The organism is Serratia sp. BNK-23 (assembly GCF_047456145.1).
Lineage (GTDB): Bacteria > Pseudomonadota > Gammaproteobacteria > Enterobacterales > Enterobacteriaceae > Serratia > Serratia nematodiphila.
The window spans coordinates 57,672-173,014 of the sequence record NZ_CP179900.1; the positions used below are offsets into that span (position 1 = coordinate 57,672).

At 61.0% G+C, this 115,343-nt stretch carries 100 protein-coding genes (2 of these 100 cut by a window edge); 46 read left to right on the forward strand and 54 right to left on the reverse strand.

Translation table 11 applies throughout. The annotated features are described in order from the left end of the window. The 10 genes from ACMGF9_RS00250 to ACMGF9_RS00295 all read right to left on the reverse strand — a co-directional run. Positions 1-533, reverse strand: the 5' portion of a protein-coding gene (locus ACMGF9_RS00250; RefSeq protein WP_004931004.1) for a KpsF/GutQ family sugar-phosphate isomerase. The gene continues 67 nt to the left of window position 1, outside the view; the window shows 533 of its 600 coding nt (coding positions 1-533); the start codon lies at positions 531-533; the stop codon falls past the left edge of the window. Further along, on the reverse strand, positions 533-2,170 hold the full coding sequence (locus ACMGF9_RS00255) for an FGGY-family carbohydrate kinase (RefSeq protein ID WP_414160472.1): 1,638 nt from the start codon (positions 2,168-2,170) through the stop codon (positions 533-535). The genes ACMGF9_RS00250 and ACMGF9_RS00255 overlap by 1 nt, the downstream gene beginning before the upstream one ends. A gap of 13 nt (positions 2,171-2,183) precedes the next feature. Further along, positions 2,184-3,137 (reverse strand): ABC transporter permease, encoded by a 954-nt coding sequence (locus ACMGF9_RS00260; RefSeq protein ID WP_015379368.1) that lies wholly within the window; start codon positions 3,135-3,137, stop codon positions 2,184-2,186. A 1-nt stretch (position 3,138) separates the two neighbouring features. After that, entirely contained in the window at positions 3,139-4,128 is a 990-nt protein-coding gene (locus tag ACMGF9_RS00265; RefSeq protein ID WP_004930997.1) for an ABC transporter permease, read from the reverse strand. Further along, positions 4,121-5,620, reverse strand: a complete 1,500-nt coding sequence (locus tag ACMGF9_RS00270) for a sugar ABC transporter ATP-binding protein (RefSeq protein WP_172575013.1) — start codon at positions 5,618-5,620, stop codon at positions 4,121-4,123. Before ACMGF9_RS00270 ends, ACMGF9_RS00265 begins: the two co-directional genes overlap by 8 nt. Positions 5,621-5,725: 105 nt before the next feature. Then, positions 5,726-6,712, reverse strand: a complete 987-nt coding sequence (locus tag ACMGF9_RS00275; RefSeq protein ID WP_031300309.1) for an autoinducer 2 ABC transporter substrate-binding protein — start codon at positions 6,710-6,712, stop codon at positions 5,726-5,728. Between the two features lie 329 nt (positions 6,713-7,041). Next, positions 7,042-8,385 (reverse strand): NADP-specific glutamate dehydrogenase, encoded by a 1,344-nt coding sequence (gene gdhA / locus ACMGF9_RS00280; RefSeq protein ID WP_021505207.1) that lies wholly within the window; start codon positions 8,383-8,385, stop codon positions 7,042-7,044. Positions 8,386-8,584: 199 nt separating this feature from the next. Further along, positions 8,585-9,022 (reverse strand): universal stress protein UspA, encoded by a 438-nt coding sequence (gene uspA / locus ACMGF9_RS00285; protein WP_004930988.1) that lies wholly within the window; start codon positions 9,020-9,022, stop codon positions 8,585-8,587. 267 nt (positions 9,023-9,289) lie between these two features. Beyond that, complete coding sequence (locus ACMGF9_RS00290) at positions 9,290-10,198, reverse strand: LysR family transcriptional regulator (RefSeq protein WP_015379363.1); 909 nt, start codon at positions 10,196-10,198, stop codon at positions 9,290-9,292. Positions 10,199-10,303: 105 nt separating this feature from the next. Further along, on the reverse strand, positions 10,304-11,077 hold the full coding sequence (locus ACMGF9_RS00295) for an SDR family oxidoreductase (RefSeq protein WP_004930983.1): 774 nt from the start codon (positions 11,075-11,077) through the stop codon (positions 10,304-10,306). Between the two features lie 432 nt (positions 11,078-11,509). Between ACMGF9_RS00295 and uspB the strand changes: the two genes are divergently transcribed. Continuing rightward, complete coding sequence (gene uspB / locus ACMGF9_RS00300) at positions 11,510-11,845, forward strand: universal stress protein UspB (RefSeq protein ID WP_004930978.1); 336 nt, start codon at positions 11,510-11,512, stop codon at positions 11,843-11,845. A 73-nt stretch (positions 11,846-11,918) separates the two neighbouring features. Here the strand turns inward: uspB and pitA are convergent, their stop codons facing one another. Then, positions 11,919-13,421: an inorganic phosphate transporter PitA gene (pitA, locus tag ACMGF9_RS00305; protein ID WP_015379362.1), complete on the reverse strand. Its 1,503-nt coding sequence runs from the start codon at positions 13,419-13,421 to the stop codon at positions 11,919-11,921. A 300-nt stretch (positions 13,422-13,721) separates the two neighbouring features. Here pitA and ACMGF9_RS00310 point away from each other — a divergent pair, with 300 nt between their 5' ends. The 4 genes from ACMGF9_RS00310 (at position 13,722) to ACMGF9_RS00325 (ending at position 17,321) form a co-directional block, all read left to right on the forward strand. Then, positions 13,722-14,921: an NAD(P)/FAD-dependent oxidoreductase gene (locus tag ACMGF9_RS00310; RefSeq protein WP_118892647.1), complete on the forward strand. Its 1,200-nt coding sequence runs from the start codon at positions 13,722-13,724 to the stop codon at positions 14,919-14,921. 526 nt (positions 14,922-15,447) lie between these two features. After that, positions 15,448-15,960, forward strand: a complete 513-nt coding sequence (locus ACMGF9_RS00315) for a hypothetical protein (protein WP_118892648.1) — start codon at positions 15,448-15,450, stop codon at positions 15,958-15,960. After that, the gene (locus ACMGF9_RS00320; RefSeq protein ID WP_118892649.1) at positions 15,950-16,357 is read left to right on the forward strand and encodes a hypothetical protein; all 408 of its coding nucleotides are present in this window, start codon (positions 15,950-15,952) and stop codon (positions 16,355-16,357) included. The genes ACMGF9_RS00315 and ACMGF9_RS00320 overlap by 11 nt, the downstream gene beginning before the upstream one ends. 280 nt (positions 16,358-16,637) lie before the next feature. Further along, complete coding sequence (locus tag ACMGF9_RS00325) at positions 16,638-17,321, forward strand: Crp/Fnr family transcriptional regulator (protein WP_021505201.1); 684 nt, start codon at positions 16,638-16,640, stop codon at positions 17,319-17,321. On the opposite strand, the gene ACMGF9_RS00330 is transcribed toward ACMGF9_RS00325, so the two are convergent. The 4 genes from ACMGF9_RS00330 to ACMGF9_RS00345 all read right to left on the reverse strand — a co-directional run bounded on the left by ACMGF9_RS00330 (position 17,318) and on the right by ACMGF9_RS00345 (position 20,180). After that, positions 17,318-17,737 (reverse strand): VOC family protein, encoded by a 420-nt coding sequence (locus ACMGF9_RS00330; protein WP_004930960.1) that lies wholly within the window; start codon positions 17,735-17,737, stop codon positions 17,318-17,320. The two genes, ACMGF9_RS00325 and ACMGF9_RS00330, sit on opposite strands and share 4 nt — an antisense overlap. Before the next feature lie 126 nt (positions 17,738-17,863). Further along, positions 17,864-18,280 carry an SRPBCC family protein gene (locus ACMGF9_RS00335; RefSeq protein WP_031300306.1) on the reverse strand — a complete coding sequence of 139 codons (417 nt, stop codon included), beginning with the start codon at positions 18,278-18,280 and terminating at the stop codon, positions 17,864-17,866. Positions 18,281-18,316: 36 nt separating this feature from the next. Continuing rightward, positions 18,317-19,114 carry an SDR family NAD(P)-dependent oxidoreductase gene (locus ACMGF9_RS00340; RefSeq protein WP_004930955.1) on the reverse strand — a complete coding sequence of 266 codons (798 nt, stop codon included), beginning with the start codon at positions 19,112-19,114 and terminating at the stop codon, positions 18,317-18,319. A gap of 55 nt (positions 19,115-19,169) precedes the next feature. Further along, on the reverse strand, positions 19,170-20,180 hold the full coding sequence (locus ACMGF9_RS00345) for an aldo/keto reductase (RefSeq protein ID WP_015379355.1): 1,011 nt from the start codon (positions 20,178-20,180) through the stop codon (positions 19,170-19,172). Positions 20,181-20,322: 142 nt separating this feature from the next. Here ACMGF9_RS00345 and ACMGF9_RS00350 point away from each other — a divergent pair, with 142 nt between their 5' ends. Next, the gene (locus ACMGF9_RS00350) at positions 20,323-21,222 is read left to right on the forward strand and encodes a LysR substrate-binding domain-containing protein (protein WP_015379354.1); all 900 of its coding nucleotides are present in this window, start codon (positions 20,323-20,325) and stop codon (positions 21,220-21,222) included. A 33-nt stretch (positions 21,223-21,255) separates the two neighbouring features. On the opposite strand, the gene ACMGF9_RS00355 is transcribed toward ACMGF9_RS00350, so the two are convergent. From ACMGF9_RS00355 to ACMGF9_RS00365, 3 genes are read right to left on the reverse strand one after another with little or no spacing between them, the layout of a single operon-like run. Next, positions 21,256-23,445, reverse strand: coding sequence for a virulence factor SrfC family protein (locus ACMGF9_RS00355; protein ID WP_118892650.1), 2,190 nt, complete (start codon positions 23,443-23,445; stop codon positions 21,256-21,258). Further along, positions 23,442-26,387, reverse strand: coding sequence for a virulence factor SrfB (locus ACMGF9_RS00360; protein WP_162895254.1), 2,946 nt, complete (start codon positions 26,385-26,387; stop codon positions 23,442-23,444). Before ACMGF9_RS00360 ends, ACMGF9_RS00355 begins: the two co-directional genes overlap by 4 nt. After that, positions 26,387-27,625: an SrfA family protein gene (locus tag ACMGF9_RS00365; RefSeq protein ID WP_118892652.1), complete on the reverse strand. Its 1,239-nt coding sequence runs from the start codon at positions 27,623-27,625 to the stop codon at positions 26,387-26,389. Before ACMGF9_RS00365 ends, ACMGF9_RS00360 begins: the two co-directional genes overlap by 1 nt. A 294-nt stretch (positions 27,626-27,919) precedes the next feature. Between ACMGF9_RS00365 and ACMGF9_RS00370 the strand changes: the two genes are divergently transcribed. Then, positions 27,920-28,837, forward strand: coding sequence for a DMT family transporter (locus ACMGF9_RS00370; protein ID WP_075685659.1), 918 nt, complete (start codon positions 27,920-27,922; stop codon positions 28,835-28,837). Here ACMGF9_RS00370 and ACMGF9_RS00375 read toward each other — a convergent pair. The 9 genes from ACMGF9_RS00375 to ACMGF9_RS00415 all read right to left on the reverse strand — a co-directional run bounded on the left by ACMGF9_RS00375 (position 28,834) and on the right by ACMGF9_RS00415 (position 37,871). Beyond that, the gene (locus tag ACMGF9_RS00375) at positions 28,834-30,327 is read right to left on the reverse strand and encodes a PLP-dependent aminotransferase family protein (RefSeq protein WP_414160474.1); all 1,494 of its coding nucleotides are present in this window, start codon (positions 30,325-30,327) and stop codon (positions 28,834-28,836) included. The two genes, ACMGF9_RS00370 and ACMGF9_RS00375, sit on opposite strands and share 4 nt — an antisense overlap. Before the next feature lie 79 nt (positions 30,328-30,406). Then, positions 30,407-31,030: a helix-turn-helix transcriptional regulator gene (locus ACMGF9_RS00380; protein ID WP_015379348.1), complete on the reverse strand. Its 624-nt coding sequence runs from the start codon at positions 31,028-31,030 to the stop codon at positions 30,407-30,409. Positions 31,031-31,131: 101 nt separating this feature from the next. Next, positions 31,132-31,671: a fimbrial protein gene (locus ACMGF9_RS00385; protein ID WP_118892654.1), complete on the reverse strand. Its 540-nt coding sequence runs from the start codon at positions 31,669-31,671 to the stop codon at positions 31,132-31,134. Between the two features lie 19 nt (positions 31,672-31,690). Then, entirely contained in the window at positions 31,691-32,695 is a 1,005-nt protein-coding gene (locus tag ACMGF9_RS00390) for a fimbrial protein (protein WP_004930911.1), read from the reverse strand. Positions 32,696-32,709: 14 nt separating this feature from the next. Continuing rightward, positions 32,710-33,342: a fimbrial protein gene (locus ACMGF9_RS00395; protein ID WP_414160476.1), complete on the reverse strand. Its 633-nt coding sequence runs from the start codon at positions 33,340-33,342 to the stop codon at positions 32,710-32,712. Between the two features lie 11 nt (positions 33,343-33,353). Then, positions 33,354-34,100 carry a molecular chaperone gene (locus ACMGF9_RS00400; protein WP_015379345.1) on the reverse strand — a complete coding sequence of 249 codons (747 nt, stop codon included), beginning with the start codon at positions 34,098-34,100 and terminating at the stop codon, positions 33,354-33,356. 24 nt (positions 34,101-34,124) lie between these two features. Then, positions 34,125-36,626, reverse strand: a complete 2,502-nt coding sequence (locus tag ACMGF9_RS00405) for a fimbria/pilus outer membrane usher protein (protein ID WP_160125942.1) — start codon at positions 36,624-36,626, stop codon at positions 34,125-34,127. Between the two features lie 71 nt (positions 36,627-36,697). Beyond that, positions 36,698-37,249, reverse strand: a complete 552-nt coding sequence (locus ACMGF9_RS00410; RefSeq protein ID WP_118892655.1) for a fimbrial protein — start codon at positions 37,247-37,249, stop codon at positions 36,698-36,700. A 91-nt stretch (positions 37,250-37,340) separates the two neighbouring features. Next, positions 37,341-37,871, reverse strand: coding sequence for a fimbrial protein (locus ACMGF9_RS00415; protein WP_015379342.1), 531 nt, complete (start codon positions 37,869-37,871; stop codon positions 37,341-37,343). 758 nt (positions 37,872-38,629) lie between these two features. Here ACMGF9_RS00415 and ACMGF9_RS00420 point away from each other — a divergent pair. From ACMGF9_RS00420 to fetB, 5 genes are all read left to right on the forward strand, one after another. Further along, on the forward strand, positions 38,630-39,043 hold the full coding sequence (locus ACMGF9_RS00420; RefSeq protein ID WP_015379341.1) for a hypothetical protein: 414 nt from the start codon (positions 38,630-38,632) through the stop codon (positions 39,041-39,043). A 29-nt stretch (positions 39,044-39,072) separates the two neighbouring features. Then, positions 39,073-40,170, forward strand: a complete 1,098-nt coding sequence (locus ACMGF9_RS00425; RefSeq protein ID WP_118892656.1) for an FKBP-type peptidyl-prolyl cis-trans isomerase N-terminal domain-containing protein — start codon at positions 39,073-39,075, stop codon at positions 40,168-40,170. Between the two features lie 37 nt (positions 40,171-40,207). Further along, positions 40,208-40,495: a FaeA/PapI family transcriptional regulator gene (locus ACMGF9_RS00430; protein ID WP_004930885.1), complete on the forward strand. Its 288-nt coding sequence runs from the start codon at positions 40,208-40,210 to the stop codon at positions 40,493-40,495. Between the two features lie 191 nt (positions 40,496-40,686). Next, positions 40,687-41,373, forward strand: a complete 687-nt coding sequence (fetA, locus tag ACMGF9_RS00435) for an iron efflux ABC transporter ATP-binding subunit FetA (RefSeq protein WP_118892657.1) — start codon at positions 40,687-40,689, stop codon at positions 41,371-41,373. After that, entirely contained in the window at positions 41,360-42,133 is a 774-nt protein-coding gene (fetB, locus tag ACMGF9_RS00440) for an iron efflux ABC transporter permease subunit FetB (RefSeq protein WP_004930878.1), read from the forward strand. The genes fetA and fetB overlap by 14 nt, the downstream gene beginning before the upstream one ends. A 35-nt stretch (positions 42,134-42,168) precedes the next feature. Here fetB and ACMGF9_RS00445 read toward each other — a convergent pair whose 3' ends face one another. After that, positions 42,169-43,005, reverse strand: a complete 837-nt coding sequence (locus ACMGF9_RS00445; protein WP_076741279.1) for a TIM barrel protein — start codon at positions 43,003-43,005, stop codon at positions 42,169-42,171. A gap of 32 nt (positions 43,006-43,037) precedes the next feature. After that, positions 43,038-44,480, reverse strand: coding sequence for a sugar porter family MFS transporter (locus ACMGF9_RS00450; protein ID WP_049240490.1), 1,443 nt, complete (start codon positions 44,478-44,480; stop codon positions 43,038-43,040). Positions 44,481-45,036: 556 nt separating this feature from the next. Here ACMGF9_RS00450 and ACMGF9_RS00455 point away from each other — a divergent pair. The 4 genes from ACMGF9_RS00455 to ACMGF9_RS00470 all read left to right on the forward strand — a co-directional run bounded on the left by ACMGF9_RS00455 (position 45,037) and on the right by ACMGF9_RS00470 (position 48,238). Further along, complete coding sequence (locus tag ACMGF9_RS00455) at positions 45,037-46,542, forward strand: CoA-acylating methylmalonate-semialdehyde dehydrogenase (RefSeq protein ID WP_021505174.1); 1,506 nt, start codon at positions 45,037-45,039, stop codon at positions 46,540-46,542. A gap of 77 nt (positions 46,543-46,619) precedes the next feature. Next, positions 46,620-47,441, forward strand: coding sequence for a 5-deoxy-glucuronate isomerase (gene iolB, locus ACMGF9_RS00460; protein WP_015379334.1), 822 nt, complete (start codon positions 46,620-46,622; stop codon positions 47,439-47,441). Between the two features lie 174 nt (positions 47,442-47,615). Beyond that, complete coding sequence (locus tag ACMGF9_RS00465; protein ID WP_004930864.1) at positions 47,616-47,885, forward strand: hypothetical protein; 270 nt, start codon at positions 47,616-47,618, stop codon at positions 47,883-47,885. A gap of 14 nt (positions 47,886-47,899) precedes the next feature. Beyond that, on the forward strand, positions 47,900-48,238 hold the full coding sequence (locus ACMGF9_RS00470; protein WP_049240493.1) for a hypothetical protein: 339 nt from the start codon (positions 47,900-47,902) through the stop codon (positions 48,236-48,238). Between the two features lie 41 nt (positions 48,239-48,279). Here ACMGF9_RS00470 and ACMGF9_RS00475 read toward each other — a convergent pair whose 3' ends face one another. Both ACMGF9_RS00475 and ACMGF9_RS00480 read right to left on the reverse strand, forming a co-directional pair. Further along, complete coding sequence (locus tag ACMGF9_RS00475) at positions 48,280-49,116, reverse strand: MurR/RpiR family transcriptional regulator (RefSeq protein WP_004930856.1); 837 nt, start codon at positions 49,114-49,116, stop codon at positions 48,280-48,282. A gap of 203 nt (positions 49,117-49,319) precedes the next feature. Beyond that, positions 49,320-51,251, reverse strand: a complete 1,932-nt coding sequence (locus ACMGF9_RS00480) for a bifunctional 5-dehydro-2-deoxygluconokinase/5-dehydro-2-deoxyphosphogluconate aldolase (RefSeq protein WP_015379332.1) — start codon at positions 51,249-51,251, stop codon at positions 49,320-49,322. A 547-nt stretch (positions 51,252-51,798) separates the two neighbouring features. On the opposite strand from ACMGF9_RS00480, the gene iolD reads away from it, so the two are divergent. The 4 genes from iolD to iolE are packed head-to-tail and all read left to right on the forward strand — an operon-like array spanning position 51,799 to position 56,668. Beyond that, entirely contained in the window at positions 51,799-53,739 is a 1,941-nt protein-coding gene (gene iolD / locus ACMGF9_RS00485; RefSeq protein WP_015379331.1) for a 3D-(3,5/4)-trihydroxycyclohexane-1,2-dione acylhydrolase (decyclizing), read from the forward strand. Positions 53,740-53,774: 35 nt separating this feature from the next. After that, a complete protein-coding gene (locus tag ACMGF9_RS00490; RefSeq protein WP_049186511.1) occupies positions 53,775-54,788 on the forward strand; it encodes a Gfo/Idh/MocA family protein in 1,014 nt (337 codons plus the stop codon). A 39-nt stretch (positions 54,789-54,827) separates the two neighbouring features. Continuing rightward, the gene (locus ACMGF9_RS00495; RefSeq protein ID WP_118892658.1) at positions 54,828-55,712 is read left to right on the forward strand and encodes a sugar phosphate isomerase/epimerase family protein; all 885 of its coding nucleotides are present in this window, start codon (positions 54,828-54,830) and stop codon (positions 55,710-55,712) included. A 59-nt stretch (positions 55,713-55,771) separates the two neighbouring features. Then, positions 55,772-56,668 (forward strand): myo-inosose-2 dehydratase, encoded by an 897-nt coding sequence (iolE, locus tag ACMGF9_RS00500; RefSeq protein ID WP_088381990.1) that lies wholly within the window; start codon positions 55,772-55,774, stop codon positions 56,666-56,668. Positions 56,669-56,728: 60 nt separating this feature from the next. Here iolE and ACMGF9_RS00505 read toward each other — a convergent pair whose 3' ends face one another. Further along, positions 56,729-57,907, reverse strand: a complete 1,179-nt coding sequence (locus tag ACMGF9_RS00505; RefSeq protein WP_088381989.1) for a P1 family peptidase — start codon at positions 57,905-57,907, stop codon at positions 56,729-56,731. Further along, positions 57,900-58,415 (reverse strand): GNAT family N-acetyltransferase, encoded by a 516-nt coding sequence (locus ACMGF9_RS00510; RefSeq protein WP_015379327.1) that lies wholly within the window; start codon positions 58,413-58,415, stop codon positions 57,900-57,902. Before ACMGF9_RS00510 ends, ACMGF9_RS00505 begins: the two co-directional genes overlap by 8 nt. Positions 58,416-58,804: 389 nt before the next feature. Between ACMGF9_RS00510 and ACMGF9_RS00515 the strand changes: the two genes are divergently transcribed. The 4 genes from ACMGF9_RS00515 (at position 58,805) to gntK (ending at position 63,074) form a co-directional block, all read left to right on the forward strand. Beyond that, complete coding sequence (locus ACMGF9_RS00515) at positions 58,805-59,500, forward strand: pirin family protein (RefSeq protein WP_004930835.1); 696 nt, start codon at positions 58,805-58,807, stop codon at positions 59,498-59,500. Positions 59,501-59,792: 292 nt separating this feature from the next. Beyond that, on the forward strand, positions 59,793-60,788 hold the full coding sequence (gene gntR / locus ACMGF9_RS00520) for a gluconate operon transcriptional repressor GntR (protein ID WP_004930833.1): 996 nt from the start codon (positions 59,793-59,795) through the stop codon (positions 60,786-60,788). A gap of 340 nt (positions 60,789-61,128) precedes the next feature. After that, positions 61,129-62,445 (forward strand): gluconate transporter, encoded by a 1,317-nt coding sequence (gene gntT / locus ACMGF9_RS00525; protein ID WP_004930830.1) that lies wholly within the window; start codon positions 61,129-61,131, stop codon positions 62,443-62,445. A 101-nt stretch (positions 62,446-62,546) separates the two neighbouring features. After that, positions 62,547-63,074, forward strand: coding sequence for a gluconokinase (gene gntK, locus ACMGF9_RS00530; RefSeq protein WP_015379326.1), 528 nt, complete (start codon positions 62,547-62,549; stop codon positions 63,072-63,074). 30 nt (positions 63,075-63,104) lie between these two features. On the opposite strand, the gene ACMGF9_RS00535 is transcribed toward gntK, so the two are convergent. Then, a complete protein-coding gene (locus ACMGF9_RS00535; protein ID WP_118892659.1) occupies positions 63,105-63,698 on the reverse strand; it encodes a YhgN family NAAT transporter in 594 nt (197 codons plus the stop codon). A gap of 192 nt (positions 63,699-63,890) precedes the next feature. Between ACMGF9_RS00535 and asd the strand changes: the two genes are divergently transcribed. The 6 genes from asd to glgP all read left to right on the forward strand — a co-directional run bounded on the left by asd (position 63,891) and on the right by glgP (position 75,051). Next, positions 63,891-64,994, forward strand: a complete 1,104-nt coding sequence (gene asd, locus ACMGF9_RS00540; RefSeq protein WP_004930820.1) for an aspartate-semialdehyde dehydrogenase — start codon at positions 63,891-63,893, stop codon at positions 64,992-64,994. A gap of 443 nt (positions 64,995-65,437) precedes the next feature. Beyond that, positions 65,438-67,624: a 1,4-alpha-glucan branching enzyme gene (gene glgB / locus ACMGF9_RS00545; protein WP_075684686.1), complete on the forward strand. Its 2,187-nt coding sequence runs from the start codon at positions 65,438-65,440 to the stop codon at positions 67,622-67,624. Beyond that, the gene (gene glgX / locus ACMGF9_RS00550; RefSeq protein ID WP_118892660.1) at positions 67,621-69,603 is read left to right on the forward strand and encodes a glycogen debranching protein GlgX; all 1,983 of its coding nucleotides are present in this window, start codon (positions 67,621-67,623) and stop codon (positions 69,601-69,603) included. The genes glgB and glgX overlap by 4 nt, the downstream gene beginning before the upstream one ends. 15 nt (positions 69,604-69,618) lie before the next feature. Beyond that, entirely contained in the window at positions 69,619-70,896 is a 1,278-nt protein-coding gene (gene glgC / locus ACMGF9_RS00555; RefSeq protein WP_004930810.1) for a glucose-1-phosphate adenylyltransferase, read from the forward strand. Between the two features lie 135 nt (positions 70,897-71,031). Beyond that, complete coding sequence (glgA, locus tag ACMGF9_RS00560; protein WP_004930807.1) at positions 71,032-72,462, forward strand: glycogen synthase GlgA; 1,431 nt, start codon at positions 71,032-71,034, stop codon at positions 72,460-72,462. Positions 72,463-72,603: 141 nt separating this feature from the next. Next, positions 72,604-75,051 carry a glycogen phosphorylase gene (gene glgP / locus ACMGF9_RS00565; protein WP_049240503.1) on the forward strand — a complete coding sequence of 816 codons (2,448 nt, stop codon included), beginning with the start codon at positions 72,604-72,606 and terminating at the stop codon, positions 75,049-75,051. A 59-nt stretch (positions 75,052-75,110) separates the two neighbouring features. Here the strand turns inward: glgP and glpD are convergent, their stop codons facing one another. From glpD to malT, 5 genes are all read right to left on the reverse strand, one after another. Then, a complete protein-coding gene (gene glpD / locus ACMGF9_RS00570) occupies positions 75,111-76,619 on the reverse strand; it encodes a glycerol-3-phosphate dehydrogenase (protein ID WP_004930801.1) in 1,509 nt (502 codons plus the stop codon). Between the two features lie 247 nt (positions 76,620-76,866). Next, positions 76,867-77,625: a DeoR/GlpR family transcriptional regulator gene (locus ACMGF9_RS00575; protein WP_004930797.1), complete on the reverse strand. Its 759-nt coding sequence runs from the start codon at positions 77,623-77,625 to the stop codon at positions 76,867-76,869. A 51-nt stretch (positions 77,626-77,676) separates the two neighbouring features. Further along, the gene (gene glpG / locus ACMGF9_RS00580; RefSeq protein WP_015379321.1) at positions 77,677-78,513 is read right to left on the reverse strand and encodes a rhomboid family intramembrane serine protease GlpG; all 837 of its coding nucleotides are present in this window, start codon (positions 78,511-78,513) and stop codon (positions 77,677-77,679) included. Between the two features lie 171 nt (positions 78,514-78,684). Further along, positions 78,685-79,011, reverse strand: coding sequence for a thiosulfate sulfurtransferase GlpE (gene glpE, locus ACMGF9_RS00585; protein ID WP_004930790.1), 327 nt, complete (start codon positions 79,009-79,011; stop codon positions 78,685-78,687). Positions 79,012-79,093: 82 nt separating this feature from the next. Then, a complete protein-coding gene (gene malT, locus ACMGF9_RS00590; RefSeq protein WP_015379320.1) occupies positions 79,094-81,808 on the reverse strand; it encodes an HTH-type transcriptional regulator MalT in 2,715 nt (904 codons plus the stop codon). A 460-nt stretch (positions 81,809-82,268) separates the two neighbouring features. Here malT and malP point away from each other — a divergent pair, with 460 nt between their 5' ends. Together malP and malQ are read left to right on the forward strand one after the other, a co-directional pair. Beyond that, positions 82,269-84,674 carry a maltodextrin phosphorylase gene (malP, locus tag ACMGF9_RS00595; RefSeq protein ID WP_414160478.1) on the forward strand — a complete coding sequence of 802 codons (2,406 nt, stop codon included), beginning with the start codon at positions 82,269-82,271 and terminating at the stop codon, positions 84,672-84,674. Between the two features lie 9 nt (positions 84,675-84,683). Next, positions 84,684-86,774 carry a 4-alpha-glucanotransferase gene (malQ, locus tag ACMGF9_RS00600; protein WP_176326524.1) on the forward strand — a complete coding sequence of 697 codons (2,091 nt, stop codon included), beginning with the start codon at positions 84,684-84,686 and terminating at the stop codon, positions 86,772-86,774. A 69-nt stretch (positions 86,775-86,843) separates the two neighbouring features. Here malQ and nfuA read toward each other — a convergent pair whose 3' ends face one another. Both nfuA and gntX read right to left on the reverse strand, forming a co-directional pair. Next, positions 86,844-87,419, reverse strand: coding sequence for a Fe-S biogenesis protein NfuA (gene nfuA / locus ACMGF9_RS00605; protein WP_004930777.1), 576 nt, complete (start codon positions 87,417-87,419; stop codon positions 86,844-86,846). A gap of 58 nt (positions 87,420-87,477) precedes the next feature. Beyond that, positions 87,478-88,161, reverse strand: a complete 684-nt coding sequence (gntX, locus tag ACMGF9_RS00610) for a DNA utilization protein GntX (RefSeq protein WP_033645623.1) — start codon at positions 88,159-88,161, stop codon at positions 87,478-87,480. 40 nt (positions 88,162-88,201) lie between these two features. On the opposite strand from gntX, the gene bioH reads away from it, so the two are divergent. Together bioH and ACMGF9_RS00620 are read left to right on the forward strand one after the other, a co-directional pair. Beyond that, the gene (gene bioH, locus ACMGF9_RS00615) at positions 88,202-88,972 is read left to right on the forward strand and encodes a pimeloyl-ACP methyl ester esterase BioH (RefSeq protein ID WP_004930771.1); all 771 of its coding nucleotides are present in this window, start codon (positions 88,202-88,204) and stop codon (positions 88,970-88,972) included. Positions 88,973-89,242: 270 nt separating this feature from the next. Beyond that, positions 89,243-89,527: a YdgH/BhsA/McbA-like domain containing protein gene (locus ACMGF9_RS00620; RefSeq protein WP_004930765.1), complete on the forward strand. Its 285-nt coding sequence runs from the start codon at positions 89,243-89,245 to the stop codon at positions 89,525-89,527. Between the two features lie 44 nt (positions 89,528-89,571). On the opposite strand, the gene ACMGF9_RS00625 is transcribed toward ACMGF9_RS00620, so the two are convergent. The 5 genes from ACMGF9_RS00625 to greB all read right to left on the reverse strand — a co-directional run bounded on the left by ACMGF9_RS00625 (position 89,572) and on the right by greB (position 95,994). Further along, positions 89,572-89,811 carry a FeoC-like transcriptional regulator gene (locus ACMGF9_RS00625; protein WP_004930758.1) on the reverse strand — a complete coding sequence of 80 codons (240 nt, stop codon included), beginning with the start codon at positions 89,809-89,811 and terminating at the stop codon, positions 89,572-89,574. Then, complete coding sequence (feoB, locus tag ACMGF9_RS00630) at positions 89,811-92,126, reverse strand: Fe(2+) transporter permease subunit FeoB (RefSeq protein WP_088381978.1); 2,316 nt, start codon at positions 92,124-92,126, stop codon at positions 89,811-89,813. The genes ACMGF9_RS00625 and feoB overlap by 1 nt, the downstream gene beginning before the upstream one ends. Positions 92,127-92,197: 71 nt before the next feature. Further along, positions 92,198-92,422, reverse strand: a complete 225-nt coding sequence (gene feoA / locus ACMGF9_RS00635; RefSeq protein WP_004930752.1) for a ferrous iron transporter A — start codon at positions 92,420-92,422, stop codon at positions 92,198-92,200. A 607-nt stretch (positions 92,423-93,029) separates the two neighbouring features. Then, complete coding sequence (locus ACMGF9_RS00640) at positions 93,030-95,363, reverse strand: Tex family protein (RefSeq protein ID WP_021504764.1); 2,334 nt, start codon at positions 95,361-95,363, stop codon at positions 93,030-93,032. Positions 95,364-95,520: 157 nt separating this feature from the next. Next, positions 95,521-95,994, reverse strand: a complete 474-nt coding sequence (gene greB / locus ACMGF9_RS00645) for a transcription elongation factor GreB (protein WP_004930745.1) — start codon at positions 95,992-95,994, stop codon at positions 95,521-95,523. Between the two features lie 229 nt (positions 95,995-96,223). Between greB and cbpA the strand changes: the two genes are divergently transcribed. From cbpA to envZ, 4 genes are all read left to right on the forward strand, one after another. Beyond that, a complete protein-coding gene (gene cbpA, locus ACMGF9_RS00650; RefSeq protein ID WP_004930742.1) occupies positions 96,224-97,186 on the forward strand; it encodes a curved DNA-binding protein in 963 nt (320 codons plus the stop codon). Between the two features lie 52 nt (positions 97,187-97,238). Then, positions 97,239-97,496: a chaperone modulator CbpM gene (locus ACMGF9_RS00655; protein WP_121601172.1), complete on the forward strand. Its 258-nt coding sequence runs from the start codon at positions 97,239-97,241 to the stop codon at positions 97,494-97,496. A 257-nt stretch (positions 97,497-97,753) separates the two neighbouring features. Continuing rightward, positions 97,754-98,473 (forward strand): two-component system response regulator OmpR, encoded by a 720-nt coding sequence (gene ompR / locus ACMGF9_RS00660; protein ID WP_004709363.1) that lies wholly within the window; start codon positions 97,754-97,756, stop codon positions 98,471-98,473. Then, on the forward strand, positions 98,470-99,840 hold the full coding sequence (gene envZ / locus ACMGF9_RS00665; protein WP_015379311.1) for a two-component system sensor histidine kinase EnvZ: 1,371 nt from the start codon (positions 98,470-98,472) through the stop codon (positions 99,838-99,840). The genes ompR and envZ overlap by 4 nt, the downstream gene beginning before the upstream one ends. 32 nt (positions 99,841-99,872) lie before the next feature. Here envZ and ACMGF9_RS00670 read toward each other — a convergent pair whose 3' ends face one another. The 7 genes from ACMGF9_RS00670 to ACMGF9_RS00700 all read right to left on the reverse strand — a co-directional run bounded on the left by ACMGF9_RS00670 (position 99,873) and on the right by ACMGF9_RS00700 (position 106,773). Beyond that, positions 99,873-100,352 carry a type II toxin-antitoxin system VapC family toxin gene (locus ACMGF9_RS00670; protein WP_015379310.1) on the reverse strand — a complete coding sequence of 160 codons (480 nt, stop codon included), beginning with the start codon at positions 100,350-100,352 and terminating at the stop codon, positions 99,873-99,875. Next, positions 100,349-100,609: a FitA-like ribbon-helix-helix domain-containing protein gene (locus tag ACMGF9_RS00675; RefSeq protein ID WP_015379309.1), complete on the reverse strand. Its 261-nt coding sequence runs from the start codon at positions 100,607-100,609 to the stop codon at positions 100,349-100,351. The genes ACMGF9_RS00670 and ACMGF9_RS00675 overlap by 4 nt, the downstream gene beginning before the upstream one ends. A 127-nt stretch (positions 100,610-100,736) precedes the next feature. Continuing rightward, entirely contained in the window at positions 100,737-102,356 is a 1,620-nt protein-coding gene (gene pckA, locus ACMGF9_RS00680) for a phosphoenolpyruvate carboxykinase (ATP) (RefSeq protein WP_414160479.1), read from the reverse strand. Between the two features lie 194 nt (positions 102,357-102,550). Continuing rightward, positions 102,551-103,429: an Hsp33 family molecular chaperone HslO gene (hslO, locus tag ACMGF9_RS00685; protein ID WP_015379307.1), complete on the reverse strand. Its 879-nt coding sequence runs from the start codon at positions 103,427-103,429 to the stop codon at positions 102,551-102,553. A gap of 25 nt (positions 103,430-103,454) precedes the next feature. Next, positions 103,455-103,862, reverse strand: coding sequence for a ribosome-associated heat shock protein Hsp15 (gene hslR, locus ACMGF9_RS00690; protein WP_015379306.1), 408 nt, complete (start codon positions 103,860-103,862; stop codon positions 103,455-103,457). Further along, on the reverse strand, positions 103,859-104,539 hold the full coding sequence (yrfG, locus tag ACMGF9_RS00695) for a GMP/IMP nucleotidase (protein ID WP_004930298.1): 681 nt from the start codon (positions 104,537-104,539) through the stop codon (positions 103,859-103,861). The genes hslR and yrfG overlap by 4 nt, the downstream gene beginning before the upstream one ends. Before the next feature lie 98 nt (positions 104,540-104,637). Further along, entirely contained in the window at positions 104,638-106,773 is a 2,136-nt protein-coding gene (locus ACMGF9_RS00700; protein WP_015379305.1) for an intracellular growth attenuator family protein, read from the reverse strand. 445 nt (positions 106,774-107,218) lie between these two features. Here ACMGF9_RS00700 and nudE point away from each other — a divergent pair, with 445 nt between their 5' ends. Beyond that, positions 107,219-107,773, forward strand: coding sequence for an ADP compounds hydrolase NudE (gene nudE, locus ACMGF9_RS00705; protein WP_015379304.1), 555 nt, complete (start codon positions 107,219-107,221; stop codon positions 107,771-107,773). A 51-nt stretch (positions 107,774-107,824) separates the two neighbouring features. Here nudE and mrcA read toward each other — a convergent pair whose 3' ends face one another. Continuing rightward, positions 107,825-110,383 (reverse strand): peptidoglycan glycosyltransferase/peptidoglycan DD-transpeptidase MrcA, encoded by a 2,559-nt coding sequence (gene mrcA / locus ACMGF9_RS00710; RefSeq protein WP_031300057.1) that lies wholly within the window; start codon positions 110,381-110,383, stop codon positions 107,825-107,827. Between the two features lie 121 nt (positions 110,384-110,504). Between mrcA and pilM the strand changes: the two genes are divergently transcribed. From pilM to aroB, 7 genes are all read left to right on the forward strand, one after another. Beyond that, positions 110,505-111,338 (forward strand): pilus assembly protein PilM, encoded by an 834-nt coding sequence (pilM, locus tag ACMGF9_RS00715; protein WP_015379302.1) that lies wholly within the window; start codon positions 110,505-110,507, stop codon positions 111,336-111,338. Beyond that, entirely contained in the window at positions 111,338-111,877 is a 540-nt protein-coding gene (locus tag ACMGF9_RS00720) for a PilN domain-containing protein (RefSeq protein ID WP_015379301.1), read from the forward strand. The genes pilM and ACMGF9_RS00720 overlap by 1 nt, the downstream gene beginning before the upstream one ends. Further along, the gene (locus ACMGF9_RS00725; RefSeq protein ID WP_015379300.1) at positions 111,870-112,364 is read left to right on the forward strand and encodes a hypothetical protein; all 495 of its coding nucleotides are present in this window, start codon (positions 111,870-111,872) and stop codon (positions 112,362-112,364) included. The genes ACMGF9_RS00720 and ACMGF9_RS00725 overlap by 8 nt, the downstream gene beginning before the upstream one ends. Next, on the forward strand, positions 112,357-112,716 hold the full coding sequence (locus ACMGF9_RS00730; RefSeq protein WP_075684668.1) for a HofP DNA utilization family protein: 360 nt from the start codon (positions 112,357-112,359) through the stop codon (positions 112,714-112,716). Before ACMGF9_RS00725 ends, ACMGF9_RS00730 begins: the two co-directional genes overlap by 8 nt. Beyond that, positions 112,713-113,957: a DNA uptake porin HofQ gene (gene hofQ / locus ACMGF9_RS00735; RefSeq protein WP_015379298.1), complete on the forward strand. Its 1,245-nt coding sequence runs from the start codon at positions 112,713-112,715 to the stop codon at positions 113,955-113,957. Before ACMGF9_RS00730 ends, hofQ begins: the two co-directional genes overlap by 4 nt. Positions 113,958-114,306: 349 nt before the next feature. Then, on the forward strand, positions 114,307-114,828 hold the full coding sequence (gene aroK / locus ACMGF9_RS00740) for a shikimate kinase AroK (RefSeq protein ID WP_004391482.1): 522 nt from the start codon (positions 114,307-114,309) through the stop codon (positions 114,826-114,828). A 106-nt stretch (positions 114,829-114,934) separates the two neighbouring features. Continuing rightward, a protein-coding gene (aroB, locus tag ACMGF9_RS00745) for a 3-dehydroquinate synthase (RefSeq protein ID WP_015379297.1) crosses the window boundary here: on the forward strand, positions 114,935-115,343 show its 5' end (the start). It continues 692 nt past the right edge of the window; the window shows 409 of its 1,101 coding nt (coding positions 1-409); the start codon lies at positions 114,935-114,937; its stop codon lies beyond the right edge, outside the window.

The window sequence follows — 115,343 nt, forward strand, 5'->3', positions numbered from 1 at the left end:
TCGTAACCACTGCGCGCCATCAGGCAGGCGCAGGCGGCGTCGAAGATCGCCAACACCAGCACAATTGAGGTGGTGGCCAGCATGTTCAGCGGATCTATCTCCTTCTGCACCCCGGTAGCGATCGTCAGCTGCGCCGCCTGCGCGATGGCGGAATGCGGGTTTTCCGTCACCGCGATCAGCGTCACCCCCTTGGCCTGCAGCGTCGGCAGCAGGCGGGTCAGCTCGTCGGAATTGCCGCCGCGCGAGATCAGGATCAGCAGATCGTCGGCGCGCAGGAAGCCCAGATCGCCGTGCGCCGCGCCGGTGGCGTCGAGATAGACCGCCGGCCGCTCCACGCAGGCCAGCATATGGGCTATCTTGCGCGCCGCAATCCCCGAGGTGCCGACGCCGGTGACGGCGATTTTACCGCGGCAGTCGGCCAGCAGCGCCAGCAGCCGCTGCCAGGTGTGCGCGTCGAGGCGTTCGCCCAGCTGCGCCAGCTCCTGGCTGTAGGTTTGCCAGCCCTGTACGGCCTGCCGCCACTCCTGCTGCATCACGCCTCCTCCTGCATCAACCGGCGGTATTTCATGTGGTCGTTGTACAGCTCGTGGAACACCCGGTATTTACGGTCGTAATAGCTTTTTATCTGGTTGGTCTGCGGCGTGACCGTCTTGCCGATGCGGCTCATGGCGCTCATCGCCTCCGGCAAGGTGTCGAACACGCCGGCCGCCACGGTGCCCATTATCGCGCCGCCCAGCAGCATCGCTTCGCTTTCCTCCGGCAGCAGCATGGCGCAACCGGTGGCGTTGGCGTGCTCCTGCACGAAGATCGGGTTCTTGGTGCCGCCGCCGCTGGCCATGATGGTGTCGATGCTGTAACCGCTGTGGTTCATGGTTTCGATGATGTGGCGGGTGCCGAGCGCGATGGCCTGAATGGTGGCCAGGTAGTGCAGCGCCATGTCTTCCGGCGTGCGCGACAGCTTCAGCCCGGTCAGGATGCCGGTCAGCGTCGGGTTGGCGCGCGGCGAGCGGTTGCCGTGGAAATACGGCAGCATGTGAATGTCCTGCGTCAGGAAGGCGATGTTCTCCGGCTCGCCGGCAATGCGGCGCAGAATGGCGTTCAGCACCTCATAGATGGTCTGGCCCTGAGTTTTCGCCTGCGCCAGCAGCTCCTGATAGCACGGGTGCGACTGGATGACGTGGTCGATCAGCGCGCCGGTGGCGGACTGGCCGCCTTCGTTCAGCCAGTATTCCGGCAGGATCGCCGAATAATACGGCCCCCAGACGCCGCCGATAAAGCGCGCGGTGCGCGACATCGCCATATGGCCGGTGGAGGTGCCGCCGATCAGCGCGACGCGGCGGTTGAAGTCGGCCACCTCGCCGGAGACGCCGGTGGCGCCCAGCGTGCCGAGGGTGCCGGCGTGGGCGTCGATGATCGATACGCTCACCGCCGTGCCGGCGATCAGCCCCATCTCGCTGGCGGCGCGCTGAGTCAGGCCGTGGCCCAGCGGCTCGCCCATCATTTTAACGTCGCTGCCGATCTTGGCCGCGTCATGTTCCAGCACGTCTTCCAGCCCGATCTGCTGGAAGTAGCTCTTGTCCCAACGCTGCTCGTGGCCGAGATAGGTCCACTTGCACACCGTCGAGCACAGCGAGCGGGTGGCATCCTGGGTGGCGCGCCAGGTGAGGAAGTCCGGCAGATCGAACAGGTAGCCGGCGTTGGCCCAGGTGGTGGGCATGTGCTGTTTCAACCACAGCAGTTTCGGCGTCTGCATCTCCGGCGAAATGATGCCGCCGACGAAGTCCAGCACCCGGTGTTTGGTGGCGTTGATGCGCTCGGCCTGGGCGATCGCCCGGTGATCCATCCACACGATGATGTTCTGCTCGGTGCGGCCGGAGGGGCTGACGGTCAGCGGTTTGCCCTCTTTATCCAGCACCACCAGCGAACAGGTGGCGTCGAAGCCCAGCCCTTTGACCTGGATCGGGTTGATGTCGGCCTGGTTGACCGCGTCGCGCACCGCATTGCACACCGCCTGCCAGATGTTATCCGACGACTGCTCGACGAAATCCGCCTTTGGCCGGTACAGATCGATGGCCCGGCTGGCCTGGCCGACCATGCGCCCATTGAGATCGAATACGCCTGCGCGCGCGCTTCCGGTGCCCACATCTACGCCAATAAAATAGCTCGCCATTATCTGTTTTCTCCTAAGCTTTTCGATTCTGTAACGCGATAAACAGGATCAGCACGCCGCCCCACAGGGCCATGGTCAGGTAGCTGCTGACCCCCAGCAAGTTGAGGCCGCTTTCCAACATTTGCAGCACGATCAGCGCCAGCACCAGCCCCAGAATGCGGCCGAAACCGCCGTCCGGGTTGATGCCGCCCAGCACCGAGGCCAGAATGGTCACCAGCAGATAAGATTCGCCGTAGCCGGCCTTGGCCGAGTTGAACTTGGCCATCATCAGCAGCGCGGCGCCCCAGCCGAGCAGCGCCGACAGGATGTACACCGCGATCTGCACCCGCGCGGTGTTCACGCCGCTAAAGCGGGTGGCCTGCTCGTTGGAGCCGATCAGGTACAGGCTGCGGCCCAGCGTGGTGTGCTCCAGCAGCAGCCACAGACCGACCGCCACCAGCAGGAACAGGATCAGCGCCACCGGTACGCCGAGCACGGCGCCGTTGCCGAGAAATTGAATCGCCGCCGGGAAGCCGGAGATCACCGCGCCGTTGGACAGCAGAATATTCAGGCCGGTGATCAGCGTCATGGTGCCGAGCGAGGCGAGGATCGGCGAAACGCCGATCCAGGCTACCAGCACGCCGTTCAGCGCGCCGATCGCCACCGCCACCAACAGGCCGGCCAACAGCGCCAGCGCCAGGAACAGCGGCTGGTCGGGATGGCTGACGATGATCGCCGCCATCACCAGCGAACAGGCGTTGGCGCCGGCGATGATCGACAGGTTGATGCCGCCGGTCAGCATGGTTATGCCCATGCCGAGCGCCAGCAGGCCGAGGATCGGCAGCTGCGAGGCGATCGACTGGAAGTTGCCGAGGCTGAAGAAGCGCGATCCGAGCAGCCCGGCGAACAGCAGCGCCACCGCGATGATGATCGCGCCCTGCAGGCGAATGATCCGATCGTTTGGGATCAACCGAGTTAACTGCGTCATGTCAGATCTCCTTGAGCAGCTTGCGTTTTTCGTTCCAGGCGGTGGTGCTGATGCTGATCAAAATGATCGCGCCGCTGAATACCTGGTGCCAATAGGCCGAGACGCTGAGCAGCGTCAGCCCGTTTTGCAGGAAGGCCAGCAGCACCACGCCGAGCAGGGTGCCGGTCAACGATCCGCGGCCGCCGCTCATGCTGGTGCCGCCCAGCACCACCGCCGCCAATACCGTCAGCTCGAAGCCGAGCAGCGAGTTGGGCGCCACCGACTGGGTGATTTGCGCCTGCACCACCGCCGCGACGCCGGCCAGAATGCCCATATAGCCGTAGACGCAGAAGTGCAGCCGCAGCAGATTCAACCCCAGGCGCGACGCCGCGTCGCGATTGCCGCCCATGGCGTAGATCTGGCGCCCCAGCCGGGTGCGGTTCATCAGCACGCCGGTGACGACGATGGTCGCCAGCAGGCACAGCAGCGGCAGCGTCAGGCCGTAGTCGTAGCCGTCGGCGCCCTGGAACGAGAACCAGTTGATGCCGTTCATGAACCAGTCAGGGAAGCCGTACAGCCAGGTGCCGTTGGTGGCGTATACCAGCAGGCCGTAGAACAGGTTAAGGGTGGCGATGGTGATGATGATCGCCGGCACCTTGAGCCAATACACCAGGAAACCGTTCACCAGCCCGAGCAGCAGGCCGACGCCGATCGCTAGGGCGAACGCCAGCGGGAAGCTGCCGCCGTGCTGGATCACCCAACTGGCCATCACGTATTGGGCGATGGCGGTGATCGCCGGGAACGAAATGTCGATGCCGCCGGCGATCAGCACCACGAACAGCCCGCAGGCCAGGATGCCGAGAATGGCGTAGCTGGTGGCGACGTCGGTCAGGTTGCCGAGCGTCAGAAACTCGTCGGTGCCGGCGCTCAGGCCGATCGCCAGCAGCAGCACCAGCAGGCCGAGATAAAACTCGTGCCGCCCGGCCAGGCGGGCCAATAATGACTTATCCATTCACCACCTCGGCGATCTGTTGTTCGGTACTCTGGTGCGGCGCGAATTCGGCGATCAGCTCGCCCTTGCGCATCACCATCACCCGATGGCTGTTGTAATAGGCTTCCGGGATCTCGTCGCAGATCATCAGCACCGCCATGCCCAGCTGCGCCAGATCGCGGGCGATCTGGTAGATCCCCTCTTTGTTGGCGATGTCCACGCCGACGGTGGGCGAGTCGAGGATCAGGATCTTCGGCTGGGTCGCCACCCATTTAGCGATGGCGATACGCTGGGCGTTGCCGCCGGACAGGGTCTTCACCGGCAATGCGCTGTCGGACACCTTGATGTTCAAATCGCGGATCAGCCGGTTGACCAGCTCGGTCGCCTTGGCGTGATCCAGCAGCCCAAGCGAGGTATGCAGCCGATCGAAGACGGTGACGATGGTGTTGTCGTAGATCGATTGCTCCATGATCAATCCCTGCGTCAGACGATCCTCCGACACATAGCCGATGCCGTGGCGCACCGCTTCGCGGTTGTTGTGCAGCTGCACCGTTTGGCCCTCGATGCGGATCTCGCCGCTGTCCGGCCGCGTCATGCCGAACAGGCTGAGGCACAGTTCGGTGCGGCCGGCGCCGAGCAGGCCGACGATCGAGACGATCTCGCCGCCGCGCAGCGCCAGATTGACGTTGCGGTATTTTTCGCCGCGGCTGAGGTTGCGCACCTCGAGCAGCGGCGCCTGTTCGGCCGGCGGCAGCGGGGGCAGCGGGCTGTAATGGAAGCGTTGGCCGGTCATCAGGAACGCCAGTTCATGGCTGTCCAGTTCGCTGGCCGGCCAGGTGCCCACCAGCTTGCCGTCGCGCATCACGCTGATGCGATCGGCGACTTCCATCACTTCATCCAATCGGTGGCTGACGAACACCACGCAGATGCCGGCTGCTTTCAATTCGTTGACCACCCGCAGCAGGCCGTCGACCTCCTGGCGGGTCAGCGAGGCGGTCGGTTCGTCCATGATAACCAACCGCGCTTCGGCGGCGATGGCGCGGCAAATCGCCACCAGCTGCCGATCGGCGATCGACAGTTTTTCTACTTTTTTATCGGGATCGATGTGTACGCCGACCCGCGCCATGGCGTCCAGCGCCGTCTGGCGCATCACCCGCTTGCGCACCCAGAAGTGGCCGCCGGGCAGGTAACGGTGGATGGCGATGTTTTCCGCCACCGTCAGGTTAGGGAACAGCGACAGGTCCTGGTAGATCACCTGTATGCCGTAATAACCGGACAGCTGCGGCGTCAGGGCGTGGAAGAGTTTGCCTTCCAGCGAAATATTGGCGCCTTTTTCCGGCTGATAGACGCCGGAGATGATTTTAATAATGGTGCTTTTGCCGCAGCCGTTTTGCCCGGCCAGGCAGTGCACTTCGCCTTTATTCAGCGTCAGGTTGATCTGGTCTAATGCCAGCACGCCTGGGAATCGCTTGCTGATATTCTCCAGGGTGATAAATGCGGGGGAGGCTGTCATAACGTTAACCTGTGCTTGCGTAGCGGCCGAAGCCCTGGGCGCAGCAACGCTGCGCCCCTACGAGGGTTTAACTACTTTCCCGGTGTGGCGAAATTACGCGAAAAATCAGAATCCGAGCGATTGGGCGTTGTCTTTGGTCACTTCCAAAATCTTATTAAACCGAATCACTTTGTGCTCCATATCGACGTCGGCCTTACCCAACCCCTCGATCGACAGGTCTTTGTTCACGTCCTTGCCCTGCAGCAGCTGATCGGCCACCGTCACCAGCGCATAACCGGCGTCTTTCGGATCCCACAGCAGCGCTTTCTTGATGTCGCCGCGCATCAGGTAAGGGGCGGCCTGCGCCGGCATGGCGATGCCCACCACCGCGATTTTGTCCTTGGCGCGCTTCTTGGCCACCGCCTGGCCGGCGCCGATCGGGCCGAGCGAACCAAAGCCGATGATGCCCTTCATCTGCGGATAGGTTTTCATCAGATCCAGCGTGGTGGCATAGGATTTGTCGATGCTTTCCGCCACCGGCAAGCGCGAGGTGACTTCAAACATGTCCGGGTATTTTTCTTTCTGGTACTTGATGGCGGAATCGGCCCAGGCGTTGTGCAGCGGCACGGTCAGCGAGCCGACGTAGATCGCGTAGCCGCCTTTGCCGCCCATGTTTTTCGCCAGCTCATCGACGTTGGCCTGCGCGTATTTCTCGCTGTCGATGGTCTCGATGTCCCACTGGCCGATCTGCTGGTCCGGGGATTCATGGGTCAGCACCACGATGCCTTTGTCGCGCGCTTTTTTCAGCACCGGCTCCAGCACCTTGGCGTCGTTCGGCACCACGATGATGGCGTTGACGTTCTTGGCGATCAGATCCTCAATCACCTTGACCTGCGCGGCCGGATCCGGCGTAGAAGGGCCGGTCTGGTAGGCGTTGACGTCGAGTTTTTTCGCCGCTTCGTTGACGCCCACTTCCATGCGGTTGAACCACGGAATGCCGGTCACTTTGGCGACCACGGCAATCTCATATTTATCAGCGGCGAACACAGGTGTTGTCGATAACATGCACGCAGAAACCACACATGCATTTAATAATGCGAGGTTAAATTTCATTAGCTGTACCTTTTTTTATCTGTAGGGGTGGCGGTTTTTCCACCGCTGCAGATTACAAAGGAATGGAAGAGGGGGCGTAGCCGAAGTTAACGAAATGTGATCTGCGCACATTTAAGTAAAATATTGACGTATTTAGTGTTAAATAAATGTTTAATTATTTGGCGGTGGTAAATTTACTACCAACTAAACGGCTGTAAATAACTTTTTATTAACTTTTAATTAACGTTTGCGCATCATTTTGATGGCTTGGACGCGGAAAAAAATGCCGGCGCAGAGGCCGGCATTGAAGCATTTAATCGATGTGTGAACAAGATCACCTTTGCGCCCGATTACAGCACGCCCTGGGCCAGCATCGCCTCTGCAACCTTGACGAAACCGGCGATATTCGCGCCGTGCACATAGTGGGTTTGCTTGCCCTCGCCGCCGTATTCCACGCAGGCATGGTGAATATCCGCCATGATATGTTGTAAACGTACATCCACTTTTTCCGCCCGCCAGCCGATGCGCGCGGCGTTTTGCGCCATCTCCAGCCCCGAGGTGGCCACGCCGCCGGCGTTGGCCGCCTTGCCGGGCGCGAACAGCACCCCGGCGTCAAGGAAGGCGTCGGTGGCCTGGATGGTGGTCGGCATGTTGGCGCCTTCCGCCACCGCTTTCACCCCGTTGCGGATCAGCGTCTGCGCCGCCTCGAGATCCAGCTCGTTCTGGGTGGCGCACGGCAGGGCGATATCCACCGGCACGTTCCACGGCTGCTGGCCCGCCAGGTAGGTCAGGCCGCGTTCGCGGGCGTAGTCCGCCACCCGGCCGTAGCGCTGGTTTTTGATCTCCGCCAGGTGCGCCAGCTTCTCGGTGGTGAAGCCGTCTTCGTCCACCAGAGTGCCGCCGGAATCCGATACGGTGATCACGCGCGCGTCCAGCTCCAGCGCTTTCTCGATGGTGTACTGCGCCACGTTGCCGGAGCCGGATACCGCCACCCGCATGCCCTCAAAGCCCAGGCCGTGGCGCTGCAGCATGGCGTCGGTAAAGTACACCAGGCCGTAGCCGGTCGCCTCGGGGCGGATCAGACTGCCGCCGAAGGAGAGGCCCTTGCCGGTAAACACGCAGGCGGTGTTGTTGGACAGTTTTTTCATCATGCCGGCCATAAAGCCGACTTCACGGCCGCCGACGCCGATGTCCCCGGCCGGCACGTCGGTGTCCGGGCCCAAGTGGCGATACAGCTCGGTCATCAGCGCCTGGCAGAAGCGCATGATCTCGCCCTGGCTTTTGCCCTTGGGATCGAAATCGGAGCCGCCTTTGCCGCCGCCCATCGGCAGGGTGGTCAGCGCATTCTTGAAGGTCTGCTCAAAGCCGAGGAACTTCAGGATCGACAGGTTTACCGATGGGTGGAAGCGCATGCCGCCCTTGTAGGGGCCGATGGCCGAGTTGAACTGCACGCGGAAGGCGCGATTGACCTGCACCTGGCCGCGATCGTCCACCCAGCTGACGCGGAACTGAATGATACGCTCGGGCTCCACCAGGCGCTCCAGCAGCGCCTGTTCGCGATAGCGCGGGTTGCGCTCGATAAATGGCCACAGCGAGGTGAACACTTCGCGCACCGCCTGCAGATATTCCGGCTGGTGAGGGTTATGGCGTTGTAACGAGGACAGGAAAGACTCTACCGATACGGCATATTCCATGGATAACTCCTTTTCGCATTAAATTTCCCCCGCTATTTCTTATAAATATGGGTATAGGCGATGCTCGGGGGAGGATGTTGTGTCTTTAGCGACTATATCATCGGAGGGCGGTTGATTATCAAGCGATTAATCGGCGTGGCGGCATGAAAAACGCCCGCAGGGCGCGGGCGTTGGTCAGTTAAGTTAGCAAACGCTTACTTTATTCGTCTTCTTCATCGCGCAGCGGCACGATCAGCATATCGATGTGCACGGTATTGATCAGCTGGCGCGCGGAAGACATCAGCTTGCTCCAGAAGTCCTGATGGTGGCCGCACAGCACCAGGTCCATATCGTATTTCTTGATGGCGTCCACCAGCACCTGCGCCAGATCGCCGCTGCCGCTCAGGGTCTCAGTGATCGGGTAGCCGGCGTTTTGCGACAGCTCGGTCAGCGCCTGATGGGTTTCTTCAGAGATGCGTTTTTGCATGTCGCCGAGATTGACGTCGATAAGGCCGGTATAGAGGTCGGAATAGTTGACATCGACGTGGATCAGAGAAACTTTGGCGTTATACGGCCGCGCCATAGAGACGGCTTTTTCTACCAGGATCTTGCTTTCCGGGGATAGGTCTACCGCGATCAATATGTGTTTGTAAGCCATAAGAATACTCCTTCCATAAACATGCCGATTAAAAAGGGTTAGCAGGCGTTCCGTGTACCCGCCTGGCGCTGTTGGTTCCATAGTATCATTCGGATAACGCAATGATATGTTGGGGCGATCACACTGCGCCGCATCGAAAATCTCTGCGCACGATACCTTTTGTTGTACACCCGCGTGGCGTAAAAGCCTATGGGTTATGCGGGTTTTAACGGTCTGACCGCTTGAATTATAAGCGTTATTAAACAAAGTATAGCGCTAAATGTGCAATCAGCGCTCCAGATGCGGCTGCAACAGGCTTTCAAACCACTCATGAAACACCGCCAAACGGCGGGAACGCTGGCGGCGATGGGGGTAGATCAGGGCGATCGGCATGGAGGCGGCGCGGTAACCGGGCAGGACTTCCACCAGTTCACCGGCGTCGAGCAGGTGTTGTACGTCGTAGCGCGGGATTTGCATCAGCCCCAGCCCGGCGCGGCAGCAGGCGATATAGCTTTCGGCGTTGTTGACTACCACCCGGCTGGGCAGTTCGAGCCGTTGCGTATGGCCGTCGCCGGTTAGGTATTCCCAGGGGGATTCGCGGCCGGTCCTGGGCGAGGCGTAGCCGATGCTCCAGTGCCCCTCGGCAAGATCGCCGGGGTGGAGCGGATGACCGAATTCGCTCAGGTAGGCGGGGCTGGCGCAGTTGATCAGCGCGATATGGCCGAGCGGCCGCATCACCAGGCTGCTGTCGTGCAGATCGCCGACGCGCACCGCGCAGTCGACCCCCTCCTGCACCAGATCGATGGCGCGATCGGCGGAGCCGAGCACCAGCTGCAGGTGAGGATGGCGCCGCAGCAAGCCGGGCAGCGCCGGCGCGATCAGCCGGCGGGCGATGCGGCTCGGCACGTCGACGCTGAGCCGTCCGGAGGCCTGCCGTTGGCTGGCCTGAAATGACTGATCGATGTCTTCCACTTCGGCCAGCAGCGGGCGCAGCCGCTCGAGCAGCTGTTCGCCGTCGGCGGTCAGCCGCACCTGCCGCGTGGTGCGGTGCAGCAGGCGCACGCCCAGCTGCGTTTCCAATTGCTGCACGGCGGCGGAGACCGAGGCGCGCGGCACCTCCAGCGCATGGGCCGCCCGGATAAAGCTGCCCATTTCCGCCACCTGTACGAATACGCGGTATTGATTGAATCTGTCCATCTCGCTGATCTGCTGTTCCTTGGCGCCGTTTCTGACAGTAGAGTGTAGCCGCATGGCGCGGTTGCGCGCGAGCAGGTGCGGGGGCGATAGGTGCCCCCGCCGGGTTCATTTGGTGGTGTAGCCACCGTTGATCAGGATGGTTTGGCCGGTTACCCACCAGCCGTCGCTGACCAGATGGCGGATGAACGGCACCACGTCTTCGATATCGGTCAGGCCGGTTTGGCTGAATGGCGACAGCGCCGCCGCCGTCTTGTGGTAGGCCACGGCGTCCGCACCCTCTGCCGGGTAGAAGAACGGGGTATCCATCGGGCCGGGGCCGACCGCCGTCACGGAGATACCGCGCTCGCCGAACTCCTTGGCGGCGGCGCGGGTGAAGTGCTCCACCGGCGCCTTGGTGCCGGCATAAGCGGCGTAGAACGGCGTGAAGGCGCCGAGCAGCGAGGTGACCAGCGTGCAGATTTTGCCGTTGTCGTTAAGGTGCTTACCCGCTTCTTTCAGGAAGAAGAACGCGGTTTTGGCGTTGACCGCCGTCATCTCGTCGTACTCGGCTTCGCTGATGTCGATCAGCGGCTTTTTCAGCACCTTGCCGACGGTATTGATGGCGATATCCGGCTTGCCGACGGCGGCGACCGCATCGGCGAACAGCTTCTCGACCGCGCCCGCGGTGGTCAGATCGGCCTGCAGCGCGACACCTTGCGCCCCGGCGGCCTGAATGGCGGCGACGGTTTTTTCCGCTTCGGCTTTGGAAGCGGCGCTGTTGTAGTGGATCACCACCGCTTTGGCGCCTTGTTCAGCCAAATCGCGCGCGATCAGCCCGCCGAGGTTTTTGGCGCCGCCGGCGATGAGGACGGTTTTTCCCTTGATTGAATGGTTTGCCATAACAGTTTCCTTGGATGAGCGTAACGGAAACCTGAGTCTAGCCAGCGTGGGGGAAAGATCAGCGGCGTGGCGCGGGATAGACTATCCAGAAAAGCGACATAATCGAAACGGACGGTTATCGCTTATAACGCCCCGGCAGGTGACTTTTCGCTACAGGGCGGTAAATTTTATCCACTGCTCAGGCCAGTTTGCGTTTCATTAACCTACAATGATGGATATGGGCCTCATCATTTCTCCTCTGAGTAGAACCATGCCGTGCAAATCTCATCGTGCGCTGCGGCAACGTCTTCGGAGGCGGTGGGTTATGGGCGTGGCCCGTGCAGGCAAAAAAAGGGGATGAGAGCGGTAAGCTCCAGCAGAGTATCGGGTAATGAGGTAGGGCGGTTGGACCCGGCGGATGGCCGCGGATAACAACGCCTTGAGGGGGCAATCATGATCAGTACCGTCGCGCTGTTTTGGGCCTTATGTGTGGTGTGTGTGGTAAACATGGTGCGGTATTACTCTTCTCTGCGCGCGCTGCTGGTGGTATTGCGCGGCTGTGACCCGCTGCTGTACCAATACGTCGACGGCGGCGGCTTCTTCACCGCCCACGGCCAACCCAGCAAGCAGCTGAGGCTGGTGCGCTATATCTTTGCGCAGCGCTATGTCGAACACCACGATCCGGAGTTTATTCGCCGCTGTGAGCGGGTGCGCGGGCAGTTTATGCTGACCTCGGCCCTGTGCGGCCTGGTGGTCATCTGCCTGATAGCGATGATGATTTGGTATTAATGCCTTTCTGTTTCCCTTGATGCAGGCAAAAAAAAGGCGGCCCTGCGGCCGCCTTCCTCATGATGCTTATCGCTTAGATCAGCTTCAACGCAATCCAATACAGCGCACCGGAAAGCAGAATCGAGATTGGCAGGGTCAGTACCCAGGCCAACAGGATGTTCTTCACGGTTTTGCTCTGCACGCCGCCGCCGTCCACGATCATCGTCCCGGCAACCGCCGAAGAGAGGACGTGGGTGGTGGAGACCGGCATGCCGGTATAGCTCGCCACGCCGATCGACAGCGCCGCGGTCATCTGGGCCGATACGCCCTGGGCGTAGGTCATGCCTTTCTTGCCGATCTTCTCGCCGATGGTGGTGGCCACGCGTTTCCAGCCCACCATGGTACCGAGCGACAGCGCCAGCGCGACGGCGACGATGATCCACATCGGCGCGTACTCGACGGTCTGCAGCAGATCCTGACGCAGGTTCTTCAGGAAGCGCTGGTCGGCGGATGAGGTTTCCGGCAGCTTGGCGACTTTATCCGCCGTGTCGGTCACGCACATCAGCAGGCGGCGCAGGTGGCTGCGCTGGTCAACCGTCAGCTGATCGTAGCTTTGCAGGTTGGTCAGCATGCCCTGAGCCAGCTCGATCGCCGGCATGGCGCGCGAACTGTCACAGTGGAACTCGGCCGGTTTGCCAGACGCAGCTTCGTCATCCGGGCTTGGCACCAGCGGCGTCAGCGACACCGCATGCGACAGCGCGTCGCCGTGCTGCTGGTAATATTGCTGCAGGTGGGTCACGGCGTCACGCGTACGGGTGATGTCATAACCGGTTGCATTCATATTGACCACGAAGCCGGCCGGCGCAACGCCGATCAACACCAGCATGATAAGGCCGATGCCTTTCTGGCCGTCGTTGGCGCCGTGCGAGAAGCTGACGCCAATCGCCGACAGGATCAGCGCGATACGGGTCCAGAACGGCGGCTTGCGTTTGCCGTCGACCTTTTCACGTTCCGCAGGGGTCATGTGGATACGCTGGCGTTTCTTGGTGCCACTCCAATAGCGGCGCAAGGCGAACACCATCACTCCCGCCACCATCATGCCGACCAGCGGCGAGAACAGCAGAGAAAGGAAAATGCCAATCATTTTCGGGACGTTAAGCGCATCCACCACCGAAGTGTGGGTCATCAGGGCGTTGGTTAAACCGACACCGATGATTGCGCCTATCAGCGTATGGGAACTGGAGGCCGGCAGACCGAAATACCAGGTGCCGAGGTTCCAGATGATTGCCGCCAACAGCATGGAGAAGACCATGGCTAATCCGTGTGCTGAACTGACGTTCAACAACAGATCGGTAGGCAGCAAGTGGACGATGGCGTAAGCAACACTCAAACCGCCGAGCATTACGCCAAGAAAGTTGAACAAACCTGCCATCACGACCGCAAGTTGCGAGCGCATGGCGCGGGTATAAATAACTGTAGCGACCGCATTGGCCGTATCATGAAAACCGTTGATGGCTTCATAAAACAACACGAACAACAATGCGAGAATTAACATCAGGCCGGTATGGAAATCCAGGCCAGCGAACAAATGCAGCATAAGCGTTACGCCAGTTTGTGGACATGAACGCCGCGCATTATCAGTGACAACCGGGGCCGGGGAAAAGGAAAATATGACGTTTTTTTGATTTGGACATGACGAAACGATGACGCGCCTATAACAAAAATATTGAATATCAACGCGTTATTCTCCTCTGACCTCTGTAATATTTTCTTACTGTGGCGTTGGCGGCGCCGGGGCTTTACAATCTGCCGCCGTGAATTTGGCGGTGACCGGCGGCGAAACGGCGTAATATGGCGCTCTTTTGTCGCGATTGTGGTTTTGATAAGTGAGGCTCAGGTGGAACAGTTTGATGTCGTAGTGATTGGGGCGGGTGCCGCCGGCATGTTTTGCGCCGCGCAGGCGGGGCAACTCGGTTGCCGCGTGTTGCTGCTCGACAACGGCAAAAAACCGGGCCGCAAGATCCTGATGTCCGGCGGCGGGCGCTGCAACTTTACCAACATGTACGCCGAACCGGCGGCCTATCTGTCGAACAACCCGCACTTCTGCAAGTCGGCGCTGGCGCGCTACACCCAGTGGGACTTCATCGATCTGATCAACCGCTACGGCATCGCCTACCATGAAAAAACGCTGGGGCAGCTGTTCTGCGACGATTCGGCGCAGCAGGTGGTGGATCTGCTGGTCAAAGAGTGCGAGCTGGGCCAGGTGACGATGCGCCTGCGCAGCGAAGTGCTGGGCGTGGAGAAAACCGAGAACGGCTACCAGCTGGCGCTCAATGGCGAAAAAGTAAGTGCTCGCTCACTCGTGGTGGCCAGCGGCGGATTATCCATGCCGGGGTTGGGCGCCTCGCCGTTCGGTTACAAACTGGCGGAGCAGTTCGGCCTCAGGGTGCTGCCGACGCGCGCCGGGCTGGTGCCTTTTACCCTGCATAAGCCGCTGCTGGAGCATGTGCAGGCGCTGTCCGGCGTGTCGGTGCCGGCGGTGATCACCGCCGAGAACGGCGTCAGCTTCCGTGAAAGCATCCTGTTCACCCATCGCGGTCTCTCCGGCCCGGCGGTATTGCAGCTGTCCAGCTACTGGCAGCCGGGTGAGTATGTGAGCGTTAACTTACTTCCTGAGCTGGATCTGGCGGGCTTCCTGGATAACCAACGCCAAGAGCACCCGAACCAAAGCCTGAAAAACACCCTGGCGCTGCATTTGCCGAAGCGGCTGGTGGAGTGCTTGCAGACCCTGGGACAACTGCCGGAGGCGACGCTGAAGCAGCTGAATGCGCCGCAACAAGCGGCGCTGGTGGATCTGTTGCAGAACTGGCGCGTGCAGCCGAACGGCACCGAAGGCTACCGCACGGCGGAAGTGACGCTCGGCGGCGTCGACACCAACGAACTTTCCTCCAAGACGATGGAGGCCCACAAGGCGCCGGGGCTCTACTTCATCGGCGAAGTGGTGGACGTGACCGGGTGGCTGGGCGGTTACAACTTCCAGTGGGCCTGGAGTTCGGCCTGGGCCTGCGCCCAGGCGCTGGTGGCGCAGGGGCGTTAAAACCCGCTCAGCCTTGACACGTGCCGGGTCACATTGGCCCGGCCTTGAGCTGATTCATTAATTTCATTTTAGTGTTGCCGTCGAGAAAACTCGCCTCCAGCGCCTGTCGGTTGCTGCGGTTAAAATCGTCATCCTGCCAGCCGAAGGCGTCATGCAACAGCCGATACTCAGGATCGAAAATTTGGATGGGGACTTTATGTGCGCTCCTCTGTTCAGTTCGGCTGTTACGCCTTATCTAGTAACTATCGTCTTTAACCCGGCTCAAAAGACATGACAAAGCGTTGCTGGCAATAGCCATTCTCGCAGCTGTTTTATTTGATTAAATAGGAAGTTGCTCTTGAGATACGTCTTGGAGTACGGCTACACTGAAAGGAGCAATTTGGTTGCTACACTCTGTGAGAGTCTATTACCAGGGGAATAAATTTTTGGTTTTCTGTACTTTAGGAGAGCCACATTGCTGGGTGTTTTTTTATTTGAAATTTTATAGCCAAAGATATACTAAGGCCAATATTTAAAAGGAGAATGGATGTTCACTTTAGACGAAATAAAAGAAGCAATATTAAAAATTTCGGATGCTGAGATATTGAGTAATGATGAGGATGAGCGGGAGTCTCGGGTTAGATTTAAAAAAAATGGGGACATTTTTATTATTACAACTTTGGCTAAGGATATGGCATCCAATACAATATTAAAGTTATCTAGATTAGTTAAGTTACCAAAAAATTGTAATGTAAAAAAAGAAGATGCCGAGCTGATATGCTCAATGGTAAATATTTTAAATAACACACCATGTAAAGTTGTTTATATTTATAATGAAAAAAATGGAGTGCTAGATAACAGGTTTTATATAACCAATATATATACTGATAAATTAGACCAGTTCGAAAAAATGGGTTCTAAAGATGTTGTAGCTGCAAACCTAGTTGTTCTGATTCTTGGGATGATACTTGAGGTAATGATAACAACGCAAAATATTATAACCGAGTCTGAAAAGACAGGGAAGGCAAACCAGTCTGAAGGTGATGCCAATGGAAAGTAAAAATGACGCACCGAAAATAATCATACAACTATCTCTTGGTGCATTAGTTTATTATCTTTTTACTTTCAAGTATAAAGATATTCTAATTGAGACCCTATCCTTACAAGTTTATTACCAATTGCTTGTCTTGGTGGTAATAACAAATAGTTATTTTGCAAAATGGATAGACTCTTTTCGTTCATTTTTATGCCATGAATGGATGATGAGATTCTCTAAGAAGTATAAAGCGAAACATTATAAATCAAAAGCGAAGAGTCTCGTTGAAAAAAGTAAGATGACCCAGTTATCTGAGGTTGCTCAGAAAATGATAGACGAAATTTCTGATACTGACCTTGAACTAGAAAATGAAATATCAGACATACATAAAGAAATAAACAAGTTCAAAGAAAAAACATGAGTTTTAATATATTAGAGCTAATTATTAATTATCGGTGTTTTTTAAAATAATATCCGTCTCACACTTCAGCTCTGCAGCATCGTCGGAAGCGGTATCGGTATCTATCAAAATATGTCGCATGGCCATCTCCTCGGGTGGGCTATGCGGAGAAAGTACCCAGACGACCTAAGGCAAAAAAGGTCAGATGTCCTTTTTCGTTCTGAAGCGCGTCGGCTATGCTGAACGCAGTCGAAAGCGAGGATGTAAGACGTTTAAGGATGAGCCCTGGGAGTGAATCGCCTTGAAAACGGTCGGTGACAGCAAGCTAAAAGAAGCTTTTATCGACGCTCACGATCTGCGAACGGCGCTTTCGCCCACGCTGCTCGCCGCACTGCGCCTGGTCAGCGTCGAAGCCGGCGAATACCTGGTGACGCAAAGCGATCGTTTGACCCACCTGTTTTTTCTCGTGCAGGGAAAATTGCAGGTTGAGAATTTTGATGTGAATGGCGCGCACATTGTCTTTTCCTTCGAAACGGATTTCTCGGTGATTGGCGATCTGGAGCTGTTCTCCCAGGCGCAGCGCACGCTGTTCAGCACCGTGCAGGCGGTGACCGACGCGCTGCTCCTCGCGGCACCGATAGAGGCCATCAACAATCACGCCCTGAGCGACCCGGCGTTCCTCACCTTTATCTGCCGGCAATTGAGCAATAAGCTGCTGAATGCCTCTTTGCTGCATGCGAACGGCGTTTTTACGGCGGAGTATAAACTGCGAAAATTTTTATTATTCAAGATAAAGAACGAAGGGGAATTGATTGAGCTGGAAAACCGGGAGGCGCTGGCGGCGAGATTGGGCATCTCCGTCAGACAGCTGAGCCGCGCGCTGGCGCAGCTCGCGGCGGACGGCATCATTCAATTTAAAAACAAATCACTGCGGGTGACGGATCGCCAACGGCTGTCCGACATCAACGGGAGCGCCAGGATCTAGCCGATCGCCGGCCCCTTCAATTCCACGCGATTGCCGTCCGGATCGCTGAAATAAATGGACGGGCCGTCGCCTTCAGCGCCATAGCGCGATTCGGCGGGATCAACGCCGATCCCCTGCGATCGCAGATAGGCCAACAGCTCGTCCTCGTTGAAAGGATCGATGCGCAGGCAGATGTGATCGACATTTTGCCGGTGAGGATCGGGCGCCGTGCCGCCTTTTTTCCCCAACACGCCGTTAATATCCACCAGATCGATCATGGCCGCTCCGGCGCGCAGGTGCATCAGCCCCAAATCCGGCCGCTGTTTGGCGATATCACAGCCGACGATCCGGGTATAAAAATGCAGGCTTTTCTGCATATCGCGCACGCGCAGCACCACATGGTCGATAGTCTTCAGGCTGAAAGGGCGCACGGCCATCTCCTCAAACGGAAGTCTCCTTTACAGCATAAACGGCGCTGGCGGATTTATCCTGCTCCAGAGCTAAAGCAAAAAAATGGCCGATGGTTTTCACCATCGGCCGTAAGCGTGAGGAGTGTTCACGCATTAACGCGGGAAGTTGCCGCTCAGCGCATCCAGGCCATCCTGGTAGATGCCATGGAACAGGGCGACGGCTTCGTCGTCGCTGATATTGACCGGCGTGAAGCTGCCCGACCATTCCACGCGCGCCACGTTGGCGTCGTCGGTGGCGTGTACCGACAGGGTGGACAGGTAATTCACCACCGGGAACGGCGCCTGCATGATGGAGTAGCTGTAGCTGCGTTGACGGTTGTCGAACGCTTCCAGCCGCTCGATAACGGTACCGCCGTCAGAGGTCGTCAAAGTGCGCACGCGGCCGCCTTCAGAAACGACGCTTTTCGGAATGAACGGCAGCCAGTCAGGCAGGGCGTCGAAGCCGCCGATCAGTTGCCATACGGTGTCGGCGGATGCCGGGATGTTCATAGATACGGATGTAGTAGCCATTTTCTTTCTCTCTTGATATCGGTTTAGGGTACGGAATTACATTGCCAGGGTGTCGACGACGCCGCCGTCGACGCGCAGCGCCGCGCCGGTAGTGGCCGAAGACAGCGGAGACGCAAGGTAAACGGCCAGGTTGGCCACTTCATCGACGTCCGCCGCGCGTTGAATGATGGAGCTTGGGCGTTCGGTTTTAACGAACTCGTCGGCCTGATCGCGCGCGCTGCGCCCGGATTTGGCCGCCGCTTCCGCCAGCATCTCCTGCAGGCCTTCGGTAAAGGTTGGCCCTGGCAGGATGGCGTTGACCGTCACGCCGGTGCCGGCGAGGCGTTTCGCCAGGCCGTGAGATACCGCCAGGTTGGCGCTTTTGGTCACGCCGTAGTTGATCATATCCGCCGGGATGGCGACGCCGGATTCGGACGACACGAAAATAATGCGTCCCCAGCCCTGTTCGGTCATGCTCTGCGCGTAGTGGCGCGCCAGACGCACGCCCGAGAGGACGTTGACGTTATAGAAGTGCATCCACTCGCTGTCGGGCACGGTAAAGAAGTCTTTATCGTTGAAAATACCGAGGTTGTTGACCAGCACGTCGGCTTTAGGCTCCGCGGCGAACAGGGTTGCAGCCCCTTGTTCGGTGCCGAGATCGGCGACCACGCCGCGTACCTGCGCGCCGGGCACGTTGGCGCTGATGTCGGCGATGGCGTTATCGACCCCGGCTTTCTGACGGCCGACGATCACCACGGTGGCGCCCGTTTTGGCAAGCCCGCGCGCGATGCCGAGACCGATGCCGGAGGTGGAGCCGCTGACGACGGCGACTTTGCCTGAAAGATCCAGTTTCATCATGTATATCACTCTGTCATGTGGGTAATGGGGCCGGGGTGCGGCCCCATAAAACTTAACGAATCGGCAGCGGCGCGTTGTCGGCCACCAGTTTCTGACGGCGCATCTCCGCCCAGAACTCAGCCGGGATCACTGCATCCAGCGCAGCCAGATCTTCGGCCATGCGGCCAGGACGGCTCGAACCGGGGATCACGGCGGCGACGGCCGGGTTAGCCAGCGCGAATTGCAGCGCAGCGGCTTTGACGTCTACCTGGAAGCGAGCGGCGATCTCTTTGATTTTCGCGACTTGCTGGCGAATAGCCGGGGACGCTTTCTGATATTCGAAATGTTCGCCGCCGGCCAGCACACCGGAGCTGTATGGGCCGCCGACGACGATATCGACATTCTGTTCCAGCGCTTCCGGCATCAGGCGTTGCAGGGCGCGTTCGTGATCCAGCAGGCTGTAGCGGCCGGCCAGCAGGAAGGCATCCGGTTTCGGCTCATCAAGCGCCAGCGTCAGTTCGCAAGGCTCGACGCGGTTGACCCCGAGGCCCCAGGCTTTGATCACGCCTTCGTCACGCAGGCGGGACAGTGCGCGGAAGGCGCCGGTACGGGCGATATTGAACTGTTCCAGCCAGCTGTCGCCGTAGAAATCCTGAGCGACGTCGTGGATCCAGACGATATCCAGACGGTCGGTTTTAAGACGCTTCAGGCTGTGTTCAATGGAGCGAAGCGTGCCGTCTTCCGAGTAGTCGTTCAGGATCTTGTTTTTCAAACCGTGTTCGAACAGGCCGCCTTTCTCACCCAGATCGCGGGCGGCGGGATCTTCCATTTCGTCCAGCATGATGCGGCCCACTTTGGTGCTCAGCACGAACTCATCGCGTGGGTACTGAGAGAGCGCTTCGCCCATGCGAATTTCCGACAGGCCGGAACCGTAAAGCGGTGCGGTGTCGAAGTAGCGGATGCCCAAGTCCCAGGCGCTGGTTACGGTAGCCAGCGCTTCTTCTTCTGGAATGGCGCGGAACATATTGCCGAGCGGCGCGCCGCCCAAACCGATCTTGCCGGGTAAAATATTTTTGATGCTCATGGTGAATCCTCAATTCGTTATCTTTTCAGGGAAACTAGTGGGGCTCATACAGCGTCTGCCCCGTCACGAGGCTAAAGATAACTTGGCAAGTTGTGACTTGATAGGACATAATTTGTCTAAGTTAAGTCCTTTGAGGTCTCACATGATCGATTTACGTCAGTTGAAATACTTTGTGGCGGTGGCGGAAGAAGAGCACGTCGGCCGCGCCGCCGAACGGCTGCACATTTCCCAGTCACCGCTGAGCCGGCAGATTTCCCAGCTTGAGGAGCGCCTCGGATTGATGCTGTTCGAACGCAATCAGCAGCGCATCCGCCTGACCGCCGACGGCCAGACGTTTCTGGCAGAAACCCGCGCGCTGTTGACGCACGCCACCCGGCTCGAGTCGCTTGGGCGCCGTCTGGGGCGCGGGGAAGACGGCGGGCTGTGCATTGGCTATATCGAAAATGCGATGCACTCCGGCGTCTTGTCGAACGCCTTGCGGTCGCTGCGGGTGTCCCGGCCGGATGTGCACATCGTGCTTTACAGCCAGCCTTCTTCCATGCAGCTGGAAGGGCTGCGGCAGCGTAGCCTGGACGTGGCGCTGGTCAATACGGCGCCGGATCGCGACGATCAGGATTTGGACTATACGCAGGTGTTGGACGATCGCATGTTGCTGGCCCTGCCGCAGACGCATCCGCTGGCGGACAGGGAAACGCTGCAGCCGGCGGATCTCACCGATCAGGCCTGGATCTCGGTGATCCACAAAGAGGATGCCCATTCGCGCGACGACTTCGTGGCGGCCTGCGTGAAGGCCGGGTTCGATCCGGATATTCGGCTGGAGGCGGGCGAGCCGCTGACTGCGTTGGGGCTGGTCGCCGCCGGGTTGGGGATGACGTTGATCCAGCACAGCCTGCGGCATAACGCGCCGCAAGGTGTAGTGTTGCGCGAGCTGCCCTGGATGCAATACACCACGCAGCTGTGGGCCGTGTGGCACAAGGCCAACCTGCGCCCGCTGGTCACCCATTTCCGCGAAGTGATGTCGGCCGGGCCGGCCTGCCACTGACTGCGCGGCGGCGTCCGGCCCGGATGGCGCCCGCTACGGCGCAGCGCGCAGGGCGGCGACGATCGCCGCCAGGTCGGCGCGTTGCTCGTCTGCCAGCGCCGGCTGCGCCTGCGCGGCATTTTCCGCCAGCAGGGTCTGCAGGCCGATCAGCCAGTCATAGATATAAAATGCGGTACTTTTGGTTGGCGTCGGCGCCAGCCGAGTGAGCCGCTGCTGGCCGCTCCAGTCCACCGCCGGCTGCGGCGGCGGGGTAAAGATCGGTTGGCCGGGATTGACGCGGCTCTCGGGGCGCGTTGCCGCATCGCGCCGCTGGAAGCCGAGCCAGGCGACGAAGTCGCCCAACAGCGCCAACGCCTGGCTGATCTGCCGATCTTCCCCCTGTTCCGGCAGGCCGCCGGCGCACAGCGCGCGCTCCAGCTCATCATCGAGCCGCTGGCGGCAGGCGGCGCCGATCAACGCATCAACCAGCAGTTCGAGATGCGGTTTGTCGACGCCGAGCAGATCCAGCAACCGGCGGCTGTCCGGCAGGCTGCGCAGATGGTTGATCCAATCCGCGAATATCCGCGCGGCAAAGGGTGACGTGGGGGGCTCGCCGGGCGCCGGGGTTTCCGGTGCGCCGAACAGATCGATGTCGAGCCCGAACGGCGCAGGCGTCGCCGGGGTCGGCGCGGCGTGCTGCTGTTGCTGGTAAAGCTGGCGCAGCGTATCGCGCTGGGGCAACAATCGTTCCAGCAGTTCGCCGTGGCGGCCGGCCTGCGCCTGCAGCGCGCGCAGCAGCTGTTGGGCGCGTTGCTGGGTCGCGTATGGATCGGCGGCGGTGAGCCAGTTGCCGAGCAGGCTTTCCGTCAGCTCGCGCTGCAACTCTTCGCGCAGCTCGAGCAGGCGCGCTTGCTTGTGGGCCGGGCGCGCCTGTGCGGCCAGGTAGTTCACCATGCGGCGGCAATCCTGCTCATCCAGCGCCAGCAGTGTGGCCCAGCTGTCACCGGGTTCGCCGACCTGGCGCTGAACGGCGTCGTCAGGGCGCGGCTTGCCTTCCTGGCGTGGGTCGAACGGCGTGATCGCCCAGATTAAACCGGGTTTGCGGCGCTGGCGCAGCGCCGGGGTTTCCCCCTGGGTGTGGTCGACCCAACCGGCGAGCGCCTGGCCGATGCGCGCGGCGTCCTGCGGCGTGGCGGCGGCATCGGCTACCAGCAGCAGGTTGGCGTGCAGGCCGTCCGCGCAGCGGGCCAGCAAATGGGCGCGTTTCGCCTGTTGCAGCCGCTGCGTCGGTTCCGCCTGCGGGCGGGCGCAGCTGCCGGGCAGGTCGATCAGCGCCACGTCGGCGGGCAGGCCCGCCTGCGCGGTTTGCGGCAGAACGGTGGTGACTTCGGCGGTCAACCAGACCAGATCGCTCAGCGCGATCTCCCGTTCACCGCCGTGTTCGGCCATCACGACGATTGCCGTGTTTTCCGGTGCGGCGCTCGCGGTCAGCAGCGTCAAGGCGCGGCGCGGGGCATGAACCTGCCGGCTGTCACCGAGGGCATGCAGCGTGTGTGCCAGCTGGCGATAATGCGTCGTCAGCGTCGGTTCCTCTCCCCACAGCGGCGCAAACAGGCGCGCGCGATCGTCGATGCTAAGCTGCGGCGCCAGCGCCACGGCCTGCGGCCAGAAATGCCTGTCCAGCGTCTGTTGCCCCTTGTCGCCGTGGCGGCGTTGGCTATCCCACAGCGCCAGCACATCGCCGTCGCTGAGGGCGTCGGGGGCGATGGCTTGGCGGTGGCGCGCCAACGTTTGCAGATGGCCGGCGATCGCGCGGGCGTCCCAGTCCAGCCGGAAGCCGCCCATCGCGGCGGCATCGAGCGTGATGGCCAGCCACTGCGCTTCATTGAGCAGGGCGAGGGCGATCGGATACTCGGCGGGCCCCGCCTCGGCCGCCGTGCAGTAGCGCACCGCGAGCGAAAGGTCCGCGTTGAAGCGCTTTGCGCCAGGCGCCAGCGCCGCCAGCAGATGGGCCTTGGCGGCGGCGTTGTGGCCATACAAACCGATGGCGACCTGCGCAGGGCATGTGTTTTCCAACCGTGCGGCGCGGTTATGGCAACGGCGCAGACGCTGTATCAGGCGATCGGCCTCCCGCTCCAGGCGAGGGGATTGGCGGCGCGCGGCGTCCACCCAGTCGATCGCCTGCAATATGCCGGCGCTGAGCGCGTTATTCGGGGCCGCTGGGGCGAAGGTTTGTGTGTTCATCGTGGGTAAATGCTCCCGCTGTCTATCCAGTAGTGGGTCGCACCGGAGGCGCTGGCAGCCAGGGTATTGAGTTTCAGTTGCAGGTGGTGCGCCGGGACGGGGCTGCCGTCGGCCAGCAGCGCATGCGCGATCTTGACGCTCTCGGCGCCCTGCTCGGCGCTGGCGGTGATGGCCAGCCGCAGGCTGATCACCGCGTCGCCGGCCAGCTTGCGCGCCAGCTGGGCGTCATTGATGGTCAGCGTATAGAGCGGCGAGGCCGGCCAGCGTTCGTTGTCCAATTGGCGGAACCCCAGACGCAGCGGGCCGCGCAGCTGGAAGCTGCCGGCGGGATCGAGCGCGAAATCGGCGCGATCCAGATCGATGTCGCGGTAATAGACGTTATCGTCCGCCAGCATGTTGTTGCCGTCCAGCATGCCCAGATAGCGAATGGTGGAGTAGGGCTGGAAATCGCCGACGTTGAAGTAAAAGCTCTCCAGCCGCAGATCGATCGCCAGCAGGCACAGCATGGCGCCCACCGCTGCGGTGGATTTCGGGTTGTCGATGCGGCCGCGTTTGTTGAACGGGTACCAGCTGCGGGTGTGATACCCCTCGAGCGGCAGAATGCGGCTGGCGGGCAGCGGCTGCAGATGGCGCAGCAGCGCCTGCACGCCGGGGAAGCGCGCCGGGCGGCCGGTCAGCAGCAGTACGTCGCAGGTATACAGAGCCACCACTTCGGCCAGCAGGCGCAGACAGCGGCCGATGCCGATGCGATCGGACAAGAAAGCGGCGTGCAGATCGGCCAGGCGGATCACCAGCGGGGTGTGCAGGATATCGAAGGCGTTGCTGTCGGCTTCGCGCTGCACTTCGCCGTTGATAAACGCCAGCACCTGCGGCGTCGGCGGCTGCGGCAGCAGATCGCCCAGGCTGGCGGCGATTTCCGCCCGGTTGTCCAGCGGGTCGTATTCTTCATAGGCGCCGAGCAGCGCGCGTCCGGCGGGCATGAAGATCTGCAGCGCGGCCTGCTGACGCAGGGTGGAAAGCCCGTCCATGCGCCCTTCGTTGCCGAACAGTTTGTCCATCAGCGCCGCGGCGGCGCTCACGCCGGCGGCCTCGAACGCCTGTTGCACGGCGGGCAGGACAAACTGCTGGATGATGTCCAGCAGGATGTCGTCGCCGGCGACTTTAAAGCCCTCGCGGAACAGCAGGCGCGGGTTGATTTTAATGTTGTTGCCTACGCCGTCATCGAGCGAGTAGTGCGTGATCGCCAGATCGGTGGTGCCGCCGCCGATGTCGATGGAGGCGATGCGCAGCGTCTTGCCGGGCTGTTCACCCGGCGCCAGCGGCCGATCGGGCCGAGCCATGGCGGCGAAGAAGGCATCGGTGCGGCCGGCGAAGTTCACCTGGGTTTCGTTGTACAGATAGACCATCTGACCGCAGGTGGCCTCGTCCCACTCCATCTGCACCAGCGGCGCCGGGAAGCGGGCGTGCGCGCCGTCGAACGGCGCATCCTGCGGGTGCCAGCCGAGGGCCTTCCACACCAGCCCGATCGCCTCCTGCATGCGGCGGCGGAAAATCTCGCGCTCCGGTTTCGGCATCGCCGAAGGCAGCGTCAGAATGATGGCGCGCAAACGGCGCGGCGCGGCGGCGTTCGGCATGCGGCTGCGCTGGGCGATGCTGTTGATCTGCATCAGCGCCTGCGCCAGCAGCTCGCTCAGCATCAGCGTCATCACCGCGCTGCGGCTGTAATGGGCGGTGAACACCGGCAGCCGTTGCGCCGTCGGCAGGGCGGACAGCGGCACGCCTTCGTCGTTGATCAGGGTGGTCAACGGCGCGGCGGCGGCCATCGGCTCGTGCCGCTCGTTGAAGCGCCAGCCGGGCGCATAGCGCTCCTCGTCCCACAGGTAGCGGCGCGGGCTGGAAATGCCGGTGGTGCCTTCATGGCCCGTTCGCCGCTGCGCCAGCTGCGCGGCTTCGCGGCCGACGCGGGTGATGGACGGCCACTGGAAGGCGTCGTCGCGCCCGCTCTGGAACGACAGATGCGGCTTGCCGAAGCTGGCCTGAGAAAACTCCACCCGGCTCTCGAACAGCTCGTTGTAGACGCGGTGCGGTTCAGACAGCGAACGCAGCTGCAGCTCGTAGGTTTGCTTCAGGCCGTTGCTCTCTTCCGGGTGGTCTTCGACCAGCACGCCGCAGGTGTGCGAGTTGCCGACGTCCAGCACCAGATCGACGTCGATCGCCGGTTGCTGCAGCGTTGCCGCCACCATCTTTATCTGCGGCACCGCCAGCTGGTGGCCGAGCATGTGCAGCAGGTTGAGGTAGTGCGCCTGATACTCGAAGGTTTTCAGCCCGGCGTTGATCTCCGCCTCGGCGCGCTGTTCCCGCTCGGCGGCGCGCTGGCTGAACGCCTCGCGCAGCCAGCCGTCCACCCAGGTCAGATCGAGAAATTCGCCCAGCTCGTGGTTGCGGTGCGCCAGCGCGAAGCTCAGATCGGCGCCGAGATCGCTTTCGCCCGGCGCCAGCGCCTCCTGGCCGGGCGCGGCGGCGCGAGTGTCGAAGGCCAGCACCACGCGCAGCAGGTTGCCGTCCTGATCCGGTTCATCCAGCTGCACCACCTGCAGGCGCGCCCAGTTGTCCGGGCCCGACAAAAACAGGCCCGCCGGGGTGTGGCGCAAGAAGGGCAGCGGCAGCCAGAGCTTATCCAGCAGGCGCAGCGACTGCTGCAGCGGGTAGCTGAACTCCGGCCGCACCACTTCGGCGGCCTGGTCGCCCACGGCCGGCAACTGGTATTTGCCGCTCTCGGCCTCCCATTGCAGGCGCAGCAGCGGGCCGCTGGCGGTCTTGCGCACGAATTTGCCGGGAAACTCGGCGTCCAGCCGCGGGGTCAGGGCAAAGTCCAGAAACTGAATGCCGCTGTCCTGGATCAGCGTAATGCCGTGTTTGTAGTCCGTAAGGGGTGCCAGCATCATTTACTCTCGCGCTTGAACGTCATGGGATAGGTGGTGTCCGCATCGTAGCGGCCGGTGCACTCTGCCGCGCCGGTTTCGCCCTGGCGGCAGACGATCTCCGGGATCTGGTAGCGGCTGCCGTCGCTGCAGCGCGCCTTGGTGCGGCTGTTGATCACCAGATTGCCGGACTGCATCAGCCCGGCTTCGACCGCCACCCGGCAGCTGACGCCGTCGCCGTAGGCGATGACGGCGCTGCCCTTGCCACCGTTCAGACGGTATTGCAGACCGGGGCGCTTGCCGGTAATCGGATCTTTCAGCGCCACCGTGGCGCGCCATTTGCCGTTAAGGAAACGGGTGGAGCCGGCCTTCACCGCCTCGGGCGGCAGCACCAGCGCATTTTTGTCCGCCGGCTGCGGGATGACCGGGGCTGGGGGCGGCGGCATCAGCGTGGCGTGCGCCAGCGGCAAGCGCAGCTTAGGCAACGGCGCGGCGGTTTTTTCCGGCGGCGCCGGATGGCGCACCTCAGCCGGCATCGCCGGTTGCGGCGACGGTGAGCGGTGCAGCCAGGCGGCCAGCGCCGCGCTGCCTAGCAGCAGTACCGGCAACAGCCACAGCGCGTGGCGCCGATGTGGGCGAACAACGGTGGGGGATTCGACGGGCGCCGCCGGAGCGGGCACCGGTTCAGGCTCGGCGGCCGGGGCCGGCTTTACCGGTTCGACAACGGCCGGTTTGCGCGGAGCGGCAGCGATCGGCGCCGGTTTTTCCACTTCCGATTCGATCGGACGCAGGCAGGCCAACGGATCGTCCGGGCTCTGCGCCTGCGGCTTGATAAAGCCCCAGAAGGTCAGCACCGGCCGATCGTCCACCAGGTAAACGTGGTTGGGGTCGGGTATGTGCATCGCTTTGGCCAGCAGCGCGCCGAACAGGCGATGGCTGGGGTGATCGGTCGCCAGGGCCTGTTCCGTCAGGCTGCGGAAGGTCGCCAGGCAGTGTTCCAGGTGCCGTACCGCCTGCGCGCGCTGGGCATCGCTCGCCGCCAGCCAGGAGGTGACTTTGCCGGGGAAGGGCGCATACCAGTCGATGCGGGTGCCGCTTTCGTTCGGCTGGGGGATCGCCAGACAGTCGGCGGCCTGCTGCTGCCGGCGAAGGCGCAGGGTTTCCCGCAACTGCTGCGCGCAGGCGTAGACCGGTTGCCCGTTCTCGCCTAAAGCCAGCACGTCATCCAAACTGCCACTGCGTAAGAAGGGTTTCACCACGGCGCCGCACCTTGTCCTGTTCTACAAAAACGCATAAAAGTCCATGATACCCCGCAGGCAGGGCCGCCAAACGGCCAAGGACAGCCCGAAAAACGCCCTTCTTTGGCGTTAGCGGCGCGCTTTGCTAACCGGCACAGTGAAAATTTCACTATCTGGACCTGTCTGTGAACCGCTTTATCTGAAAAATAGAACGCAGCCCCGGCAAACGACGCCGGGGAACGATGTTCTCTTTCACTATGACATCGCCTCGCGGGTTGCCGATTTCGGTATGCCTCAGGCGTGCGGAGCGTTCACATGACGGACAGTCAGTCTGCAAAAACTCTCGTTGTTACCCCTGCACATCCCGCCGCCGGGCATTCGGCCCAGGGCTGGATGAACGGTTTTCTTGGCATGATGATCTTCAGCGGCTCGTTGCCCGCCACCCGGGTGGCGGTGCTGGAGCTCGATCCGCTGTTTCTGACGGCGGTCAGGGCGGCGATCGCCGCTTTGCTGGCCCTGTGTGCGCTGTTGATCACCCGGCAGGCGCGGCCGACGCGGGCCGATTTGCCGCCGCTGCTGTTTGTGGCGCTTGGCGTAGTCATCGGTTTTCCGCTGCTGACGGCGCTGGCGCTGCAGCACACCACCTCGGCGCATTCGCTGGTGTATATCGGCCTGCTGCCGCTGGCGACCGCCGGTTTTGGCGTTTTGCGCGGCGGAGAGCGGCCCAAGCCCGCTTTTTGGGCTTTTTCAGGCGTCGGCGCCGTGCTGGTGGGCGCTTTCGCGTTGAGCCAGGGGAGCGGCGGCGCCTGGCAAGGGGATGCGCTGATGGTCGGGGCGGTGTTGCTGTGCGGCCTGGGTTATGCCGAAGGGGCGGTGCTGTCGCGCCGGATCGGCGGCTGGCAGGCGATCTCCTGGGCGCTGGTGGTCGCCTTGCCGTTGACGCTGGCGGCCACCTGGCTGGCGGCACCGGCCGCCTGGCCCGTGGTCAGCGGCGCTGCCTGGCTGTCGCTGGTTTACGTCTCGGTGTTCAGCATGTGGATTGGGTTTATTTTCTGGTATCGCGGCCTGGCGCAGGGCGGCATCGCCGCCGTCGGGCAGTTGCAGCTGCTGCAGCCGTTCTTCGGCCTGGCGCTGGCGGGCTGGCTGCTGCAGGAAACCGTCCAGCCGATGATGATCGCCGTGATGGCCGGCGTGGTGGTTTGCGTGTTCGGCGCCAAACGTTTTTCCCGCTAGGCGCCGCTGCCGGCGCAGGCCAGGATCACCTGTCCGAGCCGTTCCACCGCCAGTTGCACCTGGCGGTCGGCGTAACCGCCCAACCCCAGCACCAGGCCCGGCTCACCGTGGCCGGGCGCATACATCGGCGACACCGCCCGCAGCGCCAACCCGGCTTCGTTGACCTGCAGGGCGACCCGCACGTCGTCGAGATCTTTTCTCAACCACAGCACCATGTGCATGCCCTGATCGCAGGGCTGCACCACCGCCAGCTCGGCCGGGATGTAAGCGTTGATCGCCTCGATCAGCACCCGACGCTTCTCGGCGTAGACGCCGCGCATTTTGCGGATATGCCGGTCGAGATACCCTTCGGCAATAAAGGCGGCCAGCACGTATTGATCCGCGCTGGGTGGATGGCGATCCATCAGGATCCTGGCGCCGCAAAAGGCGTCGACCAGCGGCGGCGGCACGATGGCGTAACCCAACCGCAGCGAAGGGAACAGCACCTTGCTGAAGGTGCCGAGATAGAGCGTCCGCTCGGGCGCCAGCCCCTGCAGCGAAGGGAACGGGTGGCCGGCGTAGCGCATCTCGCTGTCGTAATCGTCTTCCACGATCCAGGCCTGCCGCTCTCTGGCCCAGGCCAGCAGGGCGCTTCTTTTCGCCATGCTCATCGGCATGCCCAGCGGATACTGATGCGACGGCGTGACAAAGGCGGCGCGGGCATTGGCGGCCAGGCGCACGCCGGCGGCGACGTCGATGCCGTCGTCGGCGACGGGCACCCTAATCATGCGCCGATCGCGGAACAGGCTATCGAAAATGGCGGTAATGCCGGCGTAGGCAGGATCTTCGACCCAGGCGCTGTCGCCGGCGTCCAACAGGATCTGCGCGGCCAGATACAGCCCCTGTTGGGTGCCGGAGGTAATGAGGATTTGCTGCGGCGTACAGTTTACCGAGCGGGAACGGCGCACATAGTCGCAGATGGCTTCGCGCAGCGGCAGTGCGCCCAGCGGATCGCCGTAGCCCGACGGCGCGCCGGGGCCGCGGGCGCGGATGCGGTTGCCGAGCCGCCGCCAGATATCGTCGGGCGCGGTATCGCCGATTGGCACTGACACAGTGAACGGCACCGGCGGCAGCGCCCGCGCCTGCGTGGCAAAGCGCGCCAGATGCTGCGCCTGTGAAGAAAGCGGAACCGCTACCGCCGAACTCGCCTGCGCCGTGGCGTGCAGCGTGCGGCGCGGCGCCTGATAGTGGGCGACCCGGGTGCCGGAGCCGGGCTGCGGTTCGAGAAAGCCTTCCGCCGTCAGCTGAGCAAAGGCTTCCAACACCGTGCCGCGCGCCAGATCCAGCGCCGCCGACAGCCGGCGCGTCGAGGGCAGCAGATCGCCCGCTTTCAGATCGCCTTTGTGAATGGCCCGGCGCAGGGCCTGCGCCAGCTGATGGCTAAGCTGCCCCGCCTGGCGGTCAATCTCGCCGAGGGCGGGGACGTCAACGACTTGGGCTGTTCTGGGCATGGATTCCGGCTCGCTTTGCAGTGCGAAAATGAGTATTCAGAGTAAACCACTCTTTCGGCACTCGCGAGTCCGTTGTCAGTCAACTCAGCCCGCGCTGATTCAGCAGCACCTTATTCAGCTCGCTGTTTTTTCGCACGTTCAGCTTGCGCATCGCCGAGCGTTTATGGGCGCTGATGGTTTTCTGGCTGCGCTGCAGCAGGCCGGCGATGCTGCAGGCGGACATGCCGCTGCTCATCAACCCCAACACTTTTTTTTCGCAGTGGCTGAGCGCGGCGATGCGGCAGGCCTGGCATTTCCACATGCCGGCGGCGTGCAGCGCCATCCACGGATGCTGGATAAATTTCTCCAGCGCCATCTGCAACTTGAGGCGGATGGCGTAGGCCGAATCGCGCCGATGGATGCTGAACAGCGGCGGCAGGTTTTTCACCTGTTGCTGGGTCGTGTCGTCGAGGATCAGCAGAGTCAGCTGCCGCTGCCGCGGGATGCCGTAGGGGCTCTGGTAACAGCAGGCGCAGCCCCAGCGCTCTTCCGGCGTGCGGAGCACGATTTCGATGTTATCCAACGCCTGCAGTGCCAGCGGCGAGAACTGCGGGTACCGGCGCTGGCATTCGTTCAGGGAGTGCAGATAATCCTGCAGCAGCAGACGCAGCCCCTGCTGGTAGAAGTTATCGCTGTCGAACAGCGTGAAGCGAATATCTGGCATGGGTGCCTCCTTAAAAGGCCGCGCCGGAGCGAACGGTGACGGCCCATTGCCGGCGATTGCGCGCCGGGCGTTTTCCTGATTTCCCTGGGGCGGTGCGGGGCTTATTGGTACGCCAGCACAAAATTGGCGACGGACGTGAATTCGCCTTCGGTAATGCTTTGGTTTTGAATCGCGCTCGGCCGCCCTTGTACGTAGGCGGTGAAGTTCAGGTTGTTGGGGCCGTTTTGCAGCGCGACGGCGCTGGTGGCCTTATTCAGAGAGATGTCCGCACCCTGATGATCAAACAGGGCGATGGCGGCGCCGTTCGCGCCGTTGTTGATCGCCAGCTTGCCCGGCAGCTCTCCGTCTTCGGCGCCGCTGAAGGTCACGCTGACGGATTTGAACACCGTGGTCTTGCAGTCGGTCAGCTTGATGCTGAACGGCACCGGCGTGGTGTGGCCGTAGCGATACAAGGTTTTGACGATCACCGTGCCCATCTCCACCAGCTGATCGGCGGACTGCGGTTCGATATTGCACGGCCGGCTCACCACTGTGCCGTGGAACTGCACCGGCGCGCCGATAAGCTCGGTGTTCGCCGCTGCTGGCATGACGGCAACCCACCAGGGTGCGCAGACCAGCAGCGTAAAAGCGCGTAGACGCATTTTTTCGTTCCTCCCTCGGTTACTGGAATGCCGCCACGATGGTGGCCGACGCGTTGAATTCCCCTTCGCCGATCTCCGCGCCGCCGTTGGCGAACGGCGCCGCCACCAGGTTCCAGGAGCCGCCGTTGCCGATGTTCGGCACCGGATAAAACTCGTTTGGGATGACCAGCTGGCCGTTGTGCGTCAGCCGGATGCCGAGATCGTTCTTGTCGGTTTTGAACACCTCGTTGCTGAAGGAGGCCGCCGTGCCCGACACCGCCAGCTTGATGTTCAGCGTGCCGTCTTCGAAGCTGCCGCCCTCGCACTGGAAGCGCACCGGAATGCTTTGCGGGTAGTTCGAGCCGTTGAGATCGCTGCCGCCGATCTCGCCGAACTCGACGTTGATCAGCTGGCCTTCGTTCACCACGCATTTATCCGGCACGTAAAGGATCGCGGACTGGATAAACACCTGCGCCATCGGGTTGGGGCCGAAACCGCCGTCGGTCGAGCCGAGGCGGCCGTACATCTCGATGATCTGCCGATCGTTAATCTCAACGCCGTTAATGATTTTTTTGCGCACCCGGAAGGTGATCTTGCCTTTGGAGCCGCTGCCGTAGTTGTTGACCTGCAAGTACGGCGGCTGGCAGCGGTGTTGGCTCAGCAAATTCGATTCGTTGTAAAAAGGCACGGTGACGTAGGCGTTCTTGTTGCCGGCAATCCACACCTCGGCTTTTAAATCCAAAAAGTCATTCAGCTTTAAATAGCCGTTGCCGTAGTCGGAGGGGGGCAACGCCGAATCCGACTTGTAAAAGTGCGGGCTGGTGGGGATAGGGGTATCGCAATACACCTTGCCGGTATAGGTGCCGCCCAGATCATAGGGAAACAGTTTGGTGAACCCCACCTGGTTGGTGATGTTGCTTTCATTCAGATCGATATAGAACTGTTTCGGCCCGCCGTCCGGCGTGACATAGCCGTTGGCCCAGGCGGCGGGGGCCGCCAGCGCGATCGCCAGCGGCAGGCAGAGTTTGGTCAGTTGAGTTTTCATTGCGTTCTCGAGCCTCACAGGTAAATCACCTGAATGTGCGCCACGGCGGCGAACCCGGCCGCCATCACCGCCCGCTGGGTGGATTCCACGCTGGCGCTGAACCACAGGGTGTTGCTGCCGGGCTGCAGAATGTAGGGGTGGCTGCGTTGATTCAGCTCCAGCGCCTGGCCCTGCTGGTCTTGCAGCCGCAGGCCGATGCCCTGTACGCCGCCGTTCAGCTTCAGCAGCGACGGGTTGTCGACGTCGCTTTCGCCGAGAAACACCAGCGTGGCGGCCTGCTCACCCTGCAGGTAGAGGCGGCCGGCATCGCCGTTGCGCGGGCCGGCCGGGTTATCCGCCAGCGCGCGCGCGCCCAGCAGGCAATTGCGGAACGAGAGACGAAAACGCACCGGCGCGCTGCGATCGCCGGCGTTGCGGAAGTCGCGTGCGCTGACGTCGCCCAGATCGACGGACTGATCCCGGCTGTCCGGCGTCAGGCTGCAGGGAGAGCTGAGCAGACCGCCGTGAAAGCTGACGGTGCCGGTGGTGCCTTCGATCACGCCCAGCGGCGTTGCCGCCAGCGCGCCGCCGCCGCACAGCAGTGCGCCGCCGCCGCACAGCAGTGCGCCGAGCAGCAGAGGGCGCAGTCGATCGGTGAATTCAGCCATGCTGGACCTCCTTATTTTTTCTCGGGCACGGCGGTGCAAACGCCGCCATTGCAGACGAAGCGCAGCTCGGGGTGGCCGCCGTAGTCGTTGATGTAGGTGATGACGAAGCTGTTCATGCCGGTGTCGTGCAGCTTGAGGCTTTCGCTGGATTTCGGCTTCAGCATCAGCGGCTGAAAACCGCCGATCGCGCCGCCGCCCTGTTTTTGCGTCTGCCGCGTCATGCCGGTCAGGGTGATGTAAAACGGCGTCGGGTTGTCGACGGTGATGGCGCTGCCGCTTTTACGGAACACCAGCTTTTCCTGCCACACTTCACCCTTGGGCGCGACAATCGCCTTCGGCCGGTAGAACAGCTTGATCTGCGTCTGCAGCGCCAGCTGCATCACGTTGGTTTTGGTGCTTTTTGGCGGGATCTCGCGCAGGTTGAAGTAGAACACCGACTCGCGATCCTGCGGCAGGCGATCCGCTTCCGGCGTCTTGGTGATGCGCACCACGCTGCGCTCGCTCGGCTCCACGCGCTGCAACGGCGGCAGCACCACCAGCGGCGAGGTGATTTTCTGATGCTGCTCGTTCTCCAGCCAGGACTGCGCCAGGAAAGGCAGCTCTTTGTTTTCGTTGACGATATTCAGGCTGATCGATTTGGCGTCGCTCACATAAACGGCGCGCGTGCGATCCAGCGATATCGCCGCGTCGGCGGTGGGCAGTACGGCGCTCAGGGCCAGGCCGGCGGCGGTCAGTAGCGTTATCGGGTGTTTGTTCATGTCATTATTTCTCAGCGTTACGGATTACAGGGTGGCGCACGGCAGCAGCAGCTGGTCCAGCGGCTTGGCGGCGCCCGGGATCACGATGCGGCAGCGGCGTTGGCCTTCCCAGGCGACATCCAGTTTTTCCTCCGGCTGTACGCCGGTCAGATAGACCGAGCCGCCGTCGTTGACCACCGCGACCTCGCGGCCTTTCTCGCTCAGCACCGCGGCGCCGAACGGCGGTTCGCTGCCGTCCGCGAGGCGAATGGTGGCCAGCAGCTTGCTGCCTTTCACCACCTCGAAGTGGCGGTAGCCGATGGCGCCTTCGGTCAGCGTGCCTTGCACCACGGCGCGAGTGGCCTCGACGTCGTCCGCCAGCTTGTTGACGTCGATGCGGGTGTCGGTGTTGTAGTAGCTGGTGATGTCGGAAATCACCGCCAGCCCGAAACGGTTGCTGTAGGCGCGGCCGTTGTTGATCGGCACGCCGGCGATGCCGTCGGTGTCGAGCATCATGCGGCTGCCGCCGTTGCTCGAGTTCTGATGCGCCGCGATGCCGTGCCGGGTCGCGGTGAGGCCGCCGCGGAACGAGCCGCCGATCGACGAGTAGCTGTCCTGCTGGTAAGAGGCGCTGGCGTTCAGCGAGCCGAACGAGGCGTTGTGGGTGTAGTACCCGCGCGCCAGCGATTTGCCGGACTGGTTAAAGCCGCCGCTGACCTGCCAGGTATTGTCCGGATCGCTGTAGTCGTTGTACGACGCGGTCTGCGTGACGTCGCCGTTGTTGGTTTGCAGCGCATAGCCGACGCGCCGACGATCGCCGATCGGTACGGTGAAGTTGAGCATCACGCTGTCGTCGGTGCGGCCCTGGTAATAGGTGCGGTAAGCCGACAGCGAGGCGGTGATGTTGCTGATATCGCCGATGCTGAACAACTTGCTGGTCGACAGCCCGTAACGATCCTGGGTTCGCGCGTCCCAATAGGTCTGGTGCGAGTAAGTCAGATAGGTGGTGATCGCCCTGGCGCTGTCTTCCGCCATAAAGGTTTTACTGGCGGTGATGGTATACAGCTCTTTCTGACGGCCGTTGTAATTCTTGTCGTAATCGCCGTAGCGCTCCTGCAGATACTGCGACATGTTCATGAATTTGCGTTGCGAGAAGCGGTAGCCGGCGAAAGTGATCTGGCTGTTCAGCTCGTCGAAGCGTTTGGCGTAGTTGAGCTTGAACGACATGCCGCTGGCGGTCGGCTCGCCGGGCAGGCGAGCGATCGACTGGGTGACGTCCAGCGACATGGCGCCGAACACGTTCAGATCGCGGCCGAGGCCGAGCGCCCAGGCGTTATAGTCGCCGCCGAGCAGCGCGCCACCATACAGCGACCAGGCGTTGCTCAGCCCCCAGGAGAAGTCGCTGGCGGAAAACAGCGGCCCCTGGGTGCGGTGGTCGTAGGCCGAGGTTTTGCCGAGCGCCACGTTGTAGCGCACGTAGCCCGGGCGGGTCAGGTACGGAATGGTGGCGGTATCCACCTGGAAGGTCGAGACGGTGCCGTCCTGCTCTTCCACCTTGACGTCCAGCTTGCCGCGCACCGAGCTGTTGAGATCCTGGATGGCGAACGGCCCGGCGGGCACGGTGGTTTCGTACAGCGTGCGGCCTTCCTGCGAGACGGTGATCTTGGCGTTGCTCTTGGCGATGCCGCGCACTTCCGGCGCGTAGCCCTGCAGGTTCGGCGGCAGCATGCGCTCGTCGCTGGCCAGATTGAGGCCGGTGAAGCGATAGGCGTCGAACACCCCGGAGTCGAGATAGATCTCGCCCAGCGTCAGCTTGGCGGCCTGCATCGGCAGCGCGCGGTAGGCGTAGATCTGGTTCCAGTCGAAACCGGTGCTGCGATCGCCGGCCTGCTGATTGTAATTGGCCTGGTAGTCCGCGCGCAGGCGCCAGGGGCCCAGGTTGGCACCCAGCGTGCCGTAGCTGCTCAGGTTCTGGGCGGTGTTGTTGTTGTGGCTCTGTTTGCCTAACTGGCCGCTCAGGTTGTAGTCCAGCAGCAGGCCGGGAATGCCGTCGTCCCACTGCTCGGGCGGCGTCCAGTCGGGATCGGAGTATTTCATCCACGCCTGCGGGATGGTGATCGCCAGCACGCCGCCGCCGATGCGATCGGAGATGGTCGCGCCTTTGATGCCGCGAATGTCGGCGCACTGGTTGTCGTGCCACAGGGTGATTTTTTTGGCCGCTTCTTCTTTTAACGCCATTTTTTCCACCAGGTCAGGCGGCAGGCACACCTGGCTGCCGCTCTTGTTATCCGGCGACGGGAAATACTGAATGCTGCGCTGGGGCAGCGTTTTCTGGTTGATCTTGATGTCCAGCAAATAAGCGCCGGGCATGACGTAGTCGGCGTCGGAGAAGCGCGAAAGATCCACTTTGCTGCGCTCGCCGATATCCAGAACGTCGGTATTGAATTCCGTGGCGGAAAATGCCGGACGCACCCAGAGGAAAGACAGAATGACGAGGAGAGGTAGGTGTTTCCGTGTCAGTAATGACGTCATAGCATAATCACTCATGGCAAGTCCGCGCCCAATAGCAGGTCATCCGTACGACCTGAATACGTAATGCTGTGCAGCGCCCGCCGGCGCTAGAGATAAGACAGGGTGAATTTGGCCAGAGAGCTGAAGCCGCCCGCCCGCGCCTTGTCGGGATGCAGGCGCAACTGCGCGCCAAAGCGCAGCGTGTTGTCGCCGGCGACGATCTGGTAATCCGCCGTCGTGCTGCCGAGCGGGATCGGCGTGCCGGCATCGTTCAACAGCTCGATAGCCACGCCCTTCGCCTCGCCGTAAACGCCGAGCAGGGAAGGATCCCCGCTGTCGGCGGTGCCGTCGAACGTGACGTTGGCCGCGCGATAGATGAAGTCAGGCTTCACCTGGCTGGCCAGCTCGCAGTTCACCAGTTTGATCGTGAAATGGCGGCGGCTGCCGATCAGCACCGACTGCCCATCCTGCGAGGCGTCGGTCATGGAAATCAGACCAAAATCGACGGTTTGATCCAGGTTGTCACTGGCGATGCCGCACGGCGTTTCAACGATGGTGCCGCCCAGGCTGACTTTGCCGTGGCCCTGATTTTTCGCTGCCGCCGCCGCGCTGCCGACGCTGAGCGCGATGAGCAACAGGCCGCAAAGGCGGATAGTCATGCTGGCGTCTCCCTGTCTTTCCCTGTTCCCTTGCCGGTATCCTCGGCATGCAATAAAGCGGGGGATGCCCTGAGACATCCCCTGTGGGGTATTACAGGTAAGCCAGGGTGAAGTTCGCCACGCTGGTGAAGTCGCCCGGCACCACGGCGCTTGAGGCGCTGCTGCCCTGCAGATAAGCGGCGAATTTCAGCGAGTTGTCGCCGTCGTTCAGGCCCTGACCGTCGGTCGCGGTGCCCAGTTCCACCTCTTTGGAGTGCAGGTTGTCGTAGATCACGATGCCGGCGCCGGTTGCCGTGCCGCTCAGGGCCAGCAGTTTGTTGTTAACCGGATCAGGCGTGCCGGTAAAGGTCACTTTGACGTTTTTCATGGTGGAGATGGAGCAATCTTTCAGTTCGATGTTGAAAGGCTGCATGCTGGATTTACCCTGGTTGGCCAGGATGCGGCTGCTGATCTGGCCCATCGGCACGGTTTGGTCAACGGATTCCGGCGCGACGCTGCATGGCGCATCGATAATTTCGCCGGTAAAGGTGACTTTACCGCTGCCCTGATTAGATGCGGCATGAGCAACAGATGCGGAAGCGAAAGCAATCACGGTTGCCAGCATTAATTTATTCAGTTTCATTTCTCAGGTTCCTGTAGAGAGTTTTTAAATAAAAAGAACAGCACATCTAAATCCCCCGCGGCGGTGGCAACGCCATGTCGCCGCCCGTGCGGTTGGAGCCAGATCCTTTTGCTCTGGGCAATACGCCGACATCCGTTATTTATGAGAAATAACGAGATTTGGAAAATCGATAATGGATTTTCTGGTAAATAAAATACGTTTTTTACGTGTGGCGTGTTGCTGGGAATATTCTTGCAAATAATAGTATTGCTTGGAAATAGATTTTATTAAATTAAGTCAAATTCAGAATATAAAACCAAAAGGAAAAAGAAATATATTTGCTTTAAAATCAATAGATCGTATACAAATATTATCCAGTATAAATCACTATATAAATAACGATATGCGAGATATTAGATCGGGGGAAATAGGGTGGCACCTACAATTCACAATATTGTTTTGCTAATATCGCTCTGAGGCAGCAGATGATGCATTTCCCTTTAGAAACAAAATATAAAACATAATTTATTGTTTTTATTGTTATTTCATGGTTGTTTGTTCATGAGGGAATGGGGTTTCTTATTCGCGTTTAGCCAGCGTTTAGACCTAATTGGTTAACAATTAAATAACAATTGCACCGGTAGTGAATTATTCTATCGCATTGCGTGATAGGGATTTTTTGCTACCTAACCCATTTTGATTAATCAAATTAAGGCATGTGCTGCTGCCGTTCGCCACATAATGATGACCTAAGTGACAATTAAAGGATTATAAACGGAATGATAACGATGATTAATGCTTGCGGCGGGCGCCGTTGGGTGGGGTTGACCCTATTTCTGCTGTCTCTTATGGCGCTTTCTGGCTGTGCGGGCGGGAGCAAGACAAAACTGAATTCCGTGAAAAAAATCTCACAGAATAATCCTAATGATAAATCCGATGAGCAACGCATCGCGCTTTGTCAGCAGCGGGTTAATTCATTAAAGAATATTAATCCGCAAAGTTACCAAAAACGCATCGCCTATTTTAATGGTCTGCTTTCCAACGCTTCGGGATATGCCGGGGTGCGCGGCAACGTGGATGAGAGTACCCGTAAAGCGATTGATGCTCTTTATCAATATAAAACCGAGAAATTCTGCGCTGACGTCGAGCATGAGCTGATGTCCGATCTGTCCAGCCGGGTTGAGAATCTGTAGCCATGAAGCGATGCGCGCAAGGATGGGCGATGGGGCTTTTGCTGTTGGCGGCGAGCGGGGCCACTTGCGCCGCCGATGACGGCATTCCCGCGCTGTTGAAGTTTGCCGAACAGCGGCAGGCGCCACCGGCCGCGCCCAGGGAAGACACCGCGCGTAAATCGGCGTCAGCACCAGCCGCCAAACCGGCCGCAGACAGCGCTCGTTTAACGTCGTTGCAGCACTCTTTGCAACAGCAGGCGGAGAAAATCCGTCAGTTGGAGCGGCAGTTGGCGGCGGCTCAGGCCGCCGCGGCGCCGAAACGGGAACCGGCCGTTGTCGATATTCGGCCGCTGGCCGATGCTTTGAAGGGATTGCGGCAGGCCGTTGCGCCGGTGCCTGAAGTGAGCGTGCTGGCCGCTTCGTTAACGCGGGCCGAACAGCGCAGCACAAGTTTGGCGGCGCAGCTGGCGCAGCAGCAGCAGCGGGTGGAGACCTTGCTGGCCGAACGGCAGCAGGCGGCCGAGCCGCCTGCGCTGGCCAGCGAGGCGGACAAGCAGGCGTATGCCGCCGGCGTATCGCTCGGACGCGACATTCTGCATCTGCAGCAGGAGAACCGGCGCGCGGGGCTGGAAGCGGATACCCAGCTGTTGCTGGCGGGCATCGCCGATACCCTGGCCGGGCGGTTGCGGCTCGATGAAGCCGCCATCGACGGCGCGCTGCACACGGCGCAGCAGCGGTTGCAGCAGGCGCAACAGACGCAGGCGCCGCCTCGGGATGACAACGCCTACCTGGCCAACTTCGTTCGTCAGGAGGGGGTCAAGCAGGATGCGCTCGGTTTCTATTACCGGGTGGACTATGTCGGCAGCGGGGCGATCGGCGCCGACGATCGGGTGGATATCGTGGTGCGCGAAAGCCTGACCGACGGCCGGGTAGTCAAAGACATGGAGCTGGCGGGGACGGTGATCTCGCAGCCGTTGACGCGCTACCCGCCGCTGTTTCGCGCGGCTATCGAGAAGCTGCAGCAACACGGTGCGATCACGCTGGTGGTGCCGCCGGCGCTGGCGTACGGCAAACAGGGCAACCCGCCGGCGATCCCCCCGAATGCCACCATGATTTACACCCTGCGCATCGCTGACGTGCAGCCGTGAGCGGGGTGCTCAGCAGTAACCACTCAGGAGGAATGCTATGGCCAAGGCGCCGAAAACGTTTGAAAGCAGAAAATCGCTGATGCTGAATGTGTTGCAAGGATTGTGCAGGGAGCGTGTGGAAGGATCTGGGGGCCATCATCCCCCGCCGGAGCAGTGGCCGAAGACGCGCGAGCTGGCGGATAAATGCGGCGAAAATATTTATACCACCCGCACCCTGCTGCTGGCGCTGGAAAAGGAGGGTAAGGTTCACTGCACCCACCGCAGCATCAACAATTCTCTCCGCTGGTACAGCTGCGACGAACAGGCAGCGATAAAAAAAGAGTGATTCGACCCTGGCGGTCGCTTTTGACTATTCCTACAGCTAATCATTAATTAAATTTATCATTTGGCGGGGCGTTTCGCTCCGTCAATCCTTCCCCTTCGTTCGCTGCCATCCGCACAGCCATTGCTAAGATGTTTTTGGCGGCCATATACTTATCGCTCAGACGGGAACAGGTATAGGGAGCCGGCATCGTAATGAAGGAAAAGAAAGACATACTGAGATTGGATGATATTCATTATCAAATAGACAGCCAGGTGATCCTGGATTCCGTCTCTTTCACGCTGGGTGAAGGCGAGTTCAAACTGATCACCGGACCTTCCGGCTGCGGGAAAAGCACCCTGCTGAAAATCATCTCTTCCTTAATGGATCCGACCAGCGGAAAGCTCTATTTCGACGGCCAGGCGATCGACGAGATGTCGCCGGAGGCGTATCGCAAGCAGGTCTCTTACTGCTTCCAGACGCCGTCACTGTTCGGCAGTACGGTTTACGACAATCTGGCGCTGCCCTACCAGATCCGCCAGGAACCGCCGGCCGAGCGAAAAATGAAGGCCGATCTGGCGCGTTTCGGGCTGCCGGAGGCGATGCTGACCAAAAGCATCAATGAACTGTCCGGCGGGGAGAAGCAGCGGGTGTCCCTGATCCGCAACCTGCAGTTTATGCCTCGGGTGCTGTTGCTCGATGAGATCACCAGCGCGCTGGACGAGGAAAACAAACGCAACGTCAATGAGATAGTGCATCAGCTGGTGGCGGAACACCGGCTGGCGGTGCTGTGGGTGACGCACGATACCGAAGAGATAGCGCATGCGGACGAAGTGATCACCCTGCGCGCGCGCGGCGCCGAGCAACAGGAGCAACAGGAGCAACAGCATGAATCAGCATAACATCACCAACGAATCCTTGGGCTTGTCGATGGTGCTGGTGGTGGTCGCCATCCTGATCAGCCACCGGGAAAAGCTGGCGCTGGAAAAGGACATTATCTGGAGCATCTGCCGCGCGGTGGTGCAGCTGATCATCGTCGGCTACGTGCTGAAGTATATTTTCGACCTGGATAACGCCGTTCTCACCGTGTTGATGGTGCTGTTCATCTGCTTTAACGCGGCTTACAACGCCAAGAAACGCAGCAAGTACGTCGAACACGCGTTCGTGACGTCGTTTATCGCCATCACCACCGGCGCGGTGCTGACGCTGGCGGTGCTGGTATTGACCGGCTCCATCGAATTTACGCCGATGCAGGTGATCCCCATCTCCGGGATGATCGCTGGCAACGCCATGGTGGCGGTGGGGTTGTGCTACACCAACCTCGGCCAGCGTTTCAAAAGCGAGCAGCAGAAGATTCAGGAGATGCTCAGCCTGGGGGCGACGCCCAAGTTCGCCTCGGCGGCGCTGATCCGCGACAGCATCCGCGCTTCGCTGATCCCGACCGTGGACTCGGCGAAAACCGTCGGGCTGGTCAGCCTGCCGGGCATGATGTCCGGGCTGATCTTTGCCGGCATCGACCCGGTGAAAGCGATCAAATACCAGATTATGGTGACCTTTATGCTGCTTTCCACCGCCAGCCTGTCGACCATCATCGCCTGCTATCTGGCTTACCGTAAGTTTTACAATGCGCGCCACCAGTTGGTGGTCGGCAACCTGAAGTAACGCCATGAAAAACGGCCTCCGCGGAGGCCGTTTTTTTACCCTTGCAGCAGGGCGATGCTCTGGCGGATTTCCCGTTCGATATCCGCTTCGCTCCAGCCGTCCAACTGCGAAGAGAAGGGCTCGAAGGCATAGACGCCGGTGTAGCCCAGGCGTTCCAGGTTCTGTACCTGGCGGCGGCTTTCCAGCCGATCGCCCGTGCTCAGCATGATGCGCTCTTCATCGCTCAGCGCGCCTTTATCCCGCCCATCCTCCACGCCGGACAGATGCACCAGGCCGATCTGCGCCACCTGGATCTGCGCGTCGAAGTCGGCTTGCGCCACACCGCTCAAATAGTGGTGGAACGTATCGAGCACGATGCGATACGGCGCGCCCGAGTCGCGGATGATCGCCTGGGTCAACAGCGACGATCGCAGCGAGCTGATGCCGAAGCCCAGCGGCTCGACGTATCCCTGTACGCCATAGCGGACAAACAGCGGCGCCAGCAGACGCAACGCGGCGAGGGTATCGTCCCGTTTTTGCTGCTCGCTGCGCGTGTCGTCGGCGCTGCAGTGCGGGCACAGCACCAGCGCCCGGCTGTGGATGGCTTGCGCCTGCGCCAGCAACGCTTCGGCGCGCTGCTGCAGCGCCGCCGGGTCATCCACCCGATTGAACATGCCGAGGGCGTTGATCGTGACGATTTCAATGCCGTATTGCGCGGCGAGCGCGTTGAGCTGCGCGTCGCTCAGATCGTCGGTCACCTTGCCGCTGGGCATGTCGTTGCGCAGCTCAACTTTGCTGAGCCCGCAGCGTTTCACCAGGCGGAAAAAATTGTCCAGATCGAGATTCGGCGCGATCTTGCGGTTAATGCAGAAGCGGTCCAGCGCAATGTTCATGGGGCATGACTCCAGCGGTCAGGGTTGAGAGATCAGGATTTGCCGTTTTCCAGCGGCAGCGGCTTGCCGTCGGGCAGGGATTGGCGGAGGCGTTTGGCCAGCACCACCTGTTCCATTTTTTCCAGCGAGACGCCTTTGGTTTCAGGAATATAGCGGCCGATAAACCAGTAGCTGAACAGGCAGCAGGCGGCAAAGATCCACATCGGGAAGGCGCCGTGGAAATGCGAGAACAGGTAAGGGTGGTCGTTGATCATCGGGAACGACTGCGACACCGCAAAGTTGGCGACCCACATGCAGCCGACGGCGATGCTCATCCCCTGCGCGCGCATGCGGTTCGGGAAGATTTCCGACACCAGCACCCAGGCGCCGACGCCCCAGGACAGCGCATAAAACACCATGAAGAACAGCATGCCGAACAGCGCGAAATAGCCGGTGGCCTGCGTGTAGAGCGCGTACGAGGTGAGCAGCAGGCCGGCGATGGCGCCCAGCGTGCCGTAACGCATCAGCGGAATGCGGCCCATGCGATCCATCAGCATGGCGCCGATGACCGAACCGACCAGCTGCAGCACGCCGATCCAGATGGTTTGGAACAGCGCTTCCTGCGCGTTTTCGGTGACGGTTTTCAGCACCACCGGCGCGTAATACATCATCACGTTGACGCCGGTGACCTGCTGCAACATGGCGATCATGCAGCCGACGAACAGGATGAACCGCACCCGCACATCGCCGTAGTTCAGCTTCCGGTGCTGCTGCTGTTGATCCTGCTGCAGCGAGTCTTTGATTTCTTTCAGCAGATTCTGCGCGTGGGCGGCGTTGGAGACCTTGGTCAACATCGCCAGCGCCTGATCGTCGCGGCCCATCATCACGTTCCAGCGCGGCGATTCAGGAATGACGAACACCAGGATGCAGAACAGAATGCAGGGGATCACGCCCGAGGCGAACATCCAGCGCCAGCCCATTTCCACCAGCCAGGCTTCGCTGGCGAGGCTGGCGATTTTGAAGTTGACGTAGAAAATCACGATCTGGCCGAAGACGATGGCGAATTGCTGCATGCTGAGCGCCCGCCCGCGCATGTCTTTCGGCGACACCTCCGACATGTACATCGGCGACACGGTGGCGGCAATGCCGACCGCCAGCCCGCCGATGATGCGGTAGATGACGAACCAGGTGAAAGTTGGGGCCAAAGCTGCGCCGACGGCGGACACGGTGAACAGCAGCGCTGCCAGCATCAGCGCCTTTTTACGGCCCCAGCGCGCCGCCAGCGGCCCGGCGGCGAAGGCGCCGACCACGCAGCCGATCACCACGTTGGAGACTGCCCAGCCGGTTTCGGCCGGGCTGAGATCGAAATAGGCTTTCAACGCTTCGATCGCGCCGGAGATCACGGCGGTGTCGTAGCCGAACAGAATGCCGCCCAGGGCGGCGATGCCGCAAATTCGCAATATGTAACCGGTATTGTGCTTACGCTGATATGACATGTGTTGCTCCGATTTTTATCCTGGCTTCCGTCCGCACGGTTGGGGTGTCGGGAAGAGGGCGAGCGGAAGGGTGTGAACCGTGCCTGTCATCAAGGCGATGTCGTCGATAAATGCTGGAACAAACAAGAACATTTATTTCATAGTTAGTGAATAATGGAATATTGATTTTTAGATCCAGTTCAAAAAAAACCGTCGCGAGCGATTCGGGCATCTTGGGCGCTCGAGGGCGTGCGGTAACGGCGACAGGGCAGGCGCAGTGCGGGTTTTCTGTAGCAAAGTCAGTGTGTATTACCCCAACTTTCTCCGCCGCAGTTGCGCTTTCCCTGGCACGGCAATGCAAGCGCCCGCCCGATCGACACCGCAAAATTGCGACCTCACGCACTAAAAACAAATTTTTCAAAACAATTTATTTGAAACTTTTTTTTCAATGAAATAGAGTTTGCTGCATCCGGTCAGGATTTAGCCGGCTTGCCGACGGGGTTTGGCGAGCGGGACGATTAACGCCGCGCCGCCTGGGTGTGGCCAGGCGACAGCGGACTTGAAAAGAGGGCGTGACATGAAAACCGTGGGTAACTTTATTGACGGGCAGGTGTGCCTGAGCAGCAGCAATCAAACCGTCGACGTGCACAACCCGGCCAGCGGGCAGGTTGAGCGGCGCGTCACGCAGAGCACCGCCGCCGAAGTCAAGCAGGCCATCGACGTGGCCCACCGGGCGTTTGCCGACTGGTCGCGCACCACGCCGCTGCGCCGCGCGCGCATCATGTTCAATTTCAAGGCGCTGCTGGAACAGCACCGCGACGAGCTGGCCGAGCTTATCGTCAGCGAACACGGCAAAGTGTATTCGGATGCGCTGGGCGAACTGACGCGCGGCATGGAAGTGGTCGAATTTGCCTGCGGTATCCCGCATCTGATCAAGGGCGAATACTCGCCGGACGTCGGCGGCGGCGTCGACAGCTTCTCGCTGATGCAGCCGCTGGGCGTGGTGGCGGGCATTACCCCGTTCAACTTCCCGGCGATGGTGCCGATGTGGATGTTCCCTATCGCGTTGGCCTGCGGCAATACCTTTATCCTCAAGCCGCCGGCGCTGGTGCCTTCGGCCTCGGTGCGCCTGGCGGAGCTGCTGAAAGAAGCTGGCCTGCCGGACGGCGTGTTCAACGTGGTGCACTGCGCCAATGAAGATGCGGCGCAGCTGTGCACCGATCCGCGCATTCAGGCGGTGAGCTTCGTCGGTTCCTCCACCGTGGCGGAACATATCTATACCACCGCCAGCGCGCACGGCAAGCGGGTACAGGCCTTCGGCGCGGCGAAAAACCAGGCGATCGTCATGCCGGACGCCGATCTGGACGCCACGGTCAATGCGCTGATGGGCGGCGCGTTCGGCTCTGCCGGCGAGCGCTGCATGGCGTTGCCGATCGCCGTGGTGGTTGGTGACGACACCGCCGATAAACTGATCGCCAAACTGAAGCCGCTGATCGCGCAGCTGCGCGTCGGACCGGGCTTGCAGCAGGGCGGCGAAGAGAATGAAATGGGGCCGCTGGTATCGTCCGCTCACCAGAAAAAGGTGCTGGGCTACATCGATCTGGGCGTGGAAGAAGGCGCCACCCTGGTGGCCGACGGCCGCAATTATCAGGTGCCGGGCTACCCTGAAGGCTACTACGTCGGCGGCACGCTGTTCGACCATGTGAAGCCGAACATGCGCATCTACCGCGAAGAGATCTTCGGGCCGGTGCTGGGCATCGTGCGGGTGCCGGACTATCGCACCGCCATCGACACGGTTAACGGCCACGAGTTTGGCAACGGCAGCGCCATCTTTACCGGCAGCGGCCACTATGCGCGCCAGTTCGTGCAGGAAGTGCAGGCCGGGATGGTCGGCGTCAACGTGCCGGTGCCGGTGCCGATGGCGTTCCACAGCTTCGGCGGCTGGAAGCGCTCGGTGTTCGGCGCGCTGAACGTGCACGGCACCGACGGCGTGCGTTTCTACACGCGCATGAAGACCGCCACCGCGCGCTGGCCGGCCGGGCAGCAGACGGTGTCTGAATTCAGCATGCCGACGCTGGGTTAAGCGATCGCAGAGTATGAGCGGGCCGTTGCTCCATGGGGGCAGCGGCCTTTGCACGGGGAGTTAACAGGAGAATCGAAATGTCTTCACTGCTTGCCAAATGTCAGGCGCCGAACGCCGAGGGGCGTATCCAGCACGTGACGCCGGAAAATGCCGGTTGGGGCTATGTCGGCTTTGACGTTTACCGCCTGGCCGCCGGGCAGTCGCTGCAGCTGGAGTGCGGTGACAAGGAACTGTGTCTGGTACTGGTGGCCGGTATCGCCTCCGTCGCCACGCTGCGCGCCGAATACCCGCATATCGGCAAACGCATGAGCCCGTTCGAGCGCACGCCGCCTTACGCGGTGTACGTGCCGCACCACGATCGCATCGACGTGCGGGCAGAAACCGATCTGGAGTTGGCGGTGTGCAGCGCGCCCGGCAGCGGCCATCTGCCTTCACGCCTGATCACGCCGGCGGAAATCGGCGTGGAGCGGCGCGGCAAGGGGCGCAACCAGCGGTTGGTGCATAACATTCTGCCGGACAGCGAGCCGGCCGACAGTCTGCTGGTGGTGGAGGTTTACACCGACGAGGGCAACACCAGCTCCTACCCGAGCCACAAGCACGATCGGGAAGACTCGCCGGACGAAACCTATCTGGAAGAGACCTACTATCACCGCATTCAGCCGGAGCAGGGATTCTGCATGCAGCGCGTCTATACCGACGATCGCACGCTCGACGAGTGCATGCCGGTCTACAATCGCGACGTGGTGAAAGTGCCGCGCGGTTATCACCCGGTGGCGACCCTGGCGGGTTATGACAACTATTATCTCAACGTGATGGCCGGGCCGGTACGGCAGTGGAAGTTCACCTGGGAAAAAGACCACGCCTGGATTAACGGCGAAGGTTACCCCGCCGCGCAATAGGCGCTTGAGGCCCGGCTTGCCGGGCTTTCTCTTTATCAGGGTATAAATTTGACCTAAATTTGCCCTCTCTCTTGCTCAAATGATAACCTGTCCGCACGCGATTGCTCCCTGGCTGAGTGAATCTAACGAACCGCTGTTATGCAGTGAGAATGCCGGTACACAGGAGGAAAAACTATGACAACCACCATGTCTCAAAAAGCGGCGCGCGAAGGATTAGGTTCGCCCGATCTGTTTGAAGGCGGGGTTTACGTCACAAAAAATGGTGTTGCCGAGCTGTTTGTACAAACGGCGGCTGAGAGAGAGGCCGAAATACGGGAACGCAATCTCGAGCGCCAGTCCAACGCGTTGTTGAAACTGACTATGATGGCGAAGCAAGAGATTAAAAATCAGCGCGGTCTGTCGCCCGAAGAAACCTTGCAGCGGCTGCGTGACGCGCGGAAATAGACCCGAGGTGCAGGATGCCCCAGGAAATACGTTTTACCGTCGCGCCGGCGGCGGAATGGAGCCTGAAAGACATCGAGTCTTATAAGAGCGGAACGATAGGGGCCGTCGCAGCCGGGATGTTCGTGGACAATCTGTTGTTATCGTCCCTCGCGGCAATCGCCGACGATCCCGTCCGCTATCGCTTCAACGCCGTGCTGGCGGGCATGGGAGTGCGGTTGCACGAACGATTGGATCCCGACAGCGAATACCGCGTCATCTATGACTACGACGGCCAAACGGTGGAGATTCTGCTTTTCATCAGCATGATGCAGGATCTGGAAAGCGCGCTCTACCGCTATTTGTTGCTGCAATAATCCCGCCGCGCCCGAGCCTGTCGGGCGCGTTCACACCAGCCTTACTCGTCCCGGGCGTTATTCAGCGCCAGCGAGACCGCCAGCGTCTGCGCCAGGCACATCGAGGCCACCTGCGAACGGAACCCGTCCACCTGCGCTTCACGCACCACGAAACAGACGTCGCTGAACGCGGCCAGCGGGCTGACCTGGCTGTCGGTGATGGCGATCTGCTGCGCGCCGCGCTTGGCGCCCAATTCCACCAGTTCCACCGCCTCGCGGGCGTACGGCGAATAGCTTATGGCGATCACCACGTCTTTCGGTTTCACCATGCTCAGCTGTTCGGTGAACATGCCGCCCAGGCCGTCGATCAGAAATGCGCGGCGCTCCAGATGGCGCAGCGCATAGGTGAGGTAGGAGGCGACGCTGAACGAGCGGCGCAGGCCGATCACGTAGATGTTTTCGGCGTTGTTGAGCAGTTCGACGGCGCGATCCAATTGCTCGGGGGCAATCTGCATCGCCAGCTGCTGCAGCGCCTGCGCATTGACCATGGTGAATACGTTGAGAATCTCCGCCGGCTTCTCCGGCGCGACGTTGTCGTCGGTAGAGGTTTGGCGGAACAGGCGCGCGCGCTCGGTATAGTTCACCGTTTCTTCCATCAGATGCTGACGGAACACCTGCTTCATTTCGTTGAAGCCGCTGAAGCCGAAGGCGTTGGCGAAACGGATCAGGGTGGAAGGCGGCACGCTGGCCTGTGCGGCGATGGAGGCAACGGTATCGAAAGCGATGCTGTTACTGTTATCCAAAATATAGCGCGCCACCTGCTTCAAACGCTTGCTCAGCGTTTCATAACGGTGGCGGATCTCGTCCTGTAACAGCGAAAGTTGAGTTGGGTTGTTCATCCATTCGGCTCGCAGTGGGGTGAAGGCGTATTGGCCTGATGCCTGAAATATTGACAGGGTATTTTAACAGACGGAGCGGAAATTTCATTTCCTCAAAAAGCGATTTATTCGATCGCACATTGCGCGACTTCACAGAAAAGGGGCAAAAAAATCCCCTTAAAGCGGCGAAATGGCCTTAAGGGGACGTGAACCTGCTGTTGCTGTCAGTGCGTGCCGCCCGCCTGCGGACGGTACTGGCGCCAGAAACCGATCAGCGTCAGGTATTTTTGTTTCACCTGCTCGATCAGGGCCGCGTCGTCGATTTCCCCCTGCAGCCAGCGGCGCGAAGGTTGGCCGAAAATGGTGCGGCCGACGGCGAAACCTTTCACCCAGCGCGCATCCGCGGCGGCGGCGAAGCCCGCCTTCAGCACCGCCTCCGGGGAGTCGAGCCCCAGGATCAGCACGCCGCGGCAGAAGGGATCGTAGGTGTCGATCAGGGCACCGACCTGCCGCCAGTTTTCTGCGCTCAGCGGTGGCAGTTTCCACCAGTCGGGCTGAATGCCCAACTGGTAGAAATGCTCAATCATCTCCAGGTAATAACGTTCGTCTTTGTCGGCGTTGCTGTCCGGCAGGATCACCTCCAGCAGCAGCTCGTGGCCGGATTTACAGCAGCCGCGGTAGACGTCGGCGATCAGCTCATCCTGTTCGCGGCGCAGTTCCTCCGCATCGTGCGGGTGATAAAACACCAGGCACTTCACCACGTGCTCCTGCGGCCAGTCGATCAATTGCGAACCGATATTGCCGTGCTCCAGGCGCAGCGGGCGCGAGCTGGGCAGCTCCACCGGCCGGCCGATCCACCATCCCTGGCCAGTGATCTCGTTCAGCGCCGCCTGCCCATAGGTGGTGTCGGCCAGAATGCCGCTGTTGCCGTTGAGGCCGGCCTGCGCGGCAGCCTGTTGCGCCGCGGTGAGCAGCAGGGTCTTCAGGCGCGGAATGCGTTCCTCGCCGACGCCGGCTTCGCGCGCCATGTCCGCCAGCTGCTTGCGGTGATCGAAGGCGAACACGCACAGTTCCGGCCACTGTTGCTTGCGGGTGGTGACCCGGTGCAGGTGGTTCAGGCGTGCGTCGCGGTCCGGGCGCGTGACCTGCTGTTCACGCTGCAGGTAGTCGTCCAGTTCCCGTTTGGTCGGCATCGCCGGCGCGCAGCCGTGGCGCGAAACCACCAATGCGCCGCAGGCGTTGGCGTAGCGGCAGGCCTGCTCCCAGCCCTCATCGTTCAGGTAGCCGCGCAGCAGCCCGGACATAAAGGCGTCGCCGGCCCCCAGCACGTTCAGCACTTCAACCCGCACACCGGCGTGCAGCTTCACCTGCGCCCAGTCGTCGGCGATTTCACCTTCGAACACCGAGCAGCCCTGCGCGCCGCGCTTGCACACCAGCGTGGCCGCGGTAGTCCGGCGCACGTTTTTCAGCGCCGTCAGCGTGTCGGTGCTGCCGCCGGCGATATGAAATTCCTCTTCGGTGCCGACGATCAGATCGAAATGGTGCAGCACCTCCTGCAGTTCGCGGGTCACCTGGTCTGATTCCACAAAGCGGGTTTCGCCGTCGCCCAGCGACGTCAGCCCCCACAGTACCGGGCGGTAATCGATGTCGAGCGCGGTGCGCAGGCCGTGGCGACGCGCATACTCCAGCGCCTTCAGCACCGCGGCGCGGGTGTTCGGGTGCGACAGGTGCGTGCCGGTGATGGCCAGCGCGCGGGAGGAGGCGATGTAGGCCTCGTCGATGTCGTCCGGCGTCAGCGCCATGTCCGCGCAGTTTTCGCGGTAGAAGATCAGCGGGAAGGTTTCCTGATCCTTGATGCCGAGGATCACCAGGCCGGTTAATCGTTGCTTGTCGGTGATCAGACAGCGGGTATCGGCTCCGACGCGCTGCAGCTCTTCACGCAGAAAGCGGCCCATGTGTTCATCGCCGACGCGGGCCAGCATGCCGGATTTCAACCCCTGAATGGCGGTGCCGTAGGCCACGTTGCCGGAAGAGCCGCCGAGGTATTTGGCGAATGTGCCGGCGTCTTCCAGACGCGCGCCGATCTGCTGAGCATAGAAATCGACGGCGATGCGCCCGAGACAAATGACATCAAGCTGTTTTTGTTGTGTAGCCATACCCGTTTCCTTCTGTTAAGCAAAACTCCGGCGGCGGCCCGAGCGTGGCGCCCTGCAGGAAGCATGGGGACAGTATGGGGAATGAAAATTTCAATTTCAATATGAAATGAAATTTACACCCCAAAAATGTGATGCGTTTAAAACATCGACAGAGGCGTGGGAAAAGGCGATGAATCGGCTGCGCAAGGGCCGCCGGGGCGGAACATAAAAGGGAGGTGAGGGCAGAGGAAAAGGCTGTCAGCCCATGTGCCAACGACTTTTATCGGCCGGTGCGCGGCACGAAGCCCATGAAGGCTGAACCACGAGATGAAACGGGCTTTTCATGCAATATGCGATCTTTATCGCAAAATGAAATGTTTCTTCTGTAATGTGATTTTATGAAAAATATATTTGTTTATAATCGCTTCACGTTTCAGGTTGTCGACTTCGTGAGCAGCGCGGGCATCGCCTGCTCAAGATAATAGCTGCCGCCGCGTAACACAAACACGGGATTGTCGGCTCGGCATGAGCGCTTTCCGGGGCGGCCCTTAATCTAAAGGGTGGGTAAATGGGCAAGATCAGGTTAACCATGGCGCAGGCGCTCGTCAGATTTCTCGATAACCAGTATCTGCTGGCCGACGGCGTGGAAACCAAATTCGTCGCGGGCATTTTCGCGATTTTCGGCCACGGCAATGTGCTGGGGCTGGGGCAGGCGCTGGAACAGGATAGCGGCGATCTGCGGGTGCACCAGGGCCGCAACGAGCAGGGGATGGCCCATGCGGCGATCGGCTTCGCCAAACAGAAGCTGCGCCGGCAAATTTACGCCTGTACCTCCTCGGTCGGCCCCGGCGCCGCCAATATGATCACCGCCGCGGCCACCGCCACCGCTAACCGCATTCCTTTATTGCTGCTGCCGGGCGACGTTTACGCTTCCCGCCAGCCGGACCCGGTGTTGCAGCAAATCGAACAGTCTTACGATCTCAGCATCAGCACCAACGACGCGTTCCGTGCGGTGAGCAAATACTGGGATCGCATCGTGCGCCCGGAACAGCTGATGAGCGCCTGCATCAATGCGATGCGCGTGTTGACCGATCCGGCGGAAACCGGCGCGGTGACGCTGTGTCTGCCGCAGGACGTGCAGGGTGAAGCCTACGACTACCCCGACTATTTCTTCCAAAAGCGCGTGCATCGGCTCGATCGCCGCCCGGCGACCGACGGCATGTTGGCGGACGCCTTGGCGCTGCTGACGGCCAAACGCAAACCGCTGCTGGTGTGCGGTGGCGGCGTGAAGTACTCGCAGGCCGGGCGAGCGCTGCGCGAATTCGCCGAGCGCTTCGGCATTCCGTTCGCCGAGACCCAGGCCGGTAAAGGCACGGTATCGAGTGACCATGAATTCAACCTCGGTGGCATCGGCGAAACCGGCTGCCTGGCGGCCAACACGCTGGCCCGGCAGGCCGATCTGGTGATTGGCGTCGGCACCCGTTACACCGATTTCACCACCTCGTCCAAATGGCTGTTCCAACACCCGGACGTCAGCTTCCTCAATATCAACGTCAGCGCCTTCGACGCCGGCAAGCTCGACGGCGTGCAGGTGCTGGCGGACGCCCGCGAGGCCCTGAACGCACTGGGCGCGCTGCTGGCGCAGGCCGATTATCGCGCCGGCTGGGGCGACGCCATCGCCGCGGCGCGCGGTGCCCAGCGTGAAGAGACCGAGCGTGTTTACTCGGTGGAATACAGCGGCGCAGACTTTGTGCCGGAGATAGACGATCACCTCGACCGCGAGCAGGTGTTCGACGAATTTATCGCCCAGACCGGCTCGGCGATGACGCAAAGCCGGGTGCTGGGGGTGCTGAACCGCGAGCTGCCGCCGGACAGCGTGATCGTCGCCGCCGCCGGCAGCCTGCCGGGCGATCTGCAGCGGGTGTGGCACAACCGCGGCGAGCACGGTTACCACGTGGAATACGGCTACTCCTGCATGGGGTACGAGGTGAACGCCGCGCTGGGGGTCAAGCTGGCCGAGCCCCAGCGCGAGGTGTACGCGATGGTGGGCGACGGCGCCTTCATGATGCTGCATTCCGAACTGGTCACCTCGATTCAGGAAGGCTGCAAGATCAACGTGGTGCTGTTCGACAACATGACCAACGGCTGCATCAACAACCTGCAGATGGAACACGGCATGGACAGCTACACCACCGAATTCCGCTTCCGCAATCCACAGGGCGGCAAGCTCGACGGCAAACTGGTGCCGGTCGATTTCGCCATGCTGGCGGCGGCTTACGGCTGTAAAACCTATCGCGTCACCACCGAGCAGCAGTTGCTCGACGCGCTGGCCGACGCCCGCAGGCAAACCGTGTCCACGCTGCTGGACATCAAGGTGCTGCCGAAGACCATGGTGCACAAGTATCTCAGCTGGTGGCGCGTGGGCGGCGCTCAGGTGGCCGACAGCGAAAAAATCGTCGCAGTGGCGCGCAAGCTGCAGGAAAACATCGATAAGGCGCGCGATTACTGATTCGTTTTCATACATTAATCTCGAGGGTAGCGAAAATGACATTGAACATTGGGGTTATCGGCACCGGCGCCATCGGCCGCGATCATATCCGTCGCTGCAGCAAAGTGTTGCAGGGCGCCCGCGTGGTGGCGGTCAACGACATCAACCGCGACAACGCCGCCAAGGTGGTGAGCGATCTGCAGCTGGATGCGCGGGTGTATGACAACGGCCACGATCTGATCAAAGCCTCCGACGTGCAGGCGGTGCTGGTCACCTCCTGGGGGCCGAGTCATGAAGAGTTCGTGCTGGCGGCCATCGCCGCCGGCAAACCGGTATTCTGCGAGAAGCCGCTGGCGGTGACCGCGCAGGGTTGCAAAAACATTGTCGACGCCGAAGCGAAGCACGGCAAACGGCTGGTGCAGGTCGGCTTCATGCGCCCCTATGATCAGGGCTATCGCGCGCTGAAACAGGTACTGACCAGCGGCCAGATCGGCGAGCCGCTGATGCTGCACTGCGCGCACCGCAACCCGACGGTCGGCGAGGCCTACACCACCGATATGGCGATCACCGACACCCTGATCCACGAAATCGACGTGCTGCGCTGGCTGCTCGACGACGACTATGTGTCGGTGCAGGTGGTGTTCCCACGCAAGAGCCCGAAGGCGTTCCCGCACCTGAAAGATCCGCAAATTGTGCTGTTTGAAACCGCCAAAGGGACGCGCATCGACGTCGAAATCTTCGTCAACTGCCAGTACGGCTACGACATTCAGTGCGAAGTGGTGGGGGAAACCGGCATCGCCAAACTGCCGGAACCGTCCTCGGTGCAGATGCGCAGCGGCGCCCGCCTGTCGACCGAAATCCTGACCGACTGGAAGGATCGCTTTATCGATGCCTATGACGTCGAGCTGCAGGGCTTCATCAACGACGTAGCCGCGGGCAAGTTGACCGGGCCTTCCGCCTGGGACGGCTACGCCGCCGCGGTAACCGCCGACGCCTGCGTGGCGGCCCAGCTCAGCGGCGAGATCGTGCCGGTGACCCTGCCGGCGCGCCCGGCGTTTTACGGTAAATAACCGCTCGCAGCGCGTAACCACGATTGCAGAGGAGTGACCATGAAGATCGCTTTTGATGTCGACGTTATCCGGGATTTGGGCGTCACCAAAATGGTTCAGCAGGTGGCGGACTGGGGCTACAAATACATCGAGCAGTCGCCGCACCCGCAGATCAACCCGTTTTACAAACATCCGAAGGCCAGCCGCGAAATCATGGCGGAGTATAAAAACGCCCTAAAAGCGACCGGCGTGGAGATCTCCTCATTTATCGTGGTATATCGCTGGTCCGGTCCGGGGGAAGATCGCCGCCAGGCGGCGGTCAAAAACTGGCGACGGATGATCGAAATCGCGGTGGAAATGGGCGTGCAGGTGATCAACACCGAGCTGGCCGGCAACCCCAACGAACCGGAGATCTGCGAGGAGCTGTGGTATCGCTCGATGGAGGAGCTGCTGCCGATCGTTGAGCGCGAGGGTATTCGTATGGAGATCCAGTCGCACCCGTGGGACTTCTGCGAGCTGAGCAACGAAACCGCCGATCTGGTGAAGTCGCTGCGCAGCGACCACGTCAAATATCTCTACAGCGTGCCGCACACCTTCTACTACGACAAGGGGCAGGGTGACGTAGCCGGGATGCTGCAGTACGCCGGGGACGATCTGTCCCACGTGCTGATCGCCGACACCATGAACCACACCAAGCACTGCCGCTATATCGTCAACCCGCCGGGCGTTGACGCCGCGGTGCACCAGCACATCGGCATCGGCGAAGGCGAGGTGAATTTCGACGCCCTGTTCCAGACGCTGCGCGACATGGAATTTGCCAACCGCAGCTTCAAGGTCGGCGGCGAATCGATCATCTGCACCTCGCTGTTCGGTTACCCGGAAAAGATGCCGAGCCAGGCGGTGGCGACCAGAGAACGCATCGAAAGAGAGCTGTTGGGCAAATAATCTGATTCGGCTCGCCGGCGGCGTTTGTACCGGCGGCCTTTCAAGGACCGAGGCAAACCATGAATAAAGACAACGTGAAATTGGCCATTGCGCCGATCGGCTGGACCAACGACGACATGCCCGATCTGGGCAAGGAGAACACCTTCCAGCAATGCGTCAGTGAAATGGCGCTGGCCGGTTTCACCGGCAGCGAAGTGGGCAGCAAATACCCGCGCGATCCGGCGGTGCTGAAACCGATGCTGGATATTCGCGGCATCCAGATCTGCAACGCCTGGTTCAGCACCTTTTTCGCCGACGGCCAGAAAGACAAAACCATTGATGAATTTATCAACCACATGAATTTCCTGCATGCCATGGGCGCCAGGGTGATTGGCTGCTCAGAGCAGAGCAAGAGCATTCAGGGCACCACCAAAGGCGTGTTCGAAGAGAAGCCGTACTTCAGCGATGAAGAGTGGCAGCGCGTGGCCGACGGTTACAACGAGTTGGCGAAGATCGCCGCCGATAAAGGCATGCAGGTGTGCCTGCACCACCACATGGGCACCGGCATTCAGACCACGGCCGAAATCGATCGCTACATGAGCATGGTCAACGACGACGTTTACCTGCTGTTCGATACCGGCCACGCCTACTATTCGGAAGGCAGCCAACAGGCGATGATGGCGATCCTGGAGAAGTATCTGCCGCGCATCAACCATGTCCACCTGAAGGACGTGCGCGATGAGGTGGTGGCGGAAGTGAAGGCCAACAAGCTGAGCTTCCTCGACGGCGTGAAGAAGGGCACCTTCACCGTGCCGGGTGATGGCGTGATCGACTTCAGGCCGGTGTTCAGGCTGCTGGACGAGCGCGGTTACAAAGGGTGGATGGTGGTGGAGGCCGAGCAGGATCCGGCGCTGGCCAACCCGTTCGAGTATGCGGTGAAGGCGCGCCGTTATATTCGGGAAACTGCCGGTATTTAGGCGGTGGGGGGCAATAAAGATCGAGGGGCGCCACCGGCTCCCTTTTTTGATGGCGGCGCGTTAGCCGCCGAGCGTTTGCCAGGTTGTGACCTGGCTGCCCGGCCACGGCGTGGCGGCGTATACGCCCCGGGCGATCGCCCGAGCGAGGGTGTCCGCCGCCAGCGCGCCGATCTGCAGCACCGCCAGTTCGCGGCTGCCCTGTACCTCGCGCTGCCCGGTGGACAGGGCGAACACCACGTCGCCGTCAAACGGGCTGTGCAGCGGGCGAATAGCGCGCGCCATGCCGTCTTGCGCCATGATGGCCACCCGTTTCAACTCCACACGCGTCAGCGCCAGATCGGTGGCGATGCAGGCCAGGGTGGTGTTCTTTCTGCCGCCTTGCGGCTCTTGCACCATCCAGTCTTCGCCCTGCGCGCGCAGTTGCGCCAGCGCCGCCGCGCCGCCGTTGCCGAATTCACCGTCAATTTCATAGGGCGTCGCCCAGAAGGCGCGGGTGCCGGGCGCCACCACCGCTCCCAGGCTGTTGACCGCCACCAGTGCGCCGACGGTAGCGCCGCTGGCGGCAACGATCGATGCCGAACCGAGCCCGCCTTTCAGCTTGCCCATGCCGGTCATGGCGCCGTAGCCGGCGCCGACGGTGCCCAGTGGAAAGTCCAATCCAGCCTTGCCGACCGCGTCGATGCCCAGCTGGCGATACGGCGGCGTGAGCTGCCAGTTTTTATCGCCGCCGTTGGCCAGATCGTACAGGCAGGCGGTGGGCACGATAGGTGAGACCGGCACGCCGGGAGCCGGCCGCAGCGCATAGCCTCTGCCTTGTAGCCCGAGCCAGGCCGCGACGCCGTCCGCCGCCGCCAGGCCGTATACCGAACCGCCGCTGAACGTCAACGCATCGACGGTCTGTACCAAATTGTCTTCACCCAGCGCGTCGGTTTCCCGGGTGGCGGGGCCGCCGCCGCGCACGTCCACGGCGGCAATCGCCGGGCTGTCCGGCAGGATCACCGTCGCGCCGGTGCGCACCCGGCTGTCCTGCGCCACGCCGACCTTCAGGCCGGGCACATCGGTAATCAGGTTGCGGGCGCCAGGGCGACCGGCGGCGGAAGTTGGCATAGCGGCACCTAATGGGGTGAAGGGGGAGAACATGCCGGCGGCGGTCAGGCCGGCCAGCGCGTGTAAAAAGGTTCGGCGGTTGATATTCAGGGGCCGGCGCAGCGGCCCCTGCGGGGGGATGAGATCACGCATCGCCGCGCGGCTGCCCGGAGCGAAAACGCGCCATATGGTAGGCATCGACCAGCACGCCGTCGCGAATGGCGAAAGCGCGGCTGGTGCCTTCAATCTCAAAACCGAACTTGCGATACAGCGCGATGGCCGCCGGGTTGTCGGTGAACACCGTCAGTTCGATGCGCTCGATGGCCGCCCAGTTGTCGCACAGGTCGATCATCGCCTGCATCAGGCGGCTGCCGACGCCTTTACCGTGGTAGCGCGGATCGACGCCGATGCCGAAGGTGGCCACGTGGCGGCGGCGAACGCGCTGATTCAGCATCACGGCTAACTGACCGACAAGCTGCCCGTCAACGAAGGCCGCCAGGTTATGCGTGCCCGGTTCGGGGTTGGCGAGGCGTTTCTGCCAGGACTCGACGGACGGTAGCGGGAGCTGCAGCGTATCGCGGTAGACGGGCGTCTGAGAATAAAGATGATGCAGAGCCTGAGCATCCGATGTTTCCACGTGGCGTATCACGATCTCGCTCATCTCGCTGCTCCTTTTGCTTACCGGTTGAATAACCTCTGAATTTATCCGTTTACTGCCTTGAGTCAATATTATTTCAACGGGTCAAAAAAAACGCTTTACAGGTGCGAATGATAATGATTATTATTGCGATGCGTTCCGGGGAGGGCATCAATCCTTGATACTCTCGCTGCGAAGGCACGACATTGCTCACATTGCTTCCAGTGTTTACTTAGCCAGCTCGGGTGCTGGCTTTTTTTTTGCCCTTTTTCAGCCGGTTCCGCTTTCAACAAATCCGCTGCCCATCCGCTGTTTCATTCCATCGAAATTTTTGAACAGAGGCATGAGTTTTTTACGCTTTCTTATTCTGCTGGCAGGACTAGACTGTAAAAAAACATTGAGGAGAGTTGAAAATGATTTATGTACGTAAAGCGGAAGACCGCGGCCACGCCAATCATGGCTGGCTGGATAGCTGGCACACCTTCTCATTTGCCGATTACTACGATCCGAACTTTATGGGGTTCTCGGCGCTGCGAGTGATCAACGAAGATGTGATCGACGCAGGGCAGGGTTTCGGTACTCACCCGCATAAAGACATGGAAATCCTGACCTACGTGCTGAGCGGTACGGTGGAACATCAGGACAGCATGGGCAACAAGGAGCAGATCCAGGCCGGTGAATTCCAGATCATGAGTGCGGGCACCGGGGTGCGTCACTCTGAGTACAACGCTAATCAGGATCGTCCGTTGCACCTGTACCAGATTTGGATCATCCCGGATCAGGTCGGGCTGGAGCCGCGCTACGAGCAGCGCATGTTCGACGCGCCGCAGGGCCGTCAGCTGGTGCTGTCGCCGGATGCGCGTGACGGCTCGCTGAAGGTGTTCCAGGATATGACGCTGTCGCGTTGGGCGCTGAATAAGGGCGAGCAGGGGGAATGCCCGATTGCCGCCGGCCGTCGCGTTTGGATCCAGGTGGTGCGCGGCAAGGTCTCGGTCAACGGCCAGACCGCCGGCATCAGCGACGCGTTCGCGGTGTGGGATGAATCGGCGCTGACGATCCAGGCCGACGAAGAGAGCGAAATCCTGCTGTTCGATCTGCCGCCGGTGTGATTAAGCGGTAAATTTCAAGGGCTCACGGTGTGAGCCCTTGAGGTTAATGACACGTCTGACGATGTTGCCTGACTTGACGCCGCCAGCATATAAAAACAAGGAAAATCAATTTATTGATTTTCGGCTAATCATCACAAAGGGGGAAAAACCACGCTTTTTCCCCCTTTGTCAGCGTATGAAGGGCTCACTGTGTGAGCCCTTTTTGCGTTGGCTGTCGCATAACCGACAATATCGGCCCGCCGTTTTTTTTGCTAAAATGACTGCCCATTCACGGTTAGTCAGTTCATTGATAATGAAGAAAAAACGGCCGGTACTCCAGGATGTGGCGGACAAGGTGGGCGTGACCAAGATGACGGTGAGCCGTTATCTGCGCAATCCCGACCAGGTTTCCGCCGCCCTGCAGCAAAAAATCGCCGTCGCGCTGGATGAGCTGGGCTACATCCCCAACCGCGCGCCGGATATCCTCTCCAACGCCACCAGCCGGGCGATTGGCGTGCTGTTGCCGTCGCTGACCAACCAGGTGTTCGCCGAAGTGCTGCGCGGCATCGAAAGCGTAACCGACGCGCACAACTACCAAACCATGCTGGCGCACTATGGCTACCTGCCGGAGCGTGAAGAAGAGCGTCTGACCTCGCTGCTGTCTTACAATATCGACGGCCTGATCCTGTCTGAGCGCCATCACACGCCGCGCACCCTGAAAATGATCGAGGTGGCGGGCATTCCGGTGGTGGAGCTGATGGACTGCGTCTCACCGTGCATCGATCTGGCGGTGGGCTTCAACAACTTCGAGGCGGCGCGCCAGATGACCCAGCAGATCATCGCGCACGGCCACCGTCACGTGGTCTATTTCGGCGCTCGTCAGGATGAGCGTACCATCATCAAGCAGCAGGGGTATGAGCAGGCGATGCGTGAATCCGGCCTGGAGCCGTACAGCATCATGACCGCGCGTTCTTCCTCTTATTCCGCCGGCGGCGAGCTGTTGCGCCAGGCGCAGCGTGACTACCCGCAGATCGACAGTATCTTCTGCACCAACGATGACCTGGCGATCGGCGCGGCCTTCGAATGCCAGCGGCAAGGGCTGTCGATCCCGCAGGACATGGCGATCGCCGGTTTCCACGGCCATGACATCGGCCAGGTGATGGTGCCGAAGCTGGCCAGCGTGCTGACGCCGCGCGAACGCATGGGCCAGATCGGCGCCGAGCGCTTGCTGGCCCGGCTGCGCGGCGAAACGGTGTGCCCGCGCATGGTGGACGTCGGTTTCACCGTGATCCCCGGCGGCAGCATCTGAGCCATTTTAACGTTCTGTTTTAACACTCTTTCTTTTTACAGCGCGCCCTGAGGCGCGCTGGTTACCCCGCCTGTAAGCCCGCCGCTCGTTGCCGGCATAAGTTTGATCTCTGTCCCAGAACGCGAATTTTAGCCGGTTACCCGGTTCCGGCGCTCATGTTGTTACCGGTATCATGATACCGGTAACAACGAGTGCGCGGTCATCTTGCTGCAAGACTGAACCTCTGACTCAACAACACCTACAGCTCTTCTTAAACACCGGGAAAGAGCCTAAAAATAAAACAACCGCACGCTTTACGCCTATTGTAAAGAGAGTCGCGATAAAAGGTTGGAGAAAAACTATGCCATTAGTGATTGTTGCAGGCGGCGTAGCGCTGCTGCTGCTGCTGATGATCCGCTTCAAGCTGAACGGCTTTATCTCTCTGGTTCTGGTTGCTTTGGCGGTCGGGATCGCGCAGGGTATGCCGGTCGATAAGGTCATCGGCTCCATCAAGGCCGGCGTGGGCGGCACGTTGGGCAGCCTGGCGCTGATCATGGGCTTCGGCGCCATGCTCGGCAAACTGCTGGCGGACTGCGGTGGCGCACAGCGCATCGCCACCACGCTGATCGACAAGTTCGGCAGAAAACACATTCAATGGGCGGTGGTGCTGACCGGCTTCACCGTCGGCTTCGCGCTGTTCTACGAAGTGGGCTTCGTGCTGTTGCTGCCGCTGGTGTTCACCATCGCCGCCTCCGCGCGTATCCCGCTGCTGTACGTCGGCGTGCCGATGGCCGCCGCGCTGTCGGTGACCCACGGCTTCCTGCCGCCGCACCCAGGCCCGACCGCCATCGCCACCATCTTCCATGCCGACATGGGTAAAACCCTGCTGTACGGCACGCTGCTGGCGATCCCGACGGTGATCCTGGCCGGCCCGGTCTATGCCCGCTTCCTGAAAGGCATCGACAAGCCGGTGCCGGAAGGCCTGTACAACCCGAAAACCTTTACCGACGCGGAGATGCCAAGCTTTGGCGTCAGCGTCGCCACGTCGCTGGTGCCGGTGATCCTGATGGCGCTGCGCGCGGTCGCTGAAATGGTGCTGCCGAAGGGCCACAGCCTGCTGCGCTTCGCCGAGTTCTTCGGCGACCCGGTGATGGCCACCCTGATCGCCGTGCTGATCGCCATCTTCACCTTCGGCCTGAACCGTGGCCGTACCATGGATGAAGTGATGGGCACCATCACCGACTCGATTAAAATCATCGCCATGATGCTGTTGATCATTGGCGGCGGCGGCGCCTTCAAGCAGGTGCTGGTGGACAGCGGCGTTGAGAAGTACATCGCCGGCCTGATGGAAGGCAGCAACGTTTCGCCGATCCTGATGGCCTGGTCGATCGCCGCTGCGCTGCGTCTGGCGCTGGGTTCCGCCACCGTGGCGGCGATCACCGCGGGTGGCATTGTGGCACCGCTGATCGCCACCACCGGCGTCAGCCCTGAGCTGATGGTGATTGCGGTCGGTTCCGGCAGCGTCATCTTCTCGCACGTCAACGATCCGGGCTTCTGGCTGTTCAAGGAGTACTTCAACCTGAGCATCATGGAAACCATCAAATCCTGGTCGGTGCTGGAAACCATTATCTCGGTGTGCGGCCTGGTGGGCTGTCTGCTGCTGGCGACGGTCGTATAATCTTTATCCGGCGCCCTGCGGGGCGTCGGCGTTCCAAAGTATCTTTATCAGTCGGGACGCATTTGGCGCGCTCGCGCCAGTTCCCATAAGGGCATGACACAATGAGCAATCCGCAGAATCACGTATTTGTTTTGATGGGCGTTTCCGGCAGCGGCAAATCCGCCGTGGCCAGCGCTGTCGCTCACCAGGCCAACGCCGCCATGCTGGACGGCGATTACCTGCACCCGCGCGCCAACATCATCAAAATGTCCTCCGGGCATGCGTTGGACGACAACGATCGCGCGCCGTGGCTGGCGGCCCTGAACGACGCCATCTTCGCCATGCAGCGCACCAACGACGTGTCGCTGCTGGTGTGCTCGGCGCTGAAGAAAAGCTATCGCGATCGCCTGCGCGACGGCAATCTCAACCTGCATTTCCTGTATCTGAAAGGCGACCAGTCAGTGATCGAGGAGCGTCTGAAGCAACGCAAGGGCCATTTCTTCAAGCCGCAGATGTTGATTTCCCAGTTCGCCACGCTGGAAGAGCCGGGCGAGCAGGAGCCGGATGTGCAAGCGATCGACATCAACCAGCCGTTGGACGGCGTGGTTGCCGATACGCTCGCCTATATTCGCCGCGTTACCGCCCGCTGAGCGCGGACCGTTGTCGGCGCCGCCAGGCGCCTACAGCTTCATGTAAGCCCGCACGCCGTCCAGGAACATCTGGGTCGACAGCATCACCAGAATCAGCCCCATCAACCGCTCCAGCGCGCTGACGCCTTTGCTGCCCAGCAGGCGCAGGAACAGGTTCGACATCAGCAAAATGGCCGCAGAGAGGCCCCAGGCGATCAGCAGCGCCGCCACCAAATGCGGCAGCTGATGCGGGTATTGGTGCGACAGCAGCATCAGCGCCGCCAGAATTGATGGCCCGGCCACCAGCGGGATCGCCAGCGGCACCAGGAATGGCTCCTCGCCGGCGGACAGCCCGGAGCTGTTCCCCTCCTGCGTGGGGAAAATCATCTTGATGGCGATCAGAAACAGGATGATGCCGCCGGAAATGGAGACGGTTTCGGTGCGCAGGTTGAGGAACGCCAGAATTTTCTCGCCGGCGAACAGAAAGATCAGCATCAGCAGCAGGGCGATCAGCAGTTCGCGGATCAGCACCACCCGGCGGCGGCGCGGCTCCAGATGCTTGAGCACCGACATGAAAATCGGCAGGTTGCCCAGCGGATCCATAATTAAAAACAGCAATATCGTAGCGGAAATCATCTCTGTCATGGTGACCTCGTGATCGGGAAAACGCCTCGGCCTTTACGGCCGCGTCCTTGCCTATAAGAAGGATTGCTGAGAAATCCCCAGCCATCGAATAAATTCACTTTGCGCCCGCGCCGACATTTTGTAAGGTGAGGAGATATTGCACACAACTCGTTATCACCTAATAAGCCCTTATCCGGGCGGGACACAGATATTATGAAAAACGTTGGTTTCATCGGTTGGCGCGGAATGGTCGGCTCGGTTCTCATGCAACGCATGACGGAAGAGCGCGATTTCGACGCCATTCGCCCGGTCTTTTTCTCCACCTCGCAGCACGGTTCCGCCGCGCCGGCCTTTGGCGGCCAGCAGGGCACGCTGCAGGATGCGTATGACATCGACGCGCTGAGCGCGCTCGATATCATTATTACCTGTCAGGGCGGCGATTATACCAACGAAGTCTATCCTAAGCTGCGCGCCAGCGGTTGGCAGGGTTACTGGATCGACGCGGCCTCGTCGCTGCGCATGCAGGACGACGCCATCATCATCCTGGATCCGGTCAACCACGCGGTGATTCAGCAGGGCCTGGACAAAGGCATCAAAACCTTCGTCGGCGGCAACTGCACCGTCAGCCTGATGCTGATGTCGCTCGGCGGCCTGTTCGCCAACGATCTGGTGGAGTGGGCGTCGGTCGCCACCTACCAGGCGGCCTCCGGCGGCGGCGCGCGCCACATGCGCGAACTGCTGACCCAAATGGGCATGCTGCACGCCGACGTGGCGAAAGAGCTGCAGAACCCGGCCTCCGCCATTCTGGATATCGAACGCAAGGTGACCGAGGCCACCCGCAGCGGCAAACTGCCGACCGATAACTTCGGCGTGCCGCTGGCCGGCAGCCTGATCCCGTGGATCGACAAGCAGCTCGACAACGGCCAGAGCCGCGAAGAGTGGAAAGGCCAGGCGGAAACCAACAAGATCCTGAACACCGCCAGCGTGATCCCGGTCGACGGTCTGTGCGTGCGCGTCGGCGCGCTGCGCTGCCACAGCCAGGCGTTCACGCTGAAGCTGAAAAAAGACGTGTCGCTGCCGGAAATCGAGCAGATGCTGGCGACGCACAACGACTGGGTGCGCGTGATCCCGAACGACCGCGAACTGACCATGCGCGAACTGACGCCGGCGGCGGTGACCGGTACGCTGAATACGCCGGTCGGCCGTCTGCGCAAGCTGAATATGGGGCCGGAGTACCTGTCGGCGTTCACCGTAGGCGACCAACTGCTGTGGGGCGCGGCCGAGCCGCTGCGCCGCATGCTGCGCATCCTGCTGTAAACCCGCACTTCCAGGGGGCTGGCTGCTTTCAGCCCCCTAATGCCTTATTTTCCGCTTTTTTGTTCGCCGCGCACCGCGTCGGGCAGCGTCATCGCCAGCCTCGTTTCAATGGGCGGGATCCCGCCTATCTCCTCGTCAGCCGCCGCATGCAAACGCCGCCAGGCTGGCAGTTTTCTTAATGAAGAATTTTCCTGAGCAATGCTGAGCAGTTTTTAACAGACATTGGCTATGCTTAATGCATGGGTGGACAATTTTTCACCATGACTGAAATATTTCAAAAAATAAGCATAAAGAGCGAAATTCAGGTCGGCAGAGTAAAGATTGGTCAATAACCGACCGCAATCACGCTTTAGAGTCCGAATGCATTGCATGATGACCAAAACGGCCAAGGAATAATCAACAAGCCGTGCTTAGATCATGCTGTTAATCTAAGGAAGAAGACTATGCCTGTACTTCCCGATCGTGACGTGATTGATCAGATCATCGCCGGCCATTACGCCGATCCCTTCGCTCTGCTTGGCATGCATGCGACCGATAACGGTCTGCAGGTGCGCGCGCTGCTGCCGGACGCCGGCGCAGTCTGGCTGGTGGAACAGCAAACCGGCCGGCGGCTGGTGCAGCTGAACTGCGACGATCCGCGCGGTTTCTTCAGCGCGGTGGTGCCGCGGCGCAAAAATCCTTTCCGCTATCAGCTGCAGGTCAGCTGGCGCGATCATCAACAGATCGTCGACGATCCTTATCGGTTCGGCCCGCTGCTGCAGGATATCGACAGTTGGCTATTGGCTGAGGGTACGCATTTGCGCCCCTATGAACGGCTGGGCGCCCACCTCGTCACGCTGGATGGCATCGACGGCGTCAGCTTTGCGGTCTGGGCGCCCAACGCCCAGCGTGTTTCGGTGGTGGGGGAATTCAACTTCTGGGACGGCCGCCGCCACCCGATGCGTCTGCGGCGTGAAAACGGCATCTGGGAGCTGTTCTTGCCCGGCGTGCAGGCCGGCCAGCTGTACAAATATGAAATCGTCGATTGCTACGGCAATACTCAGTTGAAAGCCGATCCTTACGCCTTCGAGGCGCAGATGCGCCCGGATACCGCCTCGCTGGTGGCGCCGCTGCCGGAGGTGGTGCCGTCGACGCCGGCGCGCCGCCGCGCCAACGATTTTGACCAGCCGATCGCCATCTACGAGGTGCATCTCGGCTCATGGCGCCGCCACACTGACAACCACTTCTGGCTCAGCTACGGCGAGCTGGCGGTGCAGCTGATCGATTATGTGAAGGACATGGGATTCACCCATATCGAGCTGCTGCCGATCAACGAGCACCCGTTCGACGGCAGCTGGGGCTATCAGCCGCTGGGGCTGTATGCGCCGACCCGGCGCTTCGGCACGCCGGCTGACTTCAGGGCGTTTGTGGCGGCGGCGCATGAGGCGGGCATCAACGTGATCCTCGACTGGGTGCCGGGGCACTTCCCGAGCGACGCCTACGGCCTGGCGAATTTCGACGGCACTGCGCTGTACGAGTACGCCGATCCGCGCGAGGGCTACCATCAGGACTGGAATACGCTGATCTACAACTACGGTCGTCACGAGGTGCGCAACTACCTGGCGGGCAACGCGCTGTATTGGCTGGAGCGTTTCGGCATCGACGCGCTGCGGGTCGATGCGGTGGCGTCGATGATCTATCGCGATTACAGCCGCGCCGACGGCGAGTGGGTGCCGAATTACTACGGCGGCAACGAGAATCTGGAGGCCATCGCCTTCCTGCGTTATACCAACCAGACTATCGGCCAGGCGCAGCCGGGCGCGGTGACGCTGGCGGAGGAGTCCACCGACTATCCCGGCGTCACCCTGCCGCCGGACGCCAACGGCCTGGGGTTCCATTACAAATGGAACCTCGGCTGGATGCACGACACGCTCAATTATATGAAGTGCGATCCGGTGCACCGCAAGTATCACCACAACCAGATGACCTTCGGTATGCTGTACGCCTATACCGAGAACTTTGTATTGCCTATCTCGCACGATGAAGTGGTGCACGGCAAAAAATCGATCCTAGACCGTATGCCGGGCGATGCCTGGCAAAAGTTCGCCAACCTGCGCGCCTATTACGGCTTTATGTGGGCGCATCCGGGCAAAAAGCTGCTGTTTATGGGCTGCGAATTTGCGCAGGGGCGCGAGTGGAATTTCGATACCAGCCTCGACTGGCATTTATTGGAAGGGCTGGATAACTGGCATAACGGCGTGCAGCGGCTGGTGCGCGATCTGAACCACTGCTACCGGCAGCAGGCGCCGCTGTACGAGCGCGACTACTTCCCGGATGGCTTCGAGTGGCTGGTGGTCGACGATCACGACAACTCGGTGTTCGCCTTTGCGCGCTACGACTCGCAGGGCAATGAGCTGATCGCCATCAGCAACTTTACCCCGGTGCCGCGCTATCGCTACCGCATCGGCATTTCCCGCGCCGGTGACTATCGCGAGATCCTCAATACCGATTCGCACCACTATCACGGCAGCAACGCCGGCAATCAGGGGCGGGTCTCTTCCGAAATGGTCGGCAGCCATGGCCGCGATTTCTCTATCAGCGTGACGTTGCCGCCATTGTCGACCATTTATCTGCTGCGGGAGGCGCCATGACCGAGCTGACGGCTGGCCTCGCCGCGCCGCTGGGCGCGCATTACGACGGCGAAGGCATCAATTTTACCCTGTATTCGGCGCATGCCGAGCGGGTGGAGCTGTGCCTGTTCGACGGCCAACAGCGCGAAGTGCGCCTGCCGCTGCCGGCGCGCAGCGGCGATATCTGGCATGGCTACTTGCCGGGCGGCAGGCCGGGGCAACGTTACGGCTACCGGGTCTACGGCCCGTTTGATCCGGCGAACGGGCAGCGCTTCAACCCCAACAAGCTGGCGCTCGATCCGGCCGCGCGCGCGGTGGAAGGGCCGGTGGCGGACCACCCGCACCTGCACGGCGGTTACGAGCAGCCGGACCCGCACGACAGCGCCGAGCTGATGCCGAAGTGCGTGGTGGTGGACGAACAGTATGACTGGCAGGACGATCGCCCGCCCGCCACGCCCTGGGGACAGACGGTGATTTACGAAGCGCACGTGCGCGGCCTGACGCTGCTGCACCCGCAGATCCCGCCGGCGCTGCGCGGCAGTTTCGCCGCGCTGGGGCACCCGGCGATGATCGCCCACTTCAAACGCCTCGGCATCACCGCGCTGGAATTGCTGCCGGTGCAGCAACATACCTCCGAACCGCGCCTGCAGCGGCTGGGGCTGATCAACTACTGGGGCTATAACGTGCTGGCGCCCTATGCGCCGGACAACCGCTACGCCAGCCTGAGCACCGATGCCACGCCGCTCAACGAATTTCGCGATGCGGTCAAGGCGCTGCACCAAGCCGGCATTGAGGTGATCCTCGACGTGGTGTTTAACCACAGCGCCGAGCTGGACAGGGATGGGCCGATGCTGTCGCTGAGCGGCATCGATAATCTGAGTTACTACTGGCTGACGCCCGAAGGGGACTATGTCAACGACACCGGCTGCGGCAACACGCTGCGGCTCGATCAGCCGCAGGGCGTAGCCTGGGTGATGGATTGCCTGCATTTTTGGGTGCGGGAGTGCCACGTCGACGGCTTCCGCTTCGATCTGGGCAGCGTGCTGGGCCGCACGCCGGGGTTCGATCGCGATGCGCCGCTGTTCCAGGCGATGCTGGCGGACGATCTGCTGTCGCGCTGCAAGCTGATCGCCGAACCCTGGGACATTGGCCCCGGCGGCTATCAGGTGGGGGCATTTCCCGGCCGCTTCGCCGAATGGAACGATCATTACCGCGACGACATGCGCCGTTTTTGGCTGCAGAGCGGCGTGTCGCTCGGCCAGTTCGCCCGGCGTTTTGCCGCTTCCAGCGATCTGTACAACCAGCGCGGGCGGGCGCCTTACGCCACCGTCAACATGCTGACCGCCCATGACGGCTTTACCCTGCAAGACGTGGTCAGCTTCAACGAGAAACACAATCAGCCGAACGGTGAGGGCAACCGCGACGGCAGCGATCGCAATTTCAGCAACAACCACGGCGTGGAAGGCCTGGTCGCCGACGACGCCATTGTGCAACGCCGCAGGGCCAGCCAGCGGGCGATGCTCGCCACGCTATTGCTGTCCCAGGGCACGCCGATGCTGCTGGCCGGCGATGAACAGGGACACAGCCAGCAGGGGAACAACAATGCCTATTGTCAGGACAACGCCACCACCTGGCTCGATTGGGCCACGGCGGATGACGCGCTGACCGATTACGTCGCGTCGCTGATCGCGCTGCGCCGCCAGATCCCCGCGCTGCAGCAGGACCGCTGGTGGCAGCAGGACGACGGCAGCGTGCAGTGGCTGAACGCGCAAGGCCAGCCGCTCGACGCGCAGCAGTGGGAGCGGGGCGAGCTGCTCATGCAGATCCTGCTGTCGCAGCGCTGGCTGTTGCTGGTCAACGCCACGCCGCAAACGACGGAGATGAGATTGCCGGAAGGCGATTGGCAGGTTGTCGCCCCGTTCACTCAGGAAGACTCACGGGCGGTATTGCCCGCCTGGCACCAGGCCGCGCGCTCGCTTTGCGTTCTGGTACGGAAATAATAAAAGGAGTCCGCTATGGTTAGGTTTGAAAATAAAGACCCCCTGATGTTGGCGCGCCAGTTGCCGATTAAATCCGTAGCGCTGATCCTGGCCGGCGGCCGCGGCTCACGTTTGAAAGATTTGACCTCCACCCGCGCCAAGCCCGCCGTCCACTTTGGCGGCAAATTCCGCATCATCGATTTCGCCTTGTCGAACTGCCTGAACTCCGGCATCCGCCGCATCGGCGTGATCACCCAATACCAGTCGCACACGCTGGTGCAGCACATTCAGCGCGGCTGGTCGTTCCTCAACGAGGAGATGAACGAGTTCGTCGATCTGCTGCCGGCCCAGCAGCGCCTCAGCACCGAGCATTGGTACAAGGGCACCGCCGACGCGGTGTACCAGAACCTGGATATCATCCGCCGCTACGAGGCCGAATACGTGGTGATCCTGGCGGGCGATCACATCTACAAGATGGATTACTCACGCATGCTGATCGATCACGTCGAGAAAGGCGCTCAGTGCACCGTGGCCTGCCTGCCGGTGCCGCGCAGCGAAGCCGGCGAATTCGGCGTGATGAAGGTGGATGAAAGCGACCGTATCATCGAGTTTCTGGAAAAGCCCGCCGATCCGCCGGCGATGCCGGGCAATCCGGATATGTCGCTGGCCAGCATGGGCATCTATATTTTTAATGCCGCCTATCTGTTCCAACTGCTGGAAGAGGATATGTCGACCCCCGGCTCCAGCCACGATTTCGGCAAGGATCTGATCCCGAAAATCACCGCGCAGCAGGCGGCGTGGGCGCATCCGTTTACCTTGTCCTGCGTGACGTCCAACCCCGATCTGCCGCCGTACTGGCGCGACGTGGGCACGCTGGACGCCTATTGGCGCGCCAATCTCGATCTGGCGTCGGTGACGCCGGAGCTGGACATGTACGACCGCGCCTGGCCGATCCGCACCCACATGGAGCCGCTGCCGCCGGCCAAGTTTGTGCAGGATCGCTCCGGCAGCCACGGCATGACCATGAACTCGCTGGTGTCCGGCGGTTGCATCGTGTCCGGATCGGTGGTGGTGCATTCGGTGCTGTTCCCGCGCGTGCGAGTGAACTCGTTCTGCACCATCGACTCTACCGTATTGTTGCCGGACGTGAACGTCGGCCGTTCCTGCCGCCTGCGGCGCTGCATCATCGACCGCGCCTGCCACATTCCGGAGGGCATGGTGATCGGGGAAAACGCCGATGAGGACAGCAAGCGTTTCTATCGCTCGGAAGGCGGCATCGTGCTGGTGACGCGCGAAATGTTGTCAAAATTGTGAGTTAACGTGGGGGGCAGAAAGATAGCCTGCCGCCCGATGAACGGTTCGATGGCTTGCGCAACGCGGCACACATAACAGCGGCAAGCCTGCTTTATTTCTTATCCAGAGGCCTTCGGCCGACTTTCAGGAGTGATAATGCAGGTCTTACACGTATGTTCTGAAATGTTCCCCCTGCTGAAAACGGGCGGACTCGCAGACGTGGTTGGCGCGCTGCCGGCGGCGCAAATCGCCGAAGGCGCCGATGTTCGGGTGCTATTGCCCGCTTTTCCTGACGTACGCAACGGCATACCCGACACCGTGCTGGTGGCGGAAATCGACTCGTTCGCCGGCCGGGTTGGCCTGCGTTACGGCACCTACCATGGTGTGGGCATCTATCTCATCGATGCGCCCTGGCTGTATGACCGGCCGGGCAGCCCGTACCACGATCAGTCCATGTATGCCTACCCCGACAACCACCGCCGCTTTGCGCTGCTGGGCTGGATGGCCTGCGAGCTGGCCAAGGGGCTGGATCGCTACTGGCGCCCGCAGCTGGTGCATGCTCACGACTGGCACGCCGGTCTTAGCTGCGCCTATCTGGCCGCCAACGGCCACCCGGCGCGTTCGGTGTTCACGGTGCATAACCTGGCCTATCAAGGGCTGTTCTCCGCCCATCACGTGACCGAGCTGTGGCTGCCGGCGTCGTTCTACAACGTCTATGGCCTGGAGTTCTACGGCCAGATGTCGTTCCTCAAGGCCGGGCTGTTTTATGCCGACCACGTGACCGCCGTCAGCCCGACCTATGCGCGTGAGATCACCCGGCCGGAGTTCGGCTACGGCATGGAGGGGCTGCTGCAGGAGCGGCAGCGGCAGGGCAGGCTGAGCGGCATCCTCAACGGGGTGGACGACAAGATTTGGGATCCGGCCCACGACCCGCGGCTGAGCGCCCGCTATGACGCCGACGATCTGAAAAGCAAGGTCAAAAACAAGCTGCATCTGCAAAAGGCCATGGGGCTGAAGGTGGACGAATCACTGCCGGTGTTCGCGGTAGTGAGCCGATTGACCAGCCAGAAAGGCCTCGATCTGGTGCTGCAGGCGTTGCCTGAACTGCTGGCGCAGGGCGGGCAGCTGGCGCTGCTGGGCGCCGGCGATGCGGTGCTGCAACAGGCGTTTCTGGCCGCCGCCGCCGACTACCCTGAACAGGTCGGCGTGCAGATCGGTTATCACGAATCCTTCTCCCACCGCATCATCGGCGGCGCCGACGTCATTCTGGTGCCGAGCCGCTTCGAGCCCTGCGGCCTGACCCAGCTCTACGGCCTGAAATACGGCACGCTGCCGCTGGTGCGCCGCACCGGCGGACTGGCGGACACGGTCGTGGACTGCGCGCTGGAGAACCTGGCCGACGGCACCGCCAGCGGATTCGTGTTCGACGATTGCGACGCCGTCGCGCTGGGCAACGCCATCCGCCGCGCCATGGTGCTGTGGAGCCGGCCGAAACATTGGCGCCACGTTCAGCGTCACGCCATGAGCGTGGACTTCGGCTGGCCGGTGGCGGCGAAAGAGTATCTGTCGCTTTATCAACGCTTGTAGCCCGCGTTTCGCGTCGCGAGTTGACGCGCGGCGGGCAGCCGTAAGGGTAGATTGTCGGGGCGCGGCGTGCCGCGTCCATGTTCAGCGGAGCCCGCTATTCCGCGGCGAATGGCGGGGCTCCCTACAAGGGATTAAAAAGCCATGACTTCACCGTTTAGTTACACCTCACCTACGGTCAGTGTGGAAGCGCTGAAACACTCCATCGCCTATAAGCTGATGTTTATCGTCGGCAAGGATCCGGCCATCGCCAACCGGCACGATTGGCTGAACGCCGTGCTGTTCGCGGTACGCGATCGCATGGTGGAGCGCTGGCTGCGTTCCAACCGCGCCCAGCTGTCTCAAGACGTGCGGCAGGTGTATTACCTGTCGATGGAGTTTCTGATCGGCCGCACCCTGTCAAACGCGCTGCTGTCGATGGGCATCTATCAGGATATCGACAACGCGCTGAACGAGATGGGGCTGAACCTGGCGGAGCTGCTGGAGGAAGAAAACGACCCCGGGCTCGGTAACGGCGGCCTGGGCCGGCTGGCGGCCTGTTTCCTCGACTCGTTGGCGACGCTGGCGCTGCCGGGGCGCGGCTACGGCATTCGCTATGAGTACGGCATGTTCAAGCAGAACATCGTCAACGGCCAACAGATGGAATCGCCGGACTACTGGCTGGAGTACGGCAATCCGTGGGAGTTTCCGCGCCATAACACCCGCTACAAGGTGCGCTTCGGCGGCCGCGTGCAGCAGGAGGGGGCCAAGGCCCGCTGGCTGGAGACTGAAGAGGTCGTGGCCATCGCCTACGATCAGGTGATCCCCGGTTTTGACACCGACGCCACCAACACGCTGCGGTTGTGGGGCGCACAGGCCAGTAATGAGATCAACCTCGGCAAGTTCAACCAGGGCGATTACTTCGCGGCGGTGGAAGACAAAAATCACTCGGAGAACGTGTCGCGCGTGCTCTATCCGGACGATTCGACCTCGTCCGGGCGCGAGCTGCGGCTGCGGCAGGAGTATTTCCTGGTGTCGGCCACGGTGCAGGATATCCTCAACCGCCATTGGCTGATGCACAAAACCTTCGACAACCTGGCGGACAAGATCGCCATTCACCTCAACGACACCCACCCGGTATTGTCGATTCCGGAGCTGATGCACCGGCTGATCGACGAGCACAAGTTCAAGTGGCTCGACGCCTGGGAAGTGGTGGAGCAGGTGTTCTCTTACACCAACCACACGCTGATGAGCGAGGCGCTGGAGACCTGGCCGCTGGATATGATTGGCCGCATCTTGCCACGCCATCTGCAGCTGATTTTCGAAATCAACGATCACTTCCTCAAGATGGTGCAGGAAGTGGCGCCGGACGACAACGATCTGCTGGCGCGGGTCTCGATCATCGACGAAACCAACGGCCGCCGGGTGCGCATGGCTTGGCTGGCGGTGGTGGCCAGCCACAAGGTCAACGGCGTTTCCGCCCTGCATTCCGAACTGATGGTGCAGTCGCTGTTCGCCGACTTCGCCCGGCTATTCCCGACCCGTTTCTGCAACAAAACCAACGGGGTGACGCCGCGCCGTTGGCTGGCGCTGGCCAATCCGCCGCTGGCGGCGGTGCTGGACGACTGCATCGGTCAAACCTGGCGCACCGATCTCAGCCAACTGAGCGAGATCAAAACCAACGTCGATTACCCGAGCTTCCTGCAGGCGGTGCAGCGCGCCAAACGGCAGAACAAGGAGCGGCTGGCGCTGTACATCGCCAAAACGCTCAACGTGGTGGTCAACCCGGATGCGTTGTTCGATGTGCAAATCAAGCGCATCCACGAGTACAAACGGCAGCTGCTCAACGTGCTGCACGTCATCACGCTGTATAACCGTTTGCTGGCTGACCCGGACATTGAGCGCGTGCCGCGGGTGGTGATCTTCGCCGGCAAGGCGGCCTCAGCCTACTATGCCGCCAAGCAGATCATCCGCCTGATCAACGATGTGGCCAAAGTGATCAACAACGATCCGCGCGTGCATACCCAACTGAAGGTGGTGTTCATTCCGAACTACGGCGTCAGCCTGGCGCAGATCATTATCCCGGCGGCGGATCTGTCGGAACAGATCTCGCTGGCGGGCACCGAGGCCTCGGGCACCAGCAACATGAAGTTCGCGCTGAACGGCGCGCTGACCATCGGCACGCTGGACGGCGCCAACGTCGAGATGCGTGAGCACGTGGGGGAGGAGAATATCTTTATTTTCGGCAATACCGCCGAGCAGGTTGAGGAACTGCGCCGCAACGGTTACAACCCGCGCCAGTACTATGAGCAGGATCCGGAGCTGCATCAGGCGCTGACGCAGATCGCCACCGGGGTGTTCAGCCCGGAAGAGCCGAAACGCTATGGCAATTTGTTCGACTCGCTGGTCAACCTCGGCGATCACTATCAGCTGTTGGCGGATTACCGCAGCTATGTGGACACGCAGGACAAGGTGGACGAGGTCTATCTCAATCAGGACGAGTGGACGCGGCGCGCGGTGCTGAATATCGCCAATATGGGCTACTTCTCATCCGATCGCACCATTCAGGAATACGCGGATGAAATTTGGCACATTAAGCCGGTGAAACTGTAAAGCGAGAGAGGAAAAAAGCAAAGGGCCGGATAACCGGCCCTTTTTCGTTACGCTGCAGCTCAGGAAGCCAGAGACAGCGCTTTCGTTTTCGCGTGTTCCGCCAGCCAGGCTTTCACTCGCGCCTGCTGCGCTTCGTCCAGCCACATGCCCAGCTTGGTGCGGCGCCAGATGGCGTCGTCCAGCTCCACGACCCACTCTTTCTCGGTCAGGTAGCGCAGCTCGGCTTCATACAGACCGTGGCCGAAATCTTCGCCCAGATCGGCGAGGCCGTTGGCGCCGGCCAGGATCAGCTCGCTCTGGCTGCCGTAGGTGCGGGCATAGCGGCGCGCCAGGGCTTCCGGCAGCCAGCCGTGCGCTCGGCGCAGTTTGGCCGCGTAGCCGTCGCGATCGCCGTCGATGTCACCGCCCGGCAGCGTGGCGTTTTTGGTCCACGCCGGGCCGCAGCCTGGGTAGTAGTGGGCCAGTTTTTCCATCGCATGTTCGGCCAGCTTGCGGTAGGTGGTCAGCTTGCCGCCGAACACCGACAGCAGCGGCGCCTTGCCTTGCTCGTCGTGCACGTCCAGCGTGTAATCGCGGGTGATCGCCTGCGGTGAATCGGATTCGTCGTCGCACAGCGGACGCACGCCGGAGTAAGTCCAGACGATGTCGTCGCGGCCCAGCTGCTTCTTGAAGTGATCGTTGTACACTTTCAGCAGATAAGCGATTTCGTTCTCGTCGATCTTCACGTCTTTCGGATCGCCTTTGTACTCCACGTCGGTGGTGCCGATGATGGAGAACTCGTCATTCCACGGGATCACGAACACGATGCGGTGGTCTTCGTTCTGCAGAATGTAAGACTGCGGCTGATCGTGCACGCGCGGCACCACGATGTGGCTGCCTTTGATCAGGCGGATGCCGTAAGGCGATTTCAGCTTCAGGCCGTCGTCGAAGAAGTTTTTCACCCACGGGCCGGTGGCGTTCACCAGGCCTTTGGCGCGCCAGGTGAAGGTTTTGCCGCTGTCGATATCGACCGCTTCCACCATCCACAGGCCGTTTTCACGCCATGCGCGGGTCACTTTGGTGCGGGTGCGCACTTCGCCGCCGCGTTTTTCCACTTCCTGCGCGTTCAGCACCACCAGGCGAGCATCGTCGACCCAGCAGTCGGAATATTCGAAACCGCGCTTCAGTTCAGGCTTCAGCACCGACTCTGGTCCAAAGCGCAAACCCTTGCTGCCCGGCAGGCTGGTGCGTTTGCCCAGGTGATCGTACAGGAACAGGCCGATGCGGATCATCCAGGCCGGACGCAGGTGCGGCTGGTGCGGCAGGCGGAAACGCATCGGGAACGCGATGTGCGGCGCCAGCTTCAGCAGCACTTCACGCTCGGCCAGCGCTTCGCTTACCAGACGGAATTCGTAGTGTTCCAGGTAGCGCAGGCCACCGTGGATCAGTTTGGAACTGGCGGAAGACGTAGCACAGGCCAAGTCTTGCGCTTCCAGTAGCAGTACCGACAGCCCGCGCCCGGCAGCATCCGCCGCGATGCCGGCACCGTTGATGCCGCCACCGATAACGATCAAGTCTTTGGTTTCCACGTCATCTTCCTCCAGATGTTCGAAATAGCTCTTTCATGTTCGTTTTCGCTCATGATTGTAATCAAAAACCAACAAGCAAGCCAAGAGTTAACCAAACAAAAACATTTAGGCGTGATAGAGGTAACAGTTTGGTGATGATAGTCACATAAATAGTATGGATATGGCGCGGGCGCGCAAACGGCTGTCGGTGAGGGGAGTCTGAAGGGATGAAACGGGGCGGCGGCGCGCCCCGCAGGTTAAGGCCGGATCAGCACAACTCCAGCTGCACGTCGTACTGTTCGATGATTTTCATCACGCTCGGCGGCGGCAGTTGGTCGGTAAACAGGTAGTCGATCAGGTTCATGTTGCCCAGGTTGACCATGGCGTTGCGGCCGAATTTGGAATGGTCGGTCACCAGCATCACGCAGCGGGAATTTTCGATAATCGCGCGTTTGGTGCGCACTTCGTGATAGTCGAATTCGAGCAGCGAGCCGTCCATATCGATGCCGCTGATGCCGAGAATGCCGTAATCGAGACGGAATTGGGAGATGAAGTCCAGCGTGGCTTCGCCCATGATGCCGCCGTCGCGGGTGCGCACTTCGCCGCCGGCCAGGATCAGGCGGAAGTCTTCCTTGGCGGTCAGCAGGGTGGCGACGTTAAGGTTGTTGGTGACCACGCGCAGGTTCTTGTGGTTCATCAGCGCATGAGCCACCGCCTCCGGCGTGGTGCCGATATCGATGAACAGCGTGGCGCCGTCCGGGATCTGGCTGGCGACGCGCTGCGCGATGCGGGCCTTCTCTTCCGACCACATCACCTTGCGATCGTTATAGGCAGCGTTGACCGAGCTGGAAGGCAGCGCCGCGCCGCCGTGGTGACGCTGGATCTTGTTCTGGTCTGCCAGGTCATTCAAATCGCGGCGAATCGTTTGCGGGCTGACGTCAAAATGTTCGACCAGCTCTTCCGTGCTGACGTAACCCTGCAGGCGCACCAGCTCGATAATTGCGTCATGACGCTGTGTTTGCTTCACGATAATCCCCTAAAACGCCCGCTATGCCCATTGGGGCATAGCTCCCGGCTGTTATTGTTCGTTGTGTGCGCGATGACGCGTATCCCAAAATGCCATCAATAACCCTAACACTAAACCGGCTATGTGTGCCGCGTTGGCGATCGACATTCCTAAAATATCGAAATATCCGGCCACCAGCCACAGCACCGAGAACACCATCAGGCCGCGCGGCAGCATCAGGCCGCGCTCCGGCGCCCGTTCGCCCGACAGCCACACATAGCCCATCAGCGCATAAACCACGCCCGACAGCCCGCCAAACAGCGCGCCGCTGAACAACGATTGCGCCCAGCCGCTGAAGAAGGCCGACACCACCGCCAGCACGAACAGCTTGCCGGCGCCGAGGCGTTTTTCCATCTGGCCGCCGAGATACCACCACCACATCAGGTTAAACAGGATATGCAGCAGGGAGAAATGCAGGAACGCATGGCTGACCCAGCGCCACAGCTGGGTGTATTGGCTGCTGTCCTGCGGCCAGGAGAGCCAGTACATCACGGTATCGTCGCCCAGCGCCTGCATCAGAATATAGACCGCGATGCACAGCACCATCACGCCGAGCGTCAGCGGCCCGGCCTTGCTGCGCAGGGTGTGCAGGTAGGATTCGCTCTGATAATGCAGGCCGGCGTCGGTATGGCCGGTCTGCCAGCTGGCGGCCTGATAACGGCGGTTGAGCGGATCGGCCAGAAACTGCTGCAGCTCGTGTTGCACCTGCTCGAGGTGACCGTCGTCGGCCAGCCAGATTTCCGCCGCCTCGCCGCTGTTGCGCAGCTCAAGCCGGATGCCCTGGGTCGCCATATAGTCGACAAAGGCCAGCGCCAGGCGCGGGTTGGATATGGCGATTACTCTAACCATTGCTCTTCCGTCGTAAGTGAATGATTTTGGCCGCGGCTTGCTCGCCGGCGACCCTGACGGCCGATTATAACGTCGAAATCCTGAGCGCTGGCAAACGGATCTGCGAAAAACCCGCGAAAACGCGCACAAAAACCAAGGGGAAGCCCGCCGACGCACGGCGGGCGGCGGGGATCAGGCAGAGGTTTCCACGTCTTGCGGATACTGGCGGGCCCAGGCTTCGAAGCCGCCGTCGATGCTGTAGACCGCGTCGAACCCCTGGTGCAGCAGGTACTGCGCCGCGCTGCGGCTGCTGTTGCCGTGGTAGCACATCACCATCACCGGCCGCTCGAAGTCGTTTTGCTGCATAAAGGCCGACAGGGTGGCGTTGGTGAGGTGAAAAGCGCCCGGCGTATGCCCGGCTTCAAAACTTTGCGGATCGCGGATGTCGACCAGGGCGGCGCTGCCCTCTTTCCAGCGGGTGTACGCCTGCTCAACGTTGATCGCTTCGAACTGTTCCATACTGCTGACTGCCTCGTAATAGGGGGACGCCGCTATTGTAACCAACTCTGCGGCGTTTAAGACCAGAGGGATATCAGGGTTTTTACGCGCCGTACCCCATCATTTTCAGCAGTTGCTGCGCCTGCTGCACCGCCTCCTGGCGATGAGCCACGCCCAGTTTCTGATACAGGTTGCGGATGTGCGTCTTGATGGTGGTGGCCGCCACATCCAACTCACCGGCGATCTGGTCGTTGCTGTAACCGGAATAGATCAGCCCCAGCACCTGCCATTCGCGTTGGGTCAGCGGGCTGGTGCGGATCAGTTCCGGCACCTGCGGATGGGTCAGCAGCTTATCGACGAAGTTCTCGTCGAAATGCGCGAACTTGTGCCGATGATGCTGGTTGATGTCGCGCAGGATGCGCTGGGCGCGATGCTGTTCCAGCTCCGGCAGCGTGTTGAGCTGGATCAGCTGGCGCAGCTGCTGCGCCATCGCTTCGCCTTCGATGACGAAGTGGCTGATAAAGCCGGTGCGGTTGGCCAGCGACAGCGCTTCGATCAGCGCCTGCTGCGCTTCGCCCTTGCGCTCTTGCAGCCAGTAGAGCTGGTTGCTGAGCAGCAGGTTGCGGTTGAGATCGCTCACCAGCCGCAGGCGGCGGGCGTTTTCGTTCAGTTCATCCAGCACCACGCCGGCCTCTTCATACTGGCCGAGCAGGAGCTGCACCCGCGCGATGTTGCGCCATTGGCCCTGCGTGAAGTGGTTGTCCGCCATGCCGGGTTTTTCGGTGTGGCGCAGCCACTGGGCGGCGGCGGCGGTGTCGCCGGTCATCTGCCAGTGGATCACCCGCGATTTGTCGGTGTTGGTCAGCCAGTCGCGATGATAGTGCGCGCCGTGCAGCAGGGTTTCGCAGCGCTGCAGGTGGGTGTTGGCGTTGTCCAGATCGCCGCGCGCCAGCGAGCATTTGGCCAGCATGGCGATGCACTGCAACTGCTGCTGCGGTTGGTAGTTAGCCAGGATTTTCAGCCCGGCGCGCGCCGCGTCTTCCGCTTCGTCCAGCCGCGACCATGACCACAGGATCTGGGCGCGGATGCGCAGCAGGAACTCGTGCATCGGCAGCTGTTCCAGGTGCTGCTCGCGGATCAGTTCGAACGCCTTGTCCTGGGTTTCGTAAGCGGCCTGCAGGAAGCCTTGGGCGATAAGGATTTCGCTCTGCTGCAGCAGCGCCCAGAGCGCGTAATGGTTGGCCTGATGACGACGCGCCATCTGCTCGGTCTGCTGCATCATCGGCAGCGCGCGCGCCAGTTCGCCCTTGCAGTGGTGCACTTCGCCGGTCACCGAGGTGGCGACGATGCGACTGTAATAGCTCGACAGCGGCAGGAATTTCAACGCTTCGCTCGCCAGCCGCTCGGCTTCTTCCGGTTTGCCGGCGTTGATCGCCACCTGGGCGCGCAAGGCGTCAAACTCGGCGTGCAGCGTTTGGTCTATCTCGATTTTTTGTTCGCGCATGGTGCGCTCGGCGCGCTCCAGCAGAGTGTTGACTTCGCTGTAGCGGTGCTGGCTCTGCGCCAGCCAGGCCTGCAGCAGCGCCAGCTTGGGGTTTTGGATCAGGCGCTCATACGGCAGCGCGTTGAGGCACTCCTCCAGCAAGGCCAGTTCGCTGTGGTGGAACAGCGACCAGGCGTGTTGCAGCAGGATATCGCGCAGCATGCTGACGTCGCTGGCCGCCAGCGCGTGGTGAATGGCCTCCGCCGGATACCCCAGCGCCAGCCAGCCTTCGGCGGCGGCGCGGTGCAGCCCCGGTAGCTCCAGCGCCAGCTCCCACTGGCAACGCTGGCGCAGGAAAGAGGCGAACAGCGGATGGAAGTTGAACCATTCGCCGGTGTCGTCCATGCGGTGGATAAACAGCCCCTGGCGCTCCAGCTCCTCCAGCCGCTGCTGGCCGTTGTCTTCGCCGGTCAGCCGCACGATCAGCGCATCGTTCATTGAGCGCAGCACCGAACAGCGCAGCAGGAAGGCGCGCGCATCGCCATCGACGTGGTCCAGCACTTCGTCCACCAGATAGTCGGACAGGTGACTGGCGTTCAGCCCCGCCAGCCGCTTGGCCGACAGCTGAGCCGATGAGGCGGATTGGCGGGCCGACAGCGCGATCAGCTGCAGCGCGGTGGCCCAGCCTTCGACTTCGTCGCACAGGCGGCTGCTGTCCTGCTGTTCCATCGGCGCCGCCAGGCGGCAATCGAAGAACTGTTTGGCTTCCTGATGGGTGAACGCCAGCTGCTGCGTGCCCATTTCCAGCAGCTGATCGCGCACCCGCAGGTTGGCGATGCCGAGCGGCGGCAGAGTGCGCGAGAGCAGGATCAGCGTCAGGTTTTCCGGCTGATGGCGCAGGAAAAAGCGCATGGCTTCGTGAATGGCGTCGTTGGTGATCAGGTGATAGTCGTCGATCACCAGGTACAGCGGTTGATGCCAGTCGGCCAGCTCGATAAACAGCTGGGCGAACAGCGCCGACAGGCTGGCGTACTGGTGTTTCTGGCTCAGCGCCTCGCTCTTGACGCAGCGGCCGCCGCTGGCCTGCTGCAGCGCCGCGATCAGGTAGCTGGCGAAACGCTCCGGCTGGTTGTCGCTCTCATCCAGGGAATACCAGCCCAGATCGGCCTTGCCGGCCGCCCATTGGGCGATCAGCGTGGTTTTCCCGTATCCCGCCGGGCAATTGACCAGTGTCAGACGATAGTTGCCCGCGCTGGCCAGTTTGGCCAGCAGGCGATCGCGGATCACGGTATTTTGCAGCCGTACCGGGCGGCTCAGTTTTGATGGGATCAGCATAGTATTCCAGGGTATAAATCGCGGTTCCCGCCGGGATTGGAGTGGCGCTAATTATTTTATGGTTCGTAATTAATAGCTCCCCCTAACTTCTGCCAACCCTAAACGTATTGCAACAAGCTTCCGCATCGGCTTGGAGTTAAGTTGCTATCGATCACACTTTTTTACGTTTGGCGTCGGAGTACGGCGATACGGTGGCAGATCGCATTTCCGGCCATGGACAAAACTTCAGCAGCGCGAATACTTGTGCTAACGTCAGGGTTAACGTTCTCAGTGCTCGCCGCACGCGTTGGCGGGCTTTTTTGCATCGTTGCAAGGGAGTCAAAAAGTGCCTGAGATCACAATTCCAGCTACGCCCCAATCCTCCTCCCCAGCTAATCCCCAGGCGGGATGATGCCGTCAGGCTTTCTCACCGGCACGATAGCGGCAATTTGACCCACTTACTGGATAGAGAGTTTTCCTTATGTCACAGCCTACGCTCAAGAAGGATGCTTTTCTGGCGGCGCTCGCCCGTCAGTGGCAACGGTTCGGCCTCAGTTCCGCGCAGCAAATGACGCAACATCAATGGTGGGAAGCCGTCAGTGCGGCGCTGGCCGAGCAACTGGCCGCACAGCCGGCGCCGCGCAAAAGCGCCAAACCGCTGCGCCACGTAAACTACATCTCGATGGAGTTTCTGATCGGCCGGCTGACGGCGAACAACCTGATCAACCTGGGCTGGTACGACACCGTCGAGCAGGCGCTGGCCGAGCAAAACGTCAAGCTGGCGGATCTGCTGGAGCAGGAAACCGATCCGGCGCTGGGCAACGGCGGGTTGGGGCGGCTGGCGGCCTGTTTCCTCGACTCGATGGCGACGGTGGAACAACCGGCCACCGGCTATGGGCTGAACTACCAGTACGGGCTGTTCCGTCAGTCGTTCCGCGATGGGCAACAGCAAGAGGCGCCGGATAACTGGCAACGCGAGAGCTATCCGTGGTTCCGTCACAACGCCGCGCTGGCGGTGGACGTGGGCATCGGCGGCAAGCTGGAAAAGCAGGCCGACGGCCGAGAACTGTGGCGCCCCGCCTTCACCCTGCGCGGCGAAGCCTGGGATTTGCCGGTGCTGGGGTATCGCAACGGCGTGGCGCAGCCGCTGCGCCTGTGGCAGGCGACCCATCAGCATCCGTTCAACCTGAGCGATTTCAACGACGGCAAGTTCCTGCAGGCGGAGAAGCAGGGCGTAGAAGCCGACAAGCTGACCAAGGTGCTCTACCCGAACGACAACCATCAAGTCGGCAAACGCCTGCGCCTGATGCAGCAGTATTTCCAGTGCGCCTGCTCGGTGGCGGACATTTTGCGCAAGCACCATCAGGCCGGCCGCAAGATTGAAGAGCTGCCGAAGTATGAAGTGATCCAGCTGAACGACACTCACCCGACCATCGCCATTCCGGAAATGCTGCGCATTCTGCTGGACGAGCACCAGTTGGAGTGGGAGGCGGCCTGGGCAATCACCAGCAACACCTTCGCCTATACCAACCACACCCTGATGCCGGAAGCGCTGGAGTGCTGGGATGAGAAATTGGTGCGCAACCTGCTGCCGCGCCATTTCTCCATCATCAAACAGATCAACGCCAGGTTCAAAAAGCTGGTGGATAAGCACTGGCCGGGCGACGAGGCGGTGTGGGCCAAACTGGCTGTACACCATGACAAGCAGGTGCGTATGGCCAACCTGTGCGTGGTCAGCGGCTTTGCGGTCAACGGTGTGGCGCAGCTGCATTCGGATCTGGTGGTGAAAGATCTGTTCCCGGAATACCACCAGCTGTGGCCGAATAAATTCCATAACGTCACCAACGGCATCACGCCGCGCCGCTGGCTGAAACAGTGCAACCCGGCGCTGTCGGGCCTGATCGATGAGACGCTGAAGGTGGAGTGGGCGAACGATCTCGACGCGCTGCGCGGGCTGGAAAAATTCGCTGACGATGCGGCGTTCCGCCAGCGTTATCAGCAGATCAAACGCGACAACAAGGTGGCGCTGGCCCAGTACGTGCACGGCGTGATGGGGTTGACGCTCGACCCGGACGCGATCTTCGACGTGCAGATCAAACGCCTGCACGAGTACAAACGCCAGCACCTGAACCTGCTGCATATCCTGTCGCTGTATCGCCAGCTGCGCGACAACCCGAACCTGGACATCGTGCCGCGCGTGTTCCTGTTCGGCGCCAAGGCGGCGCCGGGTTACTACCTGGCGAAGAACATCATCTACGCCATTAACCAGGCGGCCGAGAAGATCAACAACGATCCGCTGGTGAAGGATCGCCTGAAAGTGGCGTTCATCCCTGACTACCGTGTGTCGGTAGCCGAATTGATGATCCCGGCGGCGGATATCTCCGAACAGATCTCCACCGCCGGCAAAGAGGCTTCCGGCACCGGCAACATGAAGCTGGCGTTGAACGGCGCGCTGACGGTCGGCACGCTGGACGGCGCCAACGTCGAAATCGCCGAGCAGGTGGGCGAAGACAATATCTTTATCTTCGGCAATACCGTGGAGCAGGTGAAGGCGATAGTGGCGAAGGGTTACGATCCGCTCAGCTACCGCAAGAAAGACAAGCACCTGAAGGCGATTCTGGACGAGCTGGCGAGCGGTGCCTTCAGCCACGGCGACAAGCACGCGTTCGACATGATGCTGCACAGCCTGCTGGAAGGCGGCGATCCCTACCTGGTGCTGGCGGACTTTGCCTCGTACTGCCAGGCGCAGCGCCGGGTCGACGAGCTGTATCGCGATCGGGACGAATGGACGCGGCGGACTATCCTTAACACCGCGCGCGTCGGCATGTTCAGCTCGGATCGCTCGATCCGCGATTATCAGCAGCGTATCTGGCAAGCCAAACGTTAAGGAGAGCGAATGGATCGCAAGCGTATCGATCAGGCGGCAGCGCAGGCGGGGATCGCTGCCGATTTTATCAATGCCCACGGCAAGCGGCAGGCGATTGAACCGGAGACCAAGCGCAAGCTGTTGGCGGCCATGAATCGGGCCGATGGCGCGCAGGAAGGCGCGGCATCACCGTTACCGGCGGTCAAGGTGTTCTATCAGGGCGCGCCGCTGGCGTTGACCCCGGCGGGTGAAGGCGAGTACCTGTGGGCGCTGCAGCGTGAAGACGGCGAATGCCTGCAGGGGCGCGTCGGCGCGCGCAAGACCCTGACGCTGCCCGGCGATCTGCCGATGGGGTACCACCAATTGACGCTGAGCCAGGGCGAGCAGCAGTGGTCATGCCGAGTGATCGTCGCGCCGAGACGCTGCTTCGAGCCGGACGCCTTGCTGACCGGCAAGAAGCTGTGGGGGGCCTGCGTTCAGCTGTATACGCTGCGTTCCGATCGCAACTGGGGCATCGGCGATTTCGGCGATCTGCGCCTGATGGTGGAGCAGGTGGGGGAACGCGGCGGTGCCTTCGTCGGCCTCAATCCGATCCATGCGCTGTATCCGGCCAACCCGGAGAGCGCCAGCCCCTACAGCCCCTCGTCGCGCCGCTGGCTGAATCTGGCGTATATCGACGTCAATGCGGTGGAGGATTTCCAGCGCAGCGACGCGGCGCAGCGCTGGTGGCAGAAGCCGGCGACGCAGAAGCAGCTGGCCAAGGCGCGCGCCGCGGAGTGGGTGGACTACACCGCCGTGATGCAGCTGAAGCTGGCGGCGCTGAAGCTGGCGTTCCCGCTGTTTCAGGCGCGCCAGCCGAACGACGCGCAGCGTCAGGCGTTCGAGCAGTTCGTGGCTGAGGGGGGCGACAGCCTGTATCAGCAGGCGGCGTTTGATGCGCTGCATGCCCATCTGGCGGCCAAAGACGCCAGCCAGTGGGGCTGGCCGGCCTGGCCCGAGCGCTATCGGCAGGGGCAGAGCGATGCGGTGCGGCAGTTCTGCGCCGAACATCAGGACGCGGTCCGCTTTTACCTGTGGCTGCAATGGCTGGCGGCCACGCAGTTCGCACAGTGTTTTGACCAGAGCAGGCAGCAGCAGATGCCGATTGGCCTGTATCGCGATCTGGCGGTCGGGGTGGCGGAAGGCGGGGCGGAAACCTGGTGTGACCGTGAGCTGTACTGCCTGAGAGCGTCGGTCGGGGCACCGCCGGATATTCTGGGGCCGCTGGGGCAAAACTGGGGCCTGCCGCCGATGGATCCGCACGTGATGGCAGCGCGCGGGTATCAGCCGTTCATCGATCTTTTGCGCGCCAACATGACCAGCTGCGGCGCGCTGCGCATCGATCACGTCATGGCGCTGCTGCGGCTGTGGTGGATCCCGTATGGCGAAACCGCCGATCGCGGCGCCTATGTCAAATACCCGGTGGACGATCTGCTGGCGGTGCTGGCGCTGGAAAGCCAGCGCCACCGTTGCATGGTGATCGGCGAGGATCTCGGCACGGTGCCGGTGGAGATCGTCGGCAAGCTGCGCGACAGCGGCGTCTACTCCTACAAAGTGCTCTATTTCGAAAGCGACGGCGAGCACCATTTCCGCGCGCCGCAGGCCTATCCGGTGCAGGCGATGGCGACCATCACCACCCACGATCTGCCGACGCTGCGCGGCTATTGGCAAAGCGACGATCTGACGCTCGGCAATCGGCTGGGCCTTTACCCGGATGCGGAGATCCTGCAGGCGCTGTTCGCCGATCGGGAACGCGCCAAACAGGGGTTGCTGGACGGATTGCATCGCTATGGCTGCGTGCCGCAGAAGGTGGGCAAGAAGGCGGCGCTGCTCGGCATGAGCCCGCTGCTCAACCGCGGCCTGCAGCGCTATGTCGCCGACAGCGCCAGCGCTCTGCTCGGCCTGCAGCCGGAAGACTGGCTGGATATGGCGGATCCGGTCAACATTCCCGGCACCAGCGATCAGTACCCTAACTGGCGGCGCAAGCTGACCCAGACGCTGGAGGAGATGTTTGCCGACCCGCACATAAACCGCTTACTGAAGGATTTGGACAAGCGGCGCCGCAAGGTGTCGGTGGGCTGAAAACGACAATGCCGGAACGGGTTCCCCCTTCCGGCATTGTGTTATCTACCGTGGCGCGAACGCCGGGTATCAATAGTAAGAGTGCTCGCCGCGCTGGTGCTCGGTCAGGTCACGCACGCCCTTCAGCTCCGGGAATTTCTGCAGCAGCTCTTTCTCGATGCCTTCTTTCAGCGTGACGTCCACCATCGAACAGCCGTTGCAACCGCCGCCGAACTGCAGAATAGCCATGTTGTCGTCGGTGATCTCCATCAGCGTTACGCGGCCGCCGTGGCCCGCCAGCTGCGGGTTGATCTGCGACTGCAGCACGTATTCCACGCGCTCCATCAGCGGTGCGTCGTCATCGACCTTGCGCATCTTGGCGTTCGGCGCCTTCAGCGTCAGCTGAGAACCCAGCTGGTCGGTCACGAAGTCGATTTCGGCGTCTTCCAGATACGGCGCGCTCAGCTCATCGACATAGGCGGACAGTTTGTCGAACTTCAGTTCGGTATCCGTCGCTTCTACCGCGTCCGGCGGGCAATAAGAGACACCGCATTCGGCCGTCGGCGTGCCCGGGTTGATCACGAATACGCGGATTTGGGTGCCTTCTTCTTGATTTGCCAGCAGTTTGGCAAAGTGTTCCTGTGCAGCATCTGTTATACGGATCATAGCATTAGCTCAATAGTTGACTTCTATAGTCGGTTATAATACGCCCATTGCCGTGGCACTACAACGTGCGGCAAACGCACCATATCTGCACCGAAGCGGCGCCTTGCCGCCGCAGCAGCGCCGCGATCGCCGCGACGGTGCTGCCGGTGGTCACCACGTCATCCACCAGGGCGATATGCCGGCCGGCGACCGGCACGGTACAGGCGAACGCGCGCTGCAGATTGCGTCTGCGGGCAGAGGCGCTCAGCCGCTGTTGCAGGGCGGTTTTGCGCACCCGGCGCAAGGCGGCGGGCCGATAGGCGCAGCCCAGCCAGCGCGCCAGCGGCCGGGCCAGCAGATCGCTCTGATTATAGCCACGGCGCCAGCAGCGTGATGCATGCAAGGGTACCGCTAAAATCAGGTCGGGTCTGTTCAGATACTGCTCTCTTCGCGCCTGCTGCCACCGCAGCAGCATCAGGCGCGCCAGCGTCGGCGCCAGCTCGGGCGCGCGGTGGAACTTGAATCTTTTTACCAGTTGGCTGAGCGGCGCAACGTAGTCGCCGACGAACACCAGCCGCTGCCAGGGCGGCGGCCGTTGCAGGCAGCGGCCGCAGGGCATTTGCGTCTCGCCGGCGGGCAATCCGCAGCGCGGGCAACACGGAGGGTTGACCGGCAGATGGCGCAGGCAGCAACTGCAGATGCCATGACGCACCAGGCTCAACGGCTGTCGGCATAGCCAACAGCGGCTGCGGATTGATAGCATAGGGTCTCCGACACGGATAAGCATGAAAGGACAGTAACCAATGACAGCGCTGTACTGGCAAACAATAGGCGAAGGCGAACGCGATCTTGTGCTGCTGCACGGCTGGGGATTGAACGCCGAAGTGTGGAGTTGCATCCAGGCGCGACTGACGCCGCATTTTCGCCTGCACCTGGTCGATCTGCCGGGATACGGCCGCAGCCAGGGGTTCGGCGCCCTGTCGCTGGAGCAGATGACGGATATCGTGCTGGCGGCCGCCCCGCCGCAGGCCTGGTGGCTTGGCTGGTCGCTCGGCGGGCTGGTGGCCAGCCAGGCGGCGCTGATGCAGCCCGGGCGGGTCAAGGGGCTTATCACCGTGGCCTCCTCGCCGTGTTTTGCCGCTCGCGATGCGTGGCCGGGGATCCGCCCGGACGTGCTGAGCGGTTTCCAGCATCAGCTGAGCCTGGATTTCCAGCGCACCGTCGAGCGTTTTCTGGCGCTGCAAACGCTGGGCACCGAGAGCGCGCGTCAGGATGCGCGCCAGCTGAAAGCGGTGGTGCTTAATCAGCCGACGCCGAGCGTCGAGGTGTTGAACGGCGGGCTGGAGATCCTGCGCACCGCCGATCTGCGCGCGCCGCTGGCGGAGTTGAATCTGCCGCTGCTGCGGATTTACGGCTATCTGGACGGGTTAGTGCCGCGCAAGGTCGCCGAGCTGCTCGATGCCGCCTGGCCGAACTCCACGTCGCAGATCGTGGCCAAAGCCGCCCATGCGCCGTTTATCTCTCATCCCGATGAATTTGTGACGATGATCGAAGCGTTTATTGCAGCACATTGAATGCAGCGGGAAAACGCACGATAGAGCGCGAAAAAAAACGCTGCCGGGTGGATAAAAGACAAAGCTGTTCAATACTTAGTGAGTCAATGCGTTGGCTGCAAAATGAAAAGACCGCGTGCGGCGCTTTTCATTTTGGCGTTTCGTCTCTGGGAAACGGGCCCCGTCAGGGAAAGCAACGAGGCCTGAGGATGTCGCGGCAGCCTGCGGTACTACGCATGGATTTTTGACGGCTTTCATAACAGATAAATTATCCATTGAGAGGTTAGTGTCATGAAATCATTGAAGATGATTATTGCAGCGGCAGTGCTGGGTTCGGTGTCTTTCGGCTCCATGGCGGCAACCCTGCTGACCAAGGAAGATCTGGATAAGAACCCGGGTAAATACGAGAAGATCGGCACCGTCACCACGACGGCGGAAACCACGTCACCGATGGACGCCAAGGAAGAGCTGTCCAAACTGGCTGACGAAAAGGGCGGTCAATACTACGTGATCCTGGCAGGCCGCGAACACGGTAAATTCAGCGCCATCGCCGAAGTTTACAAAGACAAACAATAAGCCTTGAACGGTAATGGGGCGCCCGTCATTGGCGCCCCTTATCTTCAGGCTTTCAGTCGGTAGAACACCGTGCTGCACCCCTGGCCCTGCGGGCAGCTTTTGCAGCCGCCGCTCAAACAGGCGCCGTCATCCTGTTCGATGCGCTCCACTTTCCCCATCGCCGTCAAACGATCCAGCATCGCCTGCACCAGCGGCAGCGGCGTCGCCAGCGATTGGCTGAGCTGCTGCGCCTGGGCGCTGCCGCGCAGCGCCAGCGCATCGCGCACCTGCAGCAGCCCGGCCATCAGTGACAGCTCCCTTTGGCGCCCTGACAACAGGCCGCCGGCGTGGCGTTGCCCAGGTGCACCGTGACGCGGCTGCGCGCCCGGCGCAGGCCGAACAGCACCAGCAGATTCACCAGCAGCACCGCCAGGATCGCCGTCAGGCTATACTGCGGATGTTGGTTGAAGGTCGCCGCTTGGTAGAACAGCGTCGCCAGCGAGTAGGCCACGTTCAGCCCCCACAGGATGGAGAATGTCATCCAGCCGCGGCTCGATTCGCGGGCGATGGCGCCCATCACCGAGACGCAGGGCACATACAGCAGCACGAAGATCAGATAGCTGTAGGCGGAGATGCCGGAGCCGAATTTGCTGCTCATCACGCCCATCGAGCCGACGCCCATCTCGCCGTCGCCCTTGCTGGCTTCGATCGGGTTGGACAGCACGCTCAGGCTGAAGGTGTTTTTCAGGCCGTCCCAGGTTTCCTGCAGCGCGCCGCCCAGCTCATCGAGCAGGTTGAAGTTGGCGGCGTCGAATGCCTCTTTGTTGATGTGCTCGGCGGTATACAGCGTATTCAGCGTGCCGACCACCACTTCTTTCGCCATCGCGCCGGTCACCAGGCCGACGGTGGCCTGCCAGTTATCGCGGTGGACGCCCATCGGCTGCAGCAACGGCGTCAGCACCTTGGAAACCGTGGCCAGCGCGGAGTCGTTGATGTTGTCGACCGTTTTGCCGCTGAACGAGAAGCTGTTCAGGCCGCCGATGAATATGCTGGCCACCACGATCACCTTACCGGCGCGCAACACGAAGCCTTTCAACCGCTGCCAGGTTTGCAGCAGCAGGCTTTTCAGGTGCGGCACGTGGTAAACCGGCAGCTCCATCACGAACGGCGAGGCTTCGCCGCGCATGAGGGTGTATTTGAGTACCAGGCCGGTGAGGATCGCCACCGCGATGCCGAGCATGTACAGCGAGAACACCACCCCTGCGCCGTCCTGGCCAAAGAAGGCGGCGGCAAACACCGCGAAGATCGCCAGCCGGGCGCCGCAAGACATGAACGGCGCCATCATGATGGTGATCAGGCGCTCGCGTTGGGCGTCCAGCGTGCGGGCGCCCATGATGGACGGTACGTTGCAGCCGAAACCGACGATCAGCGGCACAAAGGATTTGCCCGGCAGCCCGAGCGCCTGCATCAGGCGATCCATCACGAACGCCGCACGCGCCATGTAGCCGGAGTCTTCCAGGAACGACAGGAACAGGTACATCATGCCGATCTGCGGCACCAGCGGCAGCACGGTGTTGATGCCGCCGCCGACGCCCTGCGCCAGGAAAACGGTCAGCCAGTCGGGGAAGTGCAGGGTGTAGCCGAGCCACTGAATGCCCTGAATGAAGATCGCCGCCGAGCCGATATCGAAGATCGGCTGCAGCGCGCCGCCGATGTTGATCGCCAGCAGGAACATCAGGTACATCACCAACAGGAAGATCGGTACGCCCAGCCAGCGGTTGAGGATCACTTTATCCAGCATGTCGGTCAGGCGGTTGGGCATCGCCTGCTGCGAGTTGCTGACCGCGTCGCTCAGGGTGGCGATAGACTGGTAGCGCGCGTCGGCGATCACCAGCGCCGGGTCTTCTTGCTGCTGCTGTTGCAACGCCAGAATGGCCGCAGGCAACAGCGCGACGGCGGGACCGGCCAGCCGGTGGCTGTAGATGTCGCCTTCCAGCATCTGCAATGCCAGCCAGCGGCGTTGCACCGCCGGTAGCGTTTGCGGCATGGCATCGCTCAGCGTGGCGACCGCTTTCAGCAGCAACGGCGGGTAGTTTACCAACGCCTGCTGTTCGTTGAGGCGATGATTGTCGATCATCTGTTTCAGCACGCCGATGCCGTCGGCGCGGGTGGAGATCATCGGCACTACCGGGCAGCCGAGGCGTGCCGACAGCGCGGCGACGTCGATATCGATATGCTGGCTTTTGGCGATGTCGAGCATGTTCAGCGCCACGATGCAGGGAATGCCCAGCTCCAGCAGCTGCAGCGTCAGGTAGAGATTGCGCTCCAGGTTGGAGGCGTCGACCACGTTGATCAGCAGATCGGCGTCGCCGCTCAAAATGTAGTGGCAGGCGATCTGCTCATCGAGCGAGGTTTGCTCTGAAATGGTGGTCAGGGAGTAGGTGCCGGGCAAATCGACCAGCCGCACGTCGGACTGCGGGGTAGTGAAATGGCCTTCTTTGCGTTCGACCGTCACGCCCGCCCAGTTACCGACCCGTTGGCGTGCGCCGGTCAGCTGGTTGAACAGCGTGGTTTTGCCGGAGTTCGGGTTACCGATTAAGCCGATGGTGAGTTTTTTCATAGTTCTGCGTGTCGTCTTCAAGGAGAGCCGCGCCGGCGCAAGGACGCGTCGGCAAATGGAGGTGCGCCGGTTCAGGACTGGCCGTCGAGCTGCAGCAGCGCCAGATCCTTCCTGCGCAGCACCAGGCTGACGCGGCGGGTTTTTATTTCTATCGGATCGCCCAGCGGCGCGACGCGCACCACGTCGAACGAAGAGCCGGGCAGCATGCCGAGCGATAACAGTTTCTGGCGGTAGGCCGGCGCAATTTCACCGGAAAAGCCGACAATCTTATATGTGTGTTTAGGTTGAAGCTGCATGTGATTAACCTTCCGGGTGCCGATGAACATCGGGCTGATGATAATTGGACGTTGCCGGCGAAAATGCCACGCCGTCGGCGGTATTCATCCATAAGGTCATGCAATAAAGTGAGCGCAAATAATAGTAATTATCATTATCGCGTTCAATACAAAAAGTAGGGGTATTGTAACCAATTATTATGGCGTCGACAGTTTTTGGTTGTGTCGTCTTGATAAGCCCCGTTTTACCACTGCTTTTACTCGGCGACAAATGAGAATGGTGAGTTAAATCAGTTGCGTATTTGTAGCCGAGTTTTCTCGTTTGCAAATATTGATGGCGTTTTTCCCTTATTTATTTCTGATGAAAGGCAATTCAATAACATTATTCCGCCGTAATGCGAGCGGTAACCATTTGTGTTTCGCTCACAATTCGCAAAATGAAAAATGCGTGTTAACGACGTTGTTAATAAACGGCTGCAGAAGGGATGTTTGCCGCTTTAACAATGGGAGGGCGGTCACGCAGCAACGGGAAATAAAAAGATGAAGGTTTATTGAGACGGGTCAAAAAAATGCCGCAAGTTTTATTCATCGGAAAGGGCGGAGCAGGCTCCGCCCTGTCGGTTCCGACTTAGCGTTTCTTGCCGAATGCCGCCGCCAGCGCGTCGCCCATGGCGCTGTTGCCGGCCGGCGCCGCGTTGCGCGGTTTGGCCTTGTTGCCGCCTGCCGAACGGTTGGCGTTGTCGCGCGTCTGGGCAGGCGCGTTGCCGCCGCGACGCGGTGAACCCTCGCCCGGTTGCTCATCCAGGCGCATGCTCAGCGCAATGCGTTTACGCTGCAGATCGACTTCCATCACCTTCACTTTGACGATGTCGCCGGCTTTCACCACGGTGTGCGGATCTTCGACGAATTTGTCCGCCAGCGAGGAGATGTGCACCAGGCCGTCCTGATGCACGCCGATATCCACGAAGGCGCCGAAGTTGGTGACGTTGGTCACCGAGCCTTCCAGGATCATGCCCGGCTGCAGATCGTTGAGGGTTTCCACGCCTTCGGCGAAGGTGGCGGTTTTGAATTCCGGACGCGGGTCACGGCCCGGCTTCTCCAGCTCTTTCAGAATGTCGGTGACCGTCGGCACGCCGAACTTGTCGTCGGTGAAATCAACCGCTTTCAGGCTGCGCACTGCGGAGGCGTTGCCCATCAGATCCTGCAGCGCCTGCTCGGTGGCGGCCAGGATGCGTTGCACCACCGGATAGGCTTCCGGGTGAACGGTAGAAGCATCCAGCGGGTTGTCGCCGTGGTTGATACGCAGGAAGCCGGCGCACTGTTCGAAGGCCTTCGGCCCCAGACGGCTGACCTTCAGCAGCTGTTCACGGTTGCTGAAGCGGCCGTTCTCGTCGCGCCAGTTGACGATGTTCTGCGCCATCATGCGCGTCAGGCCGGCCACGCGGGTCAGCAACGGCACCGACGCGGTGTTCAGATCGACGCCGACGGCGTTTACGCAGTCTTCCACCACCGAGTCCAGTTTCTTCGCCAGCTGGCTCTGGCTGACGTCGTGCTGATACTGGCCGACGCCGATGGATTTCGGGTCGATCTTCACCAGCTCCGCCAGCGGATCCTGCAGGCGGCGAGCGATGGACACCGCGCCGCGCAGCGATACGTCGAGATCCGGGAATTCCTGCGCCGCCAGTTCAGACGCGGAATACACCGACGCGCCCGCTTCGCTGACGATCACTTTTTGCGCCCGGACTTCGCCGAACTGCTTTTGCAGGTCGAGATAGAAGCGCTCGGTTTCACGTGAAGCGGTGCCGTTGCCGATGGCCACCAGCTCCACGTTGTGTTTGATGCACAGCGCCGCGACGATGGCGGCGGCTTTCGCCGCTTGCCCGGTGTGCGGGTAGACGGTGTCGGTGGCGACCAGTTTGCCGGTCGCGTCGACCACGGCGACTTTCACCCCGGTGCGCAGGCCCGGATCGAGGCCCATGGTGGCGCGCATGCCGGCCGGCGCGGCCATCAGCAGATCATGCATGTTGCGGGCGAAAACGTTGATTGCTTCATCTTCCGCGCGCTCGCGCACCGTGCCCATCAGCTCAGTTTCCAGGTGCAGCAACACCTTGATGCGCCAGGTCCAGTTAACCACCGCCTTGCGCCAGGCGTCGGCCGGGGCGTTGTTCAGGCGCAGGTTGAGGTGATTGATGATGATCAGCTCCGCCTGGCTTTCGCGCGGGGCTTCCTCAAACTGCGGATCGGCGTTCAGCGCCAGCTGCAGCACGCCTTCGTTGCGGCCGCGGAACATCGCCAGCGCGCGGTGTGAAGGCACCTGAGAAATCGGTTCGTGGTGATCAAAATAGTCGCGGAACTTGGCGCCTTCTTCTTCCTTGCCTTCGACCACTTTGGACACCAGATGGGCGTTTTTCCACAGGTAGTCGCGCACCTTGGCCAGCAGCGCGGCGTCTTCGGCGAAGCGCTCCATCAGGATATAGCGCGCGCCGTCGAGGGCGGCTTTCACGTCCGCCACGCCCTTGTCGGCGTCGACGTAGCGTTCAGCCAGTTGTTCCGGCTGCTGTTGCGGATCCTGCCACAGCGTATCCGCCAGCGGTTCCAGGCCGGCTTCGATGGCGATCTGGCCACGGGTGCGGCGCTTCGGTTTGTACGGCAGGTAGAGGTCTTCGAGTTCGGTCTTGCTCAGCGTGGCGTTGATCGCCCCCGCCAATTGTTCAGTCAGTTTGCCCTGTTCATCGATCGACTTCAGGATGGTCTGGCGACGATCTTCCAGTTCACGCAGATAACCCAGGCGGGTTTCCAGCTGGCGCAGTTGGGTGTCGTCCAGGCCCCCGGTGACTTCCTTACGATAGCGTGCAATAAAGGGCACGGTATTACCTTCATCCAGCAGACGGATGGCGGAGTCGACTTGCTCCGGCCGGGCCTGCAGTTCTGTTGCAATAATGCGGCTCAGTGGGTCATTCATAGGTCTGGTATCTGTATTGAGATCGGTGAATAAACAGGGGACAGTTATACGGATTGATCGGGGAAAATGCCAGCGAAGCGGGCCGCCGCCGCGCGGCCGCGGCATGGAGAACAGCGCAGACGGCGGCGTTGGCGGCGGTTAGGAAAAAGCTGAAAGCTTACTTCGGGTAGTTTATCTCGTTCACGTACCACTGCGCCTCGCCCAGCGGGGTATTGACGGTGGCGACGTCCCCGACCTCTTTTTTCAGCAGGGCGCGCGCCATCGGCGCATCGATGGAGATGTAATCCTTGCGGCCGAAAATCTCGTCGTAACCGACGATGCGAAAGCGTTTGGTTTCGCCGTCTTCGTTCTCCACCTCTACCCAGGCGCCGAAGAACACTTTGCCTTCCTGCTGCGGTGAATAATCGACGATCTTCAACTGCTCCAGGCATTTGGTCAGATAGCGGACGCGGCGATCGATCTCGCGCAGCCGCTTCTTGTTGTATTGGTAGTCGGCGTTTTCGCTTCTGTCGCCCAGGCTGGCGGCCCAGGTCACTTTCTTGGTCACCTCGGGGCGTTCTTCGCGCCAGAGGTAATCCAGCTCTTGTTTGAGCTTGTCATACCCTTCACGGGTTATCAGTTGAGTTCTCATCGTGATTTATCTTTATGGGGCCACCGCCACAGTGTACGTGAATGCGGGGGGCTTTAGAAATGGCGCGCGGGCCTGTGCCTTGTCGCACGGTTTTTATTCAGTTTGCGCAGCTTTTAACGATCGGGAGTATGCTTAGCGTAGCGGAAAAGGAATGTGACGAAAGGAGGATATCTGGCGAGAGAGACAAGGAATTTTGGCGCACAACCCAACACATTGAAGGTATTACCGCATGGAATTTAAAGATTACTACGCCACGATGGGCGTTGAGCCCAACGCCGATCTGAAAACCATCAAAACGGCCTACCGTCGGCTGGCGCGTAAATATCACCCTGACGTGAGCACTGAAGACGATGCCGAAAGCAAGTTCAAGGAAGTGGCCGAAGCCTATGAGGTGCTGAAGGACGAGGAGCGCCGCGCCGAGTACGATCAGATCCGGCTGCACCGCAACGATCCGAACTTTGGCCGCCAGGCGCGCGGCGATCGCGGCGGCTATCAGCAGAGCGCTTCATGGCACGGCGGCGGCGCCGACGCGCAAGACTTCTCCGATTTCTTCGAAAGCATGTTCGGCGGGCGGGCGGCGGGCGGGCATCGCTCTGCTTCGCACTCGCACGGCGGGCATGGCTTCCGCGGCCAGGATCTGGAGATGGAGGTGCCGCTGTTCCTCGAGGAAACGCTGCATGGCCAAAGCCGCGAGATTTCCTACAAGTTGCCGGTGTACGACGAACTGGGGCGGCAGGTAAGCGAAGCCAGCAAGACGCTGAACGTGAAAATTCCGGCCGGCGTGGGCGACGGCGAGCGCATTCGCCTCAAGGGGCAGGGCGTTGCCGGCGTGGGCGGCGGCCAGAACGGCGACCTGTATCTGGTCATCCGCCTTGCGCCGCATCCGCTGTTCGAGATCGACGGCCACAACCTGAGCATCGTGGCGCCGCTCGCTCCGTGGGAAGCGGCGCTCGGCGCCAGCATTGAGGTGCCGACGCTGACCGGCAAAATCGCGCTGACCGTGCCGGCCGGCAGCCAGAGCGGCAAACGGCTGCGGGTCAAAGGCAAAGGGTTGGCGGGCAAGAAAGAGCCCGGTGACCTGTACGTTATTCTCAAGGTGGTGATGCCGCCGAAGCCGAACGAGAAGGCCAGCGCCCTGTGGCGGGAACTGGCTGAACAGGCGGCGTTCAACCCGCGCGCGGAATGGGAGTAAAGCAGATGATGAAAAAGAGATCACATTCACCGTGGTGGAATTGTGTCAGAGGGTGGAGATTTCAGAGGACGAGCTGGTCGAGATCGTCGGCCTGGGCGTTATCGTGCCGCTGGAGCCGGCGCAGCCGCGCTGGGAGTTTGATTATCCGGCGCTGAGCCATCTGCAGCGCGCGCGCAGGCTGCGTGCCGAGCTGGATCTGGACTGGCCGGGGATCGCCATGGCGCTGACGCTGCTCGACCGGGTTGACGCCCTACAGCAAGAGAACCGGCAGCTGCGCCGGCAGCTGGCGCGTTTCCTGCAGACTTCCTGACCCGACAGCTGAACGCCACCGGTCGGTTCGCCGGTGGCGAAATTGTGCAAAATTGGGCCGTCACCCCACATTGCGCCGATAAAGGGCGAAATTTTAACGAACCCCCGTCGACATTCACTGAAAATTGTTGATAAATGGGGAAAAGAATAAGCTTTGTAACAATTTCGTCTAGAATACATACCATTAAACGCTGTCTCAAATGGCAAGGTTTTCTAACAATATTCGAGTCAGGCAATAAAGCCTTTGGGAGTAATACCATGCAAGAGAATCATAAGATCCTGGTTGTCGATGATGACATGCGCCTGCGCGCGCTTTTAGAACGTTATTTAACCGAGCAGGGCTTCCAGGTTCGCAGCGTTGCCAACGCTGAGCAAATGGATCGCTTGCTGACTCGTGAATCCTTCCATTTGATGGTGCTCGATCTGATGTTGCCGGGTGAAGACGGCCTGTCCATCTGCCGCCGCCTGCGCAGCCAGAGCAACCCGATGCCAATCATTATGGTCACCGCCAAAGGCGAAGAGGTCGATCGCATCGTGGGGCTGGAAATCGGCGCCGACGACTACATTCCTAAACCGTTCAACCCGCGTGAGCTGTTGGCTCGTATCCGCGCGGTGCTGCGCCGTCAGGCGAACGAACTGCCGGGCGCGCCTTCGCAGGAAGAGGCGGTGATCGCGTTCGGCAAATTCAAACTGAACCTCGGCACCCGCGAGATGTTCCGCGAAGACGAACCGATGCCGTTGACCAGCGGCGAGTTCGCGGTACTGAAGGCGCTGGTCAGCCACCCGCGTGAACCGCTGTCGCGCGATAAGCTGATGAACCTGGCGCGTGGCCGCGAATACAGCGCCATGGAACGCTCCATCGACGTGCAGATCTCTCGCCTGCGCCGCATGGTTGAAGAAGATCCGGCGCATCCGCGTTATATCCAGACCGTGTGGGGTCTCGGCTATGTCTTCGTACCGGACGGCAGCAAGGCATGAGGCGATTGCGCTTTTCACCGCGTAGCTCGTTTGCCCGAACCCTGTTGTTGATCGTCACCTTGCTGTTCGTCAGCCTGGTGACGACCTATCTGGTGGTGCTGAACTTCGCCATCCTGCCCAGCCTGCAGCAGTTCAACAAAGTATTGGCCTACGAAGTGCGTATGCTGATGACCGATCGGCTGCAGCTGGAAGACGGCACGTTGCTGGAAGTGCCGCCGGCGTTCCGCCGTGAGATCTACCGCGAACTGGGCATCTCTCTCTACACCAACTCGGCGGCGGAGGAGAGCGGCCTGCGCTGGGCGCAGCACTACCAGTTCCTCAGCCAGCAGATGGCGCAGCAGCTCGGCGGGCCAACCGATGTGCGGGTGGAGGTGAACAAGAACTCCCCGGTGGTGTGGCTGAAAACCTGGCTGCAGCCCGATATCTGGGTGCGCGTGCCGCTGACGGAAATCCACCAGGGCGACTTCTCGCCGCTGTTCCGCTATACGCTGGCGATCATGCTGCTGGCGATCGGCGGCGCCTGGCTGTTTATTCGTATTCAAAACCGCCCGCTGGTGGAGCTGGAACATGCGGCGCTGCAGGTGGGCAAGGGCATTATTCCGCCGCCGCTGCGCGAGTATGGCGCTTCCGAAGTGCGGTCGGTGACTCGCGCATTCAATCAGATGGCGTCGGGCGTCAAACAGCTGGCGGATGACCGCACGTTGCTGATGGCCGGGGTCAGCCACGACCTGCGCACGCCGTTGACGCGCATCCGGCTGGCGACGGAGATGATGAGCGCCGAAGACGGCTATCTGGCCGAGTCGATCAATAAAGACATCGAAGAGTGCAACGCCATCATCGAGCAGTTCATCGATTATCTGCGCACCGGGCAGGAAATGCCGACCGAAAGCAGCGATCTGAACGCCATTTTAGGCGAAGTGGTCGCGGCCGAGAGCGGCTATGAGCGGGTGATTGAAACCGCGCTGTCGCCGGGCGAGCTGATGATGAATGTGCATCCGCTGTCGATTAAGCGGGCGGCGGTGAATATGGTGGTGAACGCGGCGCGTTACGGCAACGGCTGGATCAAGGTCAGCAGCGGCCGTGAGCTGCAGCGCGGTTGGTTCCAGGTGGAAGATGACGGACCGGGCATCAAGCCGGAAGAGTTGAAGCACCTGTTGCAGCCGTTCGTACGCGGTGACAGCGCGCGCAGCACCAGCGGCACCGGTCTGGGGCTGGCGATCGTGCAGCGCATTATCGACGCGCATGACGGTGAACTGGATATCGGCACCAGCGAGCGCGGCGGGCTGTTGATCCGCGCGTATATTCCGTTGCCGATGGAGAAAAAAGAGTCGACCAACGGCCATCAAACGGCCAGGGAAAACGCCTGACCTCTGGTGTGGGCCGCGCCGCTGCGGCCCCGTCAGGACTTTCTGCTCATCACGTAGTATTCCGCCGCATCTTCATGCAACCGACGGCCGGTCGGCGCCTGCCACGGATCGATTAACTCGATGCCGCAGTGGAGGAAGTCTTTGGTATTGCGGGTGGCCAGGGCGGCGCCGTAATGCAGGCAGGTGGCGGCGATTTGGGTATCCGGCATGCTGACGCCAATGCCTCGGCGGCGATTGGCGCCCATTAATTCCGCATGCTGCATCGCACAGCCGACGTCAAAGGGTAAGATTCTGTCTGAAAACTCTTCCTGCAGCATGTCGCCGAGGTTAGTTTGCAGTTCGAGCTGTTTCTTGCCGTGAGGCATGCAGGCGATGCCCGTATACAACTCCGCAACCACGATGGCGCTCAAATAGAACCGATACGTATCCTGCTCATCTAACCAGCGCAATACATTGTAGTGAGGCGCCGGCCGCAGCAATTCCGAAACGACGTTGGTATCCAGCACAATCATTTTTCATCATCTTCATCAAAGTTGACGATACGATGAGGGGCCTCATCACGTGGGGGGATCTCCAACTCAACGCCGCCGAATTCGGCGAAGTACTGATGCATGCGTGTTCCTAACCCATAGCGCGGCGGCTTTTTCACCAGCGCCTGCTTCAGGATCATGCGCGCTTCCTCTTCCATGGAGTGGCCGTTTTTCGCCGCTGAAATACGCAGCAGTTCTTTGATTTCGTCGTCCAGATTTCTGACGGTGATAGTCGCCATTTAAACCTCCTTTGCTATCAATGATTGCATTGACTTATTTTCTCGTCTCACTGGTCAAAAAGCAATCACGAAAAAATAAAAAAAGGCGCGGGATCCGCGCCTTAGCTGAAGAGGTAATGCTACCGAATTACAGCTTCGGGCCAGCGCTGACCAGCGCGGCGCCTGCAGGCGTGTCGGTGTATTTGTCGAAGTTGGTGATGAAGCGCTCGGCCAGATCCTGCGCTTTTTCCTGCCACTGCTCGAGGCTGGCGTAGGTATTGCGCGGATCGAGGATCTCCGGATTCACGCCCGGCAGCGCGGTCGGCATCGCCAGATCGAAGATCGGCAGAGTGACGGTTTCCGCCTTGTCGATCTCACCGCTCAGGATGGCGTCGATGATGCCGCGCGTATCTTTGATCGAGATGCGTTTGCCGGTGCCGTTCCAGCCGGTGTTGACCAGGTAAGCCTGGGCACCGGCGGCCTGCATGCGTTTCACCAGCACTTCGGCGTACTGCGTCGGGTGCAGCGACAGGAACGCGGCACCGAAGCAGGCGGAGAAGGTTGGCGTCGGTTCGGTTACGCCGCGCTCGGTGCCGGCCAGTTTGGCGGTGAAGCCGGACAGGAAGTGGTACTGAGTCTGGTTGGCGGTCAGACGCGATACCGGCGGCAGCACGCCGAAAGCGTCGGCGGTCAGGAAGATCACCTTGGTGGCGTGACCCGCCTTGGACACCGGCTTGACGATGTTCTGGATATGATAGATCGGGTAAGAAACGCGGGTGTTTTCGGTTTTCGAACCGTCATTGAAGTCGATGCTGCCGTCGGCCAGCACGGTGACGTTTTCCAGCAGCGCATCGCGTTTGATGGCGTGGTAGATGTCCGGCTCGGCTTCTTCAGACAGCTTGATGGTCTTGGCGTAGCAGCCGCCTTCGAAGTTGAACACGCCGTCGTCGTCCCAGCCGTGCTCGTCATCGCCGATCAACTGACGCTTAGGATCGGTGGAGAGGGTGGTCTTGCCGGTGCCGGACAGGCCGAAGAACACCGCCACGTCGCCTTTCTCGCCCACGTTGGCCGAGCAGTGCATCGAGGCGATGCCTTTCAGCGGCAGCAGGTAGTTCATCATCGAGAACATGCCTTTCTTCATTTCGCCGCCGTACCAGGTGCCGCCGATCAGCTGCATGCGCTCGCTCAGGTTGAAGGCGACGAAGTTCTCCGAGTTCAGGCCTTGCTGCTGCCAGTTCGGGTTGGTGCATTTGGCGCCGTTCATCACCACGAAGTCCGGTTCGAAGTCAGCCAGCTCTTCGTCGCTCGGGCGGATAAACATGTTTTTCACGAAGTGCGCCTGCCAGGCCACCTCGGTGATGAAGCGCACTTTCAGGCGCGAGTCGGCGTTGGCGCCGCAGAAGGTATCCACCACGAACAGGCGCTTGCCGGACAGTTGCTCGGTGACCAGGTGTTTCAGATCGGCCCACACTTCCGGGCTGAGAGGTTTGTTGTCGTTCTTGCCTTTGCCCTGATCGGCCCACCACACGGTATCGCGGGTGATGTCGTCGCGGACGATGTATTTGTCTTTCGGCGAACGGCCGGTGAAGATGCCGGTATCGACGGAGACGGCACCCAGCTTGGTGACTACCCCACGCTCAAAACCTTCCAGAGATGGGTCTGTTTCTTCCTTAAACAGCAGTTCATAGCTCGGGTTGTGAACGATTTCGCTAACGTCGTGAATGCCGTAAGCGGCCAGATCCTGAGGGGTTATACCTTTAACGCGCATGTTACTACTCCTTGGTCACAGAATTTCTGGCGGCAATTGTAGGGATCTAACGGTGCGTAACCGCGATGGGTATCAAATATTTAACGTTTTAGGCGGTATTTCGTTACGATCTGAGAGATAGCACACGGAAAAAAGCAAACGTGCAAACGGCGGGCGTTGGCGGGCGCCGGGCGCGCCCGCTGAAAGGGTGTAACTTAGTGCAACTGGTCGCTTTCGCCGGTGTTACCCGCATACAGCGCGGCAACATCAACCGGGTCAAAGACATAGTGGCTGCCACAGTAGTCGCAGTGCATGTCGATATTGCCGTCCTGCTCCAGCATGTCCGCCACTTCGTCGGTCGGCAGGGTCAGCAGCGCGTCGGCGCAACGCTGGCGAGAACAGGTGCAGCGGAACTGCACGTCCTGTGGTTCGTACAAGGTGACCTCTTCCTGATGGTACAGGCGGTACAGCACTTCGTTGGCCGGCAGGCCGAACAGCTCTTCGCTTTTGACCGTGTTGGTCAGTTGCACCAGATGATCGAAATCATCGAGGTTGCCGTCCTGCGCCGGCAGCACCTGCAGCAGCATACCGGCCGCCGCGGCGTTGCCTTCCGCTTCGCCGGTGCGGATGAACAGGCGGGTTGGCAGCTGTTCGGACTGGCGGAAGTAGGCTTCCAGGCATTCGGCCAGGGTTTCACCTTCCAGGCCGACGACGCCCTGATAGCGCTCGCCTTCCGTCGGGGAAATGGTGATGACCATGACGCCGTTGCCGATCATCTGATGCAAGGTGCTGTCGTCGGCGATAGGCGCCTGGGTGCGCGCAACGCCGCGCATCTCCTGGCGGTTGTTGCCGTTGATCACCGCCAGCTTCAGCGGGCCGTCGCCTTGCAGCTGAACGGTGATGTCGCCGTCGAACTTCAGGGTCGCGGTCAGCAGACTGGTGGCGACCAGCAGCTCGCCCAGCAGTTTTTGCACCGGCGCCGGGTAGTCGTGGTTATTCAGGATCTGCTGATAGGTTTCGCTGACGGTAACCAGCTCGCCGCGCACCGCGTAGTTTTCAAACAGGTAACGGTGCAATTGGTCATGGTTGGACATAATCTTCTCTCATTGCGGTGAGGGGTTATTCCGGCTCACCAAATTTAAATTTCATCAGGTCGCGCCGCTCCTTTTTGTCCGGACGACGGTCCGGATGCGGCATGGTCAACGCGTTCATCTTGCGCGCCAGCGCCATTTTTTCGCGGTTGGCGATGCTGGCTTCGGTTTCCTGATACATTTGCTGCGCCTCGCCGGCGCCGCGGCGTTGGCTGGTCAGCGCCAGCACGATCACCGTACGTTCTTCGTTGCCCTGCCGCAGCTTGAGCTCGGCGTTAAGTTCGACAATCTTGCTCGGCTTGCCACGCTGGCCGTTGTAATGCACCTTGCCGCCGTCGATCATTTCGCGCGCCAGTGCGCGGGTCTTGTAGAAGCGTGCGGCCCACAGCCACTTATCCAGCCGGACCGCGTCGTCGCGCGTCGCTTTTTCCTTCATGCTTCCCCCTTGGCCAGCGCCGGTATCAGCAGGCGGTAGTCGCGCATCGACGGATGGCGCTGGAAGCTTTTCTCCGCCGTGCTGGAGTCCGGGTTTTGCACGCCCAGGCAGTAACGAATGCCGAAAGTGCGCGCCGCGTCGAGGATCGGCTCGCCGTCGTCGACGAACAGCGTGCGCTGCGGGTTGAACCCGGTGTGCTGTTGCACCGCCTGCCACAGACGCTGATCTTCTTTCGGATAACCAAATGTGTGGGTGGAAAACAATAAATCAAGGTGCCGATCCAGACCGGTATGCTCGATTTTCACCGCCAGGCTGTGCGGATGGGCGTTGGTCAGCAAAATGGTTTGCAGGCCGGCGCCGCGCAGCGCCCGCAAAAATGGCTCGGTGTCCTCGCGCAGCCGGGCGCGGCTGCCCACTTCGCTGGTCATGCGGTAGATATCCAGATCCAACCGCTCGCTCCAGTAATCGAAGCAATACCAATTCATGGTGTGCTGCACCGCCTGATATTCCCGCTCAATAATATTGCGGGCTTCATCAAACGGAATGGCGCGCCTTTCGCTCAGCGCTTGCGGCACCAGGCTGAGCCAAAAGTGACTGTCGAATTCCAGATCCAGCAAGGTGCCGTCCATATCCAGCAGCACGGTATCGATCTGCGGCCAATCAAACTCGGGAACCATAAAAACTCCACGGGCGAACCGACGGGCGGTCCGCAGATGAGAATAATAGCGTTAGCGTAGCATAAGCAGATGACAGGGCGGAGGCCCCGGCGTCAGGTTCAGGGCATCGGCCGCATCGACATCGGATTGAGCTGCGGGTTGAAGCAGCTGTCGTAGTAACGCTGGATATCGGCGACGCGGTGTTGATTTATGCGCCGACGCTGCACCAGCCGCCAGGCGTTATAGCCCAGGCTGACGACCACCGCCAGCAACAGCAGGCTGGTGCCGAGGTAGCGCCACAGGGTGATCATGTCCGGTTCGCTGTGCAGCGCCACGTGGCGGGTGCCGTTGGCATCGACGCTGAGGCTGGTGATCACCCCCTGGGCCTGGAACGGGGTATGCAACAGCAGAGTGGAAAGGCGCTGCAGTTCATTCCACTGGTCGAGGGCGTTGTATTCGCTTTGCGGCACCGAGGATTGCGGGTGGCTGACCAGTTGGCGGCCTTCGTCGCTGCGGATCAGGAAACCGCCCGGTGGCGGGCTGTTGAGCGCCGCGGCGGCCAGGCGCGTTTCATTGAAGATGAACGATGACGTGGCCACTTTGGTCAGGCTTTCCAGCGACTCGGCGCTCACCGGGCGCAGCAGAACGTTGACGCCTTGCAGCGCGCCGGACCTGGCGCGTTTCATCAGGCCGCTCCAGTTTTTGGCGTTGCCCAGGTTGACCAAGGCGTTTTTTAACCGCACGCAGTCGTTTTCTGCCTGACATAAATCCTGAGTTTTCAAAACGATATCAGAGAAGTCATCCAACAGGATCATGCCGGATTTCTCGATGGCGCTGGCCAGCTGCGGGTTGACCTTCTGATCGGCGCCGCTCGGATGCAGCTGGCTGTTGACCGTGGCCAGCAGGGCCGTCGCTTTGTCTATGACTTCCGATTCCGGCTGCGGGAGCGGGGCAGCGTTGTTCCAATAGATGCCGGAGCAGTCGAACGGCGCAAAATTGACGGTGCCGCCACCGTTGGCCGGCGGCGGCACATAGCACATGCCGCTGCCGCGCACTTTCAGCGTGTCGCCGATGCGCAGCGGCGTGGCTTCCAGAGCCTGCACGCTGGTCACTTCCACTTTTTGCGCACCCTGCAGCCAGGCCATGCTGAGGGTCAGCGGTAGGTTGAGCGGGATATAGATCAACAGCAACAGCAGTACCAGCGCCGAGCTGGCGACCAGCACCGCGTTGCGGCCCCACTGCTGCAGCGGGAAATTCTTCACTTCGTCATGCAGCGAGAGGAAGCGCCCCTGGCGCACTACCTGCCGATTGAGGTAGACGTCCACATCAGTGGTCTTGCCCAGATCCTGAGTCAGGTACGGCTGCCAATGCGGTGGGTAGATAAGATCGATGATGCCGAGCGAAATGTTGCTGATCTGCCCCTGATCGGACTCGCCGAACAGGCCCCAGCGCTTCGGCGTGCCGCGCAGGCAGTGGATCTCTTTCAGCTCACGCGACGCCGGACGGCGGAACAGGTTCCAGCATCCCCAGGCGATCATCAGCACCGCCACAAAAATCATCCAGGGGATAACCAGCACCGGGCTTATCAGGCTGAAGAACAGCAGCAGCAGTGCGGCGGAGATGATGACGGCTTCGCGGATGCCGTTCGGCCGGTTCAGCGCATGCTCTTCCGGCGTTTCCTTGCGAATATTGACCAGCTCGACATGCTCGCTCTCTTCCTTGCGGATGGACGCGTTTTTGGTCGGCGTGGCGGCCACCACCGGCGGCTGCGGCCGGTCGTGAATGTGATCTTTCAGCGAGTGCCCGTTGAGTGAAATCACCAGCGGCAGCGTCTGGGTTCTGATCACTTCCACATGGTTGTCGGCGGTGATATAGGGTTCCCAAAACGGCGGCAGATGCACCTCTTCCGCGTCGAGGTAATAGCGCCATTTATTGGGATCGTCGCTGGCCAGCCCGTAGCGGGTGATGGCGTGCGTGACCGGATATACGTTATCGCTTTGCGGGGTGAGCGCCAGCTTGGCCGCGGGCAGCGTAGCGCCGCCGCCGGGCAACAGTTTGTTGCTCAGTTTGTTTTGCTGACTGAGATAGAACTCGACCGCGGCGCGCTCTTCGTCGGTCAGCTTGCGGTGGGCAGGCTTGATAAACGGCAATGCGTGCGCCAGCGCCGACGGGTTGCGGGCCTTGAACCACAGGTACAGGCCGGCGGCAATCAGGCAGACAAGCACTAAGGCCAATATCAACACTATTGTGCTCATGCAATCCCCATCTCACACCCGTGAATTTCGCCAACCTGATGAAAAGCTGAATATTATACGGAGTAAACCGCCAGGAGGCACCCAGAACTAATGAGGGAACAAACAGATTCTCGCTCTGGATCTCATTCCTTCATGACGCAAGGCCATTTTATCACTGATTCTTGCCTGCGTGATACTAGCAACCGGCCTCTGCCGTCGATATCGGTATTATCCTATTTTCTTGCGCGCTGTTTGCTGAATCAGTACGGAAAATCGCCGGCCGCTGGCTACGCTTGTTAAAAGAAAGTAAATTACTGTTCATGCGCGTTGCGGCGGAGCTTGCCCTTAACGCACAATGTGATCAGGATCGAATTTGGTCAGCGTTTGAGCGCCAACGAGCCGTGCGTTACGCCAATCATTTTTTCGGTTGCCCCGTCCGCGCCTGGGTAACCTCTTTGAGGCAATCATGGATAAACACCTGCAAAAACCTAAAATTCTGAAAGTGGAAACGGTCGCGCGTTCGCGTTTGTTTAACGTCGAGTCGGTCGATTTGGAATTCAGCAACGGTGTTCGGCGGGTGTATGAGCGCATGCGGCCTTCGGATCGCGAAGCGGTGATGATCGTGCCGGTGATTGGCGATGACCTGCTGCTGATCCGCGAATATGCGGTGGGCACCGAATCCTATGAGCTGGGGTTCCCGAAAGGGCTGATCGATCCCGGTGAAGGAGTGCTGGAGGCGGCCAACCGCGAGCTGATGGAAGAGGTGGGGTACGGCGCGAAACGCTTTGATTTTCTCAGTAAGCTGACGATGGCGCCGTCCTACTTTTCCAGCAAAATGAATATCGTGCTGGCGCACGATCTCTATCCGCAGAGCCTGGAAGGGGATGAGCCGGAGCCCTTGCCGCAGGTGCGCTGGCCGATCGCCAACATGATGGCGCTGCTGGCGGAACCGGATTTCCGCGAGGCGCGCAACGTCAGCGCGCTGTTCCTTTCCGAGGCATTTTTGCGCGCGTCGCGCTGATACGCTTCACGCCGAATAAAAAAAGGGCCAGATTTCTCTGGCCCTTTTCGATCAGAACAGCTCGTGGCTTTCGCCGCCCGGATCGGTCAACGTGGTGCCGGTATCGCGCGATGGGTAGTCCGTCGGCTGCGTTCCTTCGATGAAGTACTCGGAACGGCTGCCGCCGCCACCACCTGAGAGCTTGCCGCTGCTCTTGTCGATGGTGACGCTGATGATGCCCGGCGGCGGCGTGACTTTCTGCTCAGGGATGCCTTCCAGCGCGGTTTTCATAAAGTCGTCCCACGCCGGCTGGGCGCTCTTGGCACCGCCTTCACCGCCGGAAATCTGATCCGGGATAGCGCCGGACACCGTCGAACGGCCCAGGTCGCGGCGGTGATCGTCGAAACCGATCCACACCGAGGTCACGGTATCCGGGCCATAGCCGGAGAACCAGGCGTCCTTGGAACTGTTGGTGGTACCGGTTTTGCCGCCGATATCATGACGCTTCAGATCGCGCCCGGCTCGCCAGGCGGTACCCATCCAACCCGGTTCACCGAAGATATTGCTGTTCAGCGCGTCGTGGATCAGGAAGGCCAGCTGTGTGCTGATGACGTGCGGCGCATACTGTTGGTCGCCGTCCTGCTGTACCTGAGCCGGGGTGACTTGTTCCAGCTGAGGCATCGGCACCGTGCTGTTGTTGCCTTCCTGCGAGGTGGCGACGTTTTCGATGTTGTCGTCGGACAGCACCGCCGAACGGTGGGTATCGCCGTAGATCACCGGCAGGTTACAGCTGCCGCACACCACTTTCGGTTTGGCTTCGAACACCGTATTGCCGTTATCGTCTTCAATTTTGGTGATGAAGTACGGATCGACCAGGTAACCGCCGTTCGCCAGCACCGCGTAGCCGCGTACCAGCTGCATCGGGGTGAAGGAGGCGGACCCCAGCGCCAGCGATTCGGTATGCACGATATTCTGCGCCGGGAAGCCGAAGCGCTGCAGATATTCCGCCGCGTAATCGACGCCCATCGCGCGCATCGCGCGCACCATCACCACGTTCTTCGATTGCCCCAACCCCTGTCGCAGGCGAATCGGGCCGTCGTAGGTCGGCGGCGAGTTCTTCGGCCGCCAGTCGGTGCCAGCGCCGGCATCCCAACGGGTAATCGGCAAGTCATTCAGAATGGTGGCCAGCGTCAGGCCTTTATCCATCGCGGCGGTGTACAGGAACGGTTTGATGTTCGAGCCCACCTGACGCAGGGCCTGCGTGACGCGGTTGAACTTGCTCTGGTTGAAATCGAAGCCGCCAACCAGCGCTTTCACCGCGCCGTCGTTCGGGTTGATAGAGACCAGCGCCGAGTTGACGTCCGGCACCTGCGACAGCCACCAGGCTTCGTTCACTTTACGCACCCACACTTGCTGGCCGGCCTGCACTACGTCGGTGACGCGTTTCGGCGTTGGGCCTTGCTGAGTGTCCGAACGGTATGGGCGCGCCCAGCGCATGGTCGCCATCGGCAGGGCAATGCTGCTGCCGTCGGCCAGCATCGCCGTCGCTTCCTGCGGGTTGGCGGCGGTGATCACCGCCGGCGCCAGCGGGCCGTAGTTCGGCAGGTTTTTCAGCGAGTCGACAATCTGTTTGCGATCCCAGGCCGCTTCGCCGACTTTCCACAGCACGTTTGACGGGCCGCGATAGCCGTGGCGCATGTCATAGGCCAACACGTTATTGCGCACCGATTCCTGCGCCGCCAGCTGCAGCCGCTTGGTCACGGTGGTGTAAACCTTATAACCGTCGGTATAGGCGTTTTCACCGTAGCGCTTGATCATCTCCTGACGCACCATCTCGGAGAGATACGGCGCGGAGAAGCTGATTTCCGGCGCATGGTAATTGGCGACCAGGTCTTCGGAGCGCGCCTGATCGTACTGCGCCTGCGTGATGTAGTGTTCGTCCAGCATGCGCGACAGCACCACGTTGCGACGGGCAACGGCGCGATCGTGCGAATAGAGCGGGTTGAAGGTGGATGGCGCTTTCGGCAGGCCGGCGATGGTCGCCATTTCGCTCAGGGTCAGCTGGCTGACGTCTTTGCCGAAATAGACCTGCGCGGCGGCGCCCACGCCGTAGGCGCGGTAACCCAGATAGATCTTGTTTAGATACAGCTCAAGGATTTCATCCTTGGTGAGCATCTGCTCGATGCGCACCGCCAGGAAGGCTTCCTTGATTTTACGCATCAGGGTGCGTTCCGGGCTTAAGAAGAAGTTACGCGCCAGCTGTTGGGTAATGGTACTGGCCCCCTGCGAAGCGTGGCCGGAGACCAACGCGATGGAGGCGGCGCGGAAGATGCCGACCGGATCGACGCCATGGTGATCATAGAAGCGGCTGTCTTCGGTGGCGATGAATGCGTGCACCATCACCGGCGGAATTTGATCCAGTTTCAGCGGAATGCGGCGTTTCTCGCCATATTGGGCGATCAGTTCGCCATCGGCGCTGTAGACCTGCATCGGTATCTGCAGCCGCACATCTTTCAGCGTTGCGACGTCGGGCAGCTGCGGCTCGACATATTTGTACAAGCCGAAAATCGAGGCTGCTCCCAGCACGATGCAACATACTGCAAGGATTAGTAAATACTTTACGAACTTCACCTGAGATTTCCCATTTCTAAGTCATTTGGGCAGTTTATAAACAACCGCGCGGTAGTATAAAGGCAAGCCTGCGACATGGATATGTTCTTTTATCATCTGATGTTATGGAGGCTTGCGAAACATGTTCCCTCAAGCATGGCAGGTGGGGCTGGATATACAAATCGACTGCGTGCGGGCGGTGGCGGCCCAACGGCGCCGCAACGGCTGGCAGTTGCGCCACTGGTGGCAGCAGGCGCTACCGCAGGCGGTTTTACGCGATGGCTGTCTGGAACCTTCCGAATTTCTTATCCGGGCGCTGCGGCAATGGCGCGTCCAACTGCCGCGACATATTTCCTTACGCATTGCCCTGCCGGCGCAGCGCGTGTTGCAGCAACGCATGGCGCAGCCGGACGCGCGGCTGCGCGAGCCGGAACGCAGCGACTATATCGGCGGCCACGGTGTGAAGCAGTTTCCGCTCGACGGCCAGACGCTGGCGCTCGACTATCGCACCGCGCCGGCGGATGAGGCGGCGCTGTTGCTGACCGCCGCGCGGCGGCAGGAGCTGCAGCAGTGGCTGCATTGTCTGCGTCAGGCTGGCCTGCATCCGCAAGCGGTCGATATCACCCCCTGCGCGCTGCGGATGATGGCGACGGCGGCAGGCGTGCCGCCCGCTGCGGGGCTGATGCACCGTCTCGAACGAGAATGGCTGTGGGTGGCGCCGGCCGACGGCGCGTTCGCCTTTGGTCTGGCGCCGGGCGACGATGACGCGCAGGCGCTGCGGGTGCTGCAAGCCCAGATGCCGGCGGGCGACGATCGGCCGATCTATGCCGGCAGCGTGCTGGCAGGTGCCTTGCCCGCCGGTTGCCTTGCCTGGTCGCCGCTCAGCGCCTTCACGCAGCTGCGTCCGCCGTTGCCTGCGCATCCTTCGGCGTTCGCGTTGGCCGGTGGCCTGGCGCTGCGCGAGGAGGATCGCTGATGTATCAGGTCAACTTTCTGCCCTGGCGACAACGCCGCGAGCGGCGACGCGGCTATTTCTGGTTGGGCGTGCTGCTGTTGCAGCTAACGGCACTGCTGCTGACGCTGTTCCTGGTCGCCGGCCAGTTGCGTCACCAACAGGCGCAGCGGCAGGCGCGGCTGGCGATGCTGGGTGAAGAGCTGGCGGCACTGACGTTGCTCGCCCGTCAGCAACAGCAAGAGCGGGCGCAGCGGGCGCTGCAGCGCGCCCGCGCCGAACGGCAGGCGAGCAATGCCCAACATAACCGGCGTTATTTTCAGCTGCTGCAGCAATTGTCCTCCAGCATTCCTCCACCGCTGTGGCTCACGGCGATGGAGAGTGATGCGGTGAACGGCCTGCGGCTGCGTGGATTGAGCCGCTCTCCTGCGGCCATCACGCAGTTCGAACGGCGGCTGGCGGGGATGCCTGCGTTGCCGCGGTTGCGTTTGGCTGAGGTGGCGCAACGCGACGACGGCCTGTACACCTTTCATCTGGCGGCGCAGTGGGGGCGTGATGGATAACCGTTTGTCCTCCGGGCTGCGCCTCTGGCTGAGCTTGCCGGGCTGGCTATTACTGCTGTCGCAAGGGTTGGGTATCGGCACGTTGGCGCTGTTGGGCGGCGGCTGGATGCTGCAAGACGAATGGCGTCAGCGGGAAAGCGCGGCGGAGCGGCAACAGCGCCTGCTGCAACAGATCGCCATGGTGCAACGCCAACTGGACGAGGTGCCGGAAACCGCTATCCCGGCGGCGCCGCTACCTCCGTCCACCACCGGCGATCTGGCGAGCGTGCTGCAACGGGCGGGAGGCGCGTTGTTGCGCTGGCAGCGGCAGGAAAAACCGCCGCGGCAAACGCTGAGCTTGCGCATTGACTACGCCGGTTTGCTGGCGCTGCTGGAGACGCTGCCCACCGATTTACGCCTTGAGCAGCTGAGCGTGGAGACGCCGTCCCTTGGCATGACGGCGCGGTTGGTTTTGCAGGATGCCACCGAGGATCAACCCAATGAGTAAAAGGCTCGGCCGTTGGTGGTGGTTGCTATGGCCATGGGCATTGTGCGCTGAGCCGCGCGACCCGTTTACGCCGCTGCCGATGCCTGCTTGTGCCCAAACGGAGGCGTCGCCGGCGGGCTGGCGACTGAAAGGCGTCATCGGGCAACCGACGCTGCGCTATGGCTGGGTGGTGACGCCGGCGGGGCAATGGTTGCGCCTGCGGCCGCAGCAACGGGTGCTGGCCGAGCGCTGGCAGGTGACGCAGGTGCAGGCGCGTAGCCTGACGTTAACGGCGCTGACGGCCGAACCAGATTGCCCGGCGAGCCAGGGCGACGTCTCGCTCATGATGGACAACAAGGATGGCAAACCATGAAAGGATGTGCTGGATTGGGCTTGGCGCTGTGGTGCCTGGCGCTCGGCACCGCGCAGGCGCAGGATAAACAGCGGGTTTCCCTGGAATTTCAGGATGCGCCGGTCACGGTCATCCTGCAGGCGTTGGCGGATTATCGGCAGATGAACCTGATCGCCGCGCCCGGCGTGAGCGGCAACCTGACGCTGCGGCTGGAGAATGTGCCCTGGCCGCAGGCGCTGGCGTTGACCCTGCGCATGGGCAAACTGGCGATGACGCGGGAAGGCAACGTGATACTGATCTCGCCGGAGCCGGACGCACAGGAAAAAAGGCAGCAGCGAGAGGCGTTGGCGCAGCGGCAACCGCTGCACAGCCTGACCTTGACGTTACAGAACGGCGATGCGGCGGAAATTGCCGAAAGCCTCAACGCCCAACGTGGCGCGTTGCTGAGCGAGCGTGGCAGCGTGTTGGCGGATAAACGCACCAATACGCTGCTGCTGCGCGACACCGCGCCAATCCTGACGCAGTTGAAAAAGCGGGTAACGGAAATGGACGCGCCGCTGGCGCAGGTGCAACTGGCGGCGCATATCGTGACCATCAACCGCGAAAGCCTGCGTGAGCTTGGCGTGCGTTGGGGGTTGGCGCCCGACGACAGGCCGGCGCGGCCGTTGCGGCCGGGCAATGTCGGTGTCAACCTGCCGCTGGAGCGCAGCGCGGTGAACGCCGGTTTCCATCTGGCGCGCATCAGCGGGCGTTTGCTGAGCCTGGAGCTGACGGCGCTGGAGCAGGAGAATCAGGTGGAGATCATCGCCAGTCCACGCCTGCTGACGGCGCACCTGCAAACCGCCAGTATCAAGCAGGGAACCGAGATCCCTTACGAAGTGTCAAGCGGCGCCAGCGGTGCGACTGCCATCGAGTTCAAAGAGGCGGTGCTGGGCATGGAGGTGACACCGAAAGTGTTGCCGGACGGGCGCATCACGCTGACGCTGCACATCAGCCAAAATATGCCGGGGCGCGCTATCAGCCGCGGGGCGGGTGAGGCACTGACCATCGATAAACAGGAGATTAAGACGCAGATCACGGTGAAAAACGGTGAAACCCTGGTGCTCGGCGGTATTTTTCAACGGCATAGCGGCAAGACGGCGGACAAGGTGCCGGGGTTGGGGGATGTGCCGTTATTGGGAGGCTTGTTCCGACAAAGCGGCGCACAACAGCAAAAACGCGAGCTGGTGATCTTCATTACGCCGACTCTGATTAAGGGATAAGCGGCGGCCTGTCGGCCGGGCGGCAAATCTCCTAAAGTTGATGAGCAGATACACTTTTTTATCTCCTTGGGGGGATCTGCGTTTGACGCTGCGGCCGATTTAGCTTACAAGGGTTACCGAATTGAGCACCGAGGTTTTTTGTTAGCGTCAAGACGCCGTTAAAAACATATGGTTTCCCTCCCGCGGCGTGGATTGCGATTTATTCGGTTGCCAAACTACCAAGAGTGTTGAGATAATTTTTCGTCTGATCTCGCACTATCGCTCATGAGGTTTCAGTTTAGGTCCCGCCGCTGATTTGATTGGCGGGGCGGGTTAACATTAACGAATTGTCTTAGTAATACCGAAAAACATGGCAGAGAAACGCAATATCTTTCTGGTTGGGCCTATGGGTGCCGGCAAAAGCACTATTGGCCGTCAGTTAGCTCAGCAACTCAATATGGAGTTCTTCGACTCCGATCAAGAAATTGAGCGACGTACCGGAGCTGACGTGGGCTGGGTATTCGACGTGGAAGGGGAAGAAGGTTTCCGCGATCGTGAAGAAAAAGTCATTAATGAACTGACGGAAAAACAAGGGATTGTGTTGGCGACCGGCGGCGGTTCGGTGAAGTCGCGCGAAACGCGCAACCGTCTGTCCGCGCGCGGTGTGGTGGTCTATCTGGAAACCACGATCGAGAAGCAGCTTGCTCGTACCCAGCGTGATAAAAAACGCCCGCTGCTGCAGGTCGATTCTCCGCCGCGTGAAGTGCTGGAAGCCTTGGCGAAAGAGCGCAATCCGTTGTATGAAGAGATTGCCGATGTCACCATCCGCACCGACGATCAGAGCGCTAAAGTGGTTGCCAACCAGATCATCAACATGCTGGAAAGCAACTGATTGCCGCTTTCCGCGTTCGCCGTCGGCCAATGCGGAAAACTGATTTGTGTTCCCCGCCGCAGCGGGGATCAACCACCGCCGCACCATACAGAGAACTGAGCGCGACATGGAGAGAATTACTGTAACGCTTGGGGAGCGCAGCTACCCGATTACCATCGCCGCCGGATTGTTTAACGATCCGGCTTCTTTTATGCCGTTGAAGGCGGGTGAGCAAGCGATGTTGGTCACCAACCAGACCCTGGCGCCGCTTTATCTTGAGCGTGTCCGGCAGGTGTTGGAGCAGGGCGGCGTCGTGGTGGATCAGGTGATCCTTCCCGATGGTGAGCAGTACAAATCTCTGGCGGTGTTGGAGCAGGTGTTTTCGGCGCTGCTGGAAAAACCGCACGGGCGCGATACCACGCTGATCGCCCTCGGCGGCGGCGTTGTCGGCGATCTGACCGGCTTTGCCGCCGCGTGCTACCAACGCGGCGTGCGCTTTATTCAGGTTCCCACCACGCTGTTGTCGCAGGTGGACT

Coding starts and splice junctions, on each gene's coding strand:
- envZ (WP_015379311.1), top strand. CDS start 98,470: ATGAGGCGATTGCGCTTTTCACCGCGTAGCTCGTTTGCCCGAACCCTG.
- ACMGF9_RS00315 (WP_118892648.1), top strand. CDS start 15,448: ATGTTCACTTTAGACGAAATAAAAGAAGCAATATTAAAAATTTCGGAT.
- ACMGF9_RS00465 (WP_004930864.1), top strand. CDS start 47,616: ATGACAACCACCATGTCTCAAAAAGCGGCGCGCGAAGGATTAGGTTCG.
- nudE (WP_015379304.1), top strand. CDS start 107,219: ATGGATAAACACCTGCAAAAACCTAAAATTCTGAAAGTGGAAACGGTC.
- glgP (WP_049240503.1), top strand. CDS start 72,604: ATGACTTCACCGTTTAGTTACACCTCACCTACGGTCAGTGTGGAAGCG.
- uspA (WP_004930988.1), bottom strand. CDS start 9,022: ATGGCTTACAAACACATATTGATCGCGGTAGACCTATCCCCGGAAAGC.
- ACMGF9_RS00320 (WP_118892649.1), top strand. CDS start 15,950: ATGGAAAGTAAAAATGACGCACCGAAAATAATCATACAACTATCTCTT.
- ACMGF9_RS00420 (WP_015379341.1), top strand. CDS start 38,630: ATGATAACGATGATTAATGCTTGCGGCGGGCGCCGTTGGGTGGGGTTG.
- gdhA (WP_021505207.1), bottom strand. CDS start 8,385: ATGGAATATGCCGTATCGGTAGAGTCTTTCCTGTCCTCGTTACAACGC.
- ACMGF9_RS00370 (WP_075685659.1), top strand. CDS start 27,920: ATGACGGACAGTCAGTCTGCAAAAACTCTCGTTGTTACCCCTGCACAT.
- gntK (WP_015379326.1), top strand. CDS start 62,547: ATGAGCAATCCGCAGAATCACGTATTTGTTTTGATGGGCGTTTCCGGC.
- glpG (WP_015379321.1), bottom strand. CDS start 78,513: ATGGTTAGAGTAATCGCCATATCCAACCCGCGCCTGGCGCTGGCCTTT.
- ACMGF9_RS00640 (WP_021504764.1), bottom strand. CDS start 95,363: ATGAATGACCCACTGAGCCGCATTATTGCAACAGAACTGCAGGCCCGG.
- iolE (WP_088381990.1), top strand. CDS start 55,772: ATGAATAAAGACAACGTGAAATTGGCCATTGCGCCGATCGGCTGGACC.
- ACMGF9_RS00535 (WP_118892659.1), bottom strand. CDS start 63,698: ATGACAGAGATGATTTCCGCTACGATATTGCTGTTTTTAATTATGGAT.
- ACMGF9_RS00410 (WP_118892655.1), bottom strand. CDS start 37,249: ATGACTATCCGCCTTTGCGGCCTGTTGCTCATCGCGCTCAGCGTCGGC.
- ACMGF9_RS00720 (WP_015379301.1), top strand. CDS start 111,338: ATGTATCAGGTCAACTTTCTGCCCTGGCGACAACGCCGCGAGCGGCGA.
- ACMGF9_RS00620 (WP_004930765.1), top strand. CDS start 89,243: ATGAAATCATTGAAGATGATTATTGCAGCGGCAGTGCTGGGTTCGGTG.
- hslO (WP_015379307.1), bottom strand. CDS start 103,429: ATGTCCAACCATGACCAATTGCACCGTTACCTGTTTGAAAACTACGCG.
- iolD (WP_015379331.1), top strand. CDS start 51,799: ATGGGCAAGATCAGGTTAACCATGGCGCAGGCGCTCGTCAGATTTCTC.
- pitA (WP_015379362.1), bottom strand. CDS start 13,421: ATGCTGCATTTGTTCGCTGGCCTGGATTTCCATACCGGCCTGATGTTA.
- gntR (WP_004930833.1), top strand. CDS start 59,793: ATGAAGAAAAAACGGCCGGTACTCCAGGATGTGGCGGACAAGGTGGGC.
- bioH (WP_004930771.1), top strand. CDS start 88,202: ATGACAGCGCTGTACTGGCAAACAATAGGCGAAGGCGAACGCGATCTT.
- ACMGF9_RS00335 (WP_031300306.1), bottom strand. CDS start 18,280: ATGGCTACTACATCCGTATCTATGAACATCCCGGCATCCGCCGACACC.
- ACMGF9_RS00385 (WP_118892654.1), bottom strand. CDS start 31,671: ATGCGTCTACGCGCTTTTACGCTGCTGGTCTGCGCACCCTGGTGGGTT.
- ACMGF9_RS00490 (WP_049186511.1), top strand. CDS start 53,775: ATGACATTGAACATTGGGGTTATCGGCACCGGCGCCATCGGCCGCGAT.
- ACMGF9_RS00345 (WP_015379355.1), bottom strand. CDS start 20,180: ATGAGCATCAAAAATATTTTACCCGGCAAGATCGGTTTGGGCGGCGCG.
- glgA (WP_004930807.1), top strand. CDS start 71,032: ATGCAGGTCTTACACGTATGTTCTGAAATGTTCCCCCTGCTGAAAACG.
- cbpA (WP_004930742.1), top strand. CDS start 96,224: ATGGAATTTAAAGATTACTACGCCACGATGGGCGTTGAGCCCAACGCC.
- malT (WP_015379320.1), bottom strand. CDS start 81,808: ATGCTGATCCCATCAAAACTGAGCCGCCCGGTACGGCTGCAAAATACC.
- gntX (WP_033645623.1), bottom strand. CDS start 88,161: ATGCTATCAATCCGCAGCCGCTGTTGGCTATGCCGACAGCCGTTGAGC.
- malP (WP_414160478.1), top strand. CDS start 82,269: ATGTCACAGCCTACGCTCAAGAAGGATGCTTTTCTGGCGGCGCTCGCC.
- ACMGF9_RS00730 (WP_075684668.1), top strand. CDS start 112,357: ATGAGTAAAAGGCTCGGCCGTTGGTGGTGGTTGCTATGGCCATGGGCA.
- ACMGF9_RS00430 (WP_004930885.1), top strand. CDS start 40,208: ATGGCCAAGGCGCCGAAAACGTTTGAAAGCAGAAAATCGCTGATGCTG.
- ACMGF9_RS00675 (WP_015379309.1), bottom strand. CDS start 100,609: ATGGCGACTATCACCGTCAGAAATCTGGACGACGAAATCAAAGAACTG.
- aroK (WP_004391482.1), top strand. CDS start 114,307: ATGGCAGAGAAACGCAATATCTTTCTGGTTGGGCCTATGGGTGCCGGC.
- ACMGF9_RS00425 (WP_118892656.1), top strand. CDS start 39,073: ATGGGGCTTTTGCTGTTGGCGGCGAGCGGGGCCACTTGCGCCGCCGAT.
- ACMGF9_RS00515 (WP_004930835.1), top strand. CDS start 58,805: ATGATTTATGTACGTAAAGCGGAAGACCGCGGCCACGCCAATCATGGC.
- fetB (WP_004930878.1), top strand. CDS start 41,360: ATGAATCAGCATAACATCACCAACGAATCCTTGGGCTTGTCGATGGTG.
- ACMGF9_RS00480 (WP_015379332.1), bottom strand. CDS start 51,251: ATGGCTACACAACAAAAACAGCTTGATGTCATTTGTCTCGGGCGCATC.
- ACMGF9_RS00670 (WP_015379310.1), bottom strand. CDS start 100,352: ATGATTGTGCTGGATACCAACGTCGTTTCGGAATTGCTGCGGCCGGCG.
- iolB (WP_015379334.1), top strand. CDS start 46,620: ATGTCTTCACTGCTTGCCAAATGTCAGGCGCCGAACGCCGAGGGGCGT.
- ACMGF9_RS00405 (WP_160125942.1), bottom strand. CDS start 36,626: ATGAGTGATTATGCTATGACGTCATTACTGACACGGAAACACCTACCT.
- ACMGF9_RS00700 (WP_015379305.1), bottom strand. CDS start 106,773: ATGAGCACAATAGTGTTGATATTGGCCTTAGTGCTTGTCTGCCTGATT.
- ACMGF9_RS00625 (WP_004930758.1), bottom strand. CDS start 89,811: ATGGCCGGGCTGCTGCAGGTGCGCGATGCGCTGGCGCTGCGCGGCAGC.
- gntT (WP_004930830.1), top strand. CDS start 61,129: ATGCCATTAGTGATTGTTGCAGGCGGCGTAGCGCTGCTGCTGCTGCTG.
- ACMGF9_RS00415 (WP_015379342.1), bottom strand. CDS start 37,871: ATGAAACTGAATAAATTAATGCTGGCAACCGTGATTGCTTTCGCTTCC.
- feoA (WP_004930752.1), bottom strand. CDS start 92,422: ATGCAGCTTCAACCTAAACACACATATAAGATTGTCGGCTTTTCCGGT.
- ACMGF9_RS00275 (WP_031300309.1), bottom strand. CDS start 6,712: ATGAAATTTAACCTCGCATTATTAAATGCATGTGTGGTTTCTGCGTGC.
- pilM (WP_015379302.1), top strand. CDS start 110,505: ATGTTCCCTCAAGCATGGCAGGTGGGGCTGGATATACAAATCGACTGC.
- fetA (WP_118892657.1), top strand. CDS start 40,687: ATGAAGGAAAAGAAAGACATACTGAGATTGGATGATATTCATTATCAA.
- ACMGF9_RS00475 (WP_004930856.1), bottom strand. CDS start 49,116: ATGAACAACCCAACTCAACTTTCGCTGTTACAGGACGAGATCCGCCAC.
- ACMGF9_RS00445 (WP_076741279.1), bottom strand. CDS start 43,005: ATGAACATTGCGCTGGACCGCTTCTGCATTAACCGCAAGATCGCGCCG.
- ACMGF9_RS00295 (WP_004930983.1), bottom strand. CDS start 11,077: ATGGCAAACCATTCAATCAAGGGAAAAACCGTCCTCATCGCCGGCGGC.
- ACMGF9_RS00725 (WP_015379300.1), top strand. CDS start 111,870: ATGGATAACCGTTTGTCCTCCGGGCTGCGCCTCTGGCTGAGCTTGCCG.
- ompR (WP_004709363.1), top strand. CDS start 97,754: ATGCAAGAGAATCATAAGATCCTGGTTGTCGATGATGACATGCGCCTG.
- ACMGF9_RS00270 (WP_172575013.1), bottom strand. CDS start 5,620: ATGACAGCCTCCCCCGCATTTATCACCCTGGAGAATATCAGCAAGCGA.
- malQ (WP_176326524.1), top strand. CDS start 84,684: ATGGATCGCAAGCGTATCGATCAGGCGGCAGCGCAGGCGGGGATCGCT.
- ACMGF9_RS00455 (WP_021505174.1), top strand. CDS start 45,037: ATGAAAACCGTGGGTAACTTTATTGACGGGCAGGTGTGCCTGAGCAGC.
- glgX (WP_118892660.1), top strand. CDS start 67,621: ATGACCGAGCTGACGGCTGGCCTCGCCGCGCCGCTGGGCGCGCATTAC.
- ACMGF9_RS00510 (WP_015379327.1), bottom strand. CDS start 58,415: ATGAGCGAGATCGTGATACGCCACGTGGAAACATCGGATGCTCAGGCT.
- ACMGF9_RS00265 (WP_004930997.1), bottom strand. CDS start 4,128: ATGGATAAGTCATTATTGGCCCGCCTGGCCGGGCGGCACGAGTTTTAT.
- greB (WP_004930745.1), bottom strand. CDS start 95,994: ATGAGAACTCAACTGATAACCCGTGAAGGGTATGACAAGCTCAAACAA.
- ACMGF9_RS00255 (WP_414160472.1), bottom strand. CDS start 2,170: ATGGCGAGCTATTTTATTGGCGTAGATGTGGGCACCGGAAGCGCGCGC.
- feoB (WP_088381978.1), bottom strand. CDS start 92,126: ATGAAAAAACTCACCATCGGCTTAATCGGTAACCCGAACTCCGGCAAA.
- asd (WP_004930820.1), top strand. CDS start 63,891: ATGAAAAACGTTGGTTTCATCGGTTGGCGCGGAATGGTCGGCTCGGTT.
- ACMGF9_RS00360 (WP_162895254.1), bottom strand. CDS start 26,387: ATGCTGGCACCCCTTACGGACTACAAACACGGCATTACGCTGATCCAG.
- ACMGF9_RS00375 (WP_414160474.1), bottom strand. CDS start 30,327: ATGCCCAGAACAGCCCAAGTCGTTGACGTCCCCGCCCTCGGCGAGATT.
- hofQ (WP_015379298.1), top strand. CDS start 112,713: ATGAAAGGATGTGCTGGATTGGGCTTGGCGCTGTGGTGCCTGGCGCTC.
- ACMGF9_RS00390 (WP_004930911.1), bottom strand. CDS start 32,695: ATGAAAACTCAACTGACCAAACTCTGCCTGCCGCTGGCGATCGCGCTG.
- ACMGF9_RS00380 (WP_015379348.1), bottom strand. CDS start 31,030: ATGCCAGATATTCGCTTCACGCTGTTCGACAGCGATAACTTCTACCAG.
- ACMGF9_RS00395 (WP_414160476.1), bottom strand. CDS start 33,342: ATGGCTGAATTCACCGATCGACTGCGCCCTCTGCTGCTCGGCGCACTG.
- pckA (WP_414160479.1), bottom strand. CDS start 102,356: ATGCGCGTTAAAGGTATAACCCCTCAGGATCTGGCCGCTTACGGCATT.
- yrfG (WP_004930298.1), bottom strand. CDS start 104,539: ATGGTTCCCGAGTTTGATTGGCCGCAGATCGATACCGTGCTGCTGGAT.
- ACMGF9_RS00400 (WP_015379345.1), bottom strand. CDS start 34,100: ATGAACAAACACCCGATAACGCTACTGACCGCCGCCGGCCTGGCCCTG.
- ACMGF9_RS00495 (WP_118892658.1), top strand. CDS start 54,828: ATGAAGATCGCTTTTGATGTCGACGTTATCCGGGATTTGGGCGTCACC.
- nfuA (WP_004930777.1), bottom strand. CDS start 87,419: ATGATCCGTATAACAGATGCTGCACAGGAACACTTTGCCAAACTGCTG.
- ACMGF9_RS00450 (WP_049240490.1), bottom strand. CDS start 44,480: ATGTCATATCAGCGTAAGCACAATACCGGTTACATATTGCGAATTTGC.
- ACMGF9_RS00505 (WP_088381989.1), bottom strand. CDS start 57,907: ATGCGTGATCTCATCCCCCCGCAGGGGCCGCTGCGCCGGCCCCTGAAT.
- hslR (WP_015379306.1), bottom strand. CDS start 103,862: ATGAAGGAAAAAGCGACGCGCGACGACGCGGTCCGGCTGGATAAGTGG.
- ACMGF9_RS00330 (WP_004930960.1), bottom strand. CDS start 17,737: ATGGCCGTGCGCCCTTTCAGCCTGAAGACTATCGACCATGTGGTGCTG.
- ACMGF9_RS00290 (WP_015379363.1), bottom strand. CDS start 10,198: ATGGACAGATTCAATCAATACCGCGTATTCGTACAGGTGGCGGAAATG.
- ACMGF9_RS00260 (WP_015379368.1), bottom strand. CDS start 3,137: ATGACGCAGTTAACTCGGTTGATCCCAAACGATCGGATCATTCGCCTG.
- ACMGF9_RS00350 (WP_015379354.1), top strand. CDS start 20,323: ATGATCGATTTACGTCAGTTGAAATACTTTGTGGCGGTGGCGGAAGAA.
- glpE (WP_004930790.1), bottom strand. CDS start 79,011: ATGGAACAGTTCGAAGCGATCAACGTTGAGCAGGCGTACACCCGCTGG.
- glgC (WP_004930810.1), top strand. CDS start 69,619: ATGGTTAGGTTTGAAAATAAAGACCCCCTGATGTTGGCGCGCCAGTTG.
- glgB (WP_075684686.1), top strand. CDS start 65,438: ATGCCTGTACTTCCCGATCGTGACGTGATTGATCAGATCATCGCCGGC.
- uspB (WP_004930978.1), top strand. CDS start 11,510: ATGATCAGTACCGTCGCGCTGTTTTGGGCCTTATGTGTGGTGTGTGTG.
- ACMGF9_RS00355 (WP_118892650.1), bottom strand. CDS start 23,445: ATGAACACACAAACCTTCGCCCCAGCGGCCCCGAATAACGCGCTCAGC.
- ACMGF9_RS00340 (WP_004930955.1), bottom strand. CDS start 19,114: ATGAAACTGGATCTTTCAGGCAAAGTCGCCGTCGTCAGCGGCTCCACC.
- ACMGF9_RS00470 (WP_049240493.1), top strand. CDS start 47,900: ATGCCCCAGGAAATACGTTTTACCGTCGCGCCGGCGGCGGAATGGAGC.